Below are 115343 nucleotides of genomic sequence, written 5' to 3' on the forward strand. Positions count from 1 at the left end.
GTGCAGGCCATCGCCAGATCGGCCGCCGAGCAATCGCTGGGCCTGTCCGAGATCACCACGGCGGCCAACCAGCTTGACCAGTTGACCCAGCAGAACGCGGCGATGTTCGAGGAAAGCTCGGCCGCGGTGAAGATGCTCGAGGAACAGGCCCGCACGCTCAGCCGCGAAAGCGCGGTGTTCCGCCTGAACGATGCCGACCGCGCCGCCCCCTTGGACGACATGGGCTGGCGTCAGAGCGCCTGAGCACCTGAGCGCCCCCCGCGCGCGCGCGCGCCCCGGACATTGCCGGGGGGCGAAGGCCATGCGCCCCGCAGGCCCCCTCAGGATCCCAGGGCCAGAGGGGTCTGGGCCAGAGGGGGCTGGGCCAGAGGGGGCTGGGGCTGAGGGGGCTGGGGCTGAGGGGGCTGGGGCTGAGGGATCTGGGCGCAGGGTCTGGGGCAGAAGGCCTCAGAGATCGTAGAGCGCGCCGAACTTGGCCTCGAGATCCTCGAGAAGCGCGGTCTCGTCCGGGGCCGCCCCGCAGGCCCGCGTGATCAGCTCGGCCGGCGGGAAAAGCGCGCCGTGACGGTGGATCTTCTCGGCCAGCCAGGCCACCGGCACCTGCGCCGCACCCGCCGCCAGATGCGCGTCGAGATCGGGAAGATCGGCCCGCATCGCCCGGTTCAGACAGCCCGCATAGACATTGCCCAGCGTATAGGTCGGGAAATAGCCGAAAAGGCCCGCCGACCAATGCACATCCTGCAACAGCCCCTGCGAGGGCCGCGTGACCGGCACGCCGAAATCGGCCGCGAACCGGGTGTTCCAGGCCTCTTCCAGATCCGCGACCTCGAGCGCGCCGGAAAACAGCGCCCGCTCCAGATCGAAGCGCAGCATGATATGCAGGTTATACTGCACCTCGTCGGCTTCGGTGCGGATGAAGCCCGGATGCACGCGGTTGACGGCCGCATGGAGCGCCTCGGGCCCGGCCAGGCCATAATCGCCGAAGAGCGCCTGCATCCGTGCGTGCAGCCAGACCGAAAAGGCCATCCCGCGGCCGATCTGGTTCTCGCAGATGCGGCTCTGGCTCTCGTGGACGCCCATCGACACGCCGCCGCCCAGCGGTGTGAAGGTCATGCGCGCCGCCACGCCCTGTTCATAGAGCGCGTGGCCGACCTCGTGGATGGTGGAATAGAGACAGTTGAAGGGGTCGTCCTCGGCCACGCGGGTGGTGATGCGCACATCCGAGCCCGACCCCGAGGTGAAGGGGTGCACCGACAGATCCAGCCGCCCGCGGGTCCAGTCATAGCCGAAGGCGCCGGCGACCTCGCGGGCAAGACGCATCTGGCCGTCGGTCGGGAACTGGCCCGTCAATGCGCGCGGGGCGGGCTTGCCCAGGACGGCGGCGCGCAGGGCGACAAGGCGCGGGCGCATGCGCGCGAACATGGCGGCGATCTCGGCGGCGCGGGCGCCGGGCTCGTAGCCGTCGATCAGCGCATCATAGGCGTCGCCGCCCCCCACCCCGGCCGCGGCCATCGCCTGGCCTTCCTCGCGGCGCAAGGCCACGACGCGGGTCAGAAGCGGCAGGAAACGCGCCACATCCTCGGCGGCGCGGGCCTCGGCCCAGACGCCCTGGGCGAGGCTTGTCACCTGCGCCAGCTCGGTCGCCAGCCGCTCGGGCACGGCCGCGGCCCGGCGATGGGCATGGGCGATCAGCGCCAGCGCGCGCGCGCCTTCGACATCGGGGGCCTCGGCCGCGGCCAGCCACTCGGGGATGCGCGGATCGGTGCGCCGGGCGTGAAGAACGGCCTCCATCGCGGCCATTTCCTCGGCCCGCTCCTCGGCAGCGCCGCGCGGCATCACCGTTTCCTGGTCCCAGCCCAGACGCCCGGCCACCGCGGCCAGCGCCTCGGTGCGGCGCTGATGCGCCATCAGTTCGGCAAAGGCAGTCATCTCAGCGCCGCCGCCCCCGGATGGATTGCACGGCCGGATAGAGCGCGAAGATCCGCGCCCGCAGGACCAGCGCCAGAAGCGCAAAGCCCGCCGCAAGATGGACCAGCGGCAGCGGCGCCAGATCGGGGCGCAGCGCCCCCAGCACGCCCAGCGAGGCCTGGAGCAGCGCGCCAAGCGCCATCACCAGGAACGCCCCGCGCGTGACCGGATGCACCGAGCGGCGCGCCACCAGCCAGCCCGCCAGCGCCACCAGCACGACCAGATAGCCCAGGGCGCGGTGCCCAAAGGCCAGAACCACCGGATCGGCCAGCCCCGCAAGACCCGCCTGCGGCAGCGCCAGCACCTCGGGCGGAACGAAGGCGCCGTTCATCCGCGGCCAGTCGGCCGAGGCGGGCAGCCCCGCAAGGCCGGTCAGATGCACTCCCAGGACCAGCGTCGCCGCCAGGAGCCAGCCCGCCGCCCCGGCCCAGCGGGCCAGCCCGCGTTCGCCCATCCGCCGCGCCTGCAACAGCGCCACATCGGCCCGCCCGCGCAAAAGCGCCGGCCCGACCAGCAGCGTGAAGACCGCCGCCGTCCCCGCCGCCGACGCCGTCGCGAGCCAAGGCTGGACCGCCGAGATGATCGCGTCGAACCCGGGCCAGAGCGGCCATTGCGACAGCCCCAGATCCGCCGGCAGGCCCGCCTGCGCCGCCAGCCGTGCGACCGGCGCCTCGAGAAGACCCAGCGTGCCCCCCAGCGCCAGCAGCGCCAGCCCGAGAAGCAGCGCCAGCACCAGCGACAGCCGCCCGCCCAGACCCTTGGGCAGCTTGCCCGCCAGCGCCAGGATCGGCCAGCCCAGCACCATCAGCCCCAGCGCCGACACCGCCCCGAGCGCCTGCCCCCAGCCCGCCCACCAGAGCGGGCGGAAGGTATCGAGCGTCATCGCAGGCTCGGCCGGAACGACCAGCGTGCCCGGCCCGCCCAATGCAGGCAGGCTGGGCAGCGGCGGCAGCACCGGGCGCGGCACATGGCGCGCCATCTCGGCCGCCCAGGCCGCGGCATCGGCCGGCGGCATCAGCGACAGCGGCGCCGACCAGAGCGCCGCGGCCAGATCCGGCGCGCTCAGCCGCAGGAAGCTCTGCGCCAGCAGCACCGCCAGCACCAGAACCGAGACCACGACGAACCACAGCCGCAAAAGGCCCTGCCCGGCGCGGGTGGCACCGGGGCGGGCGTCGATCACCCCCGTCGGCGCCACACGGGCGGCGGGCGGCGGCGCGGCGGCACCGACGTCTTCGAAGATCGCGCGTTTGCGCTTGCTTGCGGGTTTCCTGGCCATCGGCCCTCCCCTCAGGATCGCGGGCCCCCGCGCGGGGGCGTTTCGTCGCGCAACTTAGGCGCGCCCGCGCGCCCCCGCAAGCCGCGGGCGCGGGCCGCTCTGTCGCGGTCAGTCCGTTCACGGAATGCGGCGCCATGCGCGCCCCGCCGCCCCCTTCGGCCCACCGCCCCCTTCGGCCCACCGCTCCCTTCGGACCGACGCGCCCCTCGGCCCGCAGCAGCCCTCAGGCGTCGCCGTCGCGCCGGCGCGCCAGTTGGCGCAGCGCGCCATGCAGCGTCTGCACGTCCTGGCGCGTCAGCCCCAGCCGGCCCCACATCTGGCGCAGATTGGCCTTCATGCCCTCGGCCTTGGTCTCGGGGAAGAAATAGCCCACCCGTTCGAGATCGTCCTCGAAATGCCGCGCCAGGTGGTCGCGCTCGAGGCCGGTGGCCATCTCGGTGCCCGGCCCTGCCACCACCTCGGGGCCGTCGAACCCCGCCCGGCTCCATTCATAGGCCGAAAGCAGCACCGCCTGCCCGAGGTTGAGCGAGGGGAATTCCGGGTTGACCGGCACCGAGATCAGCGCCCCCGCCCCTTCCAGATCGGCATTCTCGAGACCCGTGCGCTCGGGCCCGAACAGCACCGCCACCCGCGCCCCCTGCCCGATCAGCGCGCGCGCCTGGCGCATGGCGGCCTCGGGGGTCATCACCGGTTTGGACAGCTCGCGCCCGCGGGCGGTGGTGGCAAAGACCATCTGGCAATCCGCGATCGCCTCGGCCACGCCGGGGAAGACGCCGGCATGGTCGAGCACCCGCCCCGCCGCCCCCGAGGCCATGGCCACCGCGCGCGGATTGGGCCAGCCGTCGCGCGGATCGACCAGCCGCATCCGGTCAAGACCGAAATTCAGCATCGCGCGGGCGCTGGCGCCGATATTCTCGCCCATCTGCGGGCGGACAAGGACGAAGACGGGTTTCGAAGGTGCGTCGGTCATGCGCGAGCTTCTAGCACCCCGCCCACGCCCCGCCAAGCAGGCCCGTCGCCGTTCCGGCAGAGGGTGCTGGAACGGGCCCCAGAACGGGCCCCGAAACGGGCCTCTGCGCTTGCCAAGACGCCGGCGCAGACCTAAAACCCGGCAACCCGCAACCGCGCAGACCCGCAAGGATCGTTCCATGTCCGACGCCCCGTCCGAAGACCGCCCGCAGATCTGCCTGATCACGCCGCCCAGCTTCGACACCGACAGCTTTGCCGACATCCTGGCGGCCGCGCTCGATGCAGCACCCGTGGCCTGCCTGCGTCTGGCGCTGGCCAGCCGCGACGAATACGAGATCGGGCGCGCCGCCGATCTGGTCCGCCAGATCGCCCATGAGCGCGACATCCCCGTGGTGATCGAGGCGCATCTGGCGCTGGTCGGCCGGCATGGGCTCGACGGCATCCACCTGCCCGACGGCGCCCGCCATGTCCGCGCCGCGCGCAAGGAGCTGGGCGCCGATGCCATTGTCGGCGCGGCCTGCGGCGCCACCCGGCACGAAGGCATCAACGCCGGCGAGGCGGGCGCCGATTACGTCAGCTTCGGCCCCGCGGGCGCAACCGCGCTGGGCACGGCCGATCCCGCGCCCTTCGATCTGTTCGAATGGTGGTCGCAGATGATCGAGGTGCCGGTGATCGCCGAAGGCGCGCTCGATGAAGATCTGGTGCGCCGCCTGGCGCCGGTGACCGATTTCTTCGCCTTCGGCCCCGAGATCTGGTCGGCCGAAGACCCGGCCGCGGCGCTGCGCGATCTCGACCGCGCGATCGGCTGATCGAGACACCGGCCATGGAGACGCGCCTTCTGGCCGCCATTGCCGCGGCGCGCGCGGCGCGGGGCCCGCAGGCGCGGCTGATCGTGGCGCTGGCCGGGGCGCCGGCCTCGGGCAAGTCGACGCTGGCCGCCGCGGCCGTGGCGCGGCTGAATGCCGAGGGCCCCGGCACCGCGGCGCTGCTGCCGATGGACGGGTTTCACTTCGACGACACGGTTCTGGCCGCGCGTGGCCTGCTGGCCCGCAAGGGCGCGCCCGAGACATTCGACGTGGCGGGCCTTGCGCATATGCTGACCCGGCTGCGCGCCCGCGAACCCGACATCGCCATCCCGATCTTCGACCGCCGGATCGAGATCGCACGCGCGGGCGCTGCGATCATTCCCGCCGGCGCGCAGGTGATCCTGGCCGAAGGCAATTACCTGACGCTGGCGCGGGCGCCCTGGGGCGGGCTGGCGCCGCTCTTTGATCTGAGCGTGCGGCTCGATCAGCCCGAAGAGGTGCTGCGCGCGCGGCTGATGGCGCGCTGGGACGGGCTGGCGCGCTCCGAGGCGGCGCGGCGCATCGCGGAAAACGACCTGCCGAACGGCCGTCTGGTCGCCGCCGAAAGCCGGCCCGTCGATCTCGTGCTGCGCCCCTGAGAGGGCGCGCGCCTCACGAGGCGGTCTTGCCGATCCCCTCGAACCAGGCGCGGATCCGGGCGCGCTCGGCGGGCTCCATGAACGAGATATTGGCCGGCGGCATCGCCCCGGTGCGCCCGGCGCTCAGATAGATCCGCTCGGCCGCGCGGGCCACCTGTTCGGGCGTGTCGAAGACCAGCCCCCGCGGCGGCGCGGCGAAATGCGGATGCAGCGGGGTTTCGGCGTGGCACATGGTGCAGCGCATCGCCACGATATCGTTGACATCGGCAAAACCTGCGGCCAGCGCCGCGGCCTCGGGGGCGCCGTGAAGGGCGGCCGCGTCGTCACCCTCCGGATCATGCGAAACCGGCCCCAGCGCCGACAGCCAGATGATCGCGGCCCCGACCGCCGCGGCCGCGGGCCAGGTCCACCACGGATTGCCGCGCCGGGCGTGATGGCTGTTGAACCAATGCCGGATCAGCGCCCCCATCGGGAACAGCAGCGCCGCCATCAGCCAGTTCCAGTGCGCATCGAAGAACAGCGGGTAATGGTTCGACACCATCAGCACGATGACCGGCAGCGTCAGGTAATTGTTGTGCAGCGACCGCTGCTTGGCCGCCGCCCCCAGGCGGGGATCGGGGCTGCGCCCGGCGATCAGGTCGGCCACCACGATCTTCTGGTTGGGGATGATCAGCGCAAAGACATTGGCCGACATGATCGTGGCGGTGAAGGCGCCCAGATGCAGCATTGCCGCGCGCGCCGAGAACACCTGGGTGTAGAACCAGCCCATGACCAGGATCATGCCCCAGACGATCCCGATCAGAAGCGCGTCGCGCCCCAGCGTGGCCTTGCACGCCCGGTCATAGGCAAACCACCCCAGCAGCAGCGACCCCGCCGAGAGCGCGATCCCCGCCCAGACCGGCATGTCGGCCACGCGCGGGTCCAGCAGGAACAGATCCGCCCCCCAGTAATAGACCAGCCCCAGAAGCCCCATCCCCGACAGCCAGGTGGCATAGCTTTCCCATTTGAACCAGGTCAGGTCGGGCGGCATGTTCTGCGGCGCAAGGCCATATTTCTGCATGTGGTAGAAGCCACCGCCATGCACCTGCCAGGCCGCCCCGGAGACCCCCTTCGGCGCCCCCGCCTCGGGGCGCAACGACAGATCGAGCGCGATGAAATAGAACGACGAGCCGATCCAGGCGATCGCGGTGACCACATGCAGCCAGCGCATCCCGGTTTCGGCCCAGGCCATGGCAAAGCTCAGATCGCCCATCTCACCCCCTTACGGCTGTCGCCCCGGCCCCGTCGCGGGCAAGGGTCGTTTCCGGCAAAGCGCAGCCCGCCGCACAAGGCAAGAGGCCATTCCCCCCGCCACCGCGGAATGCCGCCCTGCGCGCGCGCTGCCCGGCGCGAAAGACGGCAGCACGCCGCGCACCGCCCATAATATCGGCAAGACTCTGCCAGAGACGAAAGGCCGCGCACAAATTCGCATCCCTTTCCCCGCGCAAAATGCCAATATCGTGATGCACCTGCGGCACAACGCGGCCTGCATTGCAGCTGGTGCAAAGGTGACATTCCCTGCGTGCATGTCTTTGGTTATGGAAGCTTAGCCATCCTACTGTCATGTAACGCGAGAAAATTTCGGGATTCGCAGTATCTTGACGCCCCATGCCCGCCCCTGTCCGCCGCCCCTGTCGCGCCGCGCCCTTCTGGGCGGGATGTCGGCGGCGGCCCTGCTTGGCCCTGCGGCCGGCCGCAGCGGCGCCGCCCTGGCCCAGGATCTGACGCCCCCGCCGGCAGAGACCGCGCCGGAGATGGCGCCCGACCCGGCGCAGCCCTTCTCGTTCGATCTGCTGACCGAGGAAATGCGCGCCCTGGCGGCCACGGCGCATGAACGCCCCAAGGTCAAGGCCAGTTTTCTGGACAATCTGACCTATGACGATTACCGGCTGATCAACTTCAACCCCGACCGCGCGCTGTGGAAGGGGCAAGGGACGCTGTTCACGCTGGCGGCGTTCCACATGGGCTGGCTGTTCAAGGAACCCGTGCGCCTGTTCGAGGTGGACACCAAGGCCGCCGCCGCGCGCGAGCTGACCTTCAGCACCGACGATTTCCTCTATTACAACGAGATGGCCGCGCGCGCGCCCGAACATGCGGCGATGCCGGGGGTGGCGGGCTTCCGGCTGGCCAGCCCGATGAACCGCGCCGATGTCTTCGACGAGGTGGTGGCCTTCCTGGGCGCGTCCTATTTCCGCGCGCTGGGGCGTGGCTCGGCCTACGGTCTTTCGGCGCGCGGGCTGGCGATCAACACCGGGATGCGCCGGGCCGAGGAATTCCCCCGCTTCTCGCGCTTCTACATCGAACGCCCCGCCCCCGGCGCCGAGGAGATCGTTCTCTTCGCCGCGCTGGAAAGCCCGTCGGTCACCGGCGCCTATCGCTTTGTCATTCGCCCCGGCGCGACCACGGTGATGGATGTCACGCTGCGCCTCTTCTTCCGCGCGGCGGTCGATCAGCTGGGCATCGCGCCGCTGACCTCGATGTTCCTCTTCTCCGAGAAGAACCGCGCCGATTTCGACGATTACCGCCCCAATGTGCATGACAGCGACGGGCTGTGCATCGAACGCGCCGACGGCGACGTGCTGTGGCGCCCGCTGAACAACCCGCCGCGGCTGGCCAGCTCCTATTTCGTCGAGGACAGCCCGCGCCGGTTCGGGCTGCATCAGCGCGACCGCGACTTCGACCATTACCAGGATGCCTCGGCCCGCTACGAGCGCCGGCCCTCGGTGGACGTGGAACCGCTGGGCGACTGGGGCCGCGGGGTCGTGCGTCTGGTCGAGATCCCCACCGATCTCGAGGTCAACGACAATATCGTGGCCTTCTGGGTGCCCGAGGGGCAGGTTTCCGCCGGCGAGTCGCGGGAGTTTGCCTACCGTCTGCACTGGGGAGATCTGCCCCATGACAAGGACGACACGCGCGCCTATATCGACGAGACACGCGCCGGACATGGCGGCGTGTCCGGTGTGGCAAACACCGATGGCACGCGGAAATTCGTGATCGACTTCCGGGGCGGCATCATCGCGGGGCTTCCCGGCGATGCCGAGATCGAGGCGGTGGCCTCGGTCAGCCGGGGCGAGATCGTGACAAAGACGCTCTCGCGCATTCCCGAACGCGGCATATGGCGCCTCGTTCTGGATGTCGCGGGCGATGAAGGTGAGACCGTCGAGCTGGCAGCACATCTGCGGGGATATGACCGCAAACTGTCAGAAACGTGGCTATATCAATGGATTGTGGAATGATGCTGAAGCAACACCTGACAGTCCTGGCCGAAATCGACACGCTGGTGGGCGATCTGGGCGCCCTGCCCGATGCCCCCCTGGCGATGCCGCGCCAGAGGCTGGAACCCGCGCTGATCGACCGGCGCGCCCCGGCCTTGCCGCCGGTGGCCCCCCAGGCCACGCCCGGGGCCGAGACCTGATCCATGCCGCCCGGCCTCGGCGCGGCGCTGGCGGTTGCCCGCGCGCGGGTGGCGGCGCTGGCGATCTCGGTCACCGCCGCCGCGGTGGCCTTTCAGCTGTTCATGAAATTCGGCGCCGCCGACGGGCTGGACAACCTTGACCTGACGCGGGCCGGGCTGATCCTGATCTCGACCTGGTGGCTGGCCTGGGGCGCGGCGCAGGGGCTGATGGGCCTGACCACGCGCGCCGCCCCCCCGCGCGTGAAAGCGCCGCCCCATCAGGGCCGCGCCATCGTCCTGGTCCCCGTCTACAACGAAGACCCGATGGTGACCTTCGCCCGCATCGCGGCGATGGAGGCCTCGCTTCAGGCCGCGCGCGCCGCCCGCGGCGGGGCCGAGGTGCATTTCGCCATCCTGTCGGACACGCGCAACACCGAGATCGCCGCGCTCGAACAGATCTGGTTCCTGCGGCTTCTGGCCGAGACCGGCGCGCGCGGGCGCATCTTCTATCGCCGGCGCACCGACAACACCGGCAAGAAGGCCGGCAACATCGAGGAATTCATCACCCGCTCGGGCGCGGCCTACGATTATGCGGTGATCCTTGACGCCGACAGCCTGATGGAGGGCGAGACCATCCTCGAGATGCTGGCGCGGATGGAGGCCGAGCCGCGGCTGGGCCTTTTGCAGACGCTGCCCAAGGTGGTGCGCGCGCAGACGCTGTTCGGGCGCGCGATGCAATTCTCGGCCGCCTTCTATTCGCCCGTCTTCGCCCGCGGTCTGGCGATGATGCAGGGGCGCAGCGGGCCCTTCTGGGGCCATAACGCGGCCGTGCGCGTGCGCGCCTTCGCCGAAAGCTGCGGGCTGCCCGCGCTGGCCGGCAAGCCCCCCTTCGGCGGCCATATCCTCAGCCACGATTACGTCGAGGCCGCGCTTCTGGCGCGTGCGGGCTGGACCGTGCGGCTCGATGACGATCTCGAGGGTTCGTTCGAGGAAGGCCCCGAGAACATCGTCGATCACGCCAAGCGCGACCGGCGCTGGTGCCAGGGCAACCTGCAACATGCGCGCCTGCTGGCAGCACCGCGGCTCAAGCTGTGGAGCCGCTTCGTCTTCGTGCAGGGCATCTTCGCCTATGTCGCGCCGCTGTTCTGGCTGGGCTTCATCCTGGTGTCGATCGTGGCCACGGTGACCGCGCCGCCGCCCGATTATTTCCCCACGCCCTACTGGCCCTTCCCGGTCTTTCCCGCCGACGAGACCTCGAAGGCGATCGGGCTCTTCATCGGCATCATCGGCCTTCTGATCCTGCCCAAGGCGCTGATCGCCTTTGACGCGGCCGCCTCGGGGCGCGCGGCGGGCTTCGGCGGCGGGCTGCGCGCCGCGCTCTCGACGCTGAGCGAGCTGGTCCTGTCCTCGATCACCGCGCCGGTCTTCCTGATGTATCAGACGCGGGCGGTGCTTCAGGTGCTGATGGGGCGCGACGGCGGCTGGCCCACCAACAACCGCGGCGACGGCACGCTGAGCCTGCGCACGGCGCTGGTGGCGGGGCGGTGGATCTCGGCCTGGGGACTGGCGGGGGGCGCGGCCACCTGGATCTGGGCGCCGGGCCTCGTGCCTTGGCTGTCGCCGGTGGTGGTGCCGATGGTGCTGGCGCCGCTGATCCTGTGGGCGACGGCACGGCCCTGGCGGGGGCGGCTCTTCACCACGCCCTTCGATCGGCGCGCGCCCGCGATCGTGGCGGCCCATGACGCGGTGCTGACCCGCTGGGAGGGGCTGGCCGCGCAAGGCGCCGTGCTGCCGCCGCTCGGGACGCAGACCGCGGCCGTTCCGGTTCAGCAGGAAGACGCCGATGCGCCCGCGCGCGGCATCTCGGACACTGGCGCGCCGGGGCCGGAGGCGTCACAGAACCGTCACGATCCGGCCGATGCGCCGCGACCGGCGGAGGAAACCCATGGCTGACATCACCCCCGCCCCCAAGGGGCAGGGCCGCGCGGCGCCCCCGCGCCCGACCCAACCGACGCAGGCTCAACCGGCACGGGCCCAACCAACGCAGGCCCAACCGGCACGGGCCCGCACGCGCGATCCGCGCCTGGACGTGTTCCGGGGCCTTGCGCTCATCACCATCTTCATCAACCACATGCCGGGCACGGTGTTCGAGGATTACACCTCGCGCAATTTCGGCTTTTCCGACGCGGCCGAGGCCTTCGTGCTGATGTCGGGCGTGGCCGCTGGCATCGCCTATGCGCCGGGGCTGCTGCGCCGCCCGCTCTGGCCGGGGCTGGCGCATGTCTGGGGGCGGTCCTGGACGCTCTATCTGGTCCATCTGTTCGTGACCTTCTGGGTCATGGCGGTGGTGGCGGCGGGCGCGCTCTGGCTCGACGTGACCGCGCTTCTGGGCAAGAACAACTTTGGCCCGGTCTTCCAGAAGCCGCTCGACGTGATGGTGGGCCTGCCGACGCTGGGCCATCAGTTCGGCTATGTGAACATCCTGCCGATGTATGCCGTCCTGCTGCTGGGCGCGCCGGTCATGGTCTGGATCGCGGCCTGGCGGAAATGGGCGGCGCTGGCGGTGTCGATCTCGATCTGGGTGCTGGCCGGGCAGTTCCGGCTGAACCTGCCCAATTACCCCAACGCGGGCGGCTGGTTCTTCAACCCGATCTCGTGGCAGCTGATCTTCACCGTGGGCCTTCTGACCGGCATGAGCCTGCGCGAGGGCAAGCGCTTCGTGCCGCGGCGCGGGTGGCTTCAGGCGCTGAGCGGGGGGTTCCTGGTGCTGGCGCTCGTCTGGATGAAATGGGATCCGATGAGCAGCTACATGAACCGCACGCTCCATGCCGCCTACAAGGCCGGCGTGCCCTTCTATCTGGCGGGCTTCGACAAGACCTATCTGGCGCTGCCGCGGCTGTTGCACATCCTGGCGCTGGCCTATTTCCTGTCGTCCTTTGGCGTGGTGCGGCGCGTCTGCGCGATGCGCTGGCTGGAACCCGTGTCGGTGATGGGGCGCCAGGCGCTGCCGGTCTTTGCCTTCGGCACCATCCTCAGCCTGACGGGACAGGTTCTCAAGGGCGCCTTCCCGCCCGCCTGGCAGCTTGATGCGGGCCTGATCGCGGGGGGGATCGTCGTGCTCTGGGCGCTGGCGGTCCTGCGCGAGCGCGCCCGCATCCGCCCCGCCAAGCCCGCGACCGCCGCCCCCGCGCCGGCGGCCACGTCGCCCGACAGCGTGGCGCAGGCCGCCGCCTGAGCCCCCCCGCTGAGCCCCCCGGAAAAACGAAACGCGCGCCCCCTGACGGATCGGGGGGCGCGCGCTTTTTTTGCAGGATCTGAAAACGGGTCAGGCGGTCTCGGAATCGGCCGTGGCGGGGTTCACCATCGCCTCGAGGATCGCCGACAGGTCGATCACGCCCTGGGTGTCGCCGTTGCGGTCCACCACCCGCGCCGCCCGATGCCCGTCGCGGGTCATCCGGCGGGCGACCTTCTCCAGCACCAGCCGCGCGGGATAGGAGGCCTCGGGCAGGCTCTCGCCGGGTTCGGGCACACGCGCCACGGTGCCGGCATGGATCACCCGGCTACGGTTCACCTCGCGCACGAAGGCGGCCACGTAATCGTTGGCCGGGTTCAGCACGATCTCCTGGCCGGTCCCCACCTGCTCGAGCGCGCCATCGCGCAGGATGGCGATCTTGTCGCCCAGCCGCAGCGCCTCGTCGAGATCGTGGGTGATGAAGACCACGGTCTTGCGCAGCTCCTCCTGAAGTTCCAGCAGCACCTTCTGCATGTCCACCCGGATCAGCGGGTCGAGCGCCGAGAAGGCCTCGTCCATCAGCAGGATGTCGGCGTCATTGGCCAGCGCACGGGCCAGACCCACGCGCTGCTGCATGCCGCCCGAAAGCTGCGCCGGGTAATGGCTTTCAAAGCCCTTGAGGCCCACCCGGTCGATCCAGCGCCGCGCGATCGGCTCGGCCTCGGCGCGCGGCACGCGCTGGATGTCCAGCCCGTAGAGCGTGTTTTCCAGAACCGTGCGGTGCGGCAAGAGCGCGAATTTCTGGAACACCATCGCCGTGCGCTTGCGCCGGAAGCGGCGCAGCTCGGCCTCGGACATGCGGCAGACGTCCTCGCCGTCATAGAGGATCTCGCCCGCGGTGGGGGCGATCAGCCCGTTGATGTGGCGGATCAGGGTCGACTTGCCCGAGCCCGACAGCCCCATGATGACGCTGATCTGTCCGCCCGGCAGGGTCAGGTTGATGTCCTGAAGACCCAGAACATGCCCATGCTTGCGGTTCAGGTCGGTCTTCGACAGACCGGCCTTCACGGCCTCGATATGGGCGCCCGGATCGGCGCCGAAGATCTTGTAGAGATTGCGGATCTCGATGTCGGGACGGATGTCACTCATGGCCGGCCTCACGATGTTTCTGGAGCCGCTTGCCGAAGGCCTGGCTGGTGCGGTCGAAGATGATGGCAATGGCGACCAGCGCAAAGCCGTTCAGGAAGCCGACGGTGAAGAACTGGTTGTTGATGGCCTGAAGCACGTTCTTGCCCAGACCGCCGACGCCCACCATCGAGGCGATGACGACCATGGCCAGCGCCATCATGATGGTCTGGTTGACGCCTGCCATGATCGTGGGCAGCGCCAGCGGCAATTGCACCCCCCACAGTTTCTGGCGGTCCGACGAGCCAAAGGCATCGGCGGCCTCGATCACCTCGCGGTCGACCAGGCGGATGCCCAGGTTGGTCAGCCGGATCATGGGCGGAATGGCGTAGATGACAACGGCAATCAGGCCCGGCACCTTGCCGATGCCGAAGATCACCACGACCGGGATCAGATAGACGAAGGACGGCAGCGTCTGCATGACGTCAAGCGTGGGGTTGACCACCGCCTGCACCCGGTCCGACCGTGCGGTGAAGATGCCGACCGGCAGCCCCAGCGCCACCGCCAGCAGGGTCGAGACCGTGACCATGGCCAGGGTGATCATCGTATCTTCCCAAAGCCCGACCCAGCCGATGACCAGAAGCGCAAGCGCCGCGCCGGCGACCACACGGACCGAACGCGCCCCCGCCCAGACCACGCCCAGAAGCACCGCGAAGACGATGATCCACGGGGTATTGACGAAGGTGTTCTCGAGCATGTTGAGAAACACTTGAAGCGGCGCCGTGGCCGCGTCGATGACGTCGGAGAATTCGCGCACGAGGTCGCGGAAGCCGGTGTCGATGGCCCTGCGCGCGTGACGCATGGCGGTGGCATCCACCTCGGGAAAACGGCAGATCAGCTCGGGCAATCCCCAGCAGCTAGAAGCCATAGGTCCATCCTTTCCTGAAAGACGGGCGTTGCGGGTCAGCAGGGCCCGAAGGCCCCATTCCGTCGCAGGGAGCAGGTCCGGGGTTCACGGGGAACGCATCGGGCCGACGCCGCGCGGCGGGAGTATGAAAATGCGGTCCGGACCCCTCGGCCCGGACCGCTGATGTCTCAAGGCCCTTGCGGGGCTCAGAGCGCCGCCTCGACCTTGCCGGCCACGTCCTCGGGCAGCCACTTGGTCCACATGTCCTTGTAGTTTTCAAGGAAATGGTAAGCCGCGTCCTCGTTCGTGCCCTGGTTCTCGTCCATCCAGGCCAGCACCTTGCCGACGGTCTGGTTGTCCCATTGACGGGTCTGGACGTAATCCATGGCCACGCCCGCCTTGTCGGCGAATTCCCTGGTCACCACGGTATAGACATCCGAGACGGGATAGGCGTTGACCTTGGGTTCGGGGCAATCGGGCACCGCGGTGCAGCTGTCCCATTCGGCGCGGTCGTTGGGCACGCCCCAGTCAAGGCGGGTCATCTCGTATTTGCCCAGGATCGCGGTCGGGGCCCAGTAATAGCCCAGCCAGCCCTGCTTGCGCTCATAGGCATTGGCGATCGAGCCGTCGAGACCCGCCGCCGAGCCGGTGTCAACCAGATCGAAGCCCTTGCTTTCGGCATCCAGCGCGCGGAACAGGTTGGTCGTCGACACGCGGCAGTTCCAGCCCGACGGGCAGTTGTGCACGCCCCCGCGCGACGGGTCTTCCGGCGCCGGGAACAGTTCGGGATGCTCGAGCGCGTCCTGAACGGTCTTGATCTCGGGATGGGCGTCGGCAAGGTATTTCGGGATCCACCAGCCCTCGACGCCGCCATCCGACAGCATCGGCGCGGCAATGACCATGCGGCCTTCGGCAACCGCGGCATCAAGCGGCGTGCGCACCGCGTTGACCCACAGTTCGGGCGCCAGGTCGGGCTCGGATTTCTCGTTCATCGAGGTGAAGGTGGGCATCGTGTCGCCGGTGACCAGCGTCACGTCGCAGCCATAGCCGTTTTCAAGGATGATCTTGTCGACCCAGGCCGCAACCCCGGCCGAAGCCCAGTTCATCTCGGCCACGCTGATCGCGCCACAGGCGTCCTCGGCCAGCGCGGGCGAAAGGCCGAGGCCCGCCATCAGCGCCAGAGCCGAAGCAATCCGCTGTTTGCTCATGCGTCACTCCCTTTATCGTGCGTCGCAGCCGGAAATTGACCAAAGACCGGTGGGCTGCGTTCCCGGTCCTTGCAGGTGATGAGCGGGCTCGTGTCGCGGCCGCGCCCGATGGGGCACAGGCCAGAGCCCGAAGTCCCTGCGCAGAACCTTGTGTGACAGGTCACGATGGCCATGCGACAGGGTTAACTGTGTGACCCCACGAGGATCACTCAAAAGCGACACAGAATGTCGTAAATTGACACCCCGTGGATTGCAAGCCATCGCAACCACATCCCCCGCGCAGCGCATGTCTTAGGCGGGTCCGCGGCGACGGTTGCACGCCGCGAACGACACTCTGCGCGCAAAACCGGCGTCGGCGGAACGCAAGGTCTCGCGCCAAAACACCTCAAGGATAGAGCGTTACGTCAGCATTACAACCTTGACGCGAAATTGGCGCGCGGCCAGGGCGCGAAAGGCAACATCCCCGGCGTGCGCACCGCCGGGCGCGACATCCCCTGCGCGCGCACCGTCCTTGCGCCGGGTAGTCTTGTCTGATGATCTGACATCCCCTGCCGGAGAGAGACCATGACCCGCCCCGTCCCGCCCCATCCGCTGAACCCCGCGCTGGCCGCCACCTTCGCGCCCCCGGTCATGGCGGCGCGCCGCTGGATCGCGGGGCTGGACTTCCCGCCCGACCGCCCGCTTCTCAACGTCAGCCAGGCCGCCCCCGTCGCCCCCCCGCCCGAAGCCTTGCGCCGCGCCATCGCCGAGGCCGCGCTCGAGGTGCCGCAAGCCCATCTCTATGGTCCGGTTCTGGGCCTGCCCGAATTGCGCGCCGAGATCGCGGCGCAATGGTCGCGCGCCTATGGCGGCGCGATCGGGGCCGATCAGGTGGCGATCACCCAGGGCTGCAACCAGGCCTTCTGCGCGGTGATGGCCACGCTTGCGGGCGCAGGCGATGCCGTCATCCTGCCCAGCCCCTGGTATTTCAACCATCGCATGTGGCTCGACATGGCGGGCGTGCGCACCCAGGTGCTGGACACCGGGCCGGACCTTCTGCCCGACCCCGAGGCCGCGCACGCGCTTCTTACCCCCGAGACCCGCGCCATCGTGCTGGTCACCCCCAACAACCCCGGCGGGGTGGAATATCCCGCCGATCTGGTGCGCGCCTTCGCCGATCTGGCGCGGCAGGCGGGCATCGCGCTGGTGCTGGACGAGACCTACCGCGATTTCGACGCCCGCGAAGGCGCGCCGCATGCGCTGTTCACCGACCCCGACTGGGACGACACGCTGATCCAGCTCTATTCCTTTTCCAAGGCCTACCGGCTGACCGGCCACCGCGTCGGCGCGGTTCTGGCCAGCCCCGCGCGGCTGGCGCAGGTCGAGAAATTCCTCGACACGGTGGCGATCTGCCCCGGCCAGCTGGGCCAGATGGCGGCGCTGTGGGGGATGCGCCACCTGGGCGAGTGGGTCGCGGGCGAGCGGCGCGAGATCCTGGCGCGGCGCGCGGCCATGGTGCAGGGGGCGGCGCGGCTGCCGGGCTGGCGGCTGACCGGCTGCGGGGCCTATTTCGGCTGGCTCGAACATCCGTTCGATCTGTCCTCGCACGACATGGCGCGCCGGCTGGTGACCGAGGCCGCCGTTCTGGCGCTGCCGGGCACGATGTTCACCCCCGAGGGCGACCCCCGCGGCGCCGGCGCGCTGCGCATCGCCTTTGCCAATGTCGATGCCGACGGGATCGGGGCGCTGATCGACCGGCTGGCGGCCTTCACCCCGTAAGCCCCCCCGTCTGCACCCCGCACCGCCTGCACCCCGCACCGCCTGCACCCCGCACCGGCCCTCTGGTCGATGCGGGGGACCGCCCCTTTATGCGGGGCTTTTGCATCACCTGCCCGCGCAACCGCCCTTGCCCGCGGCGTGGCAAGCGCCTAAACACCCCCGTGATGCGCGGATTTCCGCGACGGACAGCCACGGAGGAGCGGCCATGTCGAACGCATTGCGCACCAAGGGCAAGAGCATGGTCGTCTGGCTGCTCCTGGCGCTGGTGATCCTGGGGATCGGGGGCTTTGGCATCACCTCGTTCTCGGGGGGGCTGCGCAGCGTCGGCGGCGTCGGCGACACCGAGATCGACGTGAACACCTATGCCCGTGCGCTGCGCAACGAGATGCGCGCGGTCTCGGCGCAGATCGGCCAGCCCATCGACATGCAACAGGCCCAGGCGCTGCGTCTCGACCGCCGCGTGCAGGCGCGTCTGTTCGGCGATGCCGCGCTGGACGAGATGGCCGCCCGTTTCGGCGTCTCGGTCGGCGATGACGAGGTGCGCCGCCAGATCACCACGGCGCGCGCCTTCCAGGGCCCCGACGGCCGCTTCAACCGCGAGATCTACCGCGAGACGCTGGCCCGCCAGGGCCTGACCGAGGCCGGCTTCGAAGCCGACCTGCGCCGCGAGACCGCGCGCATGATCGTCGAGGGCGCCATCGCCGGCGGCCTGCCCGCCCCCGAGGTTCTGGTCGACACCTACACCGCCTATATCACCGAGACGCGCTCGATCGCCTGGATCGAACTGACCGACACCGACCTGGCCAGCCCCGTGCCGGCGCCGACCGAGGCCGATCTGAAGGCCTATTACGCCACCCACGAAAACGAATTCACCCGGCCCGAGACCCGCAAGATCCGCTATCTGTGGCTGCGCCCCGAGGATCTGGCCGACGAGGCCGCCCCCGATGACGCGCAGCTGCGCGCCGCCTATGACGCGCGCCACGACGAATTCGTCACCCCCGAGCGGCGCGTGGTCGAACGTCTGATCTTCGCCGATGAGGCCGCCGCCGAGGCCGCGCGCGACCGTCTGGACAGCGGCGCGGCCCGCTTTGCCGATCTGGCCGCCGACCGCGGCCTGACGCCGGCCGATCTGGAGCTTGGCGAGATGACCCGCATCCAGCTGGGCCGCGCGGGCGAGGCCGTCTTTGCCGCCCCCGGACCGGGCGTCGTCGGCCCCGTCGACACCGATCTGGGCCCCGCGCTCTTCTCGGTCACCGCGATCCTGCCCGCCGAGGAAACCAGCTTCGAGGAGGCCCGCGCCGAACTGGCCGCCGAGGCCACGCTGGAACGCGCACGCCGGCTGATCCTTGAGCGCGCCCCGCAGATCGAAGACCTCCTGGCCTCGGGCGCCACGCTCGAGGAGGTGGCCCGCGAAACGTCCATGAAGCTGGCGCGCCTGTCCTATGACGGCAGCGCCTCCGAAGACGGCATCGCCGCCTATACCGCCTTCCGCGAGGTCGCAGAGCAAGGCCGTGTCGAGGATTTCCCCGAACTCAAGGAGCTTGAGGACGGCGGCGTCTTCGCGCTCCAGATCGACGAGATCCAGCCCCCCGCCCCGATCCCCTATGACGAGATCGTGGACCGCGTGACCGCGGCCTGGACGGCCTCGAACATCCACAGCCGCCTGCTGGACCGCGCCGACGAGATCGTCAATGCCGTCGCCACCGGCCAGCCGCTGTCGGCGCAAGGCCTGATCACCACCGAAGTGGGGCGCCTGCCCCGCGGCGGCTTCGTCGAGGGCCTGCCCCCCGAGGTCTCGAAGGTCGCCTTCGAGCTGGAGCCCGGCCAGGCCGGCGTGGTCGATGCGCAGGGCCGCGTCCTGGTGGTGGCGCTGCATGCGCTGCACGCGGCCGACCCGGCCGACGCCGAGATCGCCGCCGTGCGCGAGACGGTCGCCGAACAGCTGTCGCAATCGCTGTCGCAGGATGTCGTGTCGATGTTTGCCCGCGCCGCCCAGGAGACGGCCGGTCTGCGCATCGACACGGGCGTCATCAACGGCGTTCACGCCCAGATGCAATAGGAGGGCCCCCATGGTCGCGCTGTTTCCCGATTTCGAGACCTTCGAGGCGGGCTGGGCCGAGGGCCGGAACCAGCTGGTCTATGCCCGACTGGCGGCCGATCTGGACACGCCGGTCTCGCTGATGCTCAAGCTGGCCGATGCGCGCGAGAATTCCTTCGTGCTGGAATCGGTGACCGGCGGCGAGGTCCGCGGACGCTATTCGATCATCGGCATGAAGCCCGACGTCATCTGGAAATGCCATGGCGAGAAAGCCTGCATCAACCGCCAGGCCCGGTTCGAGGACCGCTTCGAGGATCTGCCCGGCCATCCGTTCGAAAGCCTGCGCGCGCTGATCGCGGAAAGCCGCATCGACATGCCCGAGGGCCTGCCCGCCGCCGCGGCCGGGCTTTTCGGCTATCTCGGCTATGACATGATCCGTCTGGTCGAGCATCTGCCCGACGTGAACCCCGACCCGCTGGGCGTGCCCGATGCGGTCTTGATGCGCCCCTCGGTCGTGGCCGTGCTCGACGGGGTGAAGGGCGACGTGATCCTGTGCGCGCCCGCCTTCCAGAGCGCCGGCCTCTCGGCGCGCGCGGCCTATGCCCAGGCCGCCGAACGGGTGATGGACGCGCTGCGCGATCTCGACCGCGCGCCCGCGCAGGGCCGCGAGATGGGCGAGGTGGCGCAGGTCGGCCCGCTGCGGTCGAACTTCACCCCCGAGGGCTACAAGGCCGCGGTCGAGAAGGCCAAGGAATACATCCGCGCGGGCGACATCTTCCAGGTGGTGCCGGCGCAACGCTGGTCGGCCGATTTCCCGCTGCCGCCCTTCGCGCTCTATCGCAGCCTGCGGCGCACCAACCCCTCGCCCTTCATGTTCTTCCTGAACTTCGGCGCCTTCCAGATCGTGGGCGCCAGCCCCGAGATCCTGGTCCGCCTGCGCGAGAACGAGGTGACGATCCGCCCCATCGCCGGCACCCGCCCCCGCGGCGCGACCCCCGAGGAGGATCGCGCGCTCGAGGTCGACCTTCTGGCCGACGAAAAGGAGCTGGCCGAACATCTGATGCTGCTTGATCTGGGGCGCAACGACGTGGGCCGCGTGGCGAAGATCGGCACCGTCCACCCGACCGAGCAATTCGTGATCGAGCGCTACAGCCACGTCATGCATATCGTCTCGAATGTCGTCGGCGAATTGTCCGATGACCACGACGCGCTCTCGGCGCTTTTGGCGGGGCTGCCGGCGGGCACGGTCTCGGGCGCGCCCAAGGTTCGCGCGATGGAGATCATCGACGAGCTGGAACCCGAGAAGCGCGGCATCTACGGCGGCGGCGTGGGCTATTTCGCCGCCAATGGCGAGATGGACATGTGCATTGCGCTGCGCACCGCCGTGATCAAGGATGAGACGCTCTATATACAGGCCGGCGGCGGCGTGGTCTATGACAGCGACCCCGCGGCCGAATGGCAGGAAACCGTCAACAAGTCGCGCGCGCTGCGCAAGGCGGCCGAGGACGCGGGCCTGTTCGTCCGCCGCGGCAACTGAGCCCCCCAGCGCCACGCGAAGCCCCGTCCCCCGAGGCCCCATCTCCCGAGGCCCCCTTTACCGAAGCCCCCGTCCGCCCGGCGGGGGCTTTCTCGTGGCGTCGCCGCTTGCCGGCGCGGGGGTGGCACCGCCGTAGGATTGGCGTTGCCGGAGCGGGGGTTATTCGTCCAGCACCGCCGACAGCGGCGCCAGTTGCAGACCCTCTTCGGGGGTGGCGGCCCAGGCCATCAGCCCCTCGACGCTTTCGGGCCAGGATTGCAGCATCACCACCACCGCGCCGTCGCGGCGGGCCTCGAAGGCGGCACGGTCGAGCATCCGCTTGACCGCCTCGGCGCGCGGGCGATCGGCGTCGATCACGCGCCAGACCTGCGCCTGGGCCAGCCCCTCGCGGCGCGCCAGACGCTGCGCGGCATTCAGCCCGCGGTCCTGGGTGACAAGGCCCAGCCCGTCGCGCGTCAGCGCCTCGACCAGCTGTGCGGCCAGCACTTGGGCATTCTGGATCACCGGCGCGGGCGGCTCGATCACCGCCACCGCCTCGGGCAGGATCGAGCGCCAGCCCTGAAGAACCTGTTCCAGATCTTCAGGCTGGGCGCCCTGCGGCAGCGGCGCGGCCAGGATCGCCACCTCGAAGCCCGCGGCGCGGTAATCGGCGGCCACCTGCGCGGCATCGGGGCGCATCGGGTCCAGCGCGACAGTCACCGGAAAGCCCATGCTCTTGAGACTGGCGCGGTCGATCCCGCCCACACGCCCGCCGACATCGACCAGCACGACGGTCATCTGCGCGGCATCGTCCAGCGCCGAGAAGGGCGCGGCAAAGCGCAGCCGCGGCGGCAGGTCATCGGCGGCACGGACCTGCGGCGTTGCGCCCGCCTCGGTGTTGGCGCCCGAGCCGTTCCCCGCGCCCGCTTCGGGCTCGATCCGGGCCAGCCGGTTGACGCGGACACCTTCGGCATTCTCGAACCCCACGCTGGCGCTGCCACGCAGGCGGGCGGGCCGTTCGCTGGCCATCGGGGCGGGCCCGGCCTCGGGCGCCGCAGGGGCGGCCGCGGGCGTTTCGGGTTCGGGGGCAGGTTCGGCTTCGGGCGCCGAGAGGGGCGCGTCGGCCTCTGCCAGGGTCTCGGGGGTCTCGGCATCGGCCGCCGCGGGCGCCGCGTCGGCGGATTCAGACGGCGCGGGCTCAGACGGCGCGGGATCGGCAGGCGCGGGTTCCGGCACAGTCTCGGAAACCACAGTCTCGGGAGGCGCAATCTCGGGCGCCGCCTCGACAGGCGTCCCGGCGGCCATCGCATCAGGCGTTTCGGTGGGCATCTCGGCCGACACGTCCCCCCCCGGCATGTCCACATCCGGCGCGGCCAGCTCGGGCGCGGGCGCGCCGCCCGGCGCCAGGCGCGGCACGACGACTTCGCCCGGCGGCGGCACCGGGATCGGGGTCTCCGGCGCGATCCTTGGGGCGGCGACGGCCTCGGGCGGGACGGGGGCCAGCGTCTCGGGGGGGGCGGCCTCGGGCGGCGCGGTCTCGGCCGGGGGGACGGCCGCATCGGCCTGCGGCGCCTCGGCCCCCGGCAAGGGCGCGGTCAACGATGCCCCCGCCAGCACCAGCCCGGAAAATGCCGAGCCCAGCAGAAATCCGGAAACGACGCTTCTCGCCATGCCTGCTCCCACGCTTCTTGCCCGCTCGGGGCGCCTTCTGGCCAATCCGCGCACACGCGCGGGGCTGGCTACCACCGCGCACGCGCACGGAGGATGGCCCCACCGCGCGCCGCACGGGGGCCCGCCCGGCCCGTGGACCAATGCGCACCCCCGATCCCTCGCGCCGCATGTTCCGGGCTGTTGCCGCCCGTTTGTGCACGCCGCGTCCGTCTGTCACGCCCGCTTCCGCCATGGGGCCGCGGCGCCTTCGCCCTTGACCCCGACGCGCAAGCGCGGGCAAACAGAACCGAACGCAAGCCCCGGTTTACCGTCCTTTGACCGGGCCAGCAAGGACCGCGCGCCGATGCTTCTGTTGATCGACAATTACGACAGCTTCACCTACAACCTCGTCCATTATTTCGGAGAGGAAGGCGCCGAGGTCGTCGTGCGTCGCAACGACGCGATCGACGTGCAGGACGCCATGGGCATGGGCGCCCGCGCCATCGTGCTGAGCCCCGGCCCCTGCGACCCCGCGCAGGCCGGCATCTGCCTGCCGCTGACGCTGGCCGCGGCCGAAGCCGGCGTGCCGCTGTTCGGGGTGTGCCTGGGGCATCAGACCATCGGACAGGCTTTCGGCGGCAAGGTCATCCGCGCCGGCGAGATCGTGCACGGCAAGATGGGCCAGATCCACCACAAGGGCCAGGGCGTCTTCGAGGGGCTGCCCTCGCCCTTCGCGGCCACGCGCTATCATTCGCTGATCGTCGAACGCGAGAGCCTGCCCGACTGCCTTGAGGTCACGGCCGCGCTTGAGGGCGGCATGATCATGGGCCTGCGCCACCGCGAGGCCCCGATCGAGGGCGTGCAATTCCACCCCGAATCCATCGCCTCAGAGCATGGACACCGGATCATCCGCAACTTCCTGAACCGCGCCGGGATCGGCGGAAAGGCGGCAGCATGAGCGACATCAAGCACCTGATCGGCATCGCGGCAGAGCGTCCGCTGACCCGCGCCGAGGCCGAGGCCGCCTTTGCCGCGCTGTTCGAGGGGGCCGCGACGCCCAGCCAGATGGGCGGGCTGTTGATGGCGCTGCGCGTGCGCGGCGAAACGGTCGAGGAGATCGCCGCCGCCGCCCGCGTCATGCGCGAGAAATGCACCCCCGTCGCGGGCGTGCCGGGCGCGATGGATATCGTCGGCACCGGCGGCGACGGCAAGGGCACGCTGAACATCTCGACCGCGACGGCCTTTGTCGTGGCCGGCGCGGGCGTGCCGGTGGCCAAGCACGGCAATCGCAACCTGTCGTCGAAATCGGGGGCGGCGGATGCGCTCAGCGCCTCGGGGATCGACGTGATGCAGGGCGCCGAAGTGGCCGCGCGGGCCCTGCGCGAGGCCGGCATCTGCTTCATGATGGCGCCGATGCACCATTCGGCCATTCGCCATGTCATGCCGACGCGCCAGGAACTGGGCACGCGCACCGTCTTCAACCTGCTGGGCCCACTGACCAACCCCGCGGGCGTCACGCGCCAGCTGACCGGCGCCTTCTCGCGCGCCTGGCTGCGGCCGATGGCCGAAGTGCTGGGCGCGCTGGGCTCGGAGGCGGTCTGGCTGGTGCATGGCGCGGACGGGACGGACGAGCTGTCGATCGCCGGGCTGAGCTGGGTGGCCGAGCTGAAGGACGGCGCCGTGACCGAATTCGAGGTCCATCCCGAGGATGCGGGCCTGCCCGTCCATCCCTTCGAGGCGATCGTGGGCGGCGAGCCGGCCGAGAATGCCGCGGCCTTTGCCGCGCTTCTCGATGGCAAGACCGGCGCCTATCGGGACGCGGTGCTGCTCAATGCGGCCGCAGCCCTCAAGGTCGCGGGCAAGGCTGCGGATCTGAAGGCGGGCGTCGAGATGGCGCGCGAGAGCCTGGACAGTGGGGCGGCGCGCGCGCGGCTCGAGGCGCTCAAGGCGGCGATGGCGGCGTGATGCATATCCTCGACCGCATCCGGGCCTACAAGCTTGAGGAAATCGCCGCCGCCAAGCGGGCGTGCCCGCTTTCGGCCATCGAGGCCGAGGCGCGGGCAGCCGCGCCCGTGCGCGGCTTCCGGACGGCACTGTCGGCCAAGGTGGACGGCCCCGGCAAGGGCCTGATCGCCGAGATCAAGAAGGCCAGCCCCTCGAAGGGCCTGATCCGCCCCGATTTCGACCCGCCGGCGCTGGCGCGCGCCTATGAGGCCGGGGGCGCGGCCTGCCTGTCGGTGCTGACCGATGCGCCCTCGTTCCAGGGCGCGCCCGAGTATCTGCGGGCCGCGCGCGCGGCCTGTGCGCTGCCGGCCTTGCGCAAGGATTTCCTCTATGATCCCTATCAGGTGGCCGAGGCCCGCGCCTGGGGGGCCGATTGCATCCTGATCATCCTGGCCGCGGTCGATGACGTGCTGGCCGCGGAACTGGAGGCGGCCGCGATCGACTGGGGGATGGATGTGCTGATCGAGGTCCACGACCGCGAGGAAGCCGCGCGCGCGCTGGCGATGCGCTCGCCGCTGGTCGGGATAAATAACCGCAATCTCAAGACCTTCGATGTCTCTCTTGAGGTCACGCGCGAACTGGCGCCGATGCTGGCCGGGCGCGAGCTGGTCTGCGAGAGCGGCCTTTTCACCCCCGCCGATCTGGACGACATGGCCCGCCAGGGCGCGGCGCGCTTCCTGATCGGGGAAAGCCTGATGCGCCAGGCGGACGTGACCGCCGCCACCCGCGCGATCCTGGGATGCTGAGCCATTTCGACGACAAGGGCCACGCCCATATGGTCGATGTGGGCGACAAGCCCGCCACCCGGCGCCGGGCGGTGGCGGGGGGGCGCGTGGTGACCGCGTCCGGCACGCTGGATCTGCTGGTCGGGCCCAAGGGCGATGCGCTGGCGGTGGCGCGGCTGGCCGGGATCATGGCGGCCAAGAAGACCGCCGATCTGATCCCGCTTTGTCATCCGCTGGCGCTGTCGCATGTGGCGCTGGAGCTGACCCCCGCGCCCGAGCTGCCGGGCGTCGAGATCACTGCGACGGTCGAGACGACCGGCCCGACCGGCGTCGAGATGGAGGCGCTGACCGCGGTTTCGGTGGCGGCGCTGACGCTCTATGACATGCTCAAGGCCGCCGACAAGGGCATGCGCATCGAAGCGGTCGCGCTGCGCCTCAAGGAGGGCGGGCGCTCGGGGCGCTGGGAGGCGGCCGACTGAAAAAGCGGGGGACGCGCGCGATGATCGAGGTGGAAGAGGCGCTTGCGCGCGTGCTGGCGCTGGTGGCGCCGCTGGGCGCCGAAACGGTGGCGCTGCGCGACGCTCTGGGCCGGGTGCTGGCCGCGCCGGTGACCGCGCGCGCCGACCAGCCGCCCTTCGCGGCCTCGGCGATGGATGGCTATGCGGTTGCGGCCCCCGACCTGCGCCCCGGCGCGCGGCTGGCGCTGGGCCCCGAGATCCCCGCGGGCGCCACGCCTTCGGGCCCGCTGCCCCCCGGCACGGCGGCGCGCGTCTTCACCGGCGCGGCCGTCCCCCCCGGCACCGCGGCCGTGATCATCCAGGAGGTGGTCTGCGCGCAGGCCGGCACGATCACCCTGCCCGATCCCCTGCCGCGCGAGACGCATATCCGCCCGCAGGGCCAGGATTTCGCGCAAGGCGACAGCTTCCAGCCCGCCCGTCCGCTGCGCCCCGCCGATCTGGGGCTGATCGCGGCGATGAACCTGGCCGAGGTGAGCGTGCATCGCCGCCCCGAGGTGGCGATCCTGTCCTCGGGCGACGAGCTGGTCTGGCCGGGCGAGGATCCGGGCCCGGCGCAGATCGTGGCCTCGAACAGCCTCGCGCTGGCGGGGATGGTCACGGCCGCGGGCGGGGTGCCGCGGATGCTGCCCCTGGCGCGCGACAGTGTCGAAAGCCTGTCGGACGTGCTGGCGCTCAGCGCGGGCTGTGATCTGATCGTCAGCTCGGGCGGGGCGTCGGTCGGCGCGCATGACGTGCTGGCGCGCCATGCCGCCGAACTGGGGCTGGAGCTTGACTTCGCCCGCGTTGCCATGCGGCCGGGCAAGCCGCTGATGGCGGGGCGGCGCCACGGCGTGCCGATGCTGGGGCTGCCGGGCAACCCGGTCTCGGCGCTGGTCACGGCGACCCTGTTCCTGCGCCCGATGCTGGCGCGGATGCAGGGGCTGGAGGCACGCCCCCGTCCCGACCGCGGGGTGCTGGGCGCGCCCCTGCCCGCCAATGGCCCGCGCCGCCATTACCTGCGGGCAACGCTTGCGCGCGACGCGCAAGGACAGCCCGTGCTGACCCCCTTTGCCCATCAGGATGCCGGGCGCCAGCGGCTTCTGGCCGAGGCCGATGCGCTGGTGATCCAGCCCGCCAATGGCCCCGCCCTGCCCACCGGCGCCGAGGTCGACTTCCTGCCGCTGTAATCCCCCCCACGCCCCAGGGGCGCCTCGGAGCCCCGCGCGCGCCGTGCCGCATGCCGGGCATGCGCGCGAAAGCATGCGCGGCCTGCCTCTTGCGCTGGTGCCGGTGCGCCGCTAGCACGGGGGAGAGCATTTCCCGAACCGGACCCCGAGACATGAGCCTGCATCTGTGGCTTGCGTTTGCGCTGGCGGCGCTGGCCCTTTCCCTGACGCCCGGCCCCAATGCGCTGCTGGCGCTCGACCATGGGGCCAGGTTCGGGCCGCAGCGGGCGCTTTTCACCGTGGCCGGGGCGGCGCTGGCGATGGTGGGGATGGTCGCGGCCTCGCTGATCGGGCTGGGGGCGGTTCTGGCGGCCTCCGAGACGCTGTTCACCGCGCTGCGGCTGATCGGGGCGGGCTATCTGATCTGGCTGGGCTGGCGGCTGTGGCGCGCACCGGGATTTGCCGGGCGGACGGCGGGCGCGGCCCGTGTCCTGCCGCCGCGCCACCGGCTCTTCGCGCAAGGCTTCGCGGTCATGGTCTCGAACCCCAAGACATTGCTTTTCTTCACGCTTTTCCTGCCCGGTTTCATCGACCCCGGCGCGCCCTTCTGGCCGCAGGCGATCACGCTGGGGCTGACGCTGGCCGTCATCGAGGCCGCGGTGGAGCTGGCGCTGGCCATCGGCGCGCGCCGCCTTGCGCCCTGGCTGGCCGCCCATGCCCGCGGCTTCAACCGGACGATGGCGGCGGGCTTTGCCGCCATCGGCCTGGCACTGGCCGCCGGCGCGCGCAACTGAGACAAAGGAGACCCAATGACCGCCACCCCCGAAAGCGCCCCCGAAACCGCAGGACAAAGCCCCACGCCTGACGACCATTCCGGCCCCAATGCGCGGCCCACGCTGGGCATGGCCGAATTCGCGGCGATGCTGGCGCTCTTGTTTGCGGTGGTGGCCTTTTCCATTGACGCGATGCTGCCGGCGCTGCCCGATATCGCGCGCACGCTGATCCCCGAGGCCGCCAACCGCGCGCAGCTGGTGCTGGCGTCCTTTGTGCTGGGGATGGGGCTTGGCACCTTCATCACCGGGCCGCTGTCCGATGCGCTGGGGCGGCGGACGGTGATCGCAGGCGGCATCGTGATCTATATCGCGGCCGCCGTCGCGGCGAGCATGGCCCACAGCCTCGAGATGCTGCTGGTCGCGCGCTTCGTGCAGGGCTTCGGCTCGGCCGGGCCGCGGATCGCGGGGCTGGCGCTGGTGCGCGACATGTATGCGGGCCGCGAGATGGCGCGGGTGACCTCGATCGTGATGATCGTCTTCGTGATGATCCCGGCCTTTGCGCCCTCGATCGGGCAGCTCATCATCGGCTTTTCCGGCTGGCGCGGGGTGTTCTGGTCCTTTGTCGTCTTCGGCCTGATCGGGCTGGTGTGGTTCCTGGCCCGCCAGCCCGAGACCCTGCCCAAGAACCGGCGCCGGCCGCTGCGGCTGGGGCTGCTGGTGTCGGGCACGCGCGAGGTCTTCTCGAACCCCAACATCCGCATCTACACCGCCGTTCTGACGCTGGGCTTCGGGCAGATGTATGCGCTCTTGTCCTCGGCGCAGCAGATCTTTGCCGACACCTTCGGGCGCGGCGAGAGCTTTCCGCAATGGTTCATGCTGATGGCGATCCTGGCGGGCGGCGCGGCGGGGGCCAATGCGGTGCTTGTGGTGCGGCTGGGCATGCGGCGGATGGTGCTGGGGGCCTATGGCCTCCAGGCGCTGATCTCGACGGCGATGCTGGGGGCGTTCCTGCTGGGGCTGCTGGCGCATCCGCTGGCGTTCTACGTGTTCTTTGCCTGGGCGGTCAGCCTGTTCTTCATGGCCGGGCTGACCTTCGGCAACCTCAATGCGCTGTGCCTTCAACATGCCAGCCATATCGCGGGGCTGACGGCTTCGGCGGTCTCGGCGGTGGCGACGGTGCTGGCGGCCTTCATCGCGGCCCTGGTCGGCCAGAGCTTCGACGGCACGCCGATCCCGCTGGCCATCGGCGCCACGATCTGTTCGGGGCTGGCTTTCCTGCTGATGACGCGCACCCTGGAAGGCGAAGGCTGAGACGGCCCCCGCAGGCGCCGAGGGCCCGCTCCCCGGCCGCAGTTCATCTCCGCTTGAGCTGCTTGCGCCCTAGGGTCCAGACTCATTGAGTTTCAGAGCCAGAAGAGGACTGTTGCGGCACGGGCGATGGCGGAGAAGAAAGTCTCCGGGCATCGGTCGTATCGGGTAGCAACCCGTCGCCAGTCCTTGAGGCGGCCGAACATGATCTCGATGCGGTTGCGGCGCTTGTCGTATTTGACCGCCTTCTTGCGGGGCTTTCAACCTGGGATTGAAAGCCTTTATCCCCTTGTCTTTCAACGATTCTCTGAACCAATTAGCATCATAACCTCGATCGGCGAGCAGCCAGGCCGCTTTCGGCAGGCTGCCCAGCAGCGCCGCCGCGCCGGTGTAATCGCTGACCTGCCCGGCCGACATGAAGAACCCGATCGGTCGCGCTTTGGCATCGGCAACGGCTTGCAGCTTGGTGTTCATGCCTCCTTTTGTGCGCCGATCTGGCGCCCGCGCCCCCCTTTTTGACGCACAGGCTCGATGCGGTGCGGTGTGCCTTGAGATACTTGCGCAGGCTCACTCGATCATGATCGTCTTGTGCTCGGCACTTTCGGCGGTCAGGCCCACCATGATCCGGGCGAAGACTCCGTTATCGCTCCAGCGCTTCCAACGGTTGTAGAAGGTCTTGGCCGGGCCATATACCTTCGACGCATCGCACCACCGCAAACCATTGCGATTGATGAAGATGATGCCGCTGAGGACGCGCCGATCATCGACGCGGGGCTTGCCATGGCTTTTGGGAAAGAACGGCTTGAGGCGCTCCATCTGCGCGTTCGTCCTGCGCGTCCGTCAGCCAGTAATGATTGCTCATCGATCAGGTCTTCTCGCGGAGCCTGAATCACGTCAGAAGCCTGAAATCAATGGGTCTGGAGCCTAGCGCCGCCTGCCCTTGCCCGTCGCGGGCTTGGGCGCGGCTTTCGGGGCGGCGAGCTTCGGCGCAGCCGGGGTCGCGGGCTTCGGCGCGGCCGCGCCGCCCTTGGCCTCACCACCTTTCCCCTCAGCGGCCTTGGCCTCGGTCCCGGCCCGCGCATGGCTGGCCAGTTCGCGCGCGATGGCGAAGCTGCCCTTGATCCGGTCGGCCTCGGTCGCCCAGGCCCGCGTCACCACCAGCTTGTTGCCGGAAATCCGCGCCGCCCCCCGTTCGGCGGCGATGAAGTCGACCAGACCGGCGGGGTTGGGGAACTTGTCCATGTGAAAGGCGATCGAGGCCCCCTTGGGCCCGGCATCAAGCCGCGCGATCCGCGCGCGCTTGCACATCGCCTTGATGCGCAGCACCAGAAGCAGCGTGTTGACCTCGCGCGGGAGGGGGCCGAAACGGTCGATCAGCTCGGCCGCAAAGCCCTCGAACTCGACCTTGCGGGCCAGCCCCGACAGCCGCCGATAAAGCCCCAGCCGCACGTCCAGATCGGGGATATAGCTGTCGGGGATCAGCACCGGCACGCCCAGATTGATCTGCGGCGCCCAGGCGTCGTCGTCCTCGGGGGCGGAGATCTCGCCCGATTTCAGCCGCGCGATCGTCTCCTCGAGCATCTGCTGGTAAAGCTCATAGCCCACCTCGCGGATATGGCCCGATTGCTCGTCGCCGATCAGGTTGCCCGCGCCGCGCAGGTCCAGATCCTGCGAGGCCAGCGTGAAGCCCGCGCCCAGGCTGTCGAGGCTGCCCAGAAGCCGCAGCCGGCGCGTGGCCTGGGGCGTCAGCGGCAGGCGCGGACGCGTGGTCAGATAGCAATAGGCGCGGGTCTTGGCGCGCCCCACCCGGCCGCGGATCTGATAGAGCTGCGCCAGGCCGAACATGTCGGCGCGGTGCACGACCATCGTGTTCGCGGTGGGAATGTCGAGCCCCGATTCCACGATCGTCGTGGCCAGCAGCACGTCATACTTGCCGTCGTAGAAGGCGTTCATCCGTTCATCGAGATCGCCCGCCGACAACTGGCCGTGCGCCACGACATAGCTGACCTCGGGGACATGGGTCTTCAGGAATTCCTCGACCTCGGGAAGATCCTTGATGCGCGGGACGACATAGAAGCTCTGCCCGCCGCGGTAGCGTTCGCGCAACAGCGCCTCGCGGATCGTCACCGTGTCGAATTCCGACACATAGGTGCGGATCGCCAGCCGGTCCACGGGCGGCGTGCCGATCACCGACAGGTCGCGCACCCCCGACAGCGCCATCTGGAGCGTGCGCGGAATGGGCGTTGCGGTCAGCGTCAGCACATGCACCTCGGAGCGCATCTCCTTGAGGCGTTCCTTGTGCGCCACGCCGAAATGCTGCTCCTCGTCGACGATGATCAGGCCCAGGTTGTGGAACTTGACCCCCTTGGCCAGAACCGCATGGGTGCCGATCACGATATCGACCGACCCGTCGGCCAGACCCGCGCGGGTGGCGGCGGCCTCCTTGGCCGAGACGAACCGCGACAACGCGCGGACATTGAGCGCGGTGCCGCGGAAACGTTCGGCAAAGGTCTTGAAATGCTGACGCGCCAGCAGCGTGGTCGGCGCGATCACCGCGACCTGGGCGCCGGCACTGGCGGCCACGAAGGCCGCGCGCATGGCGACCTCGGTCTTGCCGAAGCCCACATCGCCCACCACCAGCCGGTCCATCGGCCGACCCGCCGCCATGTCGGTCAGCACGTCCTCGATCGCGGCCAGCTGGTCGTCGGTCTCCTGCCAGGGGAACCGGGCCGAGAAGGCCTCCCAGTCGTGATGTTCGGGCGCCATGACCGGGGCCGCACGCAGCACCCGTTCGGCCGCCACCCGCATCAGCCGTTCGGCGATCTGGCGGATGCGTTCCTTCAGCCTGGCCTTGCGCGCCTGCCAGGCACCGCCGCCCAGCTTGTCGAGAAGGCCCTCCTCGTGGCCATAGCGCGACAGCAGCTCGATGTTCTCGACCGGCAGATAAAGCCGGTCACCGCCGGCATATTCCAGCGCCAGGCAATCATGCGGCGCCCCCAGCGCGGTGATCGTCTCAAGCCCGGTATAACGGCCCACGCCATGTTCGACATGCACGACCAGATCGCCGGGGCTCAGGCTCTGGGCCTCGGTCAGGAAATTCTCGGCCCGGCGCTTGCGGCGCGGATTGCCGACCAGCCGGTCGCCCAGCACGTCCTGTTCCGAGATCACGGTGATCTCGCGCGGGCGGCCGTCGGTGCCGGTGCGCCCATCCGGCGCGGGCGCCTCGAAACCCTGATCGAGCGCCCAGACCGCCAGATTGAGACCCTCGCCGATCTCGCGGGCGTCCTCGATCAGCCGCGCGCCGGCCAGGCCCTCGTCGGCCATCAGCCCCGCCAGACGTTCGCGCGCCCCCCCCGAAAACGAGGCAATGACCACCGGCCCCGCCTGCATCCGCGCCACAACGTGATCCTTGAGCGCACCGAAGAGCGACAGGTTCTCGGCCTGGCGTTCGGGGGCAAAGCTGCGCCCCAGCCGCCCGCCCGCGTTCAGCACATTGGGGCCGGGGGCGGCCGCGATCACCGACAGACGCAGCACGCGCGCCGGCGCCAGCGCCGCCCGCCAGCCCGCGTCATCGAGATAAAGGAGGCCCGGCGGCGCGGGCTTGTAGACGGAATCGAGCCGGTCGCGGCGGCTCAGCGCCTCGCGGCGGCTGTCGTATTGCTCGGCGATGGTCTCCCAGCGGACGGCCGCCTGCGCATCGGCCTGATCGTCCAGCACCACCGCGGCCTGCGGCAGATACTCGAACAGCGTCTCGAGCCGGTCATGGAAAAAGCCCAGCCAATGCTCCATCCCGGCATGCTTGCGCCCCGCCGACACCGCCTCGTAGAGCGGGTCATCGCTGCCGCCGGCGCCGAATTCCACCCGATAGGCCTGACGAAAGCGGGTGATGGCGGCGTCGTCCAGGATCACCTCGCTGACCGGGGCCAGGTCGATGCGCGACAGCTTCTCGGTCGAGCGCTGCGTGACCGGATCGAAGCGGCGCGCCCCGTCGAGCACGTCGCCGAAAAGATCGAGCCGCACCGGCCCGCCCGCCCCCGGTGGGAAGATGTCGATGATGCCGCCGCGAATGGCGTAATCGCCGGGCTCGGAGACGGTGGGCGCCTGCGAAAAGCCCATGCGCACCAGAAAGGCGCGCAGGCCCGCTTCGTCGATGCGCCCGCCGACGACGGCCGAGAAGGCCGCGCCTTGCAGCGTGGCGCGCGCCGGCACCCGCTGCATCGCCGCCGACAGCGTGGTCAGCACCACCACCGGCCCCGAAAGCCCCTGCGCCAGCGCCGCCAGCGTCGCCATGCGCGCCGCCGAGATGTCGGGATTGGGCGAGACCCGGTCATAGGGCAGGCAATCCCAGGCCGGAAATTCCAGAACCACGGCCTGCGGCGCGGCAAAGGCAAGGGCGGCGCGCATGGCCCGCATCCGGCGGTCATCGCGCGCGACATGGATCACCGCCCGCCCCTGGGTCAGCTCGCGCGCCACAAGCCAGGCGTCATAGCCCTCGGGGGCGCCGGAAAGGATGTAATGTTCAGGGGCGGTCATGGGGACAGCGAGGTATCGCAGGGGCGCGCGATGTCAAGCCCGTAGTCCTGCCCGCCCCGAGTCCTGCCCGCCCCGAGTCCTGCCCGCACCCGCCCCCCGGCCCCCGGCCCGCGTGCTGCGGCTCAGAGCGCGGGCGCCAGGAACATGTCGAGGCCGATGTCGAAATTCTGCATCATCCCCCAGAAGGCGGTGAAGGTGACCGCGATCATGCCGACCACCTGCACCTTGAGCCGATGCAGCACCAGCATGTTGAGCATCACCCGCGGCTCCATCCGGCCCGCGCTCATCGCCGCCTCGATCTCGAGCGCGCGGCGCACCGTCATCGCCCAGACGATCAGCAGCGGCCCCACCATCAGCACCACGGCCTGGGCGAATTCGACGTCATACCAGAAGCCCAGCAGCATGGCCGAGGCCAGCGCGAAACTGACCCCCATGGTCAGCGCCAGCCCACCCTCGTGCCAGATCCGGGCGAACCTCTGCGCATTGAGCACAAGCAGCGCGCCCACCTCGTCGACGGCCGCGCCGCCGCGGCGGCGGGCGCGCTGGATCAGATCGAAGGGCACCCCGATCACCCAATGCGAGGCGGTGGACCACAGAACCGCCAGGGCGATCCAATACCAAAGGTTCGAGAACGACCGCATGTCGATCGCCTCGAAGAGTGCGCCGGTCAGGTTCACGCGCCGTCTTCCCCCTGCTGCCCCACCCTGCGCGGGCGGGGACGATTTCGTCCCGAGCCTAGAGGAAGCCCGGAGCGGGGGGAACACCCTCCCGCCTCTGCCATGATGCCGCGGCCCCGGTCGCTGTCGTCCCCAGTCGCTGTCGTCCCCGGTCCTGTCATCCCCGGACCTGTCATCCCCGGCCGCTGCCATGATGCCCCGGCCCCGGCCATTGTCACGATGCCGCGGCCCCGGCCGCGGGGGCCCCCGCGCGGCGGACGGGGCTTGAGATGCCCCGCGATCCGTGTCACCCCTCTATCCAAAAGCAAAAGCCCTCGGCAAGGAGGCCGTGCCATGCACCCGATCGTCCCACCCTTTCCCGTCACCCGCCTGCGCCGCATGCGCCGCTCGGCCGCGCTGCGCGACCTGGCCCAGGAGCACCGGCTGTCGGTCAAGGATCTGATCTGGCCGATCTTCATCACCGATGTCCCCGGCGCCGATGTCGAGGTGCCCTCGATGCCGGGCGTGGTGCGCCGCACGCTTGACGGTGCGGTGCGCGCCGCCGAGGAAGCCGCCGAGCTGGGCATTCCCGCGATCTGTCTCTTTCCCTTCACCGATCCGAGCCTGAAGACCGAGACCTGCGACGAGGCCTGGAACCCCGACAACCTGTCCAACCGCGTGATCCGCGCGATCAAGGCCCGCGTGCCCGAGGTCGCCATCATGACCGATATCGCGCTCGACCCCTATAATTCCAACGGCCATGACGGTCTGGTGCGCGACGGCGTGATCCTGAACGACGAGACCGTGGAATGCCTGGTCAAGATGGCGATGGCGCAGGCCGATGCGGGCGCCGACATCCTGGGCCCGTCGGACATGATGGATGGGCGCATCGGCGCCATCCGCACGGCCGTCGAGGCCGCGGGGCACCGCGATGTCACGATCATGTCCTATGCGGCGAAATATGCCTCGGCCTTCTATGGCCCGTTCCGCGACGCGGTGGGCGCCTCGGGCGCGCTCAAGGGCGACAAGAAGACCTATCAGATGAACCCCGGCAACACCGACGAGGCGCTGCGGCTGATCGCGCGCGACCTGTCGGACGGGGCCGACATGGTGATGGTGAAACCCGGCATGCCCTATCTCGACATCTGCTTCCGGGTGAAGGACAGCTTCGGCGTGCCGACCTATGCCTATCAGGTGTCGGGCGAATATGCGATGCTGATGGGCGCGGCCAACAATGGCTGGGTCAACGGCGAGGCGGTGATGCTGGAAAGCCTGCTGGCCTTCCGCCGCGCGGGCTGTGACGGGGTGCTGACCTATTTCGCGCCGCGCGTGGCCAGGCTGCTGAAGGACTGAGCCGGGCGGGCGGGGCGCGCGCGTGTCTGCCCCCCGCCCTTCCGAACCTGGGCCCTTCCCCGCATTGGCCCGATCCGAACAGGCAACACCCCGCCGCCCCGGCCCGGCCGGATGGCGGGGCTTTGCGCATTTTAGGAACCGAGCGCACAACAGGCGGTGACAGCCCCTGCAAGATCGACTAGAGATTGTGGCAAAAGGGCCGACAAAGACCTATTCATTGCGGAGCAGTCAGATGAAAAACCTGCATGACATTTCGCTTGTGGCGCCCAGCGTCGCACCGGCTTCGGGGCTGTCGCGGCGGCTGGTTGTCCTTGGCATGGGCGCGGCCGGGCTGGCCGCCTGCGGCAACGGCGTCGGCGGCCAGGGCGGCGCGCGCATCGACGCCCGGGTCGATGCCACCCGCGACTACCTGCGCAACAAGTATCCGGGCACGCGCGACCTGATGGAAAAGGCGGTCGGCATCCTCTACATGCCGCTCATGACCGAAGCGGGCTTCGGCATCGGCGGCGCCTATGGCCGCGGCGCCCTGCGCATCAACGACGTGACGGTGGATTACTATTCGGCCACCTCGGCCAGCTTCGGCTTCCAGATCGGCGCCCAGCAATATGCCCATGCGCTGTTCTTCATGACCCAGAAGGCGCTGGCCGATTTCCGCCGCGCCGATGGCTGGGCGCTGGGGGCCGATGCCCGCTATGCCCTGCCCGACCGCGGCGGCGCGATCTCGACCGAGACCACGACCACGCTGGCGCCGGTCATCGCGCTGGTGTTCGGCCAGGCCGGGCTGATCGCGGGCGCCACGCTCGAGGGCACCAAATACACCCGCATCATTCCGTGATCGGGCCCCCGCCAGGGCCGGCACCGATCCGCGAAGACCCGCAACGCGCCCTCCTTGGGGGCGCGTTTTCCGTCTGGGGCGAGCGGGCCCGGATCGGCCCCGCATCCGCGCGCCTGACCGCGTCAGGGCTGCCGGCGCGTGCGGTCCGCGGTCGGCAGGCGGCGCGCGGCCTGAGGTCCGGGGGCAGGACGAGAACGATGGGGGGCAGGCACGACGCGCGGCTGGAGCGCGCGCCGCAGAGGTCATGCGCGCCGGGGCGTTTGCGCACCGAAAACGTCACGAGAAGAAAACGTCACGACCCCAGGATGACCGACACGTAATTGCGGGTCTCGGCATAGGGCGGCACGTCGCCGTATCTGGCCACCGCCTCGGGGCCGGCGTTATAGGCCGCCAGCGCCAGCCGCCAATTGCCGAAACGGTCATACATCATGCGCAGATAGCGCGCGCCGCCGCGCAGGTTGTCATGCGGATCGGCCGCGTTCACCCCCAGCCGGGCCGCCGTCGCCGGCATCAGCTGCGCCAGCCCCTGCGCCCCCTTGGGCGACACCGCGCCGGGGTTCCAGCCGCTTTCCTGCTGCACCAGACGCAGGAACAGGTCTTCGGGCACGCCATGCGCCCGCGCCGCCGCCTTGGCCGCGGCCAGGAATTCACCCTTGTAATTGCCGCGATAGGCCGGGATCGCGGCGGCCCGCGCCGCCCCTTCCGGCCGCAGCCGGTCCGAGTTGGAATATTGATCCGAAAGCCGGGTATCAAGCAGCCGCGATTGCGCGGCAAAGAGCGACCGGCGCGATTTCGACGACGACCCCGAAAGTGACAGCCCCTCGGCCATCACCGGCTCGGGCAGCACCAGCATCAGCCCCAGACCGGCCAGCGCCACCGCGCTGCGCCCCAGCGCCCCCACGGGCCGCATGCGGCGCCCGGCCCCCTGGGCCACCTGCAACCGAGCGTCTGCGTTCATCGGATCTCCCGCGTGCTGCCTGGAAAAGCTGCGCATAAATATATCCATTCCAGGCGCGGCGCAAAGCCTCTCTTGCGCGCTGGGCCCCGCGGGGCGGCAAGATCCTGCCCGCCCGCGCGCCCATGCGGGCCCTTGCCGAACGGCAAACGCCCCCGACACTGGGCCGGGGGCGTGCGCAAAGGTGTGACAGGCGGGCCGCGAGAACGGCCCGCAACGGCGCCTCAGAGCGCCTTCTTGATCGCCTCGACCAGATCGGTGCGCTCCCAGGAGAAGCCGCCGTCGGCCTCGGGGGCGCGGCCAAAGTGGCCATAGGCCGCCGTGCGCGAATAGATCGGCTTGCACAGGTCCAGATGGGTGCGGATGCCGCGCGGGGTCAGGTCCATGACCTGGCCGACGACGCGCTCGATCTCGGCCTCGGGGACGGCGCCGGTGCCATAGGTATCGGCATAGATCGACAGCGGCTTGGCCACGCCGATCGCATAGCTGACCTGGATGCAGCAGCGTTTCGCCAGACCGGCGGCGACCACGTTCTTGGCCAGGTAGCGCGCGGCATAGGCGGCCGAGCGGTCGACCTTGGTCGGGTCCTTGCCCGAGAAGGCCCCGCCGCCATGGGGGGCAGCCCCGCCATAGGTGTCGACGATGATCTTGCGCCCGGTCAGGCCCGCGTCGCCATCAGGACCGCCGATGACGAAGGTGCCGGTCGGGTTGACCCACCATTCGGTCTCGGGGGTGATCCAGCCGTCGGGCAGGACCGCGCGGATATGCGGCTCGACGATGGCGCGGATGTCGTCCGAGCTCTGCCCTTCGTGGGCGTGCTGGGTCGACAGCACGATCGAGGTCACCCCGACCGGCACGCCGTTCTCATAGCGCACCGACAGCTGCGACTTGGCGTCGGGGCGCAGATCGGGTTCGGCGCCCGACTTGCGCGCGTCGGTCAGCCGGCGCAGGATCGCATGCGCATACTGGATCGGCGCGGGCATCATCTCGGGCGTCTCGTCGGTCGCATAACCGAACATGATGCCCTGATCGCCGGCGCCGTCCTTGTCCACGCCTTGCGCGATATGGGCCGATTGCTTGTGCAGGTAGTTCTGCACCTCGAGCGTGTTCCAGTGGAACTCGTCCTGCTCGTAGCCGATATCCTTGACGCAATCGCGCACGATCTGCGGCACCGACGCCATGAACTGGTCAAGCTTGTCGGGGTCCGACAGACCCACTTCGCCGCCGACAACCACACGGTTGGTAGTGGCAAAGGTCTCACAGGCGACGCGCGCGTTGGGCTCCTCGGCCAGGAAGGCGTCGAGCACCGCATCCGAGATCCGGTCGCAGACCTTGTCGGGATGGCCCTCCGAGACGCTCTCGGAGGTGAAGATGTAGTTCTGTCGTGTCATTTGGGACATGCTCCGATGGATTATCCCCGCCACGCCAGGAAGCCGTTGTGGCGGTTCGAGGAGAATGCCTAGACCTGCCCGGAGCGGCGGTCAATCGAAAGCGTGCCGCCTGCGGCGCCATGACAGGAAGGTGACAATGGCTATCATCAACAGAAGACCCGCCACGACCGGCCTGTCGCCTGTGCGTGCATAAAGCGTGGCGGGAAGCGCGGGCGGCAGGTCGGCATCCAGAACGCCCGCCCGATCCAGCGGCAGCGTGGCCAGAAGGCGCCCCTTCGCGTCGATCACCGCCGAGACGCCGGTATTGGCCGCGCGCACCAGCGGCAGACCGGTTTCGATCGCGCGCAGCCGCGCCTGCGCCAGATGCTGCCAGGGCCCCGAGCGCGTGCCGAACCAGGCGTCATTGGTGATCTGCATCAGCCAGTCGGGGCGCGCCGGCGCGGCCAGAAGGTCGCGGGCAAAGACCGCCTCATAGCAGATCAGCGGCTGCGCGCGCCCCAGAGCCCCCAGATCCATCAGCCGCGCGCCGGGCCCGGCGGTATAGCCATGCCCCTCCTGCGCGGCAAAGGCCGAGATGCCGTGGCGCGCCAGCAGATCGCCCATCGGCATGTATTCCCCGAAGGGCACCAGGTGGAACTTGTCATAGACCGACAGCACCTGCCCGCCGGCCCCGATCAGCGCCGCCGAATTGTAGATGCGCGGGCCGTCGCGGCGCTGGATGCCCACCACGACCGGCGTGCCCCCCGTCGCCTCGGCGATCATCTCGCGGGCGATCCGGGCCTCGTCCAGAAGATAGGGCACCGCCGTCTCGGGCCAGATGATCAGATCCGGGCGCGGCGTGCCAGGCGGGGGGGGGGCGAACGGCGGATCGGCACCGGGGCCGGGCTCGGGGGTGACACCGGCGCTCAGGTCCAGCAGCCGAAAGAAGAAGCCGCGCGCGTGATCGGGCTGCCATTTGAGCGCCTGGGCGGCATTGGGCTGGACGATGCGGATGCGCCCGGCGGGACGGGCGGCGGCCGGATCGTCCGGCGCGGGCGTCTCGAAATGGGCGGGCGTCTCGGCGGTGGCGGGCACCGCGACGGGGGCGGTGGGGGCCTCGGCCAGCCGCGCCGCGCCCCAGAGCCAGCCGCCCCCCAAAAGCCCCATCACCCCCCCCAGGGCTGCCGCGCCTGCGGGCGTCGGCCGCAACTGCGACAGGGCCGCCGCCGCCAGGGTCAGGACCAGCGACAGCGCCAGCGCGCCCCCCAATGATGCGATCTGGCCCATCGGCGTGGGGATCAGCACATGCCCCACCAGTGCCCAGGGAAAGCCGGTCAGGAGCACGCTGCGCAGCGCTTCCGACAGGACCAGCCCCAGCGCAAAGACCAGCGCCGCAGGGCCCTGAACGCCCCGAAGCGGCGCCCCTGCGCCTGCGGCGCCCCCCAAAGCACGGCCCGGCGTGGCCGCCGAAACCACCCCGGCCAAAGCGCCCGCCAAAGCCCCCGCCAGCGCCCAGAACAGCCCCATGCCCGCGGCCATGGCCGCCAGCGCAAAAGGCGCCATCCAGGCATAGCGTTCGGCCTCGACCTGAAACGGCTCGACAATCCACGACAGCGCCACCGCACCATAGCCAAGCCCGGCCCAGAAAGCCGTCCCCGCAGGACCGCGCATCGCCCGCCACAGGCGCCGCGCGGGCCCGGCCGCAGGCCGGGCCCGCGCCCCCGGGCGTGCCGAAGGCGCGCAATCCCTCGTGGCGACCCGATCACCCGCCGCGACCCGGTGTCCGATCAGCGCAAAAAGCCCCGCCAGCGCCAGAAGCGACAGCCCCCAGAGCCCCCAGGGCGCCTGCCCCAGCGCGGCAAGCGCCCCGAGCCCGGCGGCAAGACCGCCGCGCCCAAGCGCAGGCCAGATCCGATGTAACCGCCCCAGGCGCCGCGTGCCTTGCCCGTCCCGCATGAGACCCCTTCCCCCGTCAGGTCCGCCCCGATCCCGCCGCCGTCCTGCCACCGGCAACCGGCAACCGCGGCCAGGATCAAGCCCCTGCAAATCCCGCCAACCGGCTCCCGTCCGCCAGATCCCGGCATCCGCCCGTCGCGGCGCCCCGCACAGCGTCACGACCGGGCCGTGCCCAGACGACGAAACCGCACGGGCACTGCGCCGCGCATCCCGCCGCAGTGACGGCCAGCCGCGGGCCGGTTCAGCCGTCGCCCCCCCGGACCGGCAGCCGCAACCGCAACCGCTTGATCCGCCGCGGGTCGGCGTCGATCACCTCGACCTCGACCCCGCTTTCCAGCACCACGACCTCGCCGCGCGCGGGCACCCGTCCCAGCGCCATGAAGACAAGCCCGCCCAGCGTGTCGACCTCATCGCGCTCGGCCGGGTCCGCCACCAGCGCCATGCCGATCTCGGCCTCGAAATCCTCGAGCGGCGCGCGCGCCTGGGCCAGATAGACGCCCGGCTTCTCGGCCAGCCACAGCCCGTCCTCGGTCTCGTCGTGCTCGTCCTCGATCTCGCCGATCACCTGCTCGATCAGATCCTCGAGCGTGACCAGCCCGTCCACCCCGCCATATTCGTCGATCACCAGCGCCATGTGGATGCGCTGGCTCTGCATCTTCTGCAACAGCACCCCGATCGGCATCGACGGCGGCACATAGAGCAGCGGACGCAACAGGTTGCGCAGCGAGAACCGGCCCGGCTGGGCACAAAAGCCCTGTTCCAGCGCCAGATCCTTGAGGTGGATCAGCCCCAGCGGGCTGTCGAGCGTGCCGCGAAACACCGGCAGCCGGGAAAAGCCGTTCTCGCGGAAGATCTGCACCAGATCCTCGAGCGTGATCGTCACCGGCACCGCCACGATCTCGGCCTTGGGAATGGCGACATCCTCGACGCGCATGTTGCGCAGATTGCCGATCCCCGGCGTGGGGCCCGCGCGATCGGCGCGCGGGGCGGGTTCGGCGGCGGGGGGATCCTCGCCCTCGGGGTTCAGCACCCCGAAGAGCCGCCCCAGGAGGCCGCGCGGCGCCTGATCGGCGCCCCCGGCCTCGGGGCTAGAGTGGGGGTCGGTTTCGGCGTCCTGCGACGGGTCGTCGGCGGGATGTGACATCAGGCGTCCTCGGAAAGACCGGACAGGCCGGCCCTGGAAAGAACGGTGCCGGGGGCGGCACCATCGGGGGCAGGATCGGGGGCGGTATCGGGGCCGGAAACGTCAGAACCGGCGACGTCAGGGCCAGAGACATCGGGGCCAGAGACATCGGGGCGGGCAGCACCCGCGGGCGCCCCGGCGGCCCCGCCCTCAGGGGCCAGCGGATCCGCGGCGCGGAATTCGGCCGCCGCGGCGGGATCGGCATAGGGATCGGCAATCCCCAGCCCCGCCAGGATCCGCGTCTCGAGCGCTTCCATCACCTCGGCATCCGCCTCCTCGAGATGGTCATAGCCCAGAAGATGCAACATTGCGTGAACGAGAAGATGCGTCACATGGTCCTGAAGACGCTTGCCCTGCTCGGCGGCCTCGCGCACGCAGGTCTCCCAGGCGATGGCGATATCGCCCAGCTCGGCGGGCATGATCGCGCTGCCCGGCGCGGGCAGATCGGGCCGCCCGCCCGCCACCTCGGCGCCGCGCTCCTCCGAGGGCCAGGACAGCACGTTCGTCGGCGTGTTCTTGCCGCGGAATTCCGCATTCAGCGCCGCGATGCGGGCATCCCCGCAGGCCAGGCAGGCCAGGGTGAAGCCCGTGCCCGGCAGATCGAGCGCCGCCAGAACGGCACGCGCCGCCCTGTCGGCCAATGTCTCGAGGTCGATCCCGTCCCAGCGGGGCTCCTCGATCAGCGTATCAACCAGAGGTTCCATGGCATCGCTTTAAGGCCCGGCCCGCAGCCGGACAAGGGGGCCTGTGCACCGACGGGCGGCGGCGCGCGGAAGGGGCCGCGGCGCGCTCAGGCCCGCGGGGCGGCTTCGTCACGGCCATAAGCCTCAATGATCCGGGCCACCAGCGGATGGCGCACCACGTCGCGGGCGGTGAAATAGTTGAGACTGACCCCCTTGACCCCGGCCAGGATGCGTTCGGCATCGGCCAGCCCCGAGGGCACGCCGCGCGGCAGGTCGACCTGCGTGCGGTCGCCGGTGACGACCATGCGCGAGCCCTCGCCCAGGCGGGTCAGGAACATCTTCATCTGCATGGTGGTGGCGTTCTGGGCCTCGTCCAGCACCACGAAGGCATTGGACAGCGTGCGCCCGCGCATGAAGGCCAGCGGCGCGATCTCGATGCGCTTTTCCTCCATCAGCTTCTGCACCTGCTTGGCCGGCAGGAAATCGTTCAGCGCATCATAGAGCGGCTGCATGTAGGGATCGACCTTGTCCTTCATGTCGCCGGGCAGGAAGCCCAGACGCTCGCCGGCCTCGACCGCCGGACGCGACAGGATGATGCGCTCGACATTGCCGCCGATCAGCATGGTCACGCCCACCGCGACCGCCAGATAGGTCTTGCCGGTGCCCGCCGGGCCGATGCCGAAGGCCAGCTCGTGGCGGAACAGGTTCTGGACATAGGCCTTCTGCGCCTCGGTGCGCGGCTCGACCTGCTTCTTGCGGGTGCGGATCTCGTAATGGCCGGCGGCGAACATCTCGAGCTGCTCATCAAGACCGACCGGATCGCGGCCCGGATCGCCCAGCCGCAGCGCGGTGTCGATCTCGGCGGCATCGACCGGGCGCCCCTGCTCGAGCCGGGCATAAAGCGCGTTCAGCACCGCCGCGGTCTGACGCTGGGCCTCGGGCGGGCCGATCACCGCCAGAAGGTTCCCGCGGCGCAGCACATGCACCCCCAGCTTGTGTTCGATCTGCGCCAGATTGCGGTCGAATCCACCGCACAGCTCGATCAGCAGACGATTGTCGGGAAATTCGAGCAGCGTCTCATGCGGCGCCGCAGTGCTTGGCGGGGGGGTGATCGCGCTCAGACCCACAACGACTCCCTTGGTTCGAGACTTCCCAGAAATGGTGCCTGCCGGCCGGGGCCCGCGCAAGGGCTTGTTTGCCGCCAAGCCGCGCGCGGCGCAATCTTCACGCGATTGCGACATTTGCACCGAAAGCGCCCCGATCCGGCCTGCCAAAGCGGCACAATAGAAAACCGCACGAAATCAGGGGCTTGGCACTGGCGCTAGACAGAAAACGGCCCCCGGATGCCTGGCATCGGGGGGCCGCGATCAGGGGCGCGCTGCGCAGGCCTCAGAGCGGGTCGGGAATCGTCGAGCCCGACTTGAACGGCCCGACGGCGGTCGAGGCCGGCCCCGCGCCCGAGCAGATCGGGCGGCCGTAATCGTCCACGCGCTGGGTCAGATAGCCTTCGACGCCATCGTCGATGATCCAGTGGTCGCAGCCCTCGGGGTCGATCCAGACCCCCGCCTTGAGCGCCGACAGGTGCTTGGCATCGGTGCCGCGGTCGCGCGACTTGTCGGGGCCGACATCATCGCAGGCAGCAAGGCCCGCCAGGGCGCCGACGGCGAGAAGGATGCGGATCGGGGTCATGGTCGGGCCTCTCATTTCACGCAGATGATCTCGACACGGCGATTCTGCGCCATGCCCGCGGCGGTGGAATTGGTCGCGCGCGGGTAACGCTCGCCATACCAGTTGACGGCCAAGACCGGCGCGCCCACGCCATTGGCCACGCGCGCCACGGCTTCGGCCCGGCGCTTGGACAGGCGCATGTTGTATTCATCCGAGGCCCGGCTGTCGGTATGCCCGGTGATGATGAAGCTGCGCGCCTGCGCGGTCTTGAAGAAGTTTTCCAGCCGGCGGCGCCCCTCGCCCGAGATGCCGGCGCGGTCGGTGGCAAACAGCTGGTCGGTCGGGAAGACGCCGCAGACGTCGCGGTGGCAGACCGGGCGGCCGTCGCGGGTCTGGCGGGCGTCCATGTACCCCTCGGCGCCGTCGTCCATGACCCAATGTTCACAGCCATCGGGGTCGATCCAGATGGTGGGAATGTAGCGTTCGCTGCTGGCGACCGGCTGCGCGACCGCTGCCCCCGCCAGAAGTGCCAGCGCCGCAGCGGCCCCTGCCAAAGGCTTCACAAGCTTGCCGATCATCGTCCCTCACGCCTCCACCTGCGCCCGCACCCCCAGATGATGGGCCCTGTGGTGCGGATTCACGAAATCTTCACCAGCCTAACGAAACCTGAGGGAATTGAAAGCCGTTTTCCCAAGATATTGTGTCCACCCACGCAACGAAACCGGCAATTTTGCCGGAATTGACACAAGCGCCGCCCCAATTCCGCAAAAAGCCCGCCGGAATGTTGCAAAAGCGCGCCAGAGGGCCCGCGAAGGCGTGACCTCAGGCCGCGGGGGTGTCGATCAGCTCGGCGGTCAGCGAATTGGGCAGGGCCTGCGTGATTCTCACCCGCCGGATCTGGCCCGGCCCCAGATCCGCGCCGGTGGCATGCACCGCCTGAAGCCAGGGCGACTTGCCGGTCCATTGCCCCGGCTCGCGGCCCGGTTTCTCGAACAGAACCTCGCATTCGCGGCCCACCATCGCCGCCTGCGCCGCCTGCTGCTGTTCGGTGATCAGCGCCTGAAGCCGATAGAGCCGTTCATCGGCCACCGCCGGATCGACGGGCGGGGCCTCGGCCGCGGGCGTGCCCGGACGGGGCGAATACTTGAACGAATAGGCCGCGCCATAGCGGGCCGCGCGCACCATCTCGAGCGTGGCCTCGAAATCGGCCTCGGTCTCGCCGGGAAAGCCCACGATGAAATCGCCCGAAAGCAGGATATCGGGGCGCGCGGCGCGGATCCGGTCGAGCAGCGCCAGATATTCGGCGCCCGTATGCCGGCGATTCATTGCCTTGAGAATGCGGTCCGAGCCCGATTGCACCGGCAGATGCAGATAGGGCATCAGCTTGGGCTGGTCCCGATGCGCCGCGATTAGGTCGTCGGTGAAATCGTTGGGATGCGAGGTGGTATAGCGGATGCGCGCGATCCCCTCGATCCCGGCCACCGCCTCGATCAGCCGCCCCAGCCCCCATTCGTCGCCCGCAGGGCCCACCCCGTGCCAGGCGTTGACGTTCTGGCCCAGAAGCATCACCTCGCGCACGCCGCGATCGGCCAGCGCCTGCGCCTCCTCGAGGATGCGCGCGACGGGGCGGCTCATCTCGGCGCCGCGGGTATAGGGGACCACGCAGAAGGCACAGAACTTGTCGCAGCCCTCCTGCACGGTCAGAAAGGCCGTGGGCCGGCCGCCCGCGCGCCCCGGCAGGGCGGCGAACTTGTCCTCGGCGGGGAAATCGGTCTCGACGGGGCGGGCACCCTCCTGCGCCGCGCGCACCAGCTCGGGCAGCCGGTGGAACGCCTGCGAGCCCACGACCAGATCGACCAGCGGCGCGCGTTCGAGGATCTCGGCGCCCTCGGCCTGGGCCACGCAACCCGCCACCCCGATGCGCAGGCCGGGACGCGCCTGCTTGAGCGGGCGCAGCCGGCCCAGCTCGGAATAGACCTTCTCGGCCGCCTTCTCGCGGATGTGGCAGGTGTTGAGAAGGATCAGGTCGGCCTCGGCGGGGTCGGCGGTCAGCGCATAGCCCTCCTGCGCCATCGTCTCGGCCATGCGCTCGCTGTCATGGGCGTTCATCTGGCAACCATAGGTCTTGATGAACAGCTTGCGCGCGGGGGCGGTTTCGGTGTCGGGCGCGGCGGCAGCGTCGGTCATGGCATCACTCGGCAAGGGGGGAACGGATGAGCGCCCCGACAGACGGGCTGACAAGACGGGCGGGGTTTGCGCGCCTCCTAGCGCGGAACGGGGCCTTTCGCAACATCGCGGCGGGTTGCAAAACCCGCGCCCCTGGCCGATCCTCCGCGCGCCGGGCCGGGGCCCGGTCCGCAGACAGGGGAACCGGGCCGACATGAACTATACCTCGCTTGCCGATTTCCTGGCGCGCGGGCGCGCGGTGCTGGCGCGCGGGCCGGTGGCGCTGATCCTGGTCGAGGATCTGATCGAGGTCGAGAGCACCTTGCGCCACCACCTGGATCTGGGCTTTCGCGCCGTGCTGGTGCTGGCCCCGCGCGAGCTGGAGCTGCCCGAGGATCTGGCCGCGCGCATCCACCGCATCGCCTTCGACCAGCGCGGGCCGCAGGCGCTGGCGCAGGCCGTCAACCCGGTGATCGAGGCCTGCGCGCCCGGCGTGTGGTTCTATTACTGCTACAACGCCGAATACCTGTTCTTCCCCTTCTGCGAGCACCGCACGATCGGCGAGATGCTGGCCTTTCACACCGAGGAACGGCGCGAGGCTATGCTGACCTATGCCGTCGATCTCTATGCCGAGGATCTGGGCACCCACCCGTCGGGCGTGGATCGTGCCAGCGCCATGCTGGACCGGGCGGGCTATTTCGCGCTGGTGCGCAAGGACGCCGACGGTCGCCATCTCGACCGGCAATACGATTTCTTCGGCGGGCTGCGCTGGCGCTTCGAGGAACACATCCCCCCCCAACGGCGCAAGATCGACCGCATCTCGATCCTGCGCACGCGCAAGGGGCTGCGGCTGGCGCCCGATTACACGCTGAACGACCCCGAGATGAACACCTATGCCTGCCCCTGGCACCACAACCTTACGGCGGCGGTGATGTCCTTCCGGGTGGCCAAGGCGCTCAAGCTCAACCCCGGCTCGACCTTCGATATCCCCAATTTCCGCTGGTATAATTCGGTGCGCTTCGAATGGTCCTCGCAGCAGCTCATGGACCTGGGCCTGATGGAGCCGGGCCAGTGGTTCTGAAATCCTGAGGTTCTGAGACCCTGAGCGCCGTGCGGGCGTCCGGTCGGGCGGGCCGCTTCAGGCCTCGGCCACGAATTGCGCGGCGACGATGGACCAGCCCGAAGGCCCTTCTTCCAGCGTCGCGGCAAAGAGCGCGCCGACCCTGCCCGCATCCGAGCCGTCGGGATTGAGAATGCCCGACAGCACATAGCGTTGCAGCATCACCGCGCCGCCCTGCCCCACCGGCCGCAGCTTGCCCCGCCCGGTGACCAGCCGCGCGCGGGCAAAGGCGCCCTCGAATTCGCCGGCCAGCACCTCGGCGATGGCGCGCCGTCCCTCGGCCGCGGCCCCCGTCAGCGACAGGAAATCGGCGTCCTCGGCAAAGAGCGCGGCAAGGGCCGCCGCATCGCGTGCGCCCCAGGCCTGGGCAAAGGCGCGCGGCAGGCTCTGGGGCGTCAGCACTTCGGGCGGGGCGCTCATGCCCGCGCGTCCGGAGAAGGCGTCTCGGGAACCAGCTTGCCGGGGTTGAGCAGGTTTCGCGGGTCAAGTGCGGCCTTCAGCGCGCCCATGACCGCCCAGCCCTCGCCATGTTCGGCCTGCATGTAGGCGCGCTTGCCGATGCCCACGCCATGTTCGCCCGTGACCGTGCCCCCCATCGCCAGCGCGCGTTCGGCCATGCGGCCCGCCACCCGCTTGGCGCGGGCCAGTTCGTCGGGATTGTCGCGTTCCAGAAGCAGGATGGCGTGGAAATTGCCGTCGCCGACATGGCCCAGGATCGGCCCCACCAGACCTTCGGCACGGATATCGGCGCGGGTCTCGGCCACCGCTTCGGCCAGCCGCGAGATCGGCACGCAGATGTCCGTCACCAGCCCGATCGAGCCCGGCCGCCAGGCCAGGCAGGCCGGATAGGCGCCGTGGCGCATCTTCCACAGCGCGTTGCGCGCCTCGGTGCTGGCCGCCCAGTCGAAATCGGCCCCGCCCATCTCGGCGACGATGGCGCCGAAGGCCTCGGCCTGCTCGGCCACCCCCGCCTGCGAGCCGTGGAATTCGATCAGCAGATGCGGCTTTTCGGGCATGTCGGTGCGCGCATAGGCGTTGAAGGCGCGCGCCACGTCCTCGTCCACGAATTCGATCCGCGCCATCGGCAGACCCATCTGGATCGTGGCCATCACCGTCTCGACCGCCGCCTCGAAGCTGTCGAAGGCGCAGACCGCCGAGGTGATCGCCTCGGGCTGGCCATGCAGGCGCAGCGTCAGTTCGGTGATGATGCCGAGCGTGCCCTCCGAGCCCAGCATCAGCGCGGTCAGGTCATAGCCCGCCGCCGATTTCGCCGCGCGCGAGCCGGTGCGGATGATGCGCCCGTCGGCCAGCACCACCTCAAGGCCCATCACGTTGTCGCGCATCGAGCCATAGCGCACCGTGGTCGTGCCCGAGGCGCGCGTGGCCGCCATCCCCCCGATCGAGGCATTGGCGCCGGGATCGACCGGAAAGAACAGGCCCGTCGCGCGCAATTCGGCGTTCAGCTCCTCGCGGGTGATGCCGGGTTCGACCACAACCTGCATGTCCTCGGCATGAAGCGCCCGGATCGCCCGCATCCGGCTCAGGTCCAGCGTCAGCCCGCCCTCGGTCGCCAGCGCCTGCGCCTCGAGCGAGGTGCCCGTGCCCCAGGCCACGATCGGCAGCCCGTGCGCGGCGCAGATCCTGACGATGCGCGACACTTCCTCGGTGGTTTCGGGCCAGGCCACGGCATCGGGCGGGGTGGCCGGATACCAGGCTTCGGAATGGGCGTGATGGTCGAGATCGGCAGGCTTGCGCGACAGCCGCTGCCCCAGAAGCGCCGAAAGCGCATCAAGCGCGGCCTCACGCGCGGCGGCGGTCTGCGGGGCGGGCGCGGTCTGCGGGGCGGGGCGGGACAAGGTGTCAGGCATGGAAGGTCTCCGGGTGGTCACGGGCTCAGCGCAGGGGCGGACGCGCGCAAGTTAGGTCCAACCGCAGGCCGGCGGAAGGGGGGGCGGGCAAGTGCCGCGTCTTTCCGCCGGCCCGCCCCTTGCCGCCGCCGCTCCCGTGGCGTCCCCCCGTGACGCGCCCCATTGGTTACGCGCCCTGCCCGGCTCAGGCGGTGCCGGCCAGGGGGCGGCAGGCGCGCGCCAGCCAGGCCCGCGCGCTGTCGCTGACCTGCGGGCCGACCTCGGCCAGAACGCGCGCGTGATAGGCATCCAGCCAGGCGATCTCCTCGGCCGAGAGCGCCGCCCGATCGACCAGCCGCAGATCGAAGGGCACCAGCGTCAGCGTCGACAGTTCCAGCATCGCGCGCCCCGGATCGCCCCCCGGCAGCGCCGGCGCAGACGCCACCAGCACCAGGTTTTCCAGCCGGATGCCATAGGCGCCCTCGCGGTAATGGCCGGGCTCGTTCGACAGGATCATCCCCGGCTCGAGCGGCACATCGGACAGCCGCGAGAACCGCTGCGGCCCCTCGTGCACGCACAGATACGCCCCCACGCCATGCCCGGTGCCGTGGTCGTAATCGCGCCCCGACAGCCACAGCGGATAGCGCGCCAGCGCGTCGAGATCGCGCCCCGCGAGCCCGGCCGGCCAGCGCGCCCGCGACAGCGCGATCAGCCCGCGCAGGACGCGGGTATAGGCGTCGCGGACCTCGGGTGCGACGGGCCCCGTGGCCAGCGTGCGGGTGATGTCGGTGGTGCCGTCCGCATATTGGCCGCCCGAATCGACCAGCACCACGTCGCCGGGGTGGATCTTGCGGTTGGTCGCGGTCGTGACGCGGTAATGGACGATGGCGCCATTCGGCCCGGCGCCGCAGATCGTGTCGAAGGCGATCTCGCGCAGCGCGCCGGTGGCGGCGCGAAAGGCCTCGAGACGGCGCACCACGTCGATCTCGGTCTGATGGCCGCCGGGCAAGGCCTCGTCGCACCAGGCCAGGAATTCGACCATCGCCGCCCCGTCGCGCAGATGCGCCGCGCGCGCGCCCGCGATCTCGGCCGGGGTCTTGCGCGCCTTGGGCAAAAGGCAGGGGTCCGCGCCGGTCTCGACGGCAACGCCGGCCTCGTGCAGTTCCAGCACCACCTGGCGCGGCACGCTGTCGGCGGCCACAAGGACCGGCCCGCCGAGGCTGCGCAGCGCCGGCCCGAAGGCCGAGACCGGGCGCAAAGTGATTTCCGGGCCGAGATGGGCGCGCAGATCCTCGGAGATCTTCTCGGGCGCGGTGAACAGGCTCAGCCGGCCGGTGTCATGCAAGATGGCGAAGGCCAGAACCACCGGATTGCGGGCGATATCGGCGCCGCGGATGTTCAGCAGCCACGAGACCGAATCGGCCAGCGTCAGCACCGCCGCCGACAGCCCGCGCGCACGCAGATCGGCGGCCAGCTCGGCGCGTTTCTCGGCACTGGTCCGGCCCGCCAGCGCATCGGGATGGGCGCAGGCGGGGGCGGCGGGCGGCGCGGGCTGGTCGGTCCAGATCTGATCGACCAGATTGGCGTGGGGCACCAGCGTGATCCCCGCAGACGCCAGCCGCGTCTCGAGGCGGGTGATCTCGGCCTCGGTGTGCAGCCAGGGGTCAAAGCCCACGCGCCCGCCTTCGGGCAGATGCGCGACCAGCCAATCCTCAAGGCGCGTCTCGGGCCAGGGCACGGGGGTGAAATGCGCGCCGTCGACCTCGGCGCGGACCTGCACCCGGTAGCGCCCGTCGATGAAGACCCCGGCCTGGTCGTGAAGGATCGCCGCGAAGCCGGCCGAGCCGGAAAAGCCCGTCAGCCAGGCCAGCCGCGCATCATGGGGGGCCACATATTCGCCCTGATGGGCATCGGCGCGCGGCACCAGCCAGCCCGCAAGCCCCGCCTCGGCCATCTTCTCGCGCAGCGCCGCAAGCCGGGGCGGGCCGTCCGCGGGGCGGGTGACGGCATCGAAGGTCTGGAAGGTCATCTGGTTCTCTCCCTGAGAATTTCTGGGACGTTCTGTGGGGCGGTCGGCGCAGCTGTCGGGGCGGCGGCATCGTTGCGCCCTTCGCACAGGGTTTCCAGCCCCTTGCGCGCGGAATGTCAAACAGGTCGGGGGCGGGCGGCGCTCAGAGGCGGGCCAGACGCTCGGTCAGCAGCGCAAAGACCCCCTCGGCATCGACATCGCCCATGAACATCGCATTGGGCGCGCGGTCGGTGACGCGCCACCAATCGGCGACGCTCATGCCCAGGGTCAGGGGGCTGTCGACCTCGATTTCCACGTTGACATGGCGCCCCGAGAAGAGCCCCGGCGCCAGCAGATAGGCAATCACGCAAGGGTCGTGCAGCGGCGCGCCGGCGCTGCCATATTTGGCCATGTCGAAGCGCTCGAAGAAATCGGTCCAACTGGCCACGGCATGGCCAACCGGCGTGCCCAGCGCGCGAAAGGCCTCGACCCGCGGGCGGGTGGTCAGCACCTTGTGGGTCACATCGAGCGGCATCACCACCTTGGGCACGCCCGCACGGAACACGGTCGCGGCCGCTTCGGGGTCCACATGGATGTTGAATTCCGCCGCCGGGGTGATGTTGCCCACCTCGAAATAGGCCCCGCCCATCATCACGATCTCGGCGATGCGCGGCGCGATGTCGGGGGCGCGGGTCAGGGCCAGCGCGATATTGGTCAGGGGCCCCAGCGTGCACAGCGTCACCGCGCCGGGCGGCTCGGCGCGCAGCGTCTCGATCAGGAAATCCACCGCGTGGCGGTCGCGCAGGGCCATCGCCGGTTCGGGCAGCGCGATGCCGTCAAGGCCGGTGCGCCCGTGCACATGCTCGGCCGTCTTGAGCGGGCGGGACAAGGGCGCCTCGGCCCCCGCGAACACCGCCACATCCGGGCGTCCGGCCAGTTCGCAGACCACGCGGGCGTTCTTCGCCGTCAGCTCCAGGGCCACGTTGCCGGCCACGCAGGTCAGGCCCAGCACCTCGAGCTCGGGGCTGGCCAGCGCCAGCAGGATCGCCACGGCGTCATCCTGGCCGGGGTCGGTGTCGATGATGATCTTGCGCCGGCTCATCGGGCGTCTCCCTGTCGTCTTTCAGCGCCGTCTTTCGGCGCCGTCTCTGGACCACCTGCGCCGTGTCTTTTGCGCAACCGTGGACAATCTCTGATGCCGGCGGGGGCCCCGCCCGAATTTCGACACAATTGGACCGTTTCTGAGGGGCATGGCCGTCCCGAGCGGCGCCCCGCCACGGGGCACGACCCGCGGCACCACCGCTACCGCCTGCGCGGCCACATTCACATGCCCCGCCGGGGCAGACAATGGCACAAGCCCCGCCGGGGCAAACAATGGAGGAGAAGACCCGATCTCGCCGACGCCGCCCCATCGTGATGGGGGCGGGCGCAACCCACCCGCGATCCGGGCGCGTGCCCTGCACGCCAAGCCCCCCGCGCGTGGCAAGAATGACGCAAAAGCGGCAGAGACGTCATCGGGACGCCTTGCCATTTCCCCGGCGGCTTTCCATAAGCACAGCCCCGAACAAAGGCGCGGGCCCTTCGTGGCCGGCGCCCCCGCGCCCGGAGACCTGCTCGCCTCCGGGCGCGCGCGGGGGATGCCCCCGCCGCGCGGCGGGACAGGCCCGTCCCGGTCCTTCGCGTCTCAGCCGTCGAAATCGAGCGATTCGATCAGCCGCAGTGCCTCGGCGCGGGCCTGGGCAATGTCCGCCAGACCCAGGCTGTCGGGCGTGAAGGGCCCCCAGCTGGCCACCACCTCCGAGGACGGAACGCCGGGCTTGACGGGGAATTCGTGGTTGGTTTCGGCATAGATGCGCTGGGCCTCGTCCGAGACCAGGAATTCCATCAGCTTCAGCGCCGCGTCGCGGTTGGGCGCGGCGCGGGTCATGGCCACGCCCGAGACGTTGAGATGCGTGCCCGCCCCCTCGAAGGTGGCGAAGTCGACGCGCACGGCGCGGGCGGCCTCGGCGTCCTGCGGGCTCTCGAGCATCTCGCCCATGTAATAGGTGTTGCCCAGCGACAGGTCGCACTGCCCCGCCCAGATGGCGCGGACCTGGGCACGGTCGTTGCCCTCGGGCTTGCGCACGAGATTGGCGCGCAGGCCGGTCAGCCAGTCGCGGGTGGCGGCCTCGCCGTGGTGCAGAAGATAGGCCGCCGTCAGCGCGACGTTGTAATCGGCGGTGAAGGGGCGGGTGCAGATCCGGCCCTTCCATTTCGGATCGGCCAGATCTTCGTAGGTGGTCACCGTGCCGGCGGGCACGCGGTCCTTCGAGGCATAGACGATGCGCGCGCGCGTGGTCAGGGCGAACCAATGGCCCTCGGGGTCGCGCAATTCGGCCGGGATCGCGGCGTCGAGGACGTCGGACTGCACCGGCTGCGTCACCCCGGCTGCAACCACCTGCGACAGCCGCGCGATGTCGACCGTCATCACCAGATCGGCGGGGCTGCGGTCGCCCTCGGCGCGCAGGCGCTCGACCATGCCCTTGTCGACGAAGGCGACATTGACGGGGATGCCGGTCTCGGCGGTGAAGGCGGCAAAGAGCGGCTCGACCAGTTCGGGCTGGCGGTGGGAATAGACGTTGACATCGGCCAGCGCGGGCACGGCAGCGGTCGTGCCGGCCAGCGCCGCCAGCACGGCGCCGGGCCGGGTCATGCGGCGGGCCAGGGTGAAGAACGATCGGACAGGGGGCATCGACAACCTCATTGCTTCGGGCGCCCGCATAAAAGCCGAGTCTTTTGCTTGGGTCAAGATGCCGCAGCCCGACGCCTGACAAGCGCAAGCGGGGGAAGCCGCCGAGACCCCCATCGAGGGGGCCTCGGCGGCCGGGACGCGCCTGCGCACGCGCGCGCGCCCCGAAGGCGCACCCCAACCGTTTCGCCCCCGATCCGCCGCGCGAAAATCCCGGCCCGTCCCCCGCGGCAAAAGCTGAAAGCCGCGCACACCGAGCCAAGGCGGACGCGCCGGGCAAACCAGGGCGGCGATGGAGAGGGGGCCGCGCGGGCAGGTCCGGGCGGGGGGAGGCAGCGCCTTCCCCGCCCTCGGCGGCCCCTCGATGGGGCGGCCGAGGGCCCCTCCCCCCGGCGCCCACCCCGGAACCGCCGCCGCGGGCGCCGACCGCGCTCAGCCCTCGAGCGCCTCGAGCCGTTCCAGCGCCTCGAGCCACAGCGCCTCGGCCCGCGCCATGCCCTCGCCCGCCTCGGCGCGTTTCTTTTGCCATTTCTCGGCCTCGGCCGCCTTTCCGGCCTCATAGAGCGCGGGATCGGCCAGGATCGCATCCAGCTTCTCGATCATCTCGGTCAGCTTCTCGACCCGATCCTCGCAGCGCCGCGCCTCGGCACGCGCGGCCAGCAGCGCCTCGCGCCCGGCCTTCTCGGCCTGGTTGCGGCGCGCCTTTTCCTCGGCGCGCGCGGGGGCCTTCTGGTCGGTCTCGCCCGCCAGAAGCTCGGCGCGATAGCTCTCCAGATCACCCGCATAGGGCGCGACCGCGCCCCCCCCGACCTTCCACAGACGGTCCGCGACCAGCCCCAGAAGATGCATGTCGTGGCTGACCAGAACCACCGCCCCGGTATAGGCGTTGAGCGCCTCGACCAGCGCCTCGCGGCTTTCCATGTCAAGGTGGTTGGTCGGCTCGTCGAGGATCAGAAGATGCGGCGCCGACAGCGTGGCCAGCAGAAGCGACAGCCGCGCCTTCTGCCCGCCCGACAGCCGCCCCACCACCGTCTCGGCCTGCTCGGCCATCAGCCCGAACCCCGCCGCCCGCGCCCGCAGCCGCACCGGCGCCTCCTCGGGCAGCGCACGCGCCAGATGCTGGAGCGGCGTCTCGTCGAGATGCAGCTCGTCGACCTGATGCTGGGCGAAATAGCCCACCCGCAGCCGCCCCGAGCGCGTCACCTGCCCGCCCATCGGCGCCAGCCGGTCGGCCAGCAGCTTCGACAGCGTCGACTTGCCCTCGCCGTTGCGGCCCAGCAGCGCGATCCGGTCATCCTGGTCGATGCGCAGCGACAGGTTGCGCAGCACCGCCCGCCCCTCATAGCCCACCGACACCCCCTCGAGCGCCAGAATGGGCGGCGACAATTGCTCGGGCGCGGGAAAGCTGAAGGCGCGGGACTTGGCCTCCTCGGGGGCGGTGATCGGCTCCAGCCGCTCGAGCATCTTCAGCCGCGCCTGCGCCTGCGTCGCCTTCGAGGCCTTGGCGCGGAACCGGTCCACGAAGCTTTGCAGATGCGCGCGCCGGGCCTCGACCTTCTTGGCCTCGGCCGCCTGCACCGCCTGCGCCGCCGCGCGCGCCTTGACGAAGGCGTCATAGCCCCCCTGCCACAGCGTCAGCTTGCGGTTGTCCAGATGCAGGATCGCCCCCACCGCCCGGTTCAGAAGCCCGCGGTCGTGGCTGATGACGATCACCGTATGCGGATAGCGCGCGAGATAGCTTTCGAGCCAGAGCGCGCCCTCGAGGTCAAGATAGTTCGTCGGCTCGTCCAGAAGCAGCACGTCGGGCTGGGCAAACAGCACCCCCGCCAGCGCCACCCGCATCCGCCAGCCGCCCGAGAAATCCGAACAGGGCCGGGCCTGGGCCGCGGCGTCAAAGCCAAGCCCGCGCAGGATGGCGCTGGCGCGCGCCTCGGCGGACCAGGCGTCGATATCGGCCAGCCGCGTCTGGATCTCGGCGATGCGCGCGGGATCCTGCGCGGTCTCGGCCTCGGCCAGAAGTGCCGCGCGCTCGGTATCGGCGGCCAGCACCGTATCGAGCAGCGACACAGAATTGCCCGGCACCTCCTGGGCCACGCCGCCGATGCGCGCGCGCGCAGGCAACGAGATCGTGCCCCCCTCGAGCGCCAGCTCGCCCCGGATCAGGCGAAAGAGCGTGGTCTTGCCCGCGCCGTTGCGCCCCACGAGGCCGATCTTGTGGCCCGCCGGCACGATGGCCGAGGCGCCTTCGAACAGGGGGCGGCCCTCGACGGAATAGGTGATATCGGTGATCTTCAGCATGAGCGGCAGCCTTGCCCCGTTCCGCGCGCGCCGTCAACGTGGGCGCTGCACCCGGACGCGCCCGATCCCGGCCGGGTGCGCAGGGTGACACCGCCCGATCCCGGCCGGATGGGGCGCGACACCCGCCCGATTGTGGCCGCCGCGCCCCGCCCCGCGGCCCCGGCGCACCATGATGTCGGGGCGGGCTTTCCTTTGCCCCGCCGCCGTGATAGGCGCGCGGCCAGAAACATCCCGCGTCCGGCCATCGTGCCGGCGCCCACCGCATGAGGACCACATGGCCATCGAACGCACGCTCTCGATCATCAAACCCGACGCCACCAAGCGCAACCTTACCGGCAAGATCAACGCCAAGTTCGAGGAAGCCGGCCTGCGCATCGTGGCGCAGAAACGCATCAAGCTGACCATGGAACAGGCCGGCAAGTTCTACGAAGTGCACAAGGAACGCCCCTTCTACGGCGAGCTGTGCGAATTCATGGCCTCGGAGCCGGTCGTGGTGCAGGTGCTCGAAGGGGAAGGCGCCATCGCCAAGAACCGCGAAGTGATGGGCGCGACCAACCCCGCCGATGCCGCCGACGGCACCATCCGCAAGGAATTCGCCCTGTCGGTCGGCGAGAACTCGGTCCACGGCTCGGACGCGCCGGAAACCGCCGCGCAGGAGATCTCGTTCTTCTTCTCGGGTCTCGAGCTGGTCGGCTGATCCCGCCGCTCGGCGCGCCGCACGCGCCAAGCGATTTCGGGCCACGCGATTTCGGGCCGCGCCTTTCGGGGGGCGGCCCTTTTCATGTCTGACCCTTTGCGTGCAGGGGCGCGCTTGCCGGGGCCGGTGACGGGGCTAGATCAGGGGGGAACGGCCGCGCCATGGCGCCGGCCCCACCGGAGATCCCATGCCCCTGCCCCAGACCGCCAGCCCGACATCCGAGACCCTGCCGCGCGTTTCCCTGACCGGGGCGCGGTTCGACAATTCCTATGCCCGGCTGCCCGAACGCTTCTTTGCGCGCCTGCCGCCCACCCCGGTCGCGCATCCGCATCTTCTGGCGCTGAATGCCGATCTGGCGGTGCAGCTGGGGCTTGATCCGCAGGCGCTGGCGGCCGCACCCGACTGGATGGCGGGCAATGCCCTGCCCGAGGGCGCCGAACCGCTGGCGCAGGCCTATGCGGGGCACCAGTTCGGGGGATTCGTGCCGCAGCTGGGCGACGGGCGCGCGATCCTGCTGGGCGAGCTGATCCCCCCCGCGGGCGGGCGCGTCGATCTGCAACTGAAGGGCGCGGGCCCCACGCCCTGGTCGCGGCGCGGCGACGGGCGCGCCTGGATCGGGCCGGTCCTGCGCGAATATCTGGTCAGCGAGGCCATGGCCGCGCTGGGCGTGCCAACCACGCGGGCGCTGGCGGCGATGGGCACGGGCGAGATGGTGGCGCGCGGGCGCGGCCTGCCCGGCGCGGTGCTGGTGCGGGTGGCGGCCTCGCATCTGCGGGTGGGCACCTTCGAATATTTCGCGGCCCGCGGCGATACCGAGGCCCTTGCGATGCTGACCGAGCACGCGCTGGCCCGCCATTACCCGGACCGCGATCCTCCCGGCGACACCCCGGCCGCGCGCCTTCTGCATGCCGTGACCGACGCCCAGGCCCGGCTGGTGGCGCGCTGGATGGCGCTGGGCTTCGTGCATGGGGTGATGAACACCGACAATTGCGCCATCTCGGGCGAGACGATCGACTATGGCCCTTGCGCCTTTCTCGACGCCTATCACCCCGACACGGTGTTTTCCTCGATCGACGCGACGGGGCGCTATGCCTGGGGTCAGCAGCCGCAGATGGCGCTGTGGAACCTGGCGCAGCTGGCCTCGGCGCTGCTGCCGCTGATGGGGGCGGACGGGGTGGCGCGGGCCAATGCGGCGCTGGCGGGGTTCGCCCCCCTCTACCAGAGCGAATGGCTGCGCCATTTCGGGGCGCGGATCGGGCTGGCCGAGCCCACCCCCGAGGACCGCGCGCTGATCGAGACCCTCCTGTCGCGGATGGCGCGGCTGGGCGCCGATTTCACCCGTGTCTTCGCGGGGCTGGCCGATGGCTCGGCGCGCGCCGAATTCGCCGATCCCGCGGCCTTCGACGCCTGGGCGCAGGACTGGCGCGCCCGGCTGCGTCAGGGGACCGGGGCCGATCCCGAAGCGGTGATGGCCGCGGCCAACCCCCGCCGCATCCCGCGCAACCACCGCATCAAGGCCGTGATCGAGGCGGCTGTCACGGGCGATATGGCCCCGTTCGAGCGCCTGCACGCCGCCCTTTCGGCGCCTTTCGAGGATCGCGCCGAATGGGACGACCTGGCCCTGCCGCCCAGCCCCGACGAACGCGTGACCCAGACCTTCTGCGGCACCTGACGCGGGCGGGTGCGCCCCCCTGCCCGCGAACGCACCCCTGCCCCGCGAAATTGTCATGGGCACATTTTCGTCGCCGCGCCCGGCTTGCGCGCGACCCCGGCGCAGGCTAGCGAAAAGGGGTATTCCCTTCATTCAGGACCGTCTCGATGGAGAACCTGCGCGGGGCGCTTTTGATGACCGCCTCCATGGCGGGCTTTGCGCTCGAGGATCTGTTCGTCAAGCTTCTGACCCAGCGCCTGCCCGTGGGCGAGGTGCTGGCGATCCTGGGCATCCTGGGCACGCTGGTCTTTGCCGCCGGCACCATGCTGCGCCGCGAGGCGGTGATCAGCCGCGCCATGCTGCGCCCCGTCGTCATCGCGCGCAACACCGGCGAGCTGGTCGGGACGCTGGGCTTCGTTCTGGCCATCGCGCTGACGCCGCTGGCGCAGGCCTCGGCCATCTTGCAGGCGCTGCCGCTGGTGGTCACGCTGGGGGCGGTGCTGTTTCTGGGCGAACGCGTCGGCTGGCGGCGCTGGTCGGCCATCGCGGTCGGTTTCCTGGGCGTGATGATCGTGCTGCGCCCCGGCGCTGCGGGCTTCGACCCCAAGTCGATCTTCGCGGTGATCGGGGTGCTGGGACTGGCCGCGCGTGATCTGGTCACGCGCCGGGTGCCGCGCGATGTCTCGGCCTGGCAATTGTCGACCTGGGCCTTTGCCACGGTGGTGCCGGCGGGTCTGGTGCTGATGGTGGTGACCGGCGCGCGCCCGCTGATGCCCCACCCCTGGGAGCTTCTGGCCATCACCGGCGGCGTGGGCTTCGGCGTCATGGGATACCTCGCGCTGGTCGCGGCCATGCGCATGGGCGACGTCTCCTCGGTCACGCCCTTCCGCTACACGCGCCTTGTCTTCGCCGTCATCATCGGCTGGGCGGTCTTTGCCGAAACGCCCGACCTCGCCACGCTGATCGGCGGTGCGGTGATCGTGGCCTCGGGGATCTACACGGTGATGCGCGAGGCAGCGTTGCGGCGGCGCAGCATCTGACCCCTTCCCCCCCCGGAACCATTGCGGTATGCAGCGCGCAAGTTTCCATATCCCGAAGGGGGGGACCATGAGCACCATCATCGACATCCACGCCCGCGAGATCCTCGACAGCCGGGGCAACCCCACCGTCGAAGTCGACGTCATTCTGGAAGACGGCACCATGGGCCGCGCCGCCGTGCCCTCGGGCGCCTCGACCGGCGCGCACGAAGCCGTCGAGCGCCGCGACGGCGACAAGGCGCGCTACATGGGCAAGGGCGTCCTTGAGGCCGTGCAGGCCGTCAACGGCGAGATCGCCGAGAACCTGGTCGGCGAGGACGTGACCGAACAGGTCGAACTCGACCGGCTGATGATCGAACTCGACGGCACCCCCAACAAGTCGCGGCTGGGCGCCAACGCCATCCTGGGCGTGTCGCTGGCCTGCGCCAAGGCGGCGGCGGAATTCTGTAGCCAGCCGCTCTATCGCTATGTCGGCGGCACCTCGGCGCGCGTCCTGCCGGTGCCGATGATGAACATCATCAACGGCGGCGAACATGCCGACAACCCGATCGACATCCAGGAATTCATGATCATGCCGGTCAGCGCGGGCAATATCCGCGACGCCGTGCGCATGGGTTCGGAGGTCTTCCACACGCTGAAGAAGGAACTCTCGGCGGCGGGCCTGGCCACGGGCGTGGGCGACGAGGGTGGCTTTGCACCCAACCTCAGCTCGACCCGCGACGCGCTGGACTTCATCCTGAAGGCGATCGAGAAAGCCGGCTACAAACCGGGCGAGGACATCTATCTGGCCCTCGACTGCGCCTCGACCGAATATTTCAAGGACGGCAAATACGACATGAAGGGCGAGGGCAAGGTGCTCAGCTCGGCCGAGAATGTCGATTACCTGGCCGCGCTCTGCGCCGATTACCCGATCATCTCGATCGAGGACGGCTGCGCCGAGGACGACTGGGACGGCTGGAAGCTGCTGACCGACACGCTGGGGGGCAAGGTCCAGCTGGTGGGCGACGACCTCTTCGTGACCAACCCCGCGCGTCTGGCCGACGGCATCCGCAAGGGCGTGGCCAACTCGATGCTGGTCAAGGTCAACCAGATCGGGTCGCTGACCGAGACGCTCCAGGCCGTCGAGATGGCCCATCGCGCGCGCTACACCAACGTGATGTCGCACCGCTCGGGCGAGACCGAGGACGCCACCATCGCCGATCTGGCCGTGGCCACGAATTGCGGTCAGATCAAGACCGGCTCGCTGGCGCGCTCGGACCGGCTGGCGAAGTATAACCAGCTGATCCGTATCGAGGAAATGCTGGGCGCCACGGCCGAATACGCCGGCCGTTCGATCCTGAAATAAGGCCCGCGCGGCCTGCGACGAAGATGCGAAAGCCCCCCCGCGCGGGGGCTTTCGTCATTGCGGGGGGAGAGAGAGACGGATGGACACGGCGGATCGGATCATCGCGGCGCTGGATCTGCGGCCGCATCCCGAAGGCGGCTGGTATCGGGAAACCTGGGTGGCCGACGCCGCCGAAGGCACGCGCCCGGCCGGCACCGCCATCCTGTTCCTGTTGCGGGCGGGCGAACGCAGCCATTGGCACCGGGTGGACGCCGCCGAGATCTGGCATTTCCACGCCGGCGCGCCGCTTGCGCTGCGCATCGCCGAAACCGAGACCGGCCCCGCGCGCAGGCATCTTCTGGGCCCGGACGTTCTGGCCGGACACAGCCCCCAAGGCATCGTGCCGCCCCATCACTGGCAGGCGGCCGAGACCACGGGCGCCTATACGCTGGTCGGCTGCACCGTCAGCCCCGGCTTCCGCTTCGAGGGCTTCACCCTGGCCCCGCCCGGCTTCGACATCCCCTGAGCCGGTTGCAAAAGGACAAGTTCCGGCAGGATTTCCCTTTCCGCAGCGGGCGGTGTCGTTGCGAAATGAACACCGCCCCCGACGGATCGGCGCACGGGATGTTGTGTTTTGACGAATTTCGCGCGCGCAACCGCCCCTGAACCCCGCCCGAAAGTTGCATTCTGAACATTTCGCCGCTGCCGTCAGTCCGCGGCGGGCACCAGCATGGCCAGAACCTCGCGCCGCATCGGCGCCCGGCGATGTTCGAAAAGGTAGATCCCCTGCCAGGTTCCCAGCCCCATCCGCCCGTCGATGACAGGGATCTGCAAGGAGATCGGCAGAAGCGCGGCCTTGATATGCGCGGGCATGTCGTCGGGGCCTTCGTCGCGGTGGGTGATCCAGCCCATCGCCGGATCATCGGCCGGCGGCACCAGCCGCGCGAAGAAGGCCTGAAGATCGGCCTGCACGTCGGGGTCGGCGTTCTCCTGGATCAGGAGCGAGGCAGAGGTATGCCGCACCATCAGCGTCAGAACCCCCGTGCGCGGCCGCGCGCAGAGCCACTCCGCGACGGGGGCGGTGAATTCGGTCAGGCCCGGCCCGCGGGTCTGAAGGGCAAAGATCCGGTGCATGGCCAAAGACTTGCGCCCCGCCGCCCCGGAGGTCAAGCCCTGCCCCCCCGGCATTCGGGCCAACGCGCATTCGGACTTGTCAACCGGGGCGTGCATGCGCTCAGATGGACCCAGCCGCATCGGGAGGGTTTCCATGCCCCGCACCATCGTCCTCATGCTCGACGGCACCTCGAACGAGATCGCCGCCAACCGTTCGAACATCCTGCGTCTCTATGGCACGCTGGAAAAGACGGACCGGCAGGTCGTCTGGTATGATCCCGGCGTCGGCACGCTGGGCCCCGAACGCGCCTGGCTGCGGGCGCGGCGCAAGGCCTCCGAGGTGTTCGGCATGGCGACGGGCTGGGGCCTAGACGAGAACGTCAAGGAGGCCTATCGCTTCCTGTCCGAGACCTGGGCCCGCGACACCACCCCCGAGAACCGCGACCGCATCTTCCTGATCGGATTTTCGCGCGGGGCCTATTCGGCGCGGGTGCTGGCGGGGTTCATCCATGCCGTGGGGCTGATAGAGCCGCGCAACCTGAACCTGCTGGAGTATGCCTATCGCGCCTACAAGCGGATCGGCGAGACCGGCCGGGACAGCGATTTCGACGAGATCCGCCTCTATCGGCGCATCCTGCGCGCCGAACAGCCGCCGATCCGGGCGCTGGGGCTTTTCGACACCGTGACCTCGGTCATCGAGCAGGGCCGCTTCGGGCCGCGCCTGCGCAGCCATGCCTTCACCTCGGTCAACCCGTCGGTGGAAGCGGTGCGCCAGGCGCTGGCCCTTGACGAGCGGCGCACGATGTATCGCCCGCTGCGCTGGCCCGAGGGCGGGCTCTATCAGGCCGACCGGCTGGACCGCGCCGCAGCGGCGCGCCCGCAAGACCTGCGCGAGGTGTGGTTTGCCGGGGTCCATTCGGATGTGGGCGGCGGCTATCCCGAACCCGAGGCGCAGCTGGCCAAGCTGTCGCTGCGCTGGATGGTGGCGGAACTGGCCGCGCTGGGGCTGACGTTCGACGCCGACGCCCTGCGCCTGATCGTCGAGGGCCAGCCCCCCGGCCAGGGCCATGTCGCCCCCGACCCCGCCGGCGATCCGCATCAGTCGATGAAACCGCTCTGGCGGCTGCTGGAATATCTGCCGCGCAAGAAGCCCGAGGGCTCGACCCGGCCCGATCTGGCGGGCTGGGTGCTGCCGATGTGCGAGCCGCGCCCGGTGCCGCAAGGCGCACGCATCCACCGTTCGGCGCTGGAACATGCGCGGCTGAAGGGGCGGGCCTTTCCCAACCTGCCCGCCGATCACCGGATCGAGGGCTGAGGCGCTATTCCCCCGCCGTCCCTGCGTCGCCCGCCCCCGCGTCGCCCGCTGCCCCCGCATCGCCCGTCAGCAACGGGCGGATGTCGCGTGCGACGATGCCGGGCGTCAGCGGGCCGGCATAGCGGTAGAGGATGGTGCCGTCGCCGGCCACGACAAAGGTTTCCGGCACGCCGTAGACACCCCAGTTGACGGCCGTATCGAGCCCCGTGTCATCGGTGCCGATGCGCTCATAGGGGTTGCCCATCTGGCCCAGGAAAGTCAGCGCCTGGGCGGGCTTGTCCTTGTAATTGACGCCGATCACCTCGACCCCGGCCAGCGCCAGATCGGTCAGCACCGGATGTTCGATCCGGCAGGGCGCGCACCACGACGCCCAGAAGTTCACCAGCTTGGGCGCCCCGTCGCGCAGATCGGCGTCGGTGGGCGCCGTTGACCCCGGCAGCGTGCCCAGCACCAGCGCCGGCGCAGGCTTGCCCACCAGCGCCGAGGGCAGCGCGCGCGGGTCTTCGCGCTGCATGCCCCAGACGAACAGCCCCGCCAGCCCCGCAAAGATCAGCGGCGGCAGCACGACCAGCGGCGAAATCCTAGCCATTGTCCGGTTCTCCCTCTTGCTTGGCCCCGCGCGCCCGCGCCTCCATCGCCGCAAGCGCACGACGCACCCGCGCGCCGCGCCAGAGGCTGGCCACCACGATCCAGGCCAGCAGCACCAGCGTCGCGCCATAGGCCGTCATCACCACGGCCCCGTATTTGCCCAGTTCGGGAAACATCACGCCTCCTCCATGCGCGCGCGCGCCTCAAGCGCCCGCATCCGGCGCAGACGGATCTCGGTGCGGGTGCGCACCAGCACCAGCGCCACGAACAGCGCCACGAACCCCGCCATCGCCAGCAGCAGCGGATACCAGTAGACGTCGGACACGTGCTCCTGCTTGTCGAGCGAGAGCGAGGCGCCCTGATGCAGGCCCTGGTTCCAGAAATTGACCGCATAGCGCGACAGAAGCGCAAAGACCGAACCCACGAGGCACAGCACCCCGGTCAGGTCGGCCGCGGTGTCGGGGTTCTCGACCGCCTCCCACAGCGCCATGTAGCCCAGGTAGAACAGGAACAGGATCAGGAACGAGGTCAGCCGCGGATCCCATTCCCACCAGGTGCCCCACATCGGCTGGCCCCAGATCGCCCCGGTGATCAGCGCGATCAGCGTCATCACCATGCCGATGGGGGCCGCCGCCTTGGCCGCCAGCGCCGACACATGATGGCGCCGCACGATCCAGATCAGCGAGGTGACCAGCATCATCACCCAGATGTTGATCGCCATCATCGCTGCGGGCACGTGGATATAGATGATCTTGACGGTCGAGCCGAAATTCTGCGCCTCGGGGGTGAAGAAGAAGCCCCAGACCAGCCCGCCGACCAGCGACACGATGGCCAGGCCCCAGGCCCAGGGCATCAGCCAGCGCGAGGTCTGCATGAACTTCACGGGGTTTGCGTATTCCCAGATCGACATCTTTTCCCGCTTGCCTTTCCGCTGGCCTTGAATGTCAGGCGCGCTTCATCTCAGGTTCACGCGCAGCGCCGCCGCCGCGGCAAAGGGCACCAGCGCCAGCGCCCCAAGCGTGATCCCCGCTTCCAGCGCCAGCGCCACCATGTGGTCGGTGCCCGCCAGGACACGCCGCACCACCTCGGCGCCGAAGATCAATGTGGGGATATAAAGCGGCAACACAAGAAGCGACAAGAGAAGACCGCCGCGCTTGAGCCCCACGGTGATCGCCGCACCGAAGGTGCCCAGCACCGACAGCGCCGGCGTGCCGACCGCAAGCGAGACGACAAGCCACAGATGCCCCGGCCAGGGCAGATGCAGCAGCACCCCGAAAAGGGGCGCGGCCAGGATCAGCGGCAGGCCGGTCGTGATCCAATGCGCCAGCGCCTTCATCACCGCCACCGCCTCGAGCGGCAGAGGCGAGGTCGCCAGTAGCTCGAGCGAGCCATCCTCGTGATCGAGCGCGAAGATCCGGTCGAGCGACAGCAGACAGGCCAGAAGCGCCCCCACCCACAGGATGCCCGGCGCGATCACCGCCAGAACGCCGCCCTCGGGGCCGACGCCAAAGGGAACCAGCGTGGTCACGATCAGGAAGAACGCCAGCCCCAGCCCGAAACCGCCGCCGGCGCGGATGGCAAGGCGCAGGTCACGCAGGAAGAGCGCCCACATCAGCGGCCCCCTTTCGGGCACGAATGATCCCAAGGGCAGCGGCGGGCGCTCATGCGAAGGCCTCGTCGAAACTGCCGCGGTGGCCGCCCTGTTCGGGCGGGCGGGCGCGATAGGCGCCCAGATCCAGAACGCGGGCCTCCTGCTCGAGACCCAGGCCGATATGGGTGGCGATGACCGCCGCCCCCCCGCGCGCCAGATGATCGCGCACGACGCCCGCAAACAGCGCCACCGAGGCGGTGTCGAGCGACACGGTGGGCTCGTCCAGAAGCCACAGCCGCCGCCCCGTCACCAGAAGCCGCGCCAGCCCCAGCCGGCGCTTCTGCCCCGCCGACAGGTTCTGCGCCGGGCGATCGCGCAGGCTGCGCAGGTTCATCGCCGCCAGCGCCGCGTCAATCTCGGGCTGGCCATGGACGCGGGCCCAGAAGGTCAGGTTCTCGGCCACGGTCAGGGTGGATTTCAGCCCGTCGGCATGAGCGGCATAGGTCAGGATCTCGGGGTCGACCGCGATGGTCCCGCGCAGCGGCGGTTGCAGGCCGGCCAGCGTGCGCAAAAGCGTGGTCTTGCCCAGCCCGTTGGGGCCGCGCAGCACCAGCGCCGTGCCGGGGGCGACGTCGAAGCCCACGCCCTCGATCAGCGCCACACCGCCGCGCGCCACGGCCACATCCTGCACCGACAGAAGCGCGCTCATCCGCCGGCCCCCGCGCCCGTCTCGGGCAGCGGCAGCAGCGCCGCGCAGACCCGCCGGCCCTCGGACAGAAGTTCGTTGTAGCTGCGCGCGGCCGAGCGGGTGGACATGGCCTCGAAGCGCAGCCCCGCGGCCTGAAGCGCCCGGCCCAGATCGGCCGGCACGGGCGCGAAATCGGCACCCATGCCCAGAAAGACGATCTCGAGGCCCTGCGCAAAGCCGATCAGCCCCGCGGCATCGGCCGGCCCGCCCCAATCGGCGGCGCGCTCGGCGCGCACCAGAACCGGGCCGCGCCGGACCGCCCCCGCGATGCGGAAACCGCCCGCCCCCAGCGCGTCGATCATGGTCGCCCCGGCGGCGGGATCGAAGCGCCTGAGGCTCACGGGCGCGCGTCCTCGGGGCCTTCGGGCGCGGGCTTGGACCAGTCGCGCTTGACGCCCAGCCACAGCACGATGTTCTTGGCCACGAAGACCGACGACCAGGTGCCGACGATCACGCCCCAGGTCATGGCGAAGACGAAGCCGCGGATCACGTCGCCGCCCAGCACCAGAAGCGCGATCAGCGCCAGAAGCGTGGTCCCCGAGGTCATCACCGTGCGCGACAGCGTTTCGTTGACGGCCAGGTTCATCACGTCGCGCAGCGGCGTCGTCTTGTATTTGATCAGGTTCTCGCGCAGCCGGTCGAAGACGACCACGGTGTCGTTGATCGAATAGCCCAGGATCGTCAGCAGCGCGGCAATGATCGCCAGGTCGAACTTGATCTGGAGAACCGCGAAGATCCCCACCGTGACCATGATGTCATGGACCAGCGCGGCCACGGCGCCCACGGCGAACTGCCATTCGAAGCGCAGCCAGATATAGATCAGGATCGCCACCGTGGCCGAGGCCACGGCGATGATCGCGGTCTTGATCAGCTCGCCCGAGACCTTGGGCCCGACGGATTCGACCGCCTCGAAGCCAAGGCTGGGGTCCACCGCCTGAAGCGCGCCCTCGATGGCCGACAGCGCCTCGGGGCCCAGGCTCTCGGCGCCATCCTGCGCCTGAACCCGGATCTGGGCCACGTTCTTTTCGGGGCCGAAGGTGGGGTCGAACACCTCCGAGATCGACACATCGCCCAGATCCAGCGGCGCGATGGCGGCGCGATAGGCGCCCACGTCGACGGGCTGGGTGGCCTCGGTGCGGATGGTGGTGCCACCACGGAAGTCGATGCCGAAGTTCAGGCCGAAGATCAGCACCGCGATCAGCGAGGCCACGACCATCGCACCCGAGAAGCCCAGCGTGACCCACTGGTAGCGGAAGAAGTCGATCGAGGTCTTCTCGGGGACGAGCTTGAGACGGAATGCCATGACTGCCCCTTACAGCGAGAGGGTTTTCGGACGGCGACGCTGGAACCAGGTCACCACGAAGAGCCGCGTGACCCAGATCGCCGTGAAGACCGAGGTCAGGATGCCGACCGCCAGCGTCACCGCGAAGCCGCGCACCGGGCCCGAGCCCGCGAAGAACAGGATCGCGGCGGTGATGAAGGTGGTGATATTGGCGTCCACGATGGCCGACATGGCGCGCTGATAGCCCTGCTCGATGGCGCGGGCCGGGCCGCGCGCGCTGCGCAATTCCTCGCGGATGCGCTCGAAGACCAGCACGTTGGCATCGACCGCCATGCCGATCGTCAGCACGATCCCGGCGATGCCCGGCAGCGTCAACGTGCCGCCGATGGCCGAGAGCACGCCGAAGATCAGCGCCACGTTGATGAGAAGCGCAAAGCCCGCCATCACCCCGAAGAGACCATAGCTGGCGATCATGAACACGACCACCGCGCCCAGGCCGACCATGGCGGCGATGCGCCCGGCCTCGATCGAATCCTGGCCCAGTTCCGGGCCGATGGTGCGTTCCTCGAGGAAGGTCATCCCCGCCGGCAGCGCGCCTGCGCGCAGCAGCACGGCCAGGTTGGTCGATTCCTCGACCGTGAAATTCCCGGTGATGATGCCCGATCCGCCGGCGATATGCGCCTGGATCACGGGCGCCGAGATCACCTCGCCGTCCAGCACGATGGCGAAGGGCTCGCCGATATGGGCGGCGGTGTAATCGCCGAACTTGCGCGCGCCGGTGGGGTTAAAGCGGAAGGACACCGCCGGGCGGCCGTTCTGGTCGAAATCGGGGCGCGCATCGACCAGCTCGTCGCCGGTCACGACCGGGGCGCTCTCGAGTTCGTAGTAAAGATCGGGGGTTTCGGCCGAGGGCAGGATCTCGCGGCCCAGCCCCGGCGCGGCCGAAGGCGTGGCATTGCGCCGGACCACCGGCTGGAAGGTCAGCTTGGCCGTGGTGCCGATCAGCGCCTTGAGTTCCTCGGCCGAGCCGAGGCCGGGCACCTCGATCAGGATGCGGTCGGCGCCCTGGCGCTGGATCGTGGGCTCGCGCGTGCCGACCTCGTCGACGCGGCGGCGGATGATCTCGAGGCTCTGCTGGATCGTGCGCGTGTCCATCGCCGTGCGTTCGGCCTCGGACAGGCGCACGATCAGCTTGCCGCCCGCCGCGGTGACCTCAAGATCGTCCTGACCCACGCCGGTCAGCGTGACCACGGGCGTGGCCAGCTTGCGCGCGGCCGCGACCGCGGTGGCCATTTCCTCGGGATTGGCGATCTGGACGTGCAGCTCGCCTTCGGGGCCGGGCACGCGGCGAATCCCGCCGATGGTGGCGCGTTCGGCCGCCAGCGTCCGGCGCAGTTCGGGCCAGAGCGCCTCCATCCGGGCCTTGTAGGCGTCGGCCACATGGACCTCGGCCAGAAGATGGGCGCCGCCGCGCAGGTCAAGGCCCAGATTGACCAGCCCCGAGGGCAGGAAATCCGGCCACAGCGCCCGATCGGCGGCCTGTTCGGCGGTCTCGAATCCCGCCTTCTCGGCGGCGGCAACAGCGTCGTTATGCGCCTCGACCCGTTGATAGAACAGGTTGGGCGCCGCCAGGATCACCCCCGCGGCCACAAGGCCCAGGATGATCGCGCGCTTCCACAGCGGGATCTGGAGCATCCGTGCCCCCTCAGTTGGAATTGGCCGCAGCCGGTTCGGTCTTCGACAGGACCTGGGCGATGGTGGCCTTGATCACGCGGACCTTGACGCCCGTGGCGATCTCGACCTCGACCTCGCCGTCCTCGCGGACATGGGTCACCTTGCCGATGATGCCGCCCTGGGTGACGATCTGGTCGCCCCGGCGCAGCGCCTCGACCATGTTGCGGTGTTCCTTCATCTTTTTCTGCTGCGGACGGATCAGCAGGAAATACATGATGGCAAAGATCAGGATCAGCGGCACGAATTGCGAGAAAGCGGCGGTGGCCGAAACGTCACCGGCGGCCTGCGCATAGGCGGGGGTTGCGAACATGTCTCTTCCCTGGTCAGGGGGCCCTGCCGGATGGCGCCGGGCCCGGATTTGATCGCCGCGCACCCTAGTGGCAAGGCGGAATGGGCGCAAGGCGCAAGGGCGGGAACCGGCGGGGGGAGGCCACGCCTCCCCGCCCGCGGCGGCCCCTCGATGGGGCGGCCGTGGGCTCCCCCCCCCCGGGGCGGCCGTGGGCTCCCCCCCCCCCGATGCAGCGCCCGGCGCAACGCCTCCCGCAACGCCCCCGCGACACCCAATGCAACGCCCGACATGCGGCGCCACCGCTCTTGAGGGCCGGGCCCGGCTGGGGCTATCAAGGGGGCCAGAGCCCCAATCGCAGGATCCCCCCCCATGAAGATCGACGGACGCCATTTCCGCACCATCTGGACCAATGACGCGGGCCAGGTCGAGATCATCGACCAGCGCTGGCTGCCGCATGAATTGCGCATCAAACCCCTGCCCGACCGCGCCGCCTTTGCCACGGCCATCCGCGACATGTGGGTGCGCGGTGCGCCGCTGATCGGGGCGACGGCGGCCTGGGGCGTGGCGGTGCAGATGGAGCACGACCCCTCGGACGCGTCGTTGACCGAAACCTGGCAGGTGCTCCACGAGACCCGGCCCACGGCGATCAACCTCAAATGGGCGCTCGACGAGATGGAGCGCCTGTTGCGCCCGCTGCCCCCCGCCGAACGCGCCGCCGCCGCGCGCAAGCGCGCCGCCGAGATCTGCGACGAGGATGTCGAGGCCAACCGCCAGCTCGGCGCGCATGGCCTGGCCGTCATCCGCGAGATCGCCGCCAGGAAGCAGGGCCGCGTCAACATCCTGACCCATTGCAACGCCGGCTGGCTGGCCACCGTGGACTGGGGCACCGCGACCTCGCCGATCTATCAGGCCGCCGAGGAGGGCATCGACGTGCATGTCTTCGTCGACGAGACCCGCCCCCGCAACCAGGGCGCGCAGCTCACCGCTTGGGAGCTGGCCTCGCACGGCATCCCGCATGCGCTGGTGGTGGACAATGCCGGCGGCCATCTGATGCAGCACGGCGAGGTCGACATGGTCATCGTCGGCACCGACCGCACCACGGCCAATGGCGATGTCTGCAACAAGATCGGCACCTATCTCAAGGCGCTGGCCGCCCATGACAACGGCGTGCCCTTCTATGTGGCGCTGCCCTCGCCCACGATCGACTGGACGCTCCGCGACGGGCTGAAGGAGATCCCCATCGAGGAGCGCACCGCGCGCGAGGTCACCCATGTCCAGGGCCGCGCCCCCGAGGGCCATATCACCGAGGTTCAGATCTCGCCCGATGCCACCGGCGCGCGCAACCCCGCCTTCGACGTGACCCCGGCGCGGCTGGTGACCGGCCTCATCACCGAGCGCGGCATCTGCGCGGCCTCGCCCGAGGGGCTGGCCGCCCTCTTTCCCGAGCGCGCCCGCGGCTGAGCCCGCGCGCGGCGGATGTGGGCTGATCGGGGCTGGCGGCGGCGGCGCCCAGCCCCGTCAGGACGCGGGGGCAGCGGGGGCCGGCAGCGCGTCCCGCCTCTGCTTCCCGGCTGCACGCGCAGGCGCCACCGGACGGGGTCTGGCTGAGTCGAATGGCGGCGGGGCGTGCGGCGGCGGGTGGGGGCGGCCCGCGGACAAGACCGGCAGAGCGCCGCGCCGGTCAACGCCCGCAGAGATCCGAGCGGATCAGGAAGCGCCGCTCGCGGCCGTTGTCGAGGCTGAACATGCCGCCGCGCCCCGGCACCACATCGAGCGTCAGAAGGGTCGCGCCCCAGGTCTCGGCCTGGGCGCGCCCCATCCAGACCGGCGTCGCGCCGATCCGGCCCAGACGGACATCGCCCACGCCCAGACGAAAGCTGCCCTCGGGGTAGCACATCGGCGAAGAGCCGTCGCAGCAGCCCCCCGAGACATGGAACATCACCGCGCCATGATCGGCGCGGATCTCGTCAAGAAACGCCCGCGCCGCCGCGGTGGCGGCCACCTGCGGCAGGCCCGCAGCACCTTCGGCCGCAGCCTGCGCGGGGGCCCGCTCCTGGGTCTGCGCGGGAGCCGCGGCTGACGGGGAGGCCACGGGATCGGCCACTTCGGGATCGGGGGACAAAGGGTCGAGCGTCACCGGATCGGGGCCAGGAACGGGACGGGTCATGGCAGATGCGTCCTTGTTGCATGCGGGCCGCCACCAGGACGGCCTGTCATCGGGACGGCCTGTCATCGGGGCGGTCTGTTATCGCGGCGGTCTGTTATCGGGCGGCCATCTTCGGGGAGGGTCATCGCCGGGCGGTCTGTCGCCGGGGAGGGCCATCGTCGGGGGGGGGCCTCCGCCGGAGGGGCCGCACAAAAAGTGGGCGGGCGCGCGATGGCCCGCGCGCCCGTCCGTTCTTCCGGTCTCGCCCAGGCGGGAGCGTGCTCAGAAGAAGCCCAGCTTGGCCGGCGCATAGCTGACCAGCATGTTCTTGGTCTGCTGGTAGTGATCCAGCATCATCTTGTGGGTCTCGCGGCCGATGCCCGATTGCTTGTAGCCGCCAAAGGCCGCGTGCGCCGGATAGGCGTGATAGCAATTGGTCCAGACGCGCCCGGCATGGATCGCGCGGCCGAAGCGGTAGCAGGTGTTGATGTTGCGGCTCCAGACGCCCGCGCCCAGCCCGTAAAGCGTGTCATTGGCGATATGCAGCGCCTCGTCATGGTCCTTGAAGGTGGTCACCGACACGACCGGGCCGAAGATTTCCTCCTGGAAGACGCGCATCTTGTTGTGGCCCTTGAGGACGGTCGGCTGGACGTAATAGCCGCCCGACAGCTCGCCCCCCAGATCGGCGCGCCCGCCCCCGATCAGCACCTCGGCGCCTTCCTTGCGGCCGATGTCGAAATAGCCGAGGATCTTCTCCTGCTGCTCGGAAGACGCCTGCGCGCCGATCATCGTGGCGCCGTCGCGCGGGTCGCCCTGCTTGATCGCGGCCACGCGCTTGAGGGCGCGCTCCATGAAGCGGTCATAGATGCTTTCGTGGATGAGCGCGCGCGAGGGGCAGGTGCAGACCTCGCCCTGGTTGAGCGCGAACATCACGAAGCCCTCGATCGCCTTGTCGAAGAAGTCGTCATCCTCGTTGCAGACATCCTCGAAGAAGATGTTGGGCGACTTGCCGCCCAGCTCCAGCGTGACCGGGATCAGGTTCTCGGAGGCATATTGCATGATCAGCCGGCCGGTCGTGGTCTCGCCGGTGAAGGCGATCTTGGCGATCCGGTTCGACGAGGCCAGCGGCTTGCCCGCTTCAAGGCCGAAGCCGTTGACAACGTTGAGAACGCCGGGCGGCAGCAGGTCGCCGATCAGCTCGGCGAAGACCATGATCGAGGCCGGGGTCTGCTCGGCGGGCTTGAGCACGACGCAATTGCCCGCCGCCAGCGCCGGGGCCAGTTTCCAGCACGCCATCAGCAGCGGGAAGTTCCACGGGATGATCTGGCCGACCACGCCCAGCGGTTCGTGGAAGTGATAGGCGATCGTGTCCTCGTCGATCTCGGAGAGCGAGCCTTCCTGCGCGCGCACGGCGCCGGCGAAATAGCGGAAATGGTCGATGGCCAGCGGCAGGTCGGCGGCGCGGGTCTCGCGGATGGGCTTGCCGTTGTCCCAGGTCTCGGCGGTGGCCAGCAGTTCGAGGTTCTGCTCCATCCGGTCGGCGATGAGGTTCAGCACGCGCGCGCGTTCGGCCGGCGAAGTGCGGCCCCAGCCCTCGCGGGCGGCATGGGCGGCGTCGAGCGCGGCCTCGATGTCATGGGCGTCGCCGCGGGCGATCTCGCCGATGGCGCCGCCGGTCAGCGGCGTGGTGTTGGTGAAATAGCGCCCCGAATGCGGTGCGCGGAATTCGCCGTTGATGAACTGGTCGTAGCGCGCGCGAAACGGCGAGACCGTCACCCCCTGGAAAGCCTGTGTCTGATCGTTCGGCATTGTCTTCTCCTCCCTGAGAAAGCCGGACCCCTCCCGATCCGGCGTGAACACATCCTGCACCAGCGACACGTCGCCGCATAGCAGGGCTGCATGTCGATCATGGCGCATCTGTCTCGGGTTTGAGACAGCCGCGCCCGGAAAACCGCACGGCCCCCGAAGTGCGCCCCCCCGATGCGGCAGACGGGCCCCGGAGAGACAGGGGGCCAAGGGGGGGGACGGCGCCGGCGCCCCATCGAGGGGCGCGCGTCCCCGGCGGCGGCGCGTTGCGCCCCCGCAAGCGTGCCCTTTGCCTGCCCGTTGTCCCTTGGCCCTCCCATCGCCCCTCTGACGGCCCGCTTCCCCGTGGCCGCCAGCCCATGCGTGCGCAGAGGCGGGGATCAGACCTCGAGACCCAGCGCGCGCGCCTTGCGGTAGAAGGTCGCCCGGCCGATCCCCAGCTCGCGCGCGGCGGCCGAGACATTGCCGCCCGAGCGCGCCAATGCCCGCGCCATTTCCGAGGCCTGCGCCCCCGACAGCCCCTCGCGGCGCGTGGCGGCCTCGAGCAGGTCGCCCGCGGGCACCCGCCCCAGCGCCTCGGCCTCGATCCCGAAGACGCGGCGGGCGGCACGGCTGGCGCCCACGATCAGGTCGTCGCGGTCGATGGCCAGAAGGACCGGCCCCATGCCTTCGGGCGCGGGCGCGGCGGCGGTCACGATGCGGGCGCCGGCATGGACGCTGCGGAACAGCTCCGCTTCGATGCGCTGCGCGGCATCCTGCACCGACAGCGCCACCATCCGCGCCAGCCCCTCGGAGATGTCGGCGCGCGCCGAGGAAACGTCGAGCACGCCTGCCAGCTCGCCCTGGGCGCCGAAGACCGGCGCGCCCATGCAGGCCAGCGCGGTGTTGCGCGCACGGAAATGCTGGTCGCGCCAGACGATGACGCTGCGCGCCTCGGCCAGGGCGGTGCCGATGCCGTTCGTGCCCTCGGCGCCTTCGGACCAATCGCCCCCCGGCGCCAGCCCCGCGGGATGAAAGAGCGGCATGTCGGCGGGGCGGATGCGTTCTTCCAGGATCAGCCCGCGCGCATCGGTCAGCAGCACCGCGCAACCGGTCTCGCAGGCGGCGCGCGCCAGCCGGTCGAGCACCGGCCCCGCCACCGACAGAAGCGGGCCGGCCGCCTCGCGCCGGGCGCGGATCTCGGCCTGCGACAGCCGCTCGGGCGGGGCGGCATGGCCGGGGTCAAGCTTGTGGTGCAGAAGCGAACGCCGCCAGGACGCTGCGAAGCTGGACCGCGAAGCCGCCCCCGAAGCCGCGACCTGGCGCACGATCTCGACATGTTCGGGACGACCGGCCCGCACGCGGGGCGGACGCCCCCCCGAGGGCGGTGGCGCGCTCTTGAGCTCCATCGGCAAAGCCTCCCTCTTTGCGATGATTGCGCCACCAGCCTACCGGCTTTCGGCCAGGGCACGCAACCGGTGCGTGCACGGCCGGGCTTCAATCCGGCGTGTGCCGCAGCGCGCGAAAACCGCGCTGCGCGGCAGCGGCGCGGCGATCAGGGGGCCTCGGCGGTGTCCGCTTCGGCGCGCCGGCCGCGAAACCCGGTGGCGACGACGAATTTCTCCGACGAATCCGAACGGCTTGCCGGCGGCTTCACATTCGCCACCTTGGTGAAATTGCGCTTGAGAAGGGTTTGAAGCTCGGTCTCCGCGCCACCCGCAAGCACCTTGGCAACGAAGGTGCCGCCCTCCTCGAGCACGTCGAAGGCCAGTTCCGCCGCCGCCTCGCACAGTGCCACGATCCGCAAATGGTCGGTGCCCTGATGCCCCGAGGACGCCGCCGCCATGTCCGACATCACCACATCGGCGCACCCGCCCAGCCAGGCCTTGACCTGATCGTCGGCGCCCTCGGACAGGAAATCGAGCTGGTGGATCTCGGCGCCGGGAACGGGGTCGACCTCCTGAAGGTCCACGCCCAGGACGCGGCCGATCTTCTTGCCCGATTTCTCGCCCAGCGCATTGACCCGCGCCACCGCCACCTGGCACCAGCCGCCGGGCGCACAGCCCAGATCGACCACCCGCGCGCCGGGCACGAGAAAGCGATACTTGTCGTCCAGCTCAAGGATCTTGTAGGCCGCGCGGCCGCGATAGCCCTCGCGCTTGGCGCGCTGCACATAGGGGTCGTTCAGCTGCCGCTCGAGCCACAGCGTCGAGGAGAGCTTGCGCCCCTTGGCGGTCTTGACGCGCACCCGCAGGTCGCGCTGTCCCCGCCCCGACGTGTTGCCCCGTGCAGCCCCCGACTTGCCGGCGCCGCCCTTGCCCGGACCCTTGGCCATCAGATCAATCCTTCCTCGCTCAGGACGCCATCGGCGGCCATCTGCGCATAAAGCAGCCCCTCGCGCAGGCCGCGGTCAGCCACGCTCATCCGGTCGGTGGGCCAGACCCGCATCAGCGCCTGAAGGATCGCCGCCCCCGACATGATCAGGGTGTGGCGATCGCGCCCGATGCGCGGATCGGCGCGCCGTCCCTCGGGGCCCAGCGTCAGATATCCACGGATCACCGCGTCGATCTGGGCCGAGGACATGGTCAGCCCGTCGACCCGCGTGCGGTCATAGCGGCGCAGGCCCAGATGGCAGGCCGCCACCGTCGTCACCGTCCCCGAGGTGCCGATGATCTGGAAGCCCTCGCGCGGGGAACCCGACGAATAGGGGCTGAAATCGGCCAGCTTCTCCTCGAAGAACCACGACATCAGGGCAAAGCGCGCGCTGTCGTCCTCGACATCGGCGAATTGATCCTTGAGCGTGGCCACCCCCAGCGGCACCGAGATCCAGTCGACGACGCGCGCCTTGGGCCCGTCGCTCTGATCGGCGTGGAACCCCGCGCTGAGGCGCATCAGCGCGCGCGCGCGTTCAGGCCCTGGCACCTCGGCCAGATCGATCCACACGAGTTCGGTCGAGCCGCCGCCGATGTCGACCACCAGCAGCTGTTCGGTGCGCGCCGAGACCAGCGGCGCACAGGAGATGACCGCCAGACGCGCCTCTTCCTCGGGCTGGATGATCTCGAGCGGAAGGCCGGTCTCGCGCCGCACCAGCCGCATGAAGTCGCGCGAATTGCGCGCCCGGCGGCAGGCTTCGGTGGCCACCAGCCGCATCCGGCGCACGCCATGCGTCTCGATCTTGCGGCGGCAGATCTGGAGCGCCTGCACCGCGCGCCCGATCGAGGCACGCGACAGCCGCCCCGAAGCTTCGAGACCGTGGCCCAGCTGGACCACCTTGGAAAAGCTGTCGACGACCTGGAACTGACTGCCCGCGGGCCGGGCAATCAGCATGCGACAACTGTTGGTGCCGAGATCCAGCGCGGCATAAAGCTCGGCCGGATCGGCGGGACGGGTGGCGGGCGGCTCGACCTTTTTCGGGAACGCGCCCGCACCCCTGGGACGCCTGGGCGTCATGATCACGCCCTCCGATTTCAAGTTGCCCCGAATTTATCCCGCCGCCGCGGGACGATCAAGACTTGCCGGCGGACCCGACGCGGCCTCAACGCGCCGTCATGGCGGCCCAGCCGGGATGCGCGGGGGCGCGGCGGCGGTCTCGCTGATGCCACAGGGCCTTCGAAACCGACATCCGCGTCGCAAAACCCCCGCCCTTCGGTCGCAATCGGCCATGTCGCCGCATGTCCCCGGCCCTATCTGTGGACCAACGAAAGGAGCCCCCCTCTTACAGGCCCCCCCCGCAACAGGAGCCCCCACGATGGCGCGGATCACCCTTGTCTTCTGGCGCGACATGCCCGCGCAGGTGCTGGCCGGTTCGGGCCGGCGGGCCACCCGCGTGGAACTGTCCCCGCGCTTTGCCGAGGCGATCGACCGCGCGGCGATGGCCGGGGGCGCGCGCGACGAGGGCGCCTATCTCGACGGCTGGCACCGGCTGGGCCCGTTCGAGGTCGCGGGGACCGACGCCGAGGCCACCACGGCCCTGGCCGACCGGATCGAGACGCTGTGCACCGACGATTGGCTGCGCGCGCGCATCGCGTCGGGCGGCACCGACCCCGATGCGGCCCGCACGCTTCTGGCCGCGCTGCTACCCGACACGCCCGCCGACTGACACGCCCGCTGACTGACACGCCCGCTGACTGACACGCCCGCTGCCCGAAACGCCTGCTGACTGACGCATGACCGCCGACTGACACCCCCGCCGACCGACATCCGCCCGGCTTCGCCCATCCGTTCCCGCCCGCCCTTCGCCTCTCGTTTCTCGCACCCTTCCACCCGACAAGGTTCGCCATGATCAACGGCTCGTTCTCCTCTCCCGTCGCGCCCGTGACCCCGATGACCTCGCCCGCGCCTTCGCCGATGGCCGCACTTCTGAGCGGCGCCTCGATCGAGGTCATGCCGCGCACCCTGGCCGCCATTCCCGACCTGCGCGCGCTGCTGGCCCCCGGCACCCGCGTCTATGTCGCCAATATCGAGGGCACGCCCTTTTCCGACATGCTGGCCGCCACGCGCCGCCTGCGCGCCGAGGGCTTCGAGCCGATGCCGCATTTCCCCGCCCGGCTGATTGCCGACCGCGCCGCGCTGCGCGCGCAGATCAGCGCCTATCGCGGCGAGGCCGACGTGCGCGAAGCGCTGCTTCTGGCCGGGGGCGTCAAGAAACCCGTCGGACAGTTCGACAATTCGATGCAGCTTCTCAATTCCGGCGCCTTCGACGATTTTGCCCGCCTGCATGTGGCCGGCCACCCCGAAGGGAACCGCGACATCGACCCTTCGGGCGGGCAGAAACGCCTGCTTGAGGCGCTGTTCACCAAGCAGGACTTCGCCCAGCAGAGCGGCATCCCGATGGCCATCGTCACCCAGTTCGCCTTCGAGGCCGCGCCGGTGATCGACTGGGCGCGCAACCTGCGCACCGAAGGCATCACCCTGCCCGTCCACCTGGGCGTGGCCGGTCCGGCCAAGCTTCAGACGCTGCTGAAATTCGCCATTGCCTGCGGGGTCGGCGCCAGCCTGCGCACGTTGCAAAAGCGTGCGCGCGACGTCACCAAGCTGATGGCGCCCTTCACGCCGGCCGATCTTCTGGCCGCGGTCGCCGCCCATCGCGCGTCGCATCCCGACAGCCTGATCGAGGCCGTGCATTTCTTCCCGCTGGGCGGTATCAAGGCTTCGGCCGAATGGCTGGCCGCGCAGAAAAAGGGGTGAGCGATGACCAAAACCGTTCTCGAATCGAAATCGAAGACCGTCACCATCGGTTTCGACGCGCCGTTCTGCGTGATCGGCGAACGCATCAACCCCACGGGGCGCAAGAAGCTGGCCGCCGAGCTTGAGGCGGGCGATTTCTCGACCGTCGAGAAGGACGCGCTCGAGCAGGTGGCCTGCGGGGCGATGGTTCTCGATGTCAATGCGGGCGTCGTCTACAACTCGAACCCCAACCCCAACGAGACCGAGCCGCCGCTGATGACGGCGATGATCGAGCTGGTGCAGGGGCTGGTGGACGTGCCGCTGTGCATCGACAGTTCGGTGCCCGGCGCGCTCGAGGCCGGTCTGGCCGTGGCGCAGGGCCGGCCGCTGGTCAATTCGGTCACCGGCGAGGAAGAGCGCCTCGAACGCGTGCTGCCGCTGGTCAAGAAATACAACGTCCCCGTGGTGGCCATCTCGAACGACGACACCGGCATTTCGGAAGACCCCGACGTGCGCTTCGAGGTCGCCCGCAAGATCGTCCAGCGCGCCGCCGATTACGGCATTCCCGCGCATGACATCGTGGTGGACCCGCTGGTGATGCCGGTGGGGGCGATGGCGACGGCGGGCCAGCAGGTCTTTGCCCTCGTGCGCCGGCTGCGCGACGAGCTGGGCGTGAACACGACCTGCGGCGCCTCGAACATCTCCTTCGGGCTGCCCAACCGGCACGGGATCAACGCCGCCTTCCTGCCGATGGCGATCGGCGCGGGCATGACCTCGGCGATCATGAACCCGGTCCGCCCCGTCGAGATGGAGGCCGTGCGCGCCGCCAACCTGCTGATGAACCACGACCCGAACGGGACCGAATGGATCGCCTTCTCGCGCGTGCTCGACGCGATGAAGGAGGGCAAGGACTTCCCCACCGCCTCGCGCGAGGCCGCCGAATCCCGCGGCACCGGCCGCCGTCGCCGCCGCGGCTGAACGGCCGGACGGGTCGCATAGGGACAAGGGGCCGGGGCGCTTGCGTATCCCGGCCTTTTCCTTGGCCGATCTTTTCGTTGGCGCGCCTTTTTTCGTTGGCGCGCCTTTTCCTTGGCCCGCCTTTTTCTGGGCACGGGGGTTTCATCGACGCGAAGGGCGCCCGCGCGGGCTGCGGCGTGGACCGGGAATGAGGGCCGTAGTGACGAAAGGGGGCGCAAGCCCTCAGGCGGCCGCGTCCATCGCCCGTGCCGGATCGAACGGGTCGATCTGCATCGCGCCATCGGCTTCGAAGGTGCAAAAGGCGCCCGCGGGGATCTCCTGCCAGTCGGGTTCGTCGGTCTCGAGCGGCTCGGACACGACCGCGCGGCCCGCCCGGCTGTCGGACCAGCGATGCCAGAGCGTGGGCGCCAGATCGTCGGTCGCATAGCGCACGGCATAGAGCTTTTGCCCGTCCGACAGAGCGCAGGTCAGCCGCACATGCGGGGCGGCGCCCTTCTCGCGGCTCAGCCGCTCAAGCCGGGCGGTGGCGCGCTCAAGTGCGGCGCGCGGGTTGTCCGCAAGCCCGGCGCCAAGCGCCATCAGGAACAGCGCCTCGCTGTCGGTCGCACCCTTGCGCTGGGGATAGAGCGCCTCGGGGATCGCCATCTCGGCATCGCGGCGGAAGGCATCATAGCCGCCGATCTGGCCGTTATGCATGAACGACCAGCGCCCCACCGCGAAGGGGTGGCAATTGTTGCGCGAGGTGGCCGTGCCGGTCGAGGCCCGCACATGCGCCAGAAACAGGCGCGATTTCACCTGCGCGGTCAATGCCTTGAGGTTCGGATCCGACCAGGCGGGCATCACGTCGCGGTAAAGGCCCGGTTCGGGGCGATGCGCATACCAGGCCACACCGAAACCGTCGGCATTGATCGCCGTGGGACATTGGGTTGCGCAATGGCTTTGATGGATGAGCGAATGCCGCGGGCGGCTGACGATGTCTTCCAGAAAGATCGGTTGCCCGATATAGGCAGCCCAGCGGCACATGAGAGGCGGCCCCTTTGCGATAAAGGCAGAGCGGTTGCGGTTCAGGAATGCTGACACGCTAGCGTTACGAAAGCCTTGCGCCAAGTGGCCAGCAGGTCGCAGCCCGATGCATGGCAGCCCCCGATGCTTGGCAGCCAAACCCCAAGCGCCGCGTCCCGCCGCCCGTCCCCCGCGCATGAAGAAGGGGGCCCGCGGCCCCCTTCCCGTTTCCGGTTCGGCGCTCTGCGCAGGCGCGCGGCCTCAGGCGCTTTCCTCGACGATCACCAGATCGCGCTCGGCCGCGCCGCGGGCATGCTCCAGCGCCGCCTGATATTCGGGCGAGCGATAGCAGGCCTCGGCCGCCTCGAGGCTGGGGAAATGCGCCACGACATTGCGCGCGCGGTCCCGCCCCTCAAGCTGCACATAGCGCGTGCCGCGGGCCAGGAACCGCCCGCCATGCTTGGCGATCGCGTCGGTCGCCAGCGCGGCATAACGGCCATAGGCCTCGGCGTCGCTCACCTCGACATGGGCAATCCAGAATGCACCCGGCATCACAGGCCCTCCAGCAGGGTTTCGACGGCGGCAACCGCCGCATCGGCCTTCGACGGATCGGCCCCGCCGGCCTGCGCCATGTCGGGCCGCCCGCCGCCGCCCTTGCCGCCCAGAGCCGCGGCCGCGGCCTTGACCAGATCGACCGCCGAAACGCGGGCGGTCATGTCTTCGGTCACGCCGGCGGCCACGGCCGCCTTGCCGCCGGTGTCGGCCACGATCAGCACCGCGCCCGAGCCCACGCGCTGCTTGAGCGTGTCGACCAGCGCGGGCAGATCCTTGCCCGTCACCCCCGACACCACCTGAGCAACGAAGGGGATCCCGTTGATTTCCTTGGCTTCCGGCCCGCCCGACGCACCGCCGCCCATGGCCAGTTCGCGCCGCAGATTGGCCACTTCGGCGGCCAGTTGCCGGCGTTCGTCGGCCAGCGCGCGGACGCGGTCGGTGACCTCGTTGGCCGGCGCCTTGAGCGCGGCGGCGATCTCGTGGAGACGGTCGGCCTGCGCGCGCAGATGGTCCAGCGCGGCCTGCCCGGTCAGCGCCTCGACGCGCCGCACCCCGGCCGAGGAGGCGCTGTCGCCCAGGATCACGCAGGCGCCGATGTCGCCTGTGCGCCGGACATGGGTGCCGCCGCACAACTCCAGACTGTAGGTCGCGCCATCCGCGCCCTTGCCCGACCCCGCCAGCGTGCCCATCGACACCACCCGCACCTCGTCGCCGTATTTCTCGCCGAAAAGCGCCTGGGCGCCCAGCCCGCGCGCGTCATCGGGCGTCATGATGCGGGTCTCGACGGGGCCGTTCTGGCGGATGAAGGCGTTGATCTCGGCCTCGACGACCGACAGATCCTCGGCGCTCATCGCGGCGGAATGGCTGAAGTCGAAGCGCAGCCGATCGGGCGCGTTGAGGCTGCCCTTCTGCGCGACGTGATCGCCCAGACGGCGGCGCAGCGCCTCGTGCAGCAGGTGCGTGGCCGAGTGGTTGGCACGGATGGCCGAGCGGCGGGCGTGGTTGACCTCGAGCTTGGCGGGCTGGCCGCGGCCGATATGGCCCTCGATCACGCGCGCCATGTGCAGGAAGACGCCGGCCACCTTGCGGGTGTCGGTCACCTCGGCCAGGCCGGTGTCGGTGCGGATCAGGCCGGTGTCGCCCACCTGGCCGCCGGCTTCGGCGTAGAAGGGCGTCTGGTTGACCACGATGGCCAGTTCGGCCCCCTCGGCGCCGCTGTCGATCTCGGCGCTGTCCTGCACCAGGGCCAGGATCTGGCCCTCGGCGCTTTCCAGCTCGTAGCCCAGGAATTCGGTCGCGCCATGGCTTTCGGCCAGATCGAACCAGATGCGGGCATCCTTGGCCTCGCCCGAGCCCGACCAGGCCGCGCGCGCCTTGGCCTTCTGTTCGGCCATCGCCGCCTCGAAGCCCGCGACCTCGACCTCGCGGCCCTTCTCGCGCAGCGCATCCTGCGTCAGATCCAGCGGAAAACCATAGGTGTCATAGAGCTTGAAGGCCGCCGCACCGGGCAGGGCCGCCCCCTCGGGCAGGCCCGCAAGTTCCTCGTCCAGAAGCTTCAGCCCGCGGTCCAGCGTCTGGCGGAAGCGCGTTTCCTCAAGCTTGAGCGTCTCCTCGATCAGCGCCTGGGCGCGCACCAGTTCGGGATAGGCGCTGCCCATCTGGCGCACCAGCGACGCCACCAGACGGTGCATCACCGGATCCTGCGCGCCCAGCATATGCGCATGGCGCGCCGCCCGGCGCAGGATGCGGCGCAGGACATAGCCGCGCCCCTCGTTCGAGGGCGTCACCCCGTCGGCGATCAGGAACGAGGTCGAGCGCAGGTGGTCGGCGATCACGCGGTGATGCACCTTGCCCGGACCGTCGGGATCCTGGCTGGTCAGATGCGCCGAGGCCTCGATCAGCGACCGCATCAGGTCGGTGTCGTAATTGTCGTGCTTGCCCTGAAGCAGCGCGCCGATCCGTTCGAGCCCCATGCCGGTATCGATCGACTGCATGTCGAGCGCGCGCATCGAGCCGTCCTCGAATTGCTCGTTCTGCATGAAGACGAGGTTCCAGATCTCGATGAAGCGGTCGCCGTCTTCCTCGGCCGAGCCGGGCGGGCCACCCCAGATCGAGGGGCCGTGGTCGAAGAAGATCTCGGTGCAGGGGCCGCAGGGGCCGGTCGGGCCCATCTGCCAGAAGTTGTCGTTGGTGGGGATGCGGATGATGCGGTCATCCGACAGGCCCGCGACCTTCTTCCAGATCTCGGCGGCCTCGTCGTCGGTGTGATAGACCGTGACCAGCAGCCGGTCCTTGGGAATGTCGAAATCCCTGGTCAGCAATTCCCAGGCAAAGGGAATGGCGCCTTCCTTGAAGTAATCCCCGAACGAGAAGTTGCCCAGCATCTCGAAGAAGGTGTGGTGGCGCGCGGTATAACCCACGTTGTCCAGGTCGTTGTGCTTGCCGCCGGCGCGGACGCATTTCTGCGAGGTGGTGGCGCGGACGTAATCGCGTTTCTCGACGCCGGTGAAGCAGTTCTTGAACTGCACCATGCCCGAATTGGCGAACATCAAGGTGGGGTCGTTGCGCGGCACGAGGGGCGAGCTGTCCACGACGCGGTGGCCGTTCCTCTCGAAGAAGTTCAGGAAGGTGGATCGGATCTCGTTCAGGCTGGGCATGGCGGGCCTCTTGGGGGGGGGCATTTCGGGAGGGCGCATCGGTCGCGCGGGCGCGATTTGCAGCTTTAGCGTCCGGGCGCGGGCCTGTCCAGAAGTGCGCGATGCGAAAGGCCGCCGCGCCCCACCGGGGCCTGCCGAGGGCGCCCGGACACCGCTGCGGGGTGCGGACCCCGAGTGCCCGCATTGCCCATGCCACAGGCGCAGGGCCGCCATGCCCCGCCCCGATCATGGCGCGCCCGCGCAGGAATGTCCCCTTCGCGCCCCAATCGCGCCACATTCAGGCCCGACCATGGTCATGTCACGACATTCGGGGATGGTCCAATGGACATTCAGGGCTTGCTCAGCTTCGACATGATCGCCGGAACCTTCATCGCGCTGGTCCTCCTGCGCGAAGGAGTGCTGCGCCTGCGCCTGCGCGCCGCCGAACGCCGCCTGAACCGCGCCTGATCGCACAGGGCCTTGTCCCATCGCGCCCGCGGTCCGGCTCCGCAAGGCATCAAGCTGACATGACGGCCCGGCTTGCCCTGTCCGCGCCGCCGCGTGGCCAAGACCGCAGCGGTTCAGGGTTTCCTCACCAAGGCTGTGGCTTTTGGGGCGAATTGTTGCCGATACGAGGATATTCTTCCACAATCGACGGTGAATTACGCCGCTGTTAACCCCTGAGAAACAATATCAGGGTTCATACTAAGCCTGTTCGGTAAATGTCGTCTTGGTTCTGACCGGGGCATCCCCTGGATGTCCCGGTCGGCGTTCCGGGGACCGCGTTTCGGGGCCCAACCTCCCCCTGCCCTCTGGTCGTCCTGTCCGCTTCCCGCCCTGCCCTCTTGCCATCCTCGCCGTTTCGCCGCTCAGCCGGGGGCCGCACCGCGCACCAGCACCGCCAGATCGGCCACATTCGTGCCCGTGGGGCCGGTCACCAACAGCGCCTGCCCCGCCGTCAGCGCGGGCGTGCTGTCGTTTCGGAACAGAACCGCGCGCAGATCAAGCCCCGCCGCCCTGATCCGCCCCAGCGTGCCCGGCGTGATGATCGCGCCCGCGGCCTCGGTGGGGCCGTCGCGCCCGTCGCTGCCGGCCACCAGCACCGCCCAGTCGCCTTCGGGCGGCCCCGTCTCGGCCAAATGCAGCGCCGTGCGCAGCGCCAGTTCCTGATTGCGCCCGCCGGTGCCCGTGCCGGTCAGCCGCACCGTCGTCTCGCCGCCCGCCGCCAGCGCGGCCCCCGGCGCCAGCCCCGTCAGCGCCGCCGCCAGCACCCGGGCTGCATCGGCCACATCGCCGGCCAGCGCGAAGGGGGCGGTCGTGGCGCCTGCGGCCGCCATCGCCGCCAGCGACCGCGCATTCGAGCCCACCAGAAGGTTGCGAAAGGCGCGCGCGGGAACGGGGGGCGGCGGCGGGGCGGCCAGGGCATTGCGCGCCGGTTCGGGCAGGCGCTCCCACAGGCCCACATCGCGGCAGAGCTGCGCCGCCTGCGCCGGCGTGCCCAGGGGCGCGACCGTCGGCCCCGAGGCGATCACCCGCAGATCGTCGCCCGGCACGTCCGAGATCATCAGCGCCACCCCCGGCGCCCGACAGATCCGCAACCAGCCCCCGCCCTTGAGCCGCGACAGCGCCTGACGCACCAGGTTCATCTGTGAGATATCGGCCCCCGCCCCCAGCAGAAGCCGGTTGACCGCGGCCTTGTCATCGAGGCTGAGCCCTGCCACCGGCGCTGGGGCCAGCGCCGAGCCCCCGCCCGAGATCAGCGCCAGAAGCCGGTCCTCGGGGCCCAGCGTGCGCAAGGCGGTCTCGATCTCGGTGGCGGCGGCAAGCCCGGCGGCATCGGGGACCGGATGGCCCGCGCCCATCACCCGCGCCCCCGCCAGAGGGGCGGCGTTCTCGTGGTTGGTCACGACCAGCGCGGGCGTGCCCGCCGGCAGCGCCGCAAGCGCCGCCGCCGTCATCGCCCGGGCGGCCTTGCCAAGCGCGATCACCTGCCAGCGCCCGCCCGGCCCCGGCGGATCCTCCACCACATCGGCCATTGCGGCCACCACGGCCGGGCCGGGATCGGCGGCGGCCAGCCCCGCGCCGAACAGCGCCAGCGCCCGGCGCGCGGCGGGGGTTTCATGAAACGGGGCGATGGCGGGGCGCGGCGGCGCGGGCACGGCGTCGGTCATGCGCTCCAGAAGGCCACGCGCATCCGCGAAGGTCCAGCCCCCGCGCGCGCGCCTCCCCAGGCGTGACCGCCCGGTGACGCGCATTTGAGCAGGGCCGCCTTGCGCAGGCTCGAACTTCATATTAGGTTTTTTGCATACAATGTCGGGCAGGATCGCCGCAAGGCCCGGTTTGTGCGTGCCCTTGGCATGGGTGCCCTTGGTATGGGTGCCCGTGGCATGGGCGCCGGTGCCAGGGGCATCGCGGCGGGAAGATCGCGGGGAACATCGCGGGGGGCATTGCCGGAGGCCGCGCCGCATCTGCATGCCGGCCTTGTGCCGAACCGGGCCCGCGAAGGCGGTTCGGGGCATTCCATCCGGCGCGCAGACGGTCTAGAAGCAGCCGGCGCGCGACAGGGCCGCGGTCCTTGCACCGCGATATCGGCCCGAAACCGGCCCCCTGTGGGCCCCCTGTGGCCGGACGAACCACGAAAACGACGGGGCCGCGCGCCTCGAAACCACGGGAGAACGACAAGATCATGCCGACGCAGCGTGCAAAACCCGGCCCCGACACCGCCACGAGCGGCTTCGAGATGGCCGCCCTGCCGGCCGATATGCCCGATGGTTTCGCACTGGACGGGCGGCCCGCGGAACGTTGCGGGATGCTCGACGCCGAGGAAATGACCGCCCGCGCCCAGGAGGCGTCGGCCTTTCTCAAGGCGCTGGCCCATGAGGGGCGGCTGATGATCCTGTGCCACCTGTCCTCGGGCGAGCGTTCGGTGACCGAGCTCGAAACCCTGCTCGATTCGCGCCAGGCCGCGGTCAGCCAGCAGCTGGCGCGGCTGCGGCTTGAGGGGCTGGTCTCGTGCCGCCGCGAGGGCAAGGCGATCTATTATTCGCTGAGCGATCCGCGCGCCGCGCGTCTGATCGAACTGATCTACGAAATGTTCTGTAGCCGCGGCTGACGCCCTGACGCGCCCAACACGGCGCCCCCCGAAACGGTGCCCCACCCGGAATGCAGAAGGGCCGCCCCCAGGGGCGGCCCTTTTTCGGTTTCGTGCCGTGCCCGCCTCAGGTGCGGAAGACGCGGTAGATGGCCGGGATCACCAGCACCGTCAGCAGCGTCGAACTCAGGAGCCCGAAGAGCAGCGAGATCGCCAGCCCCTGGAAGATCGGGTCGGCCAGGATCACCGCCGCGCCGATCATCGCCGCCAGCGCCGTCAGCAGGATCGGCTTGAAGCGGATGGCGCCGGCCTCGATCAGGATATCCACCTTGGTCTTGCCGGTGGTGTCGGCATGGCGGATGAAATCCACCAGCAGGATCGAGTTGCGCACGATGATCCCCGCCAGCGCGATGAAGCCGATCATCGAGGTGGCCGAGAACGGCGCATGGAACAGCCAGTGCCCGCCCATGATCCCGAGGAAGGTCAGCGGCACCGGGGTCAGGATGACCAGCGGCAGACGGAAGCTGCCGAATTGCGCCACGACCAGGATGTAGATCCCCAGAAGCGCCACCCCGAAGGCTGCGCCCATGTCGCGGAAGGTGACCCAGGTCACTTCCCATTCGCCGTCCCACAGCAGCGTGACGTGGCTTTCGTCCTCGGGCTGGCCATGCAGCGAGATGACCGGTTTCATCCCCTCGGGCCAGTCCATCTGGTCGAGCCGGTCCTCGACCGCCAGCATGCCATAGAGCGGCGCCTCGTAATCGCCCGCCAGCTCGGCGGTGACCATCTCGGCCGCGCGCCCGTTGTGGCGGAAGATCGGGAAGGAGGCGCGTTCCTCGGACACGCTGACCACATCGCCCAGCTCGACCACCCCGCGCGCGCCGGGCATCAGATTGGCCGGGATCGGGGTTGAAAGCGCAACCTCGTCCAGAACGTCCTGGCCGGGCGTGCGCTCCATCACGATCGGGATCGGGTGCCGACCGTCGCCGCGATGCGAATAGCCAAGCGTGGTCGAACCGTTCAGCATGCCGATCGTGTCGAAGACATCCGATTGCGCCACCTCGAAGAATTCGAGGTCGTCCGAGTTGATCCGCGCGCGCAGCCGGCGCGGCGCCACGCCGAAGCTGTCGTCGACATCGACGACGAAGGGCACCTCCTCGAAGGCCTGGCGAATGCGCGCGGCGGCGGCCCGGCGGGTCTCGGCGTCGGGTCCATAAACCTCGGCCAGAAGCGTGGCGATCACCGGCGGGCCCGGCGGGGGCTCGACCGTCTTGAGCACCGTCCCCGCGGGCAGATCGAGCCGCGAGATCCGCTCGCGCAGCTCGAGCGCAATGTCGTGGCTGGCGCGGTCGCGGTCGGCTTTGGGCAGCAGATTGACCTGGACATCGCCCTGGAACGGAGACTGGCGCAGATAGTAATGGCGCACCAGCCCGTTGAAGTTGAAGGGCGAGGCCGCCCCGGCATGCGTCTGGACCGACACCACCTCGGGCAGGTTCAGCACCTCGGCCGCGACCCGCTGGGCCACGGCATCGGTGGCCTCGACCGAAGCGCCCTCGGGCAGGTCGATCACCACCGACAGCTCGGACTTGTTGTCGAAGGGCAGCAGCTTGACGGTCACGTCCTTGGTGTAAAGCAGCCCCATCGAGCCGAAGGACACGACGACGGTGACCAGAAGGAAGGTCAGCGCGCGCGCCTTAGTGGCCAGGATCGGGCGCGCGACGCGGGCATAGAGCGCGCCCAGCCGCCCGCCGTGGGCATGGCCCTCGACATCATGGAGCGGCGCGCGCCCGGCAATCTTGACCATCAGCCAGGGGGTGATCATCACCGCCACGAAGAACGAGAAGATCATCGCCCCCGAGGCATTGGCCGGAATGGGCGACATGTAGGGCCCCATCAGCCCCGAGACCGCCAGCATCGGCAACAGCGCCGCGACCACGGTCAGCGTGGCGACGATAGTGGGGTTGCCGACCTCGGCCACCGCCTCGATGGCGCGCTCGACCCGGCTGCCGCCGCGTTTCATGCCCCAGTGCCGGGCGATGTTCTCGATCACCACGATGGCGTCATCGACCAGGATCCCGATCGAGAAGATCAGCGCAAACAGGCTGACGCGGTTGAGCGTGTAGCCCATGAACCACGCCGCAAACAGCGTGAGCAGGATGGTCACGGGAATGACGATGGCCACCACGACGGCCTCGCGCCAGCCGATCGCCGCCCAGACCAGCACGATGATCGAGATCGTCGCCAGCCCGAGGTGGAACAGCAGTTCGTTGGCCTTCTCGTTGGCGGTCTCGCCATAGTCGCGGGTGATCTGCACCGCAACGCTGTCGGGGATGATCGTGCCTTCCATCTCGTGCAGGCGGTGAATGATCGCCTCGCCCACGATGACGGCATTGGCCCCGGCGCGCTTGGCCACGGCCAGGGTAACGGCGGGCGTGCGCGCGGCGCTGCCATCCGCGGCGCGGGTGACATTGGCCACGATCGTGTCGGTGCCCCCTTCGGCAAAGGAGATGTCGGCCACGTCGCCCACATAGACCGGGCGGCCATCGCGCGTGGTCAGCAAAAGGCCCGCGATCTCGGCCGGGGTGGTCAGCGTCTGGCCCGCCACCAGCGAGATTTCCTCGCCCTGGTCATGGATCATGCCGGTGCCGAAGACGCGGTTGGCCTCGGACAGCTTGCCCGAGAGCTGTTGCAGCGTCACCCCATAGAGCGCCAGCCGCTCGGGGTCGGGGGCGATGCGCAGGATCTCGGGGCTGTCGCCGACCAAATAGGTCAGGCCGACATTCTCGACCTTCATGATCTCGGTGCGCAAGGTGCGCGCGATCGCGGTCAGATCGGCGGCCGAGACCGGCGGGCCGTCGGCGCGCCCCGACAGCGTGATCGCGGCAATGGCCACGTCGTCGATGCCGCGGCCCACCACGAGCGGCTCGTCGATGCCGACGGGGACGCGGTCCATGTTGGCGCGCACCTTCTCGTGCACGCGCAGGATCGCGGCATCCGACGAGGTGCCGACCTCGAAGCGCGCCATGACCAGCGCCTGGTCGTCGTTGGTCTGGGAATAGACATGTTCGACGCCGTTGATGGCCTTGACGATGGTCTCCATCGGCTCGGTGACCAGGCGCACGGCATCCTCGGCGCGCAGCCCCGGCGCCGAGATGTGGATATCCACCATCGGGACCGAGATCTGGGGCTCTTCCTCGCGCGGCAGGCTGACCAGCGCCAGAAGGCCCGCCGCCAGCGCCGCCATCACCATCAGGGGCGTCAGCGGCGAACGGATGAAGGCGCGTGTCAGGAACCCGGCCAGGCCCAGCTTGACCTTGGCAGGCGCGCCCCCGGACGCGTTTTCGGGGCCCGCGGTCGTGGGATCATTGCTCATGGGCCGCCCCTTCCGCACCGATCATCACCAGATCGCCTTCGGCAAGGCCCGAGACGATCTCGACCATCTCGACGCCGTCGATTTCCTCGACCGCCGCGGGCACCACCGCCACTTCAAGCGCGCGGCCGCCATCGGCCAGCACGGTCACAAAATCAAGCCCCGCGCGCGTGGCCAGCGCCGCCTTGGGCACCACCAGCGCCGCACGCCGGCCCAGCGGCACCCGCACCAGAACCCGCGCATCCACGAAGGCCGCGTCGAGGTTCTCGACCTCGACATCGGCCAGAACGCGGCCGTTCTCGATCTGCGGATAGACCTTGGCCAGACGCCCCTGCCCCGCGGACCCCGCCGACTCGATGGCGATGGCGGCGCCCTCGTGCAGAAGGCCCGCATGGCGTTCGGGCAGCGCCAGGCGCAGGTAGAAGCCGCCGCCGCCGATGGTGGCGACGGTCTCGCCCGCCATCACCACCGCCCCGCGCGCCACCGGCACCGACAGCACCCGCCCCGCCAGCGGCGCCAGCACGTCGCCCTCGGCGGCCTGCTGCTCGATCACGCGGCGGCTGGCCTGCTTGGCGGCGATGGTGTTTTCCAGAACGTTGACCTGGGTGCGCAGCGCGTCCAGCCGCTGTTCGGTGGTCACGCCGCGAGCGCGCAGTTCCTCGCCGCGCTTCAGCTCGGCGCGCGCATTCTCCAGCTCGGCCCGCAGCGCCTCAAGCTCGGCATCCGACGCCTTGAGCTGGATCGCGATCTTCTCGTCGACGATCCGCGCGATGGGCTGGCCCGCGGTCACGCTGTCGCCCTCGGAGACCGCCAGCGCGACCAGCGTGCCGCCCAGCCGGGCGCGGGCGGGGATGGAATCGCGCGCCTCGACGCGGGCATAGACCGCCTTCCAGTCGGTCAGCTCGACCCGTCGGGCGGGCACGGGCCCTTCGGCAACGCTGGCCGTGGCGGCACACAGCAACACCAGGCAGGCGGTCATCACGGCTCTGAGCATCTGGCTCTCCTCGGATCGGCAGGGATATATTCACATTCGCCGTTTTGAATATGACCTGTTCGCGTCGATTTCAACCCCAAATCGGTCCCCGCGCAAGCGGCGTGACCTGCGCGCCGCACCCCTTCGGCCCGCCGGGCGGCGATCTTCCCCGCGGCGGCGCGATCGGCTATGGGAAAGCCAGCCGGGGGCGCCGCTGCCGATCCGCCGCGCGCCGATCCGCCTTCAACCGACCGCATCAACCGTTCCGAGGTCCGCCATGCATGACATCCGCGCCATCCGCGAAAACCCTGCCGCCTTCGATGCCGCGCTGTCGCGCCGGGGGCTGGCGGCGATGTCGGCCGAGGTGCTGGCCCTCGACGAGGCCCGCCGCGCCTGCATCCAGGCCGCCGAAACGGCGCAAGCCGCGCAGAATGCCGCCTCGAAACAGGTCGGCGCGGCCAAGGCCCGCGGCGACGAGGCCGAATTCGAGCGCCTGCGCGCGCTGGTGGGCGAGAAGAAGGCCGAGGTGGCCAGCCTGACCGCCGAGGCCGGCGCGCGGGACGCGGCGCTGCGCGATCTGCTGATGACCATTCCCAACCTGCCCGCCGCCGACACGCCCGATGGCGCCGACGAGGCCGACAATGTCGAGGTGAAACGCTGGGGCACCCCGCGCGCCTTCGACTTTGCCCCGCGCGAGCATTACCAGCTTGCCGCCGTGCAGGCGGGCATGGATTTCGAGGCGGCGGCGAAACTTTCGGGGGCGCGCTTCGTCGTGCTGTCGGGGGCGGTGGCGCGGGTTCACCGGGCGCTGGCGCAATACATGCTCGACACCCATGTCGAGAGCCACGGCCTGGCCGAGACCTGGACCCCCGTCCTCGTCCGTCCCGAGATGATGTATGGCACGGGCCAATTGCCCAAGTTCGGCGAGGACAGCTATGAGACCACGAACGGCTGGTGGCTGGTGCCGACCGCCGAGGTGACGCTGACCAACCTGGTCAACGGCGAGATCCTCGAGGCCGCCAGCCTGCCGCGCCGCCATGTCGCCCATACGCAATGCTTCCGCTCCGAGGCCGGCAGCGCGGGCCGCGACACCGCCGGGATGCTGCGCCAGCACCAGTTCGAGAAGGTCGAGATGGTGTCGATCACCCGCCCCGAAGAGTCGGAGGCCGAGCACGAGCGCATGACCCGCTGCGCCGAAGCCATCCTCGAGGGGCTGGAGCTGCCCTATCGCCGCGTCGTGCTGTGCACCGGCGACATGGGCTTCGGCGCGATCAAGACGCATGATCTGGAAGTGTGGCTGCCCGGTCAGGACACCTACCGCGAAATCTCGTCGGTCTCCAATTGCGGGGATTTCCAGGCGCGGCGCATGAACGCCCGCTTCCGTCCGGCCGAAGGCGCCAAGCCCGAATTCGTGCATACGCTGAACGGCTCGGGGCTGGCGGTGGGGCGCACGCTGATCGCGGTGCTGGAAAACGGCCAGCAGGCGGATGGCTCGGTCACGCTGCCCGCGGCGCTGGTGCCCTATCTGGGCGGGCGCAGCACGCTGACGGCCGAGGGCGCGCTGGCCTGAGCCGCGCCCGATCTTTTCCGGTTCTGATCTTCGGGTTCTGACCCCGGCCTTGGCGGCCTTACCCCGCCGCCAGGGCGTGTTCCAGCAACACGGCCAGCGCCTCGAGATCGGCGGGGGCCAGGCGTTCGGGCCCCATCCCCTCGCCGGTCTTGACGATCCCCCAGCGGCCCCATTGCCGGGCAAGGACGATCCCGTCGCCCACCTCGAAACGCGCCCCGCGCAGCGGCACGCGCCCCAGGATGTCATCGCGCAGCACCGCAATCAGGCACCGGACCGTGGGGGGCGCGGCGGGAAAGATATGAAGCCCGTCCGAGCCGCCGGTGAAGATGACCGGCGTGGCGGGATCGGCGCAATGCACGAGCTTGAGGCCCGACAAGGGCAGCGAATACTGGACCTGCGGCACCGCCCACGGCCCCCCGATGCGAAAGAAGGCCGGCAGCACACGCGCCGAGACCCCCGGCGGCAGGTCTTGCAGAACGGGCGGCGGGGCGACGTTTCGGGGCCCCACGTCAGGCGGCCTCACCGCGGCACCGACACATGATCTTTGTCGCGCATCATCCTGATCCCACGCACAGATCGCGCGCCCCTGCGCGCGTCATCAATGCTCTATCTCTGCATCCCAATACAGGAAATCGAGCCAGGTCTGATGCAGTTCCGCCTGCGCCAGCGGCAGTTTGCGCGCGGCGGCGTCCAGCTGATGGGGGCTGGGCTCGAACGGCACGCGCATCAGCTTCATCCCGGCCTCGCGCGGGGTCTTGTTGCCCTTGCGCAGATTGTCGGCCGAACAACAGGCCACGATGTTTTCCCACGAGGTGCGCCCCCCGCGCGAGCGCGGCACCACATGATCGAACGTCAGCTCGCGCGCCGAAAAGCGCCCGCCGCAATATTGGCAGCGGAATTCGTCGCGCAGGAACAGATGATAGCGCGTGAAGGCCACCTTGCGCCGCTTGCGATAGCGTTTGAGCGCCACGACGGCGGGCACCTCGAAGGCGCCGCTGCCCGAACGCGCGACGACATCGTCATAGGTCTTCACCTGGATGACACGTTCCTGCATCACCGCAACGAAGGCGGTCTGCCAGGACCAGACCGACAGCGGCGCCCAGGACAGGGGCTGCATGTCGGCATTCAGGACCAGCGTGCGCAGATGCGCCAGATCGGGGCCCGAGCGGAGCGGAGCGTTCATGCGCGCCCCCCCCGAAAAGACGAAAAGCGCGTGCCGGGCACGCGCTCTTGCGAAGGGATGGCAATGTCGGCGCACAGATGCCCCGAACAGCTCAGGGGCTCGACCCACCGGGTCCGGCTGGGGGCGGCGCGGCGCGTTCGGGGCGCGACGCGGTCCATCCGGGGGGCGGCGCAGACATCCGGGCGGGCTGGGCGCCCCGGACCACCGGATTTGCCGCATATTCGGGCGTGAGGAGCAGACATCGACGGGTTCCCGCTTGATCGGGGGTCGTCGCAGAGCGCGCGGCCCCTAGCTTCGACTATATATCGCGGTTGGGCGCTGGCAAGCGCGCAATACCACGATGCCTGCGGGCTTAGCGGGCGGCTGTGACATGGATATGACGGCGCCCGGATCTGCCCGGAAAACGGGCAGCACGCGAAGATGGGGGCCAAAGACGGGGCCAGAAACGGGTGGGGGCGCAACAAGACAAAGCCCCGGATGCACGATCCGGGGCCAGATGCAGGCTTCAGTCACGGCAGGCCTGTCAGATCACAGGCAAGACAATCACGCAGGCGGAATGCGCATGAAAGCGAAGCCCCCCTTGCGCACAGCGCTTCAGCGGCGGGCGCGCACCCGAACGGGCACGGGACGCGGCGCGGGCTTGGGCAAGGCCCAGAGCGCAGCCGTTCCAAGAACGATCAGCGCGGACGCGGAGAGAAGAGCCAGTTGCATGATGCGACCTCCCGTGATGCTGATCTGATGATGGGGGTCCGGGAGGGGTGTTTCAAGCCTTTATCACGCTTTTGACATATTCGCGTCATGGCTGCTTTGCAAAAGCCACAACCCTGCCGCCCAACCCTGCCCGCTTCAGACCCGCCCGTTCTGACCCACCCGTCAGCCCGGCTCCGCCACCCCGAATCGGTCGCGGATGAAGCCGGCCGCAACCGACAGCCCCTCCATCGAGATCGTGTGCCCCTCGCCGCGCATGACATGCCCGTAGGTCTCGAATCCCGCGCCCACCAGCGCCTCGCCGGCCAGGCGCATGTCCTCGAAGGGCACGACCGGATCGGCATCGCCATGCACCAGAAGGACCGGCGGGCGCGAAACCGCCTCGGCGGCCAGCTGCTCGGGCACCAGAAGCCGCCCCGAGAAGGCCACGATCCCCGCCACCGCTTCGGCCCGGCGCGGCGCCACATGCAGCGCCATCATCGTGCCCTGCGAGAATCCGAAAAGGATCAGCCGGTCGGGCGTCAGCCCCTCGTCGGCCAGAAGCCCGTCGATCCAGGCGTCGAGATCGGCCGCCGCCTGCGCCATGCCGGCGGCGGCTTCCTCCTGCGAGGAACCGTCCAGCCAGGGGATCGGGAACCATTGCCGCCCGAAGGGATTGCCGCGGCAGGGCTCGGGCGCATCGGCGGCCAGAAAGACCGTCTCGGGCAGATGCGGGGCCAGCGGATCGGCCAACCCGATCAGATCGTTGGCGTCTGCCCCATAGCCATGCAGGAACGCCACCGCCGAGGTCGCCTTGCCCGCGCGCGCCGCGCGCCGTTCCGTCGCCAGTGTCCGGGTCATCCGACACCCTCCCTGTTGCGCCTTTGCGCGTAATAGGCCCAGAGCGCGCGCGCCGCAACCGCGCGCCAGGGCGACCAGGCGGCGGCCATCGCGTCGAAGGCACGGGTCTTGGGCCGCTCGGGCAGATCAAAGAGCATCCGCGCCGCCTCGGCCAGCGCCAGATCGTCGGGGGCAAAGACATCGGCCCGGCCCAGCGCAAAGATCAGATACATCTCGGCGGTCCAGCGCCCGATGCCGGGCAGCGCGACCAGCGTGCGGCGCACTTCGTCATCGGGCAGGCGGCGCAGCGCGGGATAATCGAGCCGCGCCGACGCGATGCCGGTCAGATAGCGGATCTTCTGGCGCGACAGGCCGCAGGCGCGCAGGGCCTCGGGGTCGGCGGTGGCCAGGGTGGCCTCGTCGGCCAGCCCGGCCTCGGCAAGCCGGGCGCGGATCGCGCGCGCCGCCGCCACCGACACCTGCTGGCCCACGACCGCATCGCGCAGCGCACCAAAGCCGTCCTCGATCCGGCGCAGCGGCAGCGGGCCTGCGGCCAGCACGGTGCCAAAGCGCGGCTCGGCCGCGACCAGCGCGGCGCTGCCCTCGGCGATGTCGTCTTCGGTCTCGATGATGCGTCCGGGCACGGGCGCGGGCCTCCGTTTGTCCCTACCCTGCACGATCGTCCGGCCTGGGGCCAGTGCGGATTTCGTCACCAAGGCGCCGCCCTCCCCCCGCGCCTGACGGGCAGGCCGCGCCAAGCCCCTTTCCCCGCGGGGCGGCATTGGCTAGGGCTTGGGAATGAGCGCGCCCGCCCCCACCCGCCCCGATTCCCGCAGCCTGCGCAATGTGGGCATTCTCGTCCTCGCGCAGGCCGTGCTGGGGGCGCAGATGTCGATGATCTTCATCGTCGGCGGGCTGGCGGGCCAGTCGCTGGCCGAGAACCCCTGCTGGTCGACCCTGCCGCTGTCGCTGATCGTGCTGGGTTCGGTCCTCTCGGCGCAGCCGCTGTCGGAATTCATGGCGCGCTACGGGCGGCGCGCGGGCTTCATCCTGGCCACGCTGATGGGCGCGCTGGGGGCGGCCATCGCGGCGCGCGCGCTCTATGTCAGTTCGTTCCCTCTCTATCTGCTGGGCTCGGCGCTGACCGGCGTCTACATGTCCGCCCAGGGCTTCTATCGCTTCGCCGCCACCGACACCGCCCCCGAGGGGTTCCAGCCCAAGGCGATCTCGTGGGTGCTGGCGGGCGGGCTGGCGGCCGCGATCATCGGCCCGCAGCTGGTCAAGCAGACCGCCCAGGCGATGGTGATCCCGTTCCTGGCGACCTATCTCGTCATCATCGGGCTGAACCTGCTGGGCCCGCTGCTCTTCGCCTTTCTCGACATTCCCCGGCCCGCACCCGCCGCACAGCACGCCCCCGAAGGCCCCGCCCCGCGCAGCCGGCGCGCATTGCTGCGCGACCCGACGATCGCGGTGGCGATGATCTGCGCCATGGTCTCCTATGCGCTGATGAACCTGGTGATGACCTCGACACCGCTGGCCGTGGTGGGCTGCGGCTTCGATCAGGGCGACGCGGCCGATATCGTCTCGGCGCATGTGCTGGCGATGTATCTGCCGTCGTTCTTCACCGGCCATCTGATCGCCCGCTTCGGCCGCGAGACGATCGTGGGCGTGGGGCTCTTCATCCTGGCGGCCTCGGGGGCGGTGGCGCTGGGCGGGGTCGAGCTTGAGCGGTTCTATCTGGCGCTGATCATGCTCGGGATCGGCTGGAACTTCGGCTTCATCGGCTCGACCGCGATGCTGACCGCCGCCCACAGCCCGGCCGAGCGCGGCCATGTCCAGGGGATGAACGATTTCGTGGTCTTCGGCGGGGTGTTCCTGGCGTCGCTGTCCTCGGGCAGCCTGATGAACTGCGCGTCCTCGGGCAATCCGCAGGCGGGCTGGCAGGCGGTCAACCTGGCCATGCTGCCCTTCCTGGTGCTGGCCGGGGCGGCGCTGATCTGGCTGGTGCTGCGCCCGCGCGAAACCCGCTGAACCGCCCCAAACCCGGGGGGAGACCCGTCGTCACGGGCGCGTGGGGGCCGCAGGCCCCCGGCGGGCGCGGCCCCTCGATGGGGCCAAGCCCGCCTCCCCCCTCGAAACTCAGGCCATCAGAACGCGGTGCCCCGAAACTCAGGCCTCACCGCGCAGGGCGCGCAGATGCGCCACAAGCGCCGCGGTCGAAGGCTCGGCCGGCACGGCCTCTCCCTCCAGCGCCGGCGCCAGCGCCAGCGCCAGCTCCTTGCCCAGCTCCACCCCCCATTGGTCAAAGGAATTGATCCCCAGGATCACCCCCTCGACAAAGACCCGGTGCTCGTAAAGCGCCAGGATCCCCCCCAGAGCCGCGGGGCTCAGCCGCTCATAGACCAGAAGCGTCGAGGGCCGGTTGCCCGGAAACACCCGGTGGCGCGCCTGCATCTCCAGGTCGTCCCCCGTGAACCCCCTGGCGGCCATCATCTCGCGCGCGGTCTCGAGGCTGCGGCCCTCCAGCAGCGCCTGCGCCTGCGCCAGGCAATTGGCGATCAGAAGGCGATGCTGGTTGTCCAGATCGGGCTCATGCCCGCGCGCCGCGATCAGGAATTCCGCCGGCACGATGCGCGTGCCCTGATGCAGAAGCTGATAGAAGGCGTGCTGGCCGTTGGTGCCCGGCTCGCCCCAGACGATGGGGCCCGAATGGCGGGTCAGATCCTGACCGTCCATCGCCACGCGCTTGCCGTTGCTTTCCATCTCCAGCTGCTGGAGATAGGCCGGCAGCCGCGCCAGCCGCTGGTCATAGGGCAACACCGCCCGCGTGGCATGACCGCAGATCTGGTTGTGCCAGATCCCCACCAGAGCCAGCAGCACGGGCAGGTTCTCCTGCAAGGGGGCCTCGCGGAAATGGCGGTCCATCGCCGCCGCGCCGGCCAGGAAATCGTTGAACCGCGCAGGCCCGATCGCCAGCATCAGCGACAGCCCGATCGGCCCCCAGACCGAATAGCGCCCGCCGACCCAATCCTCGAAGCCGAAGACGCGCGCGGGCGGGATCCCCCATTCGGCGGTCTTCCCCGTGGCCGAGGACAGCGCCACCAGATGCGCCGCCGGATCCAGCCCCGCCGCCGCCAGCCAGTCGCGCACATGGCCGGCATTGGTCATCGTCTCGATGGTGGTGAAGGTCTTCGAGGCCACGATGACCAGCGTGCGCGCAGGATCGAGCCCGGCCAGCACGTCATGCACATGCGCACCATCGACATTCGACACGAAATGGCACCGCGGCCCGTCGGCCTGGGGCGCAAGCGCCAGACAGGCCATCGCCGGGCCCAGATCCGAGCCCCCGATCCCGATATTGACCACATCGCGCACCGCCCCGCCCGAGACGGTGAAGGCGCCGCTGCGCACGGCCTCGGCAAAGGTGCACATGCGCGCATGGGTGGCGCGCACCGCCGCCATCACGTCCTGCCCGTCCACCTGCACCTCGGCGTCCAGCGCGCGCAGCGCCGTATGCAGGACCGCGCGGCCCTCGGTGCGGTTGATCTTCTCGCCGGTGAACATGGCCGCGCGCGCGGTCCCGATCTGCGCCGCCTCGGCCAGTTCCAGCAGCAATTCGCGCCCCTCGCGGTCGATGTTCGTCTTGGAATAATCGAACAGGAAGCCGCAGGCCGTCGCGCTGAATTCGGCCGGCCGGTCGCCATGTGCAAAGAGCGTGGAGATCGGGCGCGCCGCCACCGATTTGTGATGCGCCGCCAGCCGCGCCCAGGCGGCTTCCAGGGTCTTCTTGCTCATGTCATGCCGTCCAGTGAATGCGCGCGTCGTTCAGGATCACCCGGACCGGCGCCTCGGTCTCGGGCAGGCGGGCGGCGCGCGCCAGGGCTGCGCGCTTTTCCGCCCCGGAAATCAACAGATGAATGCAGGCCGCCCCGCGCAGAACCCGCGCCGAAAGGCTGAGACGGGGCTCGGCGGCGGTGGGCGGATGGAGCGCCATCACCACCGGCGCCTGCGCCGCGAGCGCCGCGGGCAGTTCCGGCGCGCCGGGAAAGAGGCTGGCGACATGCAGATCGGGCCCCATGCCCAGCACCAGCACGTCGATCGGCAGATGCGGCGCCAGCCGTTCGGACAGGCGCGCGGCGGTCTCGGCCAGCCCCTGCCCGCGCGCCGCCATGGACACCATCTGCGCCGCCGCCGCCGGCCCGCGCATCAGCCGCGCCCGGATCTGCCCCGAATTCGACCGCTCCGCGCTTTCGGGCAGCCAGCGTTCGTCGCCCGCAAAGACCGTCACCTGCGCCCAGTCCAGAGGCGCCGCCGACAGGCATTCCAGCATCAACCCCGGCGTCGTGCCCCCCGGCAGGCACAGCGACGCATGGCCCTTGTGCGCCAGCGCCGCGCGCAGGTCCGAGGCCACCCGGTCGGCCAGCGCGATCGCCTGCGCCTCGGCATCGGGATAGTCGATGATCTTCATTCGCGGATCTCCCGCCAGCGCCGCCCGTCGCGGTGCATCAGCATCAGCGCATCCTCGGGGCCCGATGAGCCCGCATCATAGGGTTGCGGCCGATCGCCCCGCGCCTGCCAGCCAGCGATGATCGGATCGGTCCAGGCCCAGGCGGCCTCGACCTCGTCGCCGCGCATGAACAGCGTCTGGTTGCCGCGGATCACGTCCATGATGAGGCGTTCATAGGCGTCGGGCATATCCGCCCCCTCGGCCCCCAGCGCGGTGGCAAAGGACATGTCAAGCGGCACCTGCACCAGCCGCATCCCCCCCGGACCCGGTTCCTTGATCATCACCTTGAGGTTGATGCCCTCGTTGGGTTGCAGGCGGATGACAAGCACGTTCTCGCGCCAGCCGCGGGCATCGTCGAAGATCGAATGCGGCGGCTCCTTGAAGGTGATGGCGATCTCGGAGGTGCGCGCGCGCAGCCGCTTGCCGGTGCGCAGGTAGAAGGGCGTGCCCTTCCAGCGCCAGTTGGCCACATGCACCCGCAGCGCGATATAGCTTTCGGTGTCCGACGAGGGGTTGCCCGCGTCTTCCAGATAGCCCGGACCCCCGCCCCCCGCCAGATATTGCCCGCGCACGATATCGCCGCGGCCCACGGGTTGCAGCGCGCGAATGACCTTGAGCTTTTCATCGCGCACGGCATCGGGGTCGAAATGCCAGGGCGGCTCCATGGCGATCAGGCACAGAAGCTGCATCATGTGGTTCTGCACCATGTCGCGCAGCGCGCCCGAGCGGTCGTAATAGGCGCCGCGCCCGCCCACGCCCACGGTCTCGGCCACGGTGATCTGCACATGGTCGATATATTGCGCGTTCCACAGCGGCTCGAACAGGATATTGGCAAAGCGCACGGCCATCAGGTTCTGGACCGTTTCCTTGCCAAGATAATGGTCGATCCGGTAGATCTGGCTTTCCTCGAAATGCGCCGCCAGCGTGGCATTGAGCGCCTGCGCCGAGGCTAGATCCCGCCCGAAGGGTTTTTCCACCACGATGCGCGCGCCGGGCCCGGCGATGCCCTGCGCCTGAAGCCCCTCGGCCAGATCGCCGAAAAGCACAGGGGCGACCGAGAAATAGAACGCCTGCACGACATCGGGGCGCACCAGGCTGCGCAGGGCCTCCCAGCCGGTGCCGGCCTGCACGTCCAGCGCCACATAGTCCAGCCGGGACAGGAAATCCTCCAGAAGGGCGGCGTCTTGCAGCGCGGGATCGACATGCGCGGCGATCGTTTCGCGGGCCATGGCGCGGAACTCTGCCGAAGACAGATCCGACCGCGCCGCCCCGATCACGCGCGCATCGGTCGGCATCTGCCCCGCGACATGGCGCCGGAACAGCCCCGGCAGGATCTTGCGCTGCGCCAGATCCCCCGTCGCGCCAAAGATCACCAAGTCGAACGGATCGACCGGGATCACGCGCGAGACCATGTTCTGCTCGGTGGTCATGGCTGGCTCCGGCTGTTGGCGCAAGCGGCGCATTCTGCACCCCGTTTGCCCGAGTCTAGCATCGCCGGGCCCCTACGGCCAGTGACCGCGCCGCCCATGAACACACCGCTCATGACGACACGGGCCGACGAGGTGACGCGCCCCCCGAGCCCCCCCGCCTCAGCCCGCCCCCGCCTCAGCCCCCCAGTGCCTTGCCCAGCCGCGGCAGGCGCGCGCGTTTCATCAGCATGCGCAAGGGCAGATCGGTGCCGGCCATGTCCTCGGCGCGGGCATGGACCTGGCCCACGACCGCCGCCACCGCCGCGGGATGGTTCGACCACATCTCCCACAGGAAACCGTCCGGGTCGCGCCGCTCCAGCCCCTCGGCCGCCAACGTGCCGCGCGGAAAATCAGCGGCGTTGAAGGTGATGATGGCCTCGGCGCTGCCGGCGATGGCGCAGGCCAGCACATGGATGTCATTGGGGTCGGGCAGGTGCAGCCGCGCCTCGAGCCCCGGCCGCGGGGCCACCTCGGCCTGCGGGAAGTCGGCGCGCAGAAGCGCGATCTCGCCGCGGGCGATGGCCTCGCCCTCGGGGCCCAGACGCGCGGCGGCCCGCGCCCATTCCTCGAGGATGCGCGCCGACCACAGCGGCCGGTAGAGGCCCGCGCGCGCCACCCCCACCAGGATCTCGCGCAGGACCGTGGGATAGAGCACGCAGGCGTCCAGAACCGCCTTCATCCGTCAAGCCGGAAGAACAGCGCCTTGAGATAGGCGGTCTCGGCCAGCTGCGGCAGCATCGGGTGGTCGGGGCCGGCAAAGCCCGTATGCAGAAGTTGTGCGCGCCGCCCGCCGCGCCCGATCCCGCGCGCCGAGGCATTGCGAAAGGCGGTCAGATCGGCGGCATGAGAGCACGAGCAGAGCCCCAGATACCCCCCCGGCGCAACCAGCGGTGCGGCCAACCGCGCCACGCGTTCATAGGCGCGCAGGCCGGCGTCGAGCGCGCCGCGATTGGGCGCGAAAGCCGGCGGGTCGCAGATCACCAGATCGAAGCACGCGCCCTCCGCGGCCAGCGCCTCGAGCGTGGCAAAGGCGTCCCCGCGCCGGGTCTCGAAGCGATCGGCCACGCCCATCCGGGCCGCGCCCTCGGCGGCCAGTTCAAGCGCGGGCGCCGAGCCGTCGACCGCCAGCGCCGAAACCGCGCCCCCGGCCAGCGCCGCCAGCGCAAAGCCACCCACATGCGAAAAGACATCGAGCACGCGCGCATCGCGGGCCAGCCCTGCGGCAAAGGCATGGTTGGGGCGCTGGTCGTAGAAGAGGCCGGTCTTCTGCCCGCCGGTCAGGTCGGCCAGATAGGTGGCGCCGTTCATCTCGACCGGGACCGGTCCGGACAGCGCGCCGCGCAGAAGCGTGACCTCCTCGCTCAGCCCCTCGAGGCTGCGCGCCCGCCCCGCGCCGTTCTTGACCACGACCGACACGCCCGTCACCGCCACCAGCGCCTCGGCCAGCGCCGCAAGATGGGTCTCGGCCCAGGCGGCATTGGGCTGGATCACGGCCGCATCGCCGAAACGGTCGATGACCACGCCGGGCAGACCGTCGGCCTCGGCATGGACCAGCCGGTAGAAGGGGCCGGGATAAAGGCGCGCGCGCAAGGCCTCGGCGCGGGCGATCTTCGCGGCCAGCCAGTCGCGGTCGATCACCGCCTCGGGGTCGCGGTCCATCACCCGCGCCACGATGCGCGAGGCCGGGTTGACCGTGACCAGCGCCAGCGGCCGGCGCTCGGCATCCTCGAGCCGGGCAAAGCTGCCCGGCGCCAGCGCGCGGGTGCGCCGGTCGATGACCAGCTCGTCGGCATAGACCCAAGGGAAGCCGTGGCGAATGGCGCGGGCTTCGGCCTTGGGGCGCAGGCGCACGACCGGAAGGGGCGTGCCTTCCGGCGCGGGATCGGCATGCGGCGGAAGATCGGGCGCGTGATCGGGGTCGGTCATGGCGGCAGGGTTCCTCTGGCGGTTGCCCCCCCCTCTACCCGCTTGCGCGCCAAGGCGAAAGCCCCGGCAGAGCCCACTTCGGCGCCAAAGCCCCAACGCCGGGCCCGCGCGCGGTCCTTCATGGAAAGGGGATCAGCCGGCGCGCCGGGCCAATGCGCGCACCAGGCCAACGCGCCCCCCTGCGCACGTCAAGGAACTCATGTCGAGCAGATCCATGAGCGCCTCGGGCCGACCGACGCGCGCGCGCACACGCCAAGCGATCCGGCCCGAACGACGCGCCCGCGCGCAAGCGCCGCCTGCGGCCCGGCCTCGATGGCCGGGGCGCAGGCTCCCCCGCCACGGCCCAACGCCAGGGCCGACCGCCCGCGCCGGGACGCGCACTCAGGCGTGAAGCTGCTTGTTCACCGTCTCGGTCAGCTCGCTCAGCGAGAAGGGCTTGGGCAGGAACACCGAATGCTCGACCGGCGGATTGCCGTCGTTGAACACGTCCTCGGCATAGCCCGAGACAAAGACCACCGGCACCTCGGGGCGGGCCTTGCGGGCCTCGCGCACCCAGCTCGGACCATCCAGACCGGGCATGATGACATCGGTCACGAAGATGTCGATGCGCAGTTCCGGATCCTCGAGGATGCGCAGCGCCTCTTCGGCATTCTCGGCCTCGAACACGGTATAGCCGCGCAGCTTCAGCGCCCGGCTGGCAAAGGCGCGCACCGGCACCTCGTCCTCGACCAGCAGCACATGCGCCGTCGACGGCTGAAGCGCACTTTCCGCGGCCGGGGCCTCGGCGGGCGCAGGCGTCTCGGTCTCGAGGCTGCCGACATGGGCGGGCAGATAGATGGTGAAGCACGACCCCGCCCCCACGACACTGTCGCAGAAGATATAACCGCCGGTCTGCTTGACGATGCCGTAGGCGGTGGACAGCCCCAGCCCCGTGCCCTCGCCCGCGCGCTTGGTGGTGTAGAAGGGCTCGAAGATCTTGCCCAGCTTGTCGACGGGAATGCCCACGCCCTCGTCGTTGACGCGCACCACGACATATTCGCCGGGCGGGATCGACACCCGGTCGCGGCGCACCTCCTGGCTGAACAGCACGTTCTCGGTCTCGATGCGGATCGTGCCGCCGCCGGGCATGGCGTCGCGCGCATTCACCACCAGGTTCATGATGACCTGTTCCAGCTGGCGCCGGTCGGCCCGGATCAGCCGCAGCGCCGGGTCATGCGACAGCGTCAGCGTGACCTTCTCGCCCACCAGCCGGTTGAGCAGATGCGTCAGATCCGACAGCGTGTCGCGCAGGTCGAAGATCTGCGGCTTCAGCGTCTGCTTGCGCGAGAACGCCAGAAGCTGGCCCACCAGGCTGGCCGCGCGATTGGCGTTCTGGCTGATCTGGTTGAGATCGGCGAAATCCGGGTCGCCCTTGTCATGGCGCAGCATCAACAGGTCGCAATGCCCGGTGATCGCGGTCAGCAGGTTGTTGAAATCATGCGCGACACCGCCGGCCAGCTGGCCGATGGCCTGCATCTTCTGGCTCTGGACGAATTGCGCCTCGAGGGTCTTGAGCTGGGTCGCATCCGACAGCACCGCGACCAGGCCGGGCCGCCCCTCCTCGACCGTGCGCGACAGTGTCACCTGAAGGAACACCTCGCGGTCGGGACGGCGCGCGCGCAGCACCTCGGGGCGGCGATCGGCCCGCCCGGCCACCGCATCGGCGATCCAGTCATTGACCGGCCGGCCGAGGCCCTCGAGCAGATCGCCCAGCCGCGCGCCGGCCTCGAAACTGCCCACCAGCGCTCGCGCCGCGCGATTGGCGGCCATCACCACGCCCTCGGGCGTCAGCCGCATCAGCGCCACCGGCAGCGCCTCGAACGAGGTCGGATCGGCCGCGGTCGTGCGCCCGGTCACCATGGGCAGAAGGTAGATCTCGCGCCGCCCGCTCGGGCCCTCGATCTCGGCCACCACGGCGCGGACGGTGCCGGTAGGGGTGGTGATCTCGTGCTCGGCCCCCGAGCGCAGCGGCAGATCGGTGAAGATGCGATCGAGCGTGCGCACGCGCTCGCCCACGATGCGGCGCAAGGGCTCGTTCATGTAAAGGATGGTGTCGGTTTTCGAGACGGTCAGCATCGGCAGGCTGATCGTGTCGGTGCCCTGCGCGGTGACGGGGCGTTCGAAGATATCCTCGAGCCGCCACAGGAAGCATTCCTCGCCGACCAGATGCACCGACATGCGCACCTGCCCGCGCCGCGTCACCACATCCTCGCGCGCGGCCCCCAGGCCCGCGGCCCGCGCCTGCATCCGGTGCAGCACCGCCACCGGATTGGCCAGCGTCTCGCCCAGCGCACGGGCCAGCGGCATGCCGCGCCAATAGCCGAAACGGTCCTCGGCCGCGCGATTTTGATAGGTGATGCGCCCCGAGGGGTCGGTGGCGAAACTGGGCGCGCCGTCATGGGCGATGAAATCGGCCAGATGCGCATCGCGCCGCCGCGCCACCAGCCCCGCGATCCCGCGCGCCGCCAGCAGCAGAAGCGCGGTCGTCAGAAGCGTGGCGCCGATGCCCAGAAAGACCAGCTTCAGCCCCTGATCGCCCAGCACCCACGACAGCACGAAGGCCGCCAGCGCGGCCAGGATCAGCCAGGGCGCGCCGGCCGCAAGTCCTCCGATACGGCCCAAAGCCCCCGTCATGGGCGCCTCCTGCGGCACCGAAGGCCCCTGTCCGGATTCGTCATTGCTCATCACGGGGCTGTCTGGTCCCTGCTTGCACGATTGCGGGCCGGCATGCGGCTTCCCCCTGAACGCCACAACCACAACAGGTTGTCAACCGGCCGCTGCTCTGCACAACAGCGAGAAATGGAAACCGTCACCGCCTGACAATGGCGTCAGATCCTGACGCACAGCCAGCGACCAGCCCGGATGCGCCGCCAGAAAGGCCGCCACGCGGGCGCCATTCTCGCACGACAGCAGCGAACAGGTCATGTAGGCCAGATGCCCGCCGGGGCGGACATGCGCCGCCCCCTCGGCCAGAACCTGATCCTGAAGCGCGTTGAGCGCGGCAAGGCGCGCCGCGTCCAGCCGCCACTTGGCCTCGGGCGTGCGCCGCCATGTCCCCGAGCCCGAACAGGGCGCATCGACCAGAACCAGATCCCAGACGCCCCGCACCGCGCCGGGCGCCAGCTTCTCGATGCGCACGCCGGCACGGGCCGCGCGCGGGGCGATGTCGCGCATGCGCGCCGCCTCGACATCATGCGCCGCGACACGGGCCCCGCGCGCCGCCATCGCCAGCGCCTTGCCCCCGCCCCCGGCGCAGTAATCCAGCACCCGATCCCCCGGCGCCAGCGGCAGCGCCGCCACCATCGCCTGCGAGGACGCGTCCTGCACCTCGACCAGCCCTTCGACATAGGCGCGCGCGCCCTGCACCCGGCGCGCGCCCGCCGTGACCTCGAGCGCGGTGGGCGCCAGCGGATGGGGCGTGGTCTCGATCCCTTCGGCGGCCAGCGCGGCCGCGGCCGCCGCGCGATCATTGCGCGCCAGATTGGCCCGCAGGAAGAGCGGCGCGCGCTGGCGCTGGGCGCGCATCACCGGCTCGAAATCCGCGCCAAGGTCTGCGCGCAGAAGGGGCGCCAGCCATTCGGGGCAATCGAGCGCGGCCAGATCCTCGGCAGAACTCTCGGCCGCATTTGCGGCGGGCCCGTCGTCCGCACCTGCGGCCAGACGCGCAAGCTCCTCGGGCGTCAGCGGCGCGGGCGCGTGGCGGGCACCGGTGAAAATCGCGTCAAGCGCGCCCCCCGCCGCCAGAACCTGCGCCGCGATCAGCCCGCGGCCCGTCAGCCCCCCACGCGCCGCCAGCGAGGCCCGGCAGCGCAGCGCGTCATAGACCAGATCGCGCACCGCCGCGCGGTCGCCCGAGCCCGCAAAACGCGCGCCGCGCGCCCATTGGGTCAGCGCGGCCTCGGCCGGGGTGCCGTCCAGGTGGCGGTCAAGGATCTCGATGGCGGTCTGGGCGCGGGCGGCGGGCGTCATGGCGGCGGGCCTCGGGGTTCGGGTCGGTTCGGGTCGGGTCGGGTCGGGTCGGGTCGGGTCGGGTCGGGTCGGGTCGGGTCGGGTCATGAAGACCGCACCGGCGCGCCCATGACAAGGGCCGCACCGGGCCGCCCATGGGCTTTTCCCGCGCCACTCTCTAGACTGGCCAGCATCCGCGCACCAGAACCGCCGAGCCCCATGCGCCCCAATCCCCCCCCGCGCACGCCCTATTCCCCGCGCAAGTCCCGCCCCCGGCGCAGCGCCCGCCCCCAGCGCAGCGCCCGTCCTGCGCGCAGGCCCGCGCGCCTGATCGCGCTGATGCCTGCCGCGGGGGCGGCGCGGCGGATGGGGCGCGACAAGCTGTTGATCGCGCTTGACGGCGCGCCGGTCGCGCGGCGCAACCTGATGCGGCTGCGCGCGGCGGGGTTGGACGTGGTGGTGACGCTGCCGCCGGGGGCACCGGCACGGGCGCGGGCGCTGTCGGGACGGGGGGCGCGCCTTTTGCGCCTGACGGATGCCGCCGAAGGCATGGCGGCCTCGATCCGGGCGGGCGCGCGCGCGGCCCGGAATGCGCAGGCCGCAGGCCTTCTGATCCTGCCGGCCGATCTGACGGCGGTGCAGGTCGCCGCGATCCGCCGGGCCTGCCGGATCTGGCAGCACCGGCCCGACCGCGCGCTGCGCGCCGTCTCACCAACCGGCGAACCGGGCCATCCGGTGATCCTGCCCGCGCGGCTTTTCCCGGCGCTGATGCGGCTGGCGGGCGATCGCGGGGCGCGCGGGCTTCTGGGCGCGCGCGGGCTCACGCGGCTGCGCCTGCCGGGGGGCATGGCGACCGCCGATCTCGACACGCCCGCCGATCTACCCCCGCCCCACCGCTGAGCGCCGCCCCCTCAGGCAGCCAGGAGCGCGCGCACCTCATGGGCGCGCAGCGAGGCCCGCGCCGCCGGATAGGCCGGCCCGCCCGCAGCCAGTTCGGGAAACAGCATCTCGAGCTCGGCCCGCTGCGCCGCCCCCATCCCCTTCATCACCGTGGCGCCGGGTTGGAAGCTCTCGCTCCAGGCGCCCTCGGCGCGGATGATCTCGTGGCAGTCGAACATCACATGCAGATAGCTGACCGAGGTCACGTTCTCGCGGGTGATGCCGGGACAGCCCACCAGATGCAGCGCCGCAGCCAGAACCTCGGTCTCGCCGAACAGCAGTTCCGCCCGCGCCCCCGTCAGCAACATCCGGTGCTGCGGCGACACGACCAGATCGCGCGCCGGCACCCCCGGCCCCAGCGCCCCGGCGGCAATACGCACCGGCATCAGCCGCGGCGCCGCGATCAGATCGCCCGGCCCCAGGTCGCGCCGCCCGGCCCAGACCACGGTGCGAAAGCCGCAATCGCGCGTCAGCACCCGGTCGCCGGGGCGCAGATCCTCGACCGGGACCGGGCCGTCGCGCGTGTCGATCCGCGTTCCTGCGGTGAAACAGGGCACGACCGAGATGCTCTCGATATTGGAAAACTGGGTCGTGTCGCCATTGGCCCAGCGGATCACCCCGCTTTCACCGCTGGGGTCGGTGGCGTCATAGAGCACCCGCGCGCGCCCCTGCACGACCAGCACATCGACATCCGTGCCGTCGGCATCCTCGCCGCCCACGACGACATCGCCCGCGGCCTCGTCCCAGTTCAGCGTGATCGTGTCCGACCCGGTGCCGCCGTCGATCACATCGACCCCGGCGCCACCGTCGATCACGTCATTGCCGGCGCCGCCCAGGATCGTGTCGTCGCCCGCCTCGCCGTAAAGGCTGTCGTCGCCGCCGCGCCCGTCGAGGTAATCCGCCCCGTCGCCGGCGAAAAAGACGTTGGTATAGGCGTCGGCGGCGGCGGTCGAGAACGGGTCGAACCCGATCAGCGTGTCGTCATGGGCCGACCCGATCAGGCCATCCACCCCCGACAGCGTGTCGCCCGCAGCGTCCCCCCCCGAGGCCGTGCCATTGGCCAGCGAGATCGACACCCCGGCGTCCGAGGCCGAATAATCCGCGAAATCAAGCCCCTGACCGCCCGCCAGAACATCGGCACCGGCGCCGCCGGCCAGCGTGTCGTTGCCCGTCCCGCCCTCAAGCGTGTCATCGCCCGCGCCCCCCGACAGGCTGTCGGCGCCCGCCTCGCCCATCAGGCTGTCATCGCCCAGCCCCCCCAGCACCGTGTCGTTGCCGTCCCCCGCCGAAACCACGTCGTCATCGGTCGGCACCGCCTCGAAATGGATATCCGAGATCAGCACCAGCTGGCCCGCCGAGCCACCGTTGGCATAGAGGATCTCGACCCGCGCGACCGGCCCCGCGATCGACACCAGAACCGAGCCTTCGGCCGAGGCGGCGGTGTCATTGGTGCTGCCCGCGGTGATCGTGGAGCCGCTGACCGTGTCATTGCCCGAAGGCGTGATCGTCACATCGACGGCATTGCCGTCGGCGTCATAGGCGGTGATGGTCAGGATATCCTGCCAGCCCCCGGCATCGACATCATTGATGCGGAAGCTGACATTCTCGACGCTATCGGCATAGCCCGAGCCCGAGACGGCCGAGAAATCCACCGCCACCCGCGCGGCATTGCCATAGCCGCTGGCCTCGAGCAGGGCCGAGGAGCTGGGGTCGAAGGGCTCGCCGCTCTCGACATAGGTGGTGGTGCGGCTGGCGACCGAAAGGCCGCGCCCCGGCCCCAGATCGGTATAGCTGACACGGGCATTGATGCCGCCGGTGTCCTGGGTGAAGCTGCGCGCAATCGACGTGCCATTAGCGCCCTGGGCTGACCAGTCCAGAAAAAGAGACGTATTCGCAAGGCTTTCCACGCCGGCATTGATGTAGTCGTCGCCCGCATCCGCGGTGATCGTATCGGACCCGGCGCCCCCGGTGATCGTGTCCGCCGCCAAGCTGCCGGACAGAAGCTCGTCCCCTGTCCCGCCGGTAATCACACTCATCGCAATCTCCTGCCTCGCCGCAGTGCCAAGGTGACGACAATGCGGTCGTTGACGCAGGATTAAGCGGGGATCGGGGCACGATCCGGGCGTGATGATGCGATTTTAAGGAATTGTTAACCACTTGCGCCACATTCGCGCCACATTTCCCCGCCGCCGCGGCCCCGTCGGACGGAACCAAATTCCGTCGGGGCCCCAGCGGCTTGGGGCGGGCTGTGGCGAAAGCGGCCCGCGCCGAACACCCCCGCTGCGGCAAACGACCCGACAAACGCGGCGAAATCAGGACGGCCGGCGGCGCGAAACGCCGCAGGCGGGGATCACAGATCAGACCCGGCGCGTCTGGCGGAGACTGAGCCGGTGGGAGATGGGACGCCTCTCGCCCGAAGGGGCAGGCGCAACCGAAAGGCAGAACCTCGGCCGATGGGAAGGGCTCAGCCGCGGGGATGGGCGCGGGCAAAGGGGACCGAATCGAACCGGCTCAACCGATCGCGGGGCCCAGATCGGGGCGCACGGCCACATCGGCCCGTTCCGGCGCGACCAGATCGGGGAAGCGCGCCCGCAGATCGGCCTGCACCTCGGGGTCAAGTGCGGCAAGGCGCAAGGCATCGGCCTGGAAGCTTTCGGACCAGATGCCGTCGGCCATCACCAGTTCATGGCGCGCCAGCAGCAATTGCACATAGGTCACCTGCGCCACCGATGCGCGTTCGATCCCCGGACGGCCCACCAGATCGGCGGCCGCGATCAGACGCCCGGATTGCAGCGTGCCGGCCGCAACATCGGTGGTCAGGAACCGGTGGTTGGGGCTGACCAGAACATCGGCTTCGGGCAGATCGGCGCCCAGCGCGCCCTTGCGGATCAGGACCGGCCCCAGAAGCTGCGGCGCCAGGCCCAGCGCGCGCCAGTCGAAGCGGCGATAGCCGATCCAGGCCAGTTCCTGAAGCCCGTTGTCGCGCGTGACGATGCGCATGCCCGGCCGCAGCGCCGAGGCGCGGACCAGACCGCGGTCCGAGGCCACCATCGCCTGCGGGCTCAGGCAGGGCACGGCCTGCGCAGCCAGGGTAAAGGACAATTCCGCGCGCTGCTGGCCTTCGGCATCGGCAACCCCGATGAGCCCGTTGCGTTCGTCATGATCGGAAAAGGCAAAGCGGCTGGCCAGACGCCCCTCTGCGCCCAGGGAGAAGAGCTCGCTCAGATCGGCAAGGACATTGGCGCCCGCAGCGCCCAGCGTCAGATCTGCAACCGTCATCCCATACGCTCCCACGGCATCGATTCCCGGATGCCTTCAGAACGCCCCCATAAGGTTAACATTATGCCAAGCTTCCCCGACGTCCTAGCGCCAACGCCCTGAAAAAGCCGAAAATCGTTAAAATGGGCCCCGTCCGGGCCCCCGCGCGCGCAGGGCCTGCCCCCGTCCGCAAAAGGCGCCCCGCCCCGGCCGGGAACCGATTCGCCCCGCTGCGCCCTACCGAAACGCAAAGGGGCGGGACCGCCCCCGCGCCCCGCCCGGATGGGGCCCGCTGCCACGGGCCCCGCATGCGACCCGGTCTGCTGCGGCCCCCCCTTGGGGCAAGACGGACCCTTGCCGGCCCGCCGCCCCTGGGCACCGCGGCCGCCCGGATCAGCGGATCAGAAGTGCCGCCTCGTGACGCTTGAGCGTGCGGCGCGCGGTGGTGTAGCTTGCCCGCCCGGCATCGGTCTTGAGCTCGGGGAAGAGTTCGAAGATCTCGTTGCGCTGGGCATTGCCCATGCCACCCAGGGTATAATCGCCGGGCTGGAAGCTTTCGGTCCAGGCGCCGTTGGCCAGGATCACCTCGTGGTGGTCGAACATGAAATGCAGGTAGCTGGTGCCCAGCGTCTCGACCTCCAGCACGCCGCGGTTGTCGACCAGATGCTTGGCCGAGACCAGAACCTCGTGCTCCTCGAAATAGAGCGCGGTGCGGTCATTGGCGACCAGCATCCGGTGGTTGGGCGACACGCGCATGTCGTGTTCGGGCAAGCCGTTGCCCAGGCTGCCGGCCTTGATCAGGATCGGCTTCAGATGCGGGCGGTGCAGCAGATCGCCGTGGGTCAGGTCGCAACGCCCGGCCCAGCGGATTTCCTGGATACCGTTGTCGCGGGTGATGACCTTGTCGCCGACCTTCAGATCCTCGGCCAGCACCTCGCCGCGGGGCGTGGCGACCAGCGTGCCGGGGGTGAAGCAGGGGATCACCTTCTCGATGTTGGTGAAGTCCATCGAGCCGGTCTGGGCGCCGCTGGCGTCGTAGAAATAGACCGTGCCGTCCTCGGGGTTCGAGGGGCTGAAGACCACGCGCAGCGGGCCCGATCCGGTCAGGTCCAGCGTGTCGAAGTCGTCGCCGCCCTCGTTGCCGTCGACCACATCGCCGATGCCGTCGCCCGAGGCCGAGACCAGGAAGGTGTCGCGGTCGTCGCCGCCCGACATGGTGTCGGCACCCTGACCGCCGATGATCGTGTCATTGCCGGTGCCGCCGGTGATGACATCCTCGTCGATGCCGCCGTCGATGTAGTCATTACCGGCGTCGCCGTGCAATTCGTCGTCGTCGTCAGCGCCATAGATGACGTCATTGCCGTCGCCGCCATGCACCGTGTCCAGGCCGTTGGTCGGCACCAGATCCGTGTCATCGGGCACGTTCAGCACATCGGGATAGCCGTTGGGCAGGCCGGCATAGATGGTGTCGTCGCCCGCGCCGGCGTCGATCAGGTCCGAGCCCTCGCCGCCGGTGATCTGGTCGTTGCCCGCACCGCCCGAGATCGTGTCGGCGTCGATGCCGGCGTCGATCACATCATCGCCGTCCTCGCCATAGATCACGTCGGCATCGTCGCCGGTGGTGATGGTGTCATTGCCATCGCCGCCATGCACGGTGTCGCGGTCGTTGTCGGGGTCGGTGTCGGCCGGGAACAGCCCCGGATAGCCCTGATCGGGCAGCGGATCGGTCGTGCCCGAGGTGTCGATGACATCATCGCCCGCGCCGCCGTCGGCCTGATCATTGCCGTCGCCGCCCGTCAGCGTGTCCTGACCCGCGCCGCCCGACATGCTGTCGTCGCCGTCCTCGCCGAAGATCTGGTCGTTGCCGTCATCGCCCCAGATGGTGTCGTCGCCCACCCCGGCATGGACCGTGTCGTCGCCCTCGCCCGCCAGGATGCGGTCGTCGTCGGGGGCGTCACCGGTCAGGATCGCGTCACCCGCATCGACCATGTCGCCTTCGGGGTCGCCGGTATAGGCGGTGTCGATCAGATCGGCGCCGCTGGTGCCCTCGACATAGCCGTCGCCCTGATCGGTGACGACCCGTTCGATGTTCTCGAAGGTCATCGTGCCGGTGACATTGCCCGAGGTATCCAGGAACTGGACCGTGCCGTTCTCGGGGTTGGTGGTGTCATAGATCACGTTGACCGGACCCGCGCCGGTCAGGTCGAGCACGTCCCAGTCGGAATCGTCGGCATCCTCGTCACCGTCCACATGGTCATGCATCCCGGCCTCGGCCGAGGTGACGATGAAGGTGTCGCTGTCCTGACCGCCGAACAGCGTATCGACGCCGGTGCCGCCGGTCAGCGTATCGTCGCCCGCGCCGCCATCGAGCGAATCCTGGCCCTGACCGCCCGACAGCACGTCATTGCCGTCCTCGCCATAAAGCCGGTCATCGCCGTCCTCGCCCGCGACGACGTCGTCGTCAGCGCCGCCGCGCAGCGTGTCCTGGCCGCTGCCGCCGGCGATCGTGTCGCGGCCCGCATCGCCCGACACGAGGTCGTCGCCCTCGCCGGCCAGGATGTCGTCATCGCCCGCGCCGCCCGAAACGGTGTCCTGCGCATTGCCCGCGTCGATCACATCGGCGCCGTCGCCGCCCAGGATGCTGTCGCTGTTCGAACCGCCCACCAGCGTGTCGTCGCCCAGACCACCGTCCAGCGTGTTGCTGCCGCCCTCGCCATAGAGCGCGTCATCGCCTGCCTCGCCGCGCAGGATGTCGTCGCCTTCGCCGCCGTGGACCTCGTCGTTGCCGTCGCCGGCATAGACGTCATCGGCGCCGGCCCCGGCCAGAACCGTGTCGTCGCCCGCGCCCGCCCGGACGATATCGTCGTCGGGGCCCTCGCCGGCCAGCACCGCATCGCCGGCGTCGATCATGTCGCCGTCGGGGTCGCCGGTATAGGCGGTGTCGATCAGATCGGCGCCGCTGGTGCCGTCGACATAGCCATCCGGGGTGTTGCCGGTGATCTCCTCGATCTCGGTGAATTCGAGCGTGCCGGTGACATTGCCGCCGGCGTCAAGGAATTCGATCGTGCCGTCGATGCCGTTGCCGTTGCTGTCGGTCGTGGTGTTGACCACGCGATAGGCGCCCTGCCCGGTCAGGTCGAGCACGTCCCAATCGTCGCCGCCCGCGCCGCCCGAGACGGTGTCGCCCGCCGCGCCGTGGATCGTGTCGCGGTCATCGCCCGCGTCGATCACATCCGCGCCGTCGCCGCCGGTGATCGTGTCATTGCCGGCTTCGCCGAAGATGGTGTCGTCGCCCGCACCACCATCCAGCAGGTCATCGCCGTCGACCAGATCGACCACGACCGGATCGTCGATGACCGAGCCGTTGAAGGTGAAGCCCGAGTTCACATCGCGCGACACCAACGTGAATTCGATCGACCCGGCATCGGTGAACGAGGCCGAGAACCACGCATCCTGATCCGAGGGGTCGTTTTCCTCGGTGCCGGCGACGGTGATGGTGCTGCCGTCGTTGTCCACATCAAGCGAGGTATCGGCGGTGGTGCCATAGGTC

At 70.0% G+C, this 115343-nt stretch carries 94 protein-coding genes, 2 pseudogenes and 1 riboswitch (2 of these 97 only partly in view); of the genes and pseudogenes, 35 read left to right on the top strand and 61 right to left on the bottom strand.

Annotation, left to right across the window (positions count from 1 at the left end):
- Positions 1-243, top strand: partial view of a methyl-accepting chemotaxis protein gene (locus BW949_RS11005; protein ID WP_083947728.1) — the final stretch only. It extends 1836 nt beyond the left edge of the window; 243 of the gene's 2079 nt are visible here — the last part of the coding sequence; its start codon lies off the left edge, out of view; it ends in the stop codon at positions 241-243.
- A gap of 204 nt (positions 244-447) precedes the next feature.
- On the opposite strand, the gene BW949_RS11010 is transcribed toward BW949_RS11005, so the two are convergent.
- The 3 genes from BW949_RS11010 to BW949_RS11020 all read right to left on the bottom strand — a co-directional run bounded on the left by BW949_RS11010 (position 448) and on the right by BW949_RS11020 (position 4214).
- Positions 448-1929 (bottom strand): carboxypeptidase M32, encoded by a 1482-nt coding sequence (locus tag BW949_RS11010; RefSeq protein WP_076366045.1) that lies wholly within the window; start codon positions 1927-1929, stop codon positions 448-450.
- 1 nt (position 1930) lies between these two features.
- Positions 1931-3244: a COX15/CtaA family protein gene (locus BW949_RS11015; RefSeq protein ID WP_076366047.1), complete on the bottom strand. Its 1314-nt coding sequence runs from the start codon at positions 3242-3244 to the stop codon at positions 1931-1933.
- Positions 3245-3467: 223 nt separating this feature from the next.
- Complete coding sequence (locus tag BW949_RS11020; protein WP_076366049.1) at positions 3468-4214, bottom strand: RNA methyltransferase; 747 nt, start codon at positions 4212-4214, stop codon at positions 3468-3470.
- Between the two features lie 178 nt (positions 4215-4392).
- Here BW949_RS11020 and BW949_RS11025 point away from each other — a divergent pair, with 178 nt between their 5' ends.
- Entirely contained in the window at positions 4393-5022 is a 630-nt protein-coding gene (locus tag BW949_RS11025) for a thiamine phosphate synthase (RefSeq protein ID WP_076366051.1), read from the top strand.
- 14 nt (positions 5023-5036) lie between these two features.
- On the top strand, positions 5037-5657 hold the full coding sequence (locus tag BW949_RS11030; RefSeq protein WP_076366053.1) for a nucleoside/nucleotide kinase family protein: 621 nt from the start codon (positions 5037-5039) through the stop codon (positions 5655-5657).
- 13 nt (positions 5658-5670) lie between these two features.
- On the opposite strand, the gene BW949_RS11035 is transcribed toward BW949_RS11030, so the two are convergent.
- On the bottom strand, positions 5671-6909 hold the full coding sequence (locus BW949_RS11035; protein WP_076366055.1) for a urate hydroxylase PuuD: 1239 nt from the start codon (positions 6907-6909) through the stop codon (positions 5671-5673).
- Positions 6910-7354: 445 nt separating this feature from the next.
- Between BW949_RS11035 and BW949_RS11040 the strand changes: the two genes are divergently transcribed.
- The 4 genes from BW949_RS11040 to BW949_RS11055 are packed head-to-tail and all read left to right on the top strand — an operon-like array spanning position 7355 to position 12325.
- Positions 7355-8932 (top strand): OpgD/OpgG family glucan biosynthesis protein, encoded by a 1578-nt coding sequence (locus tag BW949_RS11040; RefSeq protein WP_076366276.1) that lies wholly within the window; start codon positions 7355-7357, stop codon positions 8930-8932.
- Positions 8929-9111, top strand: coding sequence for a hypothetical protein (locus BW949_RS11045; protein ID WP_076366057.1), 183 nt, complete (start codon positions 8929-8931; stop codon positions 9109-9111). Before BW949_RS11040 ends, BW949_RS11045 begins: the two co-directional genes overlap by 4 nt.
- A 3-nt stretch (positions 9112-9114) precedes the next feature.
- Positions 9115-11043 carry a glucans biosynthesis glucosyltransferase MdoH gene (gene mdoH / locus BW949_RS11050; protein ID WP_076366059.1) on the top strand — a complete coding sequence of 643 codons (1929 nt, stop codon included), beginning with the start codon at positions 9115-9117 and terminating at the stop codon, positions 11041-11043.
- Positions 11036-12325: an OpgC family protein gene (locus BW949_RS11055; RefSeq protein WP_083947729.1), complete on the top strand. Its 1290-nt coding sequence runs from the start codon at positions 11036-11038 to the stop codon at positions 12323-12325. The genes mdoH and BW949_RS11055 overlap by 8 nt, the downstream gene beginning before the upstream one ends.
- 90 nt (positions 12326-12415) lie before the next feature.
- Here the strand turns inward: BW949_RS11055 and BW949_RS11060 are convergent, their stop codons facing one another.
- The 3 genes from BW949_RS11060 to BW949_RS11070 form a co-directional block, all read right to left on the bottom strand.
- Complete coding sequence (locus BW949_RS11060; protein WP_076366061.1) at positions 12416-13471, bottom strand: quaternary amine ABC transporter ATP-binding protein; 1056 nt, start codon at positions 13469-13471, stop codon at positions 12416-12418.
- Complete coding sequence (locus BW949_RS11065) at positions 13464-14375, bottom strand: ABC transporter permease (RefSeq protein ID WP_076366063.1); 912 nt, start codon at positions 14373-14375, stop codon at positions 13464-13466. The genes BW949_RS11060 and BW949_RS11065 overlap by 8 nt, the downstream gene beginning before the upstream one ends.
- A 185-nt stretch (positions 14376-14560) precedes the next feature.
- Positions 14561-15562: an ABC transporter substrate-binding protein gene (locus tag BW949_RS11070; RefSeq protein WP_076366065.1), complete on the bottom strand. Its 1002-nt coding sequence runs from the start codon at positions 15560-15562 to the stop codon at positions 14561-14563.
- 564 nt (positions 15563-16126) lie between these two features.
- Here BW949_RS11070 and BW949_RS11075 point away from each other — a divergent pair.
- The 3 genes from BW949_RS11075 to trpE all read left to right on the top strand — a co-directional run bounded on the left by BW949_RS11075 (position 16127) and on the right by trpE (position 20895).
- Positions 16127-17320 carry an aminotransferase gene (locus BW949_RS11075; RefSeq protein WP_076366067.1) on the top strand — a complete coding sequence of 398 codons (1194 nt, stop codon included), beginning with the start codon at positions 16127-16129 and terminating at the stop codon, positions 17318-17320.
- A gap of 205 nt (positions 17321-17525) precedes the next feature.
- Positions 17526-19379 carry a peptidylprolyl isomerase gene (locus BW949_RS11080; RefSeq protein WP_076366069.1) on the top strand — a complete coding sequence of 618 codons (1854 nt, stop codon included), beginning with the start codon at positions 17526-17528 and terminating at the stop codon, positions 19377-19379.
- Between the two features lie 10 nt (positions 19380-19389).
- Complete coding sequence (gene trpE / locus BW949_RS11085) at positions 19390-20895, top strand: anthranilate synthase component I (protein ID WP_076366071.1); 1506 nt, start codon at positions 19390-19392, stop codon at positions 20893-20895.
- A gap of 159 nt (positions 20896-21054) precedes the next feature.
- On the opposite strand, the gene BW949_RS11090 is transcribed toward trpE, so the two are convergent.
- On the bottom strand, positions 21055-22545 hold the full coding sequence (locus BW949_RS11090) for a divergent polysaccharide deacetylase family protein (RefSeq protein ID WP_076366073.1): 1491 nt from the start codon (positions 22543-22545) through the stop codon (positions 21055-21057).
- A gap of 343 nt (positions 22546-22888) precedes the next feature.
- Here BW949_RS11090 and BW949_RS11095 point away from each other — a divergent pair, with 343 nt between their 5' ends.
- From BW949_RS11095 to BW949_RS11125, 7 genes are all read left to right on the top strand, one after another.
- Positions 22889-23482, top strand: a complete 594-nt coding sequence (locus tag BW949_RS11095) for an anthranilate synthase component II (RefSeq protein WP_076366075.1) — start codon at positions 22889-22891, stop codon at positions 23480-23482.
- Complete coding sequence (gene trpD / locus BW949_RS11100; RefSeq protein ID WP_076366077.1) at positions 23479-24489, top strand: anthranilate phosphoribosyltransferase; 1011 nt, start codon at positions 23479-23481, stop codon at positions 24487-24489. The genes BW949_RS11095 and trpD overlap by 4 nt, the downstream gene beginning before the upstream one ends.
- Entirely contained in the window at positions 24489-25274 is a 786-nt protein-coding gene (gene trpC / locus BW949_RS11105) for an indole-3-glycerol phosphate synthase TrpC (protein ID WP_076366079.1), read from the top strand. Before trpD ends, trpC begins: the two co-directional genes overlap by 1 nt.
- Positions 25268-25732 (top strand): cyclic pyranopterin monophosphate synthase MoaC, encoded by a 465-nt coding sequence (gene moaC, locus BW949_RS11110; protein ID WP_076366081.1) that lies wholly within the window; start codon positions 25268-25270, stop codon positions 25730-25732. Before trpC ends, moaC begins: the two co-directional genes overlap by 7 nt.
- A gap of 20 nt (positions 25733-25752) precedes the next feature.
- A complete protein-coding gene (locus BW949_RS11115; protein WP_076366083.1) occupies positions 25753-26937 on the top strand; it encodes a molybdopterin molybdotransferase MoeA in 1185 nt (394 codons plus the stop codon).
- A 152-nt stretch (positions 26938-27089) separates the two neighbouring features.
- Entirely contained in the window at positions 27090-27710 is a 621-nt protein-coding gene (locus tag BW949_RS11120; protein WP_076366084.1) for a LysE family translocator, read from the top strand.
- A 126-nt stretch (positions 27711-27836) separates the two neighbouring features.
- Positions 27837-29000, top strand: coding sequence for an MFS transporter (locus BW949_RS11125; RefSeq protein ID WP_083947747.1), 1164 nt, complete (start codon positions 27837-27839; stop codon positions 28998-29000).
- Between the two features lie 92 nt (positions 29001-29092).
- On the opposite strand, the pseudogene BW949_RS16545 reads toward BW949_RS11125, so the two are convergent.
- The 3 genes and pseudogenes from BW949_RS16545 to BW949_RS11145 form a co-directional block, all read right to left on the bottom strand.
- Positions 29093-29859 (bottom strand): annotated as a pseudogene (locus BW949_RS16545) (IS5 family transposase).
- 62 nt (positions 29860-29921) lie between these two features.
- Positions 29922-33530, bottom strand: coding sequence for a transcription-repair coupling factor (gene mfd, locus BW949_RS11140; RefSeq protein ID WP_083947730.1), 3609 nt, complete (start codon positions 33528-33530; stop codon positions 29922-29924).
- A 122-nt stretch (positions 33531-33652) separates the two neighbouring features.
- A complete protein-coding gene (locus tag BW949_RS11145) occupies positions 33653-34207 on the bottom strand; it encodes a hypothetical protein (protein ID WP_076366086.1) in 555 nt (184 codons plus the stop codon).
- 333 nt (positions 34208-34540) lie between these two features.
- Between BW949_RS11145 and hemB the strand changes: the two genes are divergently transcribed.
- Entirely contained in the window at positions 34541-35539 is a 999-nt protein-coding gene (gene hemB / locus BW949_RS11150) for a porphobilinogen synthase (RefSeq protein WP_076366088.1), read from the top strand.
- Positions 35540-35771: 232 nt separating this feature from the next.
- The gene (locus BW949_RS11155) at positions 35772-36374 is read left to right on the top strand and encodes a lipid-binding SYLF domain-containing protein (RefSeq protein WP_076366090.1); all 603 of its coding nucleotides are present in this window, start codon (positions 35772-35774) and stop codon (positions 36372-36374) included.
- 292 nt (positions 36375-36666) lie between these two features.
- Here BW949_RS11155 and BW949_RS11160 read toward each other — a convergent pair whose 3' ends face one another.
- The 9 genes and pseudogenes from BW949_RS11160 to miaB all read right to left on the bottom strand — a co-directional run bounded on the left by BW949_RS11160 (position 36667) and on the right by miaB (position 46376).
- The gene (locus BW949_RS11160; protein ID WP_076366282.1) at positions 36667-37284 is read right to left on the bottom strand and encodes a lytic transglycosylase domain-containing protein; all 618 of its coding nucleotides are present in this window, start codon (positions 37282-37284) and stop codon (positions 36667-36669) included.
- Positions 37285-37553: 269 nt separating this feature from the next.
- Positions 37554-38720: a methionine adenosyltransferase gene (metK, locus tag BW949_RS11165; protein WP_076366092.1), complete on the bottom strand. Its 1167-nt coding sequence runs from the start codon at positions 38718-38720 to the stop codon at positions 37554-37556.
- 8 nt (positions 38721-38728) lie between these two features.
- A riboswitch (SAM-SAH riboswitch) is annotated at positions 38729-38777 on the bottom strand.
- A gap of 33 nt (positions 38778-38810) precedes the next feature.
- Entirely contained in the window at positions 38811-40655 is a 1845-nt protein-coding gene (gene lnt, locus BW949_RS11170; RefSeq protein ID WP_083947731.1) for an apolipoprotein N-acyltransferase, read from the bottom strand.
- Positions 40656-40896: 241 nt separating this feature from the next.
- On the bottom strand, positions 40897-41799 hold the full coding sequence (locus BW949_RS11175; RefSeq protein WP_076366094.1) for a CBS domain-containing protein: 903 nt from the start codon (positions 41797-41799) through the stop codon (positions 40897-40899).
- A gap of 242 nt (positions 41800-42041) precedes the next feature.
- Positions 42042-42542 (bottom strand): annotated as a pseudogene (ybeY, locus tag BW949_RS11180) (rRNA maturation RNase YbeY); the annotation flags it as partial.
- A gap of 86 nt (positions 42543-42628) precedes the next feature.
- Positions 42629-43648: a PhoH family protein gene (locus BW949_RS11185; RefSeq protein WP_076366098.1), complete on the bottom strand. Its 1020-nt coding sequence runs from the start codon at positions 43646-43648 to the stop codon at positions 42629-42631.
- A 262-nt stretch (positions 43649-43910) separates the two neighbouring features.
- Positions 43911-44210: a hypothetical protein gene (locus BW949_RS11190; protein WP_076366101.1), complete on the bottom strand. Its 300-nt coding sequence runs from the start codon at positions 44208-44210 to the stop codon at positions 43911-43913.
- Between the two features lie 11 nt (positions 44211-44221).
- Positions 44222-44767 carry an OmpA family protein gene (locus BW949_RS11195; protein ID WP_076366103.1) on the bottom strand — a complete coding sequence of 182 codons (546 nt, stop codon included), beginning with the start codon at positions 44765-44767 and terminating at the stop codon, positions 44222-44224.
- Positions 44768-45011: 244 nt separating this feature from the next.
- Positions 45012-46376, bottom strand: coding sequence for a tRNA (N6-isopentenyl adenosine(37)-C2)-methylthiotransferase MiaB (gene miaB / locus BW949_RS11200; RefSeq protein WP_076366105.1), 1365 nt, complete (start codon positions 46374-46376; stop codon positions 45012-45014).
- Between the two features lie 193 nt (positions 46377-46569).
- Between miaB and BW949_RS11205 the strand changes: the two genes are divergently transcribed.
- Positions 46570-47436 (top strand): hypothetical protein, encoded by an 867-nt coding sequence (locus BW949_RS11205; protein WP_076366107.1) that lies wholly within the window; start codon positions 46570-46572, stop codon positions 47434-47436.
- A 57-nt stretch (positions 47437-47493) separates the two neighbouring features.
- Here BW949_RS11205 and BW949_RS11210 read toward each other — a convergent pair whose 3' ends face one another.
- From BW949_RS11210 to BW949_RS11235, 6 genes are all read right to left on the bottom strand, one after another.
- Positions 47494-47895, bottom strand: a complete 402-nt coding sequence (locus BW949_RS11210; protein ID WP_076366109.1) for an SgcJ/EcaC family oxidoreductase — start codon at positions 47893-47895, stop codon at positions 47494-47496.
- Positions 47892-49343, bottom strand: a complete 1452-nt coding sequence (locus tag BW949_RS11215) for an FAD-binding oxidoreductase (protein ID WP_083947733.1) — start codon at positions 49341-49343, stop codon at positions 47892-47894. Before BW949_RS11215 ends, BW949_RS11210 begins: the two co-directional genes overlap by 4 nt.
- 184 nt (positions 49344-49527) lie before the next feature.
- Positions 49528-51351: an aminopeptidase P family protein gene (locus BW949_RS11220; protein WP_076366111.1), complete on the bottom strand. Its 1824-nt coding sequence runs from the start codon at positions 51349-51351 to the stop codon at positions 49528-49530.
- Between the two features lie 142 nt (positions 51352-51493).
- On the bottom strand, positions 51494-52432 hold the full coding sequence (locus tag BW949_RS11225; RefSeq protein ID WP_076366113.1) for a nucleoside hydrolase: 939 nt from the start codon (positions 52430-52432) through the stop codon (positions 51494-51496).
- A 582-nt stretch (positions 52433-53014) separates the two neighbouring features.
- Positions 53015-54022, bottom strand: coding sequence for a Fe(3+) ABC transporter substrate-binding protein (locus BW949_RS11230; RefSeq protein ID WP_076366288.1), 1008 nt, complete (start codon positions 54020-54022; stop codon positions 53015-53017).
- Positions 54023-54490: 468 nt separating this feature from the next.
- Complete coding sequence (locus BW949_RS11235; protein ID WP_076366115.1) at positions 54491-56356, bottom strand: ABC-F family ATP-binding cassette domain-containing protein; 1866 nt, start codon at positions 56354-56356, stop codon at positions 54491-54493.
- A gap of 274 nt (positions 56357-56630) precedes the next feature.
- Between BW949_RS11235 and ndk the strand changes: the two genes are divergently transcribed.
- From ndk to BW949_RS11260, 5 genes are all read left to right on the top strand, one after another.
- A complete protein-coding gene (gene ndk / locus BW949_RS11240; protein ID WP_076366117.1) occupies positions 56631-57053 on the top strand; it encodes a nucleoside-diphosphate kinase in 423 nt (140 codons plus the stop codon).
- Between the two features lie 187 nt (positions 57054-57240).
- On the top strand, positions 57241-58725 hold the full coding sequence (locus BW949_RS11245; RefSeq protein ID WP_083947734.1) for a protein adenylyltransferase SelO: 1485 nt from the start codon (positions 57241-57243) through the stop codon (positions 58723-58725).
- A gap of 146 nt (positions 58726-58871) precedes the next feature.
- Entirely contained in the window at positions 58872-59744 is an 873-nt protein-coding gene (locus tag BW949_RS11250; RefSeq protein WP_076366119.1) for a DMT family transporter, read from the top strand.
- Between the two features lie 67 nt (positions 59745-59811).
- A complete protein-coding gene (gene eno, locus BW949_RS11255) occupies positions 59812-61086 on the top strand; it encodes a phosphopyruvate hydratase (RefSeq protein WP_076366121.1) in 1275 nt (424 codons plus the stop codon).
- 79 nt (positions 61087-61165) lie between these two features.
- Positions 61166-61591: a cupin domain-containing protein gene (locus tag BW949_RS11260; protein WP_076366123.1), complete on the top strand. Its 426-nt coding sequence runs from the start codon at positions 61166-61168 to the stop codon at positions 61589-61591.
- A 182-nt stretch (positions 61592-61773) separates the two neighbouring features.
- On the opposite strand, the gene BW949_RS11265 is transcribed toward BW949_RS11260, so the two are convergent.
- Positions 61774-62199, bottom strand: coding sequence for a secondary thiamine-phosphate synthase enzyme YjbQ (locus BW949_RS11265; RefSeq protein WP_076366125.1), 426 nt, complete (start codon positions 62197-62199; stop codon positions 61774-61776).
- 133 nt (positions 62200-62332) lie between these two features.
- On the opposite strand from BW949_RS11265, the gene BW949_RS11270 reads away from it, so the two are divergent.
- On the top strand, positions 62333-63493 hold the full coding sequence (locus BW949_RS11270) for a DUF2235 domain-containing protein (protein WP_076366127.1): 1161 nt from the start codon (positions 62333-62335) through the stop codon (positions 63491-63493).
- A gap of 4 nt (positions 63494-63497) precedes the next feature.
- Here the strand turns inward: BW949_RS11270 and BW949_RS11275 are convergent, their stop codons facing one another.
- From BW949_RS11275 to yajC, 9 genes are read right to left on the bottom strand one after another with little or no spacing between them, the layout of a single operon-like run.
- Complete coding sequence (locus BW949_RS11275; RefSeq protein ID WP_076366129.1) at positions 63498-64082, bottom strand: DsbE family thiol:disulfide interchange protein; 585 nt, start codon at positions 64080-64082, stop codon at positions 63498-63500.
- Entirely contained in the window at positions 64075-64257 is a 183-nt protein-coding gene (gene ccmD, locus BW949_RS11280) for a heme exporter protein CcmD (protein WP_076366131.1), read from the bottom strand. Before ccmD ends, BW949_RS11275 begins: the two co-directional genes overlap by 8 nt.
- Positions 64257-64991, bottom strand: coding sequence for a heme ABC transporter permease (locus tag BW949_RS11285; RefSeq protein ID WP_076366133.1), 735 nt, complete (start codon positions 64989-64991; stop codon positions 64257-64259). Before BW949_RS11285 ends, ccmD begins: the two co-directional genes overlap by 1 nt.
- 45 nt (positions 64992-65036) lie before the next feature.
- Positions 65037-65693, bottom strand: a complete 657-nt coding sequence (gene ccmB, locus BW949_RS11290; RefSeq protein WP_076366135.1) for a heme exporter protein CcmB — start codon at positions 65691-65693, stop codon at positions 65037-65039.
- A 49-nt stretch (positions 65694-65742) separates the two neighbouring features.
- A complete protein-coding gene (ccmA, locus tag BW949_RS11295; protein WP_076366137.1) occupies positions 65743-66381 on the bottom strand; it encodes a heme ABC exporter ATP-binding protein CcmA in 639 nt (212 codons plus the stop codon).
- Entirely contained in the window at positions 66378-66761 is a 384-nt protein-coding gene (locus BW949_RS11300; RefSeq protein ID WP_235816280.1) for an Mth938-like domain-containing protein, read from the bottom strand. Before BW949_RS11300 ends, ccmA begins: the two co-directional genes overlap by 4 nt.
- Positions 66758-67723: a protein translocase subunit SecF gene (secF, locus tag BW949_RS11305; protein ID WP_076366139.1), complete on the bottom strand. Its 966-nt coding sequence runs from the start codon at positions 67721-67723 to the stop codon at positions 66758-66760. The genes BW949_RS11300 and secF overlap by 4 nt, the downstream gene beginning before the upstream one ends.
- Before the next feature lie 9 nt (positions 67724-67732).
- Positions 67733-69397: a protein translocase subunit SecD gene (gene secD, locus BW949_RS11310; RefSeq protein ID WP_076366141.1), complete on the bottom strand. Its 1665-nt coding sequence runs from the start codon at positions 69395-69397 to the stop codon at positions 67733-67735.
- Between the two features lie 10 nt (positions 69398-69407).
- Entirely contained in the window at positions 69408-69746 is a 339-nt protein-coding gene (gene yajC, locus BW949_RS11315) for a preprotein translocase subunit YajC (RefSeq protein WP_076366143.1), read from the bottom strand.
- A 348-nt stretch (positions 69747-70094) separates the two neighbouring features.
- Between yajC and mtnA the strand changes: the two genes are divergently transcribed.
- A complete protein-coding gene (mtnA, locus tag BW949_RS11320) occupies positions 70095-71186 on the top strand; it encodes an S-methyl-5-thioribose-1-phosphate isomerase (RefSeq protein ID WP_076366145.1) in 1092 nt (363 codons plus the stop codon).
- A 220-nt stretch (positions 71187-71406) separates the two neighbouring features.
- On the opposite strand, the gene BW949_RS11325 is transcribed toward mtnA, so the two are convergent.
- The 5 genes from BW949_RS11325 to BW949_RS11345 all read right to left on the bottom strand — a co-directional run bounded on the left by BW949_RS11325 (position 71407) and on the right by BW949_RS11345 (position 77106).
- Complete coding sequence (locus BW949_RS11325) at positions 71407-71892, bottom strand: DUF779 domain-containing protein (RefSeq protein ID WP_083947735.1); 486 nt, start codon at positions 71890-71892, stop codon at positions 71407-71409.
- A 261-nt stretch (positions 71893-72153) separates the two neighbouring features.
- The gene (gene adh / locus BW949_RS11330; protein WP_076366147.1) at positions 72154-73680 is read right to left on the bottom strand and encodes an aldehyde dehydrogenase; all 1527 of its coding nucleotides are present in this window, start codon (positions 73678-73680) and stop codon (positions 72154-72156) included.
- Between the two features lie 377 nt (positions 73681-74057).
- Positions 74058-75065 carry a GAF domain-containing protein gene (locus BW949_RS11335; protein ID WP_083947736.1) on the bottom strand — a complete coding sequence of 336 codons (1008 nt, stop codon included), beginning with the start codon at positions 75063-75065 and terminating at the stop codon, positions 74058-74060.
- Between the two features lie 146 nt (positions 75066-75211).
- The gene (locus BW949_RS11340; RefSeq protein WP_076366149.1) at positions 75212-75991 is read right to left on the bottom strand and encodes an RlmE family RNA methyltransferase; all 780 of its coding nucleotides are present in this window, start codon (positions 75989-75991) and stop codon (positions 75212-75214) included.
- On the bottom strand, positions 75991-77106 hold the full coding sequence (locus BW949_RS11345) for a Ppx/GppA phosphatase family protein (protein ID WP_076366151.1): 1116 nt from the start codon (positions 77104-77106) through the stop codon (positions 75991-75993). The genes BW949_RS11340 and BW949_RS11345 overlap by 1 nt, the downstream gene beginning before the upstream one ends.
- A gap of 298 nt (positions 77107-77404) precedes the next feature.
- Between BW949_RS11345 and BW949_RS11350 the strand changes: the two genes are divergently transcribed.
- From BW949_RS11350 to BW949_RS11360, 3 genes are all read left to right on the top strand, one after another.
- Positions 77405-77755: a virulence factor gene (locus tag BW949_RS11350; RefSeq protein WP_076366153.1), complete on the top strand. Its 351-nt coding sequence runs from the start codon at positions 77405-77407 to the stop codon at positions 77753-77755.
- A gap of 179 nt (positions 77756-77934) precedes the next feature.
- Positions 77935-78843, top strand: a complete 909-nt coding sequence (locus BW949_RS11355; RefSeq protein WP_235816281.1) for a methylenetetrahydrofolate reductase — start codon at positions 77935-77937, stop codon at positions 78841-78843.
- A gap of 3 nt (positions 78844-78846) precedes the next feature.
- The gene (locus BW949_RS11360; RefSeq protein ID WP_076366155.1) at positions 78847-79800 is read left to right on the top strand and encodes a methyltetrahydrofolate cobalamin methyltransferase; all 954 of its coding nucleotides are present in this window, start codon (positions 78847-78849) and stop codon (positions 79798-79800) included.
- 222 nt (positions 79801-80022) lie between these two features.
- Here BW949_RS11360 and BW949_RS11365 read toward each other — a convergent pair whose 3' ends face one another.
- From BW949_RS11365 to alaS, 3 genes are all read right to left on the bottom strand, one after another.
- Positions 80023-80823: a class II glutamine amidotransferase gene (locus BW949_RS11365; RefSeq protein ID WP_076366157.1), complete on the bottom strand. Its 801-nt coding sequence runs from the start codon at positions 80821-80823 to the stop codon at positions 80023-80025.
- Between the two features lie 240 nt (positions 80824-81063).
- Positions 81064-81354, bottom strand: a complete 291-nt coding sequence (locus BW949_RS11370) for a DUF1330 domain-containing protein (protein WP_076366159.1) — start codon at positions 81352-81354, stop codon at positions 81064-81066.
- Positions 81354-84014 carry an alanine--tRNA ligase gene (alaS, locus tag BW949_RS11375; RefSeq protein WP_076366161.1) on the bottom strand — a complete coding sequence of 887 codons (2661 nt, stop codon included), beginning with the start codon at positions 84012-84014 and terminating at the stop codon, positions 81354-81356. The genes BW949_RS11370 and alaS overlap by 1 nt, the downstream gene beginning before the upstream one ends.
- 321 nt (positions 84015-84335) lie before the next feature.
- On the opposite strand from alaS, the gene BW949_RS17580 reads away from it, so the two are divergent.
- Positions 84336-84461, top strand: coding sequence for a hypothetical protein (locus BW949_RS17580; protein WP_268875849.1), 126 nt, complete (start codon positions 84336-84338; stop codon positions 84459-84461).
- Between the two features lie 401 nt (positions 84462-84862).
- On the opposite strand, the gene BW949_RS11380 is transcribed toward BW949_RS17580, so the two are convergent.
- Positions 84863-86164 (bottom strand): glycerate kinase type-2 family protein, encoded by a 1302-nt coding sequence (locus BW949_RS11380; RefSeq protein ID WP_083947748.1) that lies wholly within the window; start codon positions 86162-86164, stop codon positions 84863-84865.
- A 638-nt stretch (positions 86165-86802) separates the two neighbouring features.
- Between BW949_RS11380 and BW949_RS11385 the strand changes: the two genes are divergently transcribed.
- A complete protein-coding gene (locus tag BW949_RS11385) occupies positions 86803-87105 on the top strand; it encodes an ArsR/SmtB family transcription factor (protein ID WP_235816289.1) in 303 nt (100 codons plus the stop codon).
- A 106-nt stretch (positions 87106-87211) separates the two neighbouring features.
- Here the strand turns inward: BW949_RS11385 and BW949_RS11390 are convergent, their stop codons facing one another.
- Both BW949_RS11390 and BW949_RS11395 read right to left on the bottom strand, forming a co-directional pair.
- A complete protein-coding gene (locus BW949_RS11390; RefSeq protein ID WP_083947737.1) occupies positions 87212-90457 on the bottom strand; it encodes an efflux RND transporter permease subunit in 3246 nt (1081 codons plus the stop codon).
- The gene (locus tag BW949_RS11395; protein WP_076366163.1) at positions 90447-91448 is read right to left on the bottom strand and encodes an efflux RND transporter periplasmic adaptor subunit; all 1002 of its coding nucleotides are present in this window, start codon (positions 91446-91448) and stop codon (positions 90447-90449) included. Before BW949_RS11395 ends, BW949_RS11390 begins: the two co-directional genes overlap by 11 nt.
- Before the next feature lie 256 nt (positions 91449-91704).
- Here BW949_RS11395 and serS point away from each other — a divergent pair, with 256 nt between their 5' ends.
- Entirely contained in the window at positions 91705-92997 is a 1293-nt protein-coding gene (gene serS, locus BW949_RS11400) for a serine--tRNA ligase (protein ID WP_076366165.1), read from the top strand.
- A gap of 58 nt (positions 92998-93055) precedes the next feature.
- Here serS and BW949_RS11405 read toward each other — a convergent pair whose 3' ends face one another.
- From BW949_RS11405 to BW949_RS11420, 4 genes are all read right to left on the bottom strand, one after another.
- Positions 93056-93505 carry a hypothetical protein gene (locus tag BW949_RS11405; RefSeq protein WP_143524447.1) on the bottom strand — a complete coding sequence of 150 codons (450 nt, stop codon included), beginning with the start codon at positions 93503-93505 and terminating at the stop codon, positions 93056-93058.
- A gap of 90 nt (positions 93506-93595) precedes the next feature.
- Positions 93596-94180 carry an HNH endonuclease gene (locus tag BW949_RS11410; RefSeq protein WP_076366169.1) on the bottom strand — a complete coding sequence of 195 codons (585 nt, stop codon included), beginning with the start codon at positions 94178-94180 and terminating at the stop codon, positions 93596-93598.
- Between the two features lie 873 nt (positions 94181-95053).
- Entirely contained in the window at positions 95054-95728 is a 675-nt protein-coding gene (locus BW949_RS11415) for an alpha/beta hydrolase (RefSeq protein WP_076366172.1), read from the bottom strand.
- Positions 95725-96351, bottom strand: a complete 627-nt coding sequence (locus BW949_RS11420; RefSeq protein ID WP_076366174.1) for a DNA-3-methyladenine glycosylase family protein — start codon at positions 96349-96351, stop codon at positions 95725-95727. Before BW949_RS11420 ends, BW949_RS11415 begins: the two co-directional genes overlap by 4 nt.
- Before the next feature lie 154 nt (positions 96352-96505).
- On the opposite strand from BW949_RS11420, the gene BW949_RS11425 reads away from it, so the two are divergent.
- A complete protein-coding gene (locus BW949_RS11425) occupies positions 96506-97738 on the top strand; it encodes an MFS transporter (RefSeq protein ID WP_076366176.1) in 1233 nt (410 codons plus the stop codon).
- 138 nt (positions 97739-97876) lie between these two features.
- On the opposite strand, the gene pgi is transcribed toward BW949_RS11425, so the two are convergent.
- The 7 genes from pgi to BW949_RS11460 all read right to left on the bottom strand — a co-directional run bounded on the left by pgi (position 97877) and on the right by BW949_RS11460 (position 107617).
- Positions 97877-99487 (bottom strand): glucose-6-phosphate isomerase, encoded by a 1611-nt coding sequence (pgi, locus tag BW949_RS11430; protein ID WP_076366306.1) that lies wholly within the window; start codon positions 99485-99487, stop codon positions 97877-97879.
- A gap of 16 nt (positions 99488-99503) precedes the next feature.
- Positions 99504-100175, bottom strand: a complete 672-nt coding sequence (pgl, locus tag BW949_RS11435) for a 6-phosphogluconolactonase (protein WP_076366178.1) — start codon at positions 100173-100175, stop codon at positions 99504-99506.
- Positions 100172-101626 carry a glucose-6-phosphate dehydrogenase gene (gene zwf, locus BW949_RS11440; RefSeq protein ID WP_076366308.1) on the bottom strand — a complete coding sequence of 485 codons (1455 nt, stop codon included), beginning with the start codon at positions 101624-101626 and terminating at the stop codon, positions 100172-100174. The genes pgl and zwf overlap by 4 nt, the downstream gene beginning before the upstream one ends.
- A 193-nt stretch (positions 101627-101819) precedes the next feature.
- Positions 101820-102362 (bottom strand): RSP_2648 family PIN domain-containing protein, encoded by a 543-nt coding sequence (locus BW949_RS11445; RefSeq protein WP_076366180.1) that lies wholly within the window; start codon positions 102360-102362, stop codon positions 101820-101822.
- Positions 102359-103609: an RSP_2647 family RNA methyltransferase gene (locus BW949_RS11450; RefSeq protein ID WP_076366182.1), complete on the bottom strand. Its 1251-nt coding sequence runs from the start codon at positions 103607-103609 to the stop codon at positions 102359-102361. The genes BW949_RS11445 and BW949_RS11450 overlap by 4 nt, the downstream gene beginning before the upstream one ends.
- Before the next feature lie 381 nt (positions 103610-103990).
- Entirely contained in the window at positions 103991-106282 is a 2292-nt protein-coding gene (locus tag BW949_RS11455) for an ATP-binding protein (protein WP_235816282.1), read from the bottom strand.
- Positions 106283-106414: 132 nt separating this feature from the next.
- Positions 106415-107617 carry an RsmB/NOP family class I SAM-dependent RNA methyltransferase gene (locus BW949_RS11460; protein ID WP_076366186.1) on the bottom strand — a complete coding sequence of 401 codons (1203 nt, stop codon included), beginning with the start codon at positions 107615-107617 and terminating at the stop codon, positions 106415-106417.
- Between the two features lie 198 nt (positions 107618-107815).
- Between BW949_RS11460 and BW949_RS11465 the strand changes: the two genes are divergently transcribed.
- Positions 107816-108496, top strand: coding sequence for a nucleotidyltransferase family protein (locus BW949_RS11465; protein WP_235816283.1), 681 nt, complete (start codon positions 107816-107818; stop codon positions 108494-108496).
- 11 nt (positions 108497-108507) lie between these two features.
- Here the strand turns inward: BW949_RS11465 and BW949_RS17585 are convergent, their stop codons facing one another.
- The 3 genes from BW949_RS17585 to BW949_RS16550 form a co-directional block, all read right to left on the bottom strand.
- Positions 108508-110571 carry a Hint domain-containing protein gene (locus BW949_RS17585; protein WP_076366188.1) on the bottom strand — a complete coding sequence of 688 codons (2064 nt, stop codon included), beginning with the start codon at positions 110569-110571 and terminating at the stop codon, positions 108508-108510.
- 475 nt (positions 110572-111046) lie between these two features.
- The gene (locus BW949_RS11475) at positions 111047-111814 is read right to left on the bottom strand and encodes a Hint domain-containing protein (RefSeq protein ID WP_076366190.1); all 768 of its coding nucleotides are present in this window, start codon (positions 111812-111814) and stop codon (positions 111047-111049) included.
- A gap of 372 nt (positions 111815-112186) precedes the next feature.
- On the bottom strand, positions 112187-115343 hold the 3' portion of the coding sequence (locus tag BW949_RS16550) for a Hint domain-containing protein (RefSeq protein ID WP_083947738.1). Its footprint extends 1508 nt past the window's final position; the window shows 3157 of its 4665 coding nt (coding positions 1509-4665); its start codon lies off the right edge, out of view — the gene reads right to left on this strand; it ends in the stop codon at positions 112187-112189.

Origin of the sequence: Phaeovulum vinaykumarii (genome assembly GCF_900156695.1) — a bacterium.
GTDB lineage: Bacteria > Pseudomonadota > Alphaproteobacteria > Rhodobacterales > Rhodobacteraceae > Bieblia_A > Bieblia_A vinaykumarii.

Bases quoted from the DNA above. Each gene is read 5' to 3' on its own strand.
- BW949_RS11465 (WP_235816283.1), top strand. From the start codon at position 107,816: ATGCGCCCCAATCCCCCCCCGCGCACGCCCTATTCCCCGCGCAAGTCC.
- serS (WP_076366165.1), top strand. From the start codon at position 91,705: ATGCATGACATCCGCGCCATCCGCGAAAACCCTGCCGCCTTCGATGCC.
- BW949_RS11020 (WP_076366049.1), bottom strand. From the start codon at position 4,214: ATGACCGACGCACCTTCGAAACCCGTCTTCGTCCTTGTCCGCCCGCAG.
- BW949_RS11260 (WP_076366123.1), top strand. From the start codon at position 61,166: ATGGACACGGCGGATCGGATCATCGCGGCGCTGGATCTGCGGCCGCAT.
- zwf (WP_076366308.1), bottom strand. From the start codon at position 101,626: ATGGTCTCGCGCGTGATCCCGGTCGATCCGTTCGACTTGGTGATCTTT.
- BW949_RS17580 (WP_268875849.1), top strand. From the start codon at position 84,336: ATGGACATTCAGGGCTTGCTCAGCTTCGACATGATCGCCGGAACCTTC.
- BW949_RS11340 (WP_076366149.1), bottom strand. From the start codon at position 75,991: ATGGCCAAGGGTCCGGGCAAGGGCGGCGCCGGCAAGTCGGGGGCTGCA.
- mfd (WP_083947730.1), bottom strand. From the start codon at position 33,530: ATGACCGCCCCTGAACATTACATCCTTTCCGGCGCCCCCGAGGGCTAT.
- BW949_RS11060 (WP_076366061.1), bottom strand. From the start codon at position 13,471: ATGAGTGACATCCGTCCCGACATCGAGATCCGCAATCTCTACAAGATC.
- BW949_RS11345 (WP_076366151.1), bottom strand. From the start codon at position 77,106: ATGACGCCCAGGCGTCCCAGGGGTGCGGGCGCGTTCCCGAAAAAGGTC.
- hemB (WP_076366088.1), top strand. From the start codon at position 34,541: ATGCACCCGATCGTCCCACCCTTTCCCGTCACCCGCCTGCGCCGCATG.
- BW949_RS11230 (WP_076366288.1), bottom strand. From the start codon at position 54,022: ATGACCCGGCCCGGCGCCGTGCTGGCGGCGCTGGCCGGCACGACCGCT.
- BW949_RS11265 (WP_076366125.1), bottom strand. From the start codon at position 62,199: ATGCACCGGATCTTTGCCCTTCAGACCCGCGGGCCGGGCCTGACCGAA.
- BW949_RS11075 (WP_076366067.1), top strand. From the start codon at position 16,127: ATGACCCGCCCCGTCCCGCCCCATCCGCTGAACCCCGCGCTGGCCGCC.
- eno (WP_076366121.1), top strand. From the start codon at position 59,812: ATGAGCACCATCATCGACATCCACGCCCGCGAGATCCTCGACAGCCGG.
- BW949_RS11055 (WP_083947729.1), top strand. From the start codon at position 11,036: ATGGCTGACATCACCCCCGCCCCCAAGGGGCAGGGCCGCGCGGCGCCC.
- BW949_RS11475 (WP_076366190.1), bottom strand. From the start codon at position 111,814: ATGACGGTTGCAGATCTGACGCTGGGCGCTGCGGGCGCCAATGTCCTT.
- ndk (WP_076366117.1), top strand. From the start codon at position 56,631: ATGGCCATCGAACGCACGCTCTCGATCATCAAACCCGACGCCACCAAG.
- miaB (WP_076366105.1), bottom strand. From the start codon at position 46,376: ATGACCGACGCTGCCGCCGCGCCCGACACCGAAACCGCCCCCGCGCGC.
- BW949_RS11160 (WP_076366282.1), bottom strand. From the start codon at position 37,284: ATGCGGCCCGTGGGGGCGCTGGGGCGCAGCGCGGTGGCGCTGGCCGGT.
- BW949_RS11195 (WP_076366103.1), bottom strand. From the start codon at position 44,767: ATGATCGGCAAGCTTGTGAAGCCTTTGGCAGGGGCCGCTGCGGCGCTG.
- BW949_RS11015 (WP_076366047.1), bottom strand. From the start codon at position 3,244: ATGGCCAGGAAACCCGCAAGCAAGCGCAAACGCGCGATCTTCGAAGAC.
- alaS (WP_076366161.1), bottom strand. From the start codon at position 84,014: ATGCCCAGCCTGAACGAGATCCGATCCACCTTCCTGAACTTCTTCGAG.
- BW949_RS11090 (WP_076366073.1), bottom strand. From the start codon at position 22,545: ATGGCGAGAAGCGTCGTTTCCGGATTTCTGCTGGGCTCGGCATTTTCC.
- BW949_RS11355 (WP_235816281.1), top strand. From the start codon at position 77,935: ATGATCAACGGCTCGTTCTCCTCTCCCGTCGCGCCCGTGACCCCGATG.
- BW949_RS11155 (WP_076366090.1), top strand. From the start codon at position 35,772: ATGAAAAACCTGCATGACATTTCGCTTGTGGCGCCCAGCGTCGCACCG.
- BW949_RS11070 (WP_076366065.1), bottom strand. From the start codon at position 15,562: ATGAGCAAACAGCGGATTGCTTCGGCTCTGGCGCTGATGGCGGGCCTC.
- BW949_RS11370 (WP_076366159.1), bottom strand. From the start codon at position 81,354: ATGCCGGGTGCATTCTGGATTGCCCATGTCGAGGTGAGCGACGCCGAG.
- mtnA (WP_076366145.1), top strand. From the start codon at position 70,095: ATGAAGATCGACGGACGCCATTTCCGCACCATCTGGACCAATGACGCG.
- BW949_RS11445 (WP_076366180.1), bottom strand. From the start codon at position 102,362: ATGAAGGCGGTTCTGGACGCCTGCGTGCTCTATCCCACGGTCCTGCGC.
- BW949_RS11455 (WP_235816282.1), bottom strand. From the start codon at position 106,282: ATGACGGGGGCTTTGGGCCGTATCGGAGGACTTGCGGCCGGCGCGCCC.
- BW949_RS11350 (WP_076366153.1), top strand. From the start codon at position 77,405: ATGGCGCGGATCACCCTTGTCTTCTGGCGCGACATGCCCGCGCAGGTG.
- BW949_RS11225 (WP_076366113.1), bottom strand. From the start codon at position 52,432: ATGAGCCGGCGCAAGATCATCATCGACACCGACCCCGGCCAGGATGAC.
- adh (WP_076366147.1), bottom strand. From the start codon at position 73,680: ATGCCGAACGATCAGACACAGGCTTTCCAGGGGGTGACGGTCTCGCCG.
- BW949_RS11030 (WP_076366053.1), top strand. From the start codon at position 5,037: ATGGAGACGCGCCTTCTGGCCGCCATTGCCGCGGCGCGCGCGGCGCGG.
- BW949_RS11275 (WP_076366129.1), bottom strand. From the start codon at position 64,082: ATGGCTAGGATTTCGCCGCTGGTCGTGCTGCCGCCGCTGATCTTTGCG.
- BW949_RS17585 (WP_076366188.1), bottom strand. From the start codon at position 110,571: ATGAGTGTGATTACCGGCGGGACAGGGGACGAGCTTCTGTCCGGCAGC.
- BW949_RS11120 (WP_076366084.1), top strand. From the start codon at position 27,090: ATGAGCCTGCATCTGTGGCTTGCGTTTGCGCTGGCGGCGCTGGCCCTT.
- BW949_RS11415 (WP_076366172.1), bottom strand. From the start codon at position 95,728: ATGACCCGGACACTGGCGACGGAACGGCGCGCGGCGCGCGCGGGCAAG.
- BW949_RS11095 (WP_076366075.1), top strand. From the start codon at position 22,889: ATGCTTCTGTTGATCGACAATTACGACAGCTTCACCTACAACCTCGTC.
- BW949_RS11190 (WP_076366101.1), bottom strand. From the start codon at position 44,210: ATGACCCCGATCCGCATCCTTCTCGCCGTCGGCGCCCTGGCGGGCCTT.
- ccmA (WP_076366137.1), bottom strand. From the start codon at position 66,381: ATGAGCGCGCTTCTGTCGGTGCAGGATGTGGCCGTGGCGCGCGGCGGT.
- ccmB (WP_076366135.1), bottom strand. From the start codon at position 65,693: ATGTGGGCGCTCTTCCTGCGTGACCTGCGCCTTGCCATCCGCGCCGGC.
- BW949_RS11365 (WP_076366157.1), bottom strand. From the start codon at position 80,823: ATGTGCCGCTGGGCTGCCTATATCGGGCAACCGATCTTTCTGGAAGAC.
- BW949_RS11285 (WP_076366133.1), bottom strand. From the start codon at position 64,991: ATGTCGATCTGGGAATACGCAAACCCCGTGAAGTTCATGCAGACCTCG.
- BW949_RS11270 (WP_076366127.1), top strand. From the start codon at position 62,333: ATGCCCCGCACCATCGTCCTCATGCTCGACGGCACCTCGAACGAGATC.
- BW949_RS11335 (WP_083947736.1), bottom strand. From the start codon at position 75,065: ATGGAGCTCAAGAGCGCGCCACCGCCCTCGGGGGGGCGTCCGCCCCGC.
- trpE (WP_076366071.1), top strand. From the start codon at position 19,390: ATGGTCGCGCTGTTTCCCGATTTCGAGACCTTCGAGGCGGGCTGGGCC.
- BW949_RS11025 (WP_076366051.1), top strand. From the start codon at position 4,393: ATGTCCGACGCCCCGTCCGAAGACCGCCCGCAGATCTGCCTGATCACG.
- trpC (WP_076366079.1), top strand. From the start codon at position 24,489: ATGCATATCCTCGACCGCATCCGGGCCTACAAGCTTGAGGAAATCGCC.
- BW949_RS11360 (WP_076366155.1), top strand. From the start codon at position 78,847: ATGACCAAAACCGTTCTCGAATCGAAATCGAAGACCGTCACCATCGGT.
- BW949_RS11460 (WP_076366186.1), bottom strand. From the start codon at position 107,617: ATGACGCCCGCCGCCCGCGCCCAGACCGCCATCGAGATCCTTGACCGC.
- BW949_RS11215 (WP_083947733.1), bottom strand. From the start codon at position 49,343: ATGCCTGACACCTTGTCCCGCCCCGCCCCGCAGACCGCGCCCGCCCCG.
- BW949_RS11080 (WP_076366069.1), top strand. From the start codon at position 17,526: ATGTCGAACGCATTGCGCACCAAGGGCAAGAGCATGGTCGTCTGGCTG.
- secD (WP_076366141.1), bottom strand. From the start codon at position 69,397: ATGCTCCAGATCCCGCTGTGGAAGCGCGCGATCATCCTGGGCCTTGTG.
- ccmD (WP_076366131.1), bottom strand. From the start codon at position 64,257: ATGTTTCCCGAACTGGGCAAATACGGGGCCGTGGTGATGACGGCCTAT.
- BW949_RS11175 (WP_076366094.1), bottom strand. From the start codon at position 41,799: ATGTCACATCCCGCCGACGACCCGTCGCAGGACGCCGAAACCGACCCC.
- mdoH (WP_076366059.1), top strand. From the start codon at position 9,115: ATGCCGCCCGGCCTCGGCGCGGCGCTGGCGGTTGCCCGCGCGCGGGTG.
- BW949_RS11115 (WP_076366083.1), top strand. From the start codon at position 25,753: ATGATCGAGGTGGAAGAGGCGCTTGCGCGCGTGCTGGCGCTGGTGGCG.
- pgl (WP_076366178.1), bottom strand. From the start codon at position 100,175: ATGAAGATCATCGACTATCCCGATGCCGAGGCGCAGGCGATCGCGCTG.
- BW949_RS11450 (WP_076366182.1), bottom strand. From the start codon at position 103,609: ATGACCGACCCCGATCACGCGCCCGATCTTCCGCCGCATGCCGATCCC.
- BW949_RS11250 (WP_076366119.1), top strand. From the start codon at position 58,872: ATGGAGAACCTGCGCGGGGCGCTTTTGATGACCGCCTCCATGGCGGGC.
- BW949_RS11065 (WP_076366063.1), bottom strand. From the start codon at position 14,375: ATGGCTTCTAGCTGCTGGGGATTGCCCGAGCTGATCTGCCGTTTTCCC.
- trpD (WP_076366077.1), top strand. From the start codon at position 23,479: ATGAGCGACATCAAGCACCTGATCGGCATCGCGGCAGAGCGTCCGCTG.
- BW949_RS11220 (WP_076366111.1), bottom strand. From the start codon at position 51,351: ATGACCTTCCAGACCTTCGATGCCGTCACCCGCCCCGCGGACGGCCCG.
- BW949_RS11325 (WP_083947735.1), bottom strand. From the start codon at position 71,892: ATGACCCGTCCCGTTCCTGGCCCCGATCCGGTGACGCTCGACCCTTTG.
- BW949_RS11010 (WP_076366045.1), bottom strand. From the start codon at position 1,929: ATGACTGCCTTTGCCGAACTGATGGCGCATCAGCGCCGCACCGAGGCG.
- BW949_RS11040 (WP_076366276.1), top strand. From the start codon at position 7,355: ATGTCGGCGGCGGCCCTGCTTGGCCCTGCGGCCGGCCGCAGCGGCGCC.
- yajC (WP_076366143.1), bottom strand. From the start codon at position 69,746: ATGTTCGCAACCCCCGCCTATGCGCAGGCCGCCGGTGACGTTTCGGCC.
- BW949_RS11235 (WP_076366115.1), bottom strand. From the start codon at position 56,356: ATGCTGAAGATCACCGATATCACCTATTCCGTCGAGGGCCGCCCCCTG.
- BW949_RS11035 (WP_076366055.1), bottom strand. From the start codon at position 6,909: ATGGGCGATCTGAGCTTTGCCATGGCCTGGGCCGAAACCGGGATGCGC.
- secF (WP_076366139.1), bottom strand. From the start codon at position 67,723: ATGGCATTCCGTCTCAAGCTCGTCCCCGAGAAGACCTCGATCGACTTC.
- BW949_RS11245 (WP_083947734.1), top strand. From the start codon at position 57,241: ATGCCCCTGCCCCAGACCGCCAGCCCGACATCCGAGACCCTGCCGCGC.
- lnt (WP_083947731.1), bottom strand. From the start codon at position 40,655: ATGCGGGACGGGCAAGGCACGCGGCGCCTGGGGCGGTTACATCGGATC.
- moaC (WP_076366081.1), top strand. From the start codon at position 25,268: ATGCTGAGCCATTTCGACGACAAGGGCCACGCCCATATGGTCGATGTG.
- metK (WP_076366092.1), bottom strand. From the start codon at position 38,720: ATGACACGACAGAACTACATCTTCACCTCCGAGAGCGTCTCGGAGGGC.
- BW949_RS11395 (WP_076366163.1), bottom strand. From the start codon at position 91,448: ATGCTCAGAGCCGTGATGACCGCCTGCCTGGTGTTGCTGTGTGCCGCC.
- BW949_RS11125 (WP_083947747.1), top strand. From the start codon at position 27,837: ATGCTGGCGCTCTTGTTTGCGGTGGTGGCCTTTTCCATTGACGCGATG.
- BW949_RS11390 (WP_083947737.1), bottom strand. From the start codon at position 90,457: ATGAGCAATGATCCCACGACCGCGGGCCCCGAAAACGCGTCCGGGGGC.
- BW949_RS11380 (WP_083947748.1), bottom strand. From the start codon at position 86,164: ATGACCGACGCCGTGCCCGCGCCGCCGCGCCCCGCCATCGCCCCGTTT.
- BW949_RS11410 (WP_076366169.1), bottom strand. From the start codon at position 94,180: ATGAACGCTCCGCTCCGCTCGGGCCCCGATCTGGCGCATCTGCGCACG.
- BW949_RS11205 (WP_076366107.1), top strand. From the start codon at position 46,570: ATGAACTATACCTCGCTTGCCGATTTCCTGGCGCGCGGGCGCGCGGTG.
- BW949_RS11210 (WP_076366109.1), bottom strand. From the start codon at position 47,895: ATGAGCGCCCCGCCCGAAGTGCTGACGCCCCAGAGCCTGCCGCGCGCC.
- BW949_RS11045 (WP_076366057.1), top strand. From the start codon at position 8,929: ATGATGCTGAAGCAACACCTGACAGTCCTGGCCGAAATCGACACGCTG.
- BW949_RS11385 (WP_235816289.1), top strand. From the start codon at position 86,803: ATGCTCGACGCCGAGGAAATGACCGCCCGCGCCCAGGAGGCGTCGGCC.
- BW949_RS11425 (WP_076366176.1), top strand. From the start codon at position 96,506: ATGAGCGCGCCCGCCCCCACCCGCCCCGATTCCCGCAGCCTGCGCAAT.